General features: G+C 51.7%; 88 protein-coding genes, 4 tRNA genes and 4 pseudogenes. 20 read left to right on the top strand and 76 right to left on the bottom strand.

The annotated features are described in order from the left end of the window. On the top strand, positions 1–198 hold a 198-nt coding region (locus M2298_RS26605; protein ID WP_280649310.1), incomplete at its 5' end, for a hypothetical protein. A 124-nt stretch (positions 199–322) separates the two neighbouring features. Here M2298_RS26605 and M2298_RS26600 read toward each other — a convergent pair. From M2298_RS26600 to M2298_RS26540, 13 genes are all read right to left on the bottom strand, one after another. Continuing rightward, entirely contained in the window at positions 323–1,108 is a 786-nt protein-coding gene (locus M2298_RS26600; RefSeq protein WP_445662484.1) for a 3-hydroxybutyrate dehydrogenase, read from the bottom strand. 78 nt (positions 1,109–1,186) lie between these two features. After that, the gene (locus M2298_RS26595; protein WP_122962217.1) at positions 1,187–2,569 is read right to left on the bottom strand and encodes a GntP family permease; all 1,383 of its coding nucleotides are present in this window, start codon (positions 2,567–2,569) and stop codon (positions 1,187–1,189) included. A gap of 387 nt (positions 2,570–2,956) precedes the next feature. Next, positions 2,957–4,339, bottom strand: a complete 1,383-nt coding sequence (locus M2298_RS26590) for a sigma-54 interaction domain-containing protein (protein ID WP_122962216.1) — start codon at positions 4,337–4,339, stop codon at positions 2,957–2,959. A 45-nt stretch (positions 4,340–4,384) separates the two neighbouring features. Then, on the bottom strand, positions 4,385–4,864 hold the full coding sequence (locus M2298_RS26585) for an MmcQ/YjbR family DNA-binding protein (protein ID WP_229049794.1): 480 nt from the start codon (positions 4,862–4,864) through the stop codon (positions 4,385–4,387). Then, positions 4,854–6,080, bottom strand: coding sequence for an MFS transporter (locus M2298_RS26580; RefSeq protein ID WP_173597936.1), 1,227 nt, complete (start codon positions 6,078–6,080; stop codon positions 4,854–4,856). The genes M2298_RS26585 and M2298_RS26580 overlap by 11 nt, the downstream gene beginning before the upstream one ends. A 286-nt stretch (positions 6,081–6,366) precedes the next feature. Next, on the bottom strand, positions 6,367–6,933 hold the full coding sequence (locus M2298_RS26575; RefSeq protein ID WP_173600148.1) for a nitroreductase family protein: 567 nt from the start codon (positions 6,931–6,933) through the stop codon (positions 6,367–6,369). A gap of 101 nt (positions 6,934–7,034) precedes the next feature. Next, positions 7,035–8,054 (bottom strand): FecCD family ABC transporter permease, encoded by a 1,020-nt coding sequence (locus M2298_RS26570; RefSeq protein WP_280649309.1) that lies wholly within the window; start codon positions 8,052–8,054, stop codon positions 7,035–7,037. After that, a complete protein-coding gene (locus tag M2298_RS26565) occupies positions 8,047–9,054 on the bottom strand; it encodes a FecCD family ABC transporter permease (RefSeq protein WP_122962213.1) in 1,008 nt (335 codons plus the stop codon). Before M2298_RS26565 ends, M2298_RS26570 begins: the two co-directional genes overlap by 8 nt. A 20-nt stretch (positions 9,055–9,074) precedes the next feature. Continuing rightward, entirely contained in the window at positions 9,075–10,082 is a 1,008-nt protein-coding gene (locus M2298_RS26560; protein ID WP_217023397.1) for an iron-hydroxamate ABC transporter substrate-binding protein, read from the bottom strand. A 111-nt stretch (positions 10,083–10,193) separates the two neighbouring features. Then, positions 10,194–11,840 (bottom strand): AraC family transcriptional regulator, encoded by a 1,647-nt coding sequence (locus M2298_RS26555; protein ID WP_122962211.1) that lies wholly within the window; start codon positions 11,838–11,840, stop codon positions 10,194–10,196. A gap of 226 nt (positions 11,841–12,066) precedes the next feature. Then, positions 12,067–13,695 carry a DUF3880 domain-containing protein gene (locus tag M2298_RS26550; protein ID WP_280649308.1) on the bottom strand — a complete coding sequence of 543 codons (1,629 nt, stop codon included), beginning with the start codon at positions 13,693–13,695 and terminating at the stop codon, positions 12,067–12,069. Next, complete coding sequence (locus tag M2298_RS26545; protein ID WP_280649307.1) at positions 13,692–14,918, bottom strand: DUF3880 domain-containing protein; 1,227 nt, start codon at positions 14,916–14,918, stop codon at positions 13,692–13,694. Before M2298_RS26545 ends, M2298_RS26550 begins: the two co-directional genes overlap by 4 nt. Before the next feature lie 39 nt (positions 14,919–14,957). After that, complete coding sequence (locus M2298_RS26540) at positions 14,958–15,857, bottom strand: phosphotransferase family protein (RefSeq protein ID WP_122962208.1); 900 nt, start codon at positions 15,855–15,857, stop codon at positions 14,958–14,960. 288 nt (positions 15,858–16,145) lie between these two features. Here M2298_RS26540 and M2298_RS26535 point away from each other — a divergent pair, with 288 nt between their 5' ends. Then, on the top strand, positions 16,146–18,149 hold the full coding sequence (locus M2298_RS26535; RefSeq protein ID WP_280649306.1) for an ABC transporter ATP-binding protein: 2,004 nt from the start codon (positions 16,146–16,148) through the stop codon (positions 18,147–18,149). A gap of 83 nt (positions 18,150–18,232) precedes the next feature. Here M2298_RS26535 and M2298_RS26530 read toward each other — a convergent pair whose 3' ends face one another. The 4 genes from M2298_RS26530 to M2298_RS26515 form a co-directional block, all read right to left on the bottom strand. Then, positions 18,233–20,464, bottom strand: a complete 2,232-nt coding sequence (locus M2298_RS26530; protein ID WP_280649305.1) for a heavy metal translocating P-type ATPase — start codon at positions 20,462–20,464, stop codon at positions 18,233–18,235. 1,680 nt (positions 20,465–22,144) lie between these two features. Continuing rightward, on the bottom strand, positions 22,145–22,444 hold the full coding sequence (locus tag M2298_RS26525) for a hypothetical protein (protein ID WP_063229105.1): 300 nt from the start codon (positions 22,442–22,444) through the stop codon (positions 22,145–22,147). Positions 22,445–22,719: 275 nt separating this feature from the next. Beyond that, the gene (locus M2298_RS26520) at positions 22,720–24,141 is read right to left on the bottom strand and encodes an MBL fold metallo-hydrolase (RefSeq protein WP_280649304.1); all 1,422 of its coding nucleotides are present in this window, start codon (positions 24,139–24,141) and stop codon (positions 22,720–22,722) included. Positions 24,142–24,190: 49 nt separating this feature from the next. After that, positions 24,191–25,396, bottom strand: coding sequence for an FAD/NAD(P)-binding oxidoreductase (locus M2298_RS26515; protein WP_280649312.1), 1,206 nt, complete (start codon positions 25,394–25,396; stop codon positions 24,191–24,193). A 220-nt stretch (positions 25,397–25,616) separates the two neighbouring features. Between M2298_RS26515 and M2298_RS26510 the strand changes: the two genes are divergently transcribed. Then, complete coding sequence (locus tag M2298_RS26510) at positions 25,617–25,982, top strand: ArsR/SmtB family transcription factor (RefSeq protein ID WP_063229102.1); 366 nt, start codon at positions 25,617–25,619, stop codon at positions 25,980–25,982. A gap of 12 nt (positions 25,983–25,994) precedes the next feature. Here the strand turns inward: M2298_RS26510 and M2298_RS26505 are convergent, their stop codons facing one another. Further along, the gene (locus M2298_RS26505) at positions 25,995–28,181 is read right to left on the bottom strand and encodes a heavy metal translocating P-type ATPase (protein WP_280649303.1); all 2,187 of its coding nucleotides are present in this window, start codon (positions 28,179–28,181) and stop codon (positions 25,995–25,997) included. Between the two features lie 138 nt (positions 28,182–28,319). On the opposite strand from M2298_RS26505, the gene M2298_RS26500 reads away from it, so the two are divergent. Continuing rightward, positions 28,320–28,766, top strand: a complete 447-nt coding sequence (locus M2298_RS26500) for a FixH family protein (protein WP_173599714.1) — start codon at positions 28,320–28,322, stop codon at positions 28,764–28,766. 21 nt (positions 28,767–28,787) lie between these two features. On the opposite strand, the gene M2298_RS26495 is transcribed toward M2298_RS26500, so the two are convergent. From M2298_RS26495 to M2298_RS26440, 12 genes are all read right to left on the bottom strand, one after another. Next, complete coding sequence (locus tag M2298_RS26495; RefSeq protein WP_217023388.1) at positions 28,788–29,474, bottom strand: sulfite exporter TauE/SafE family protein; 687 nt, start codon at positions 29,472–29,474, stop codon at positions 28,788–28,790. 120 nt (positions 29,475–29,594) lie between these two features. Beyond that, positions 29,595–30,989: a sensor histidine kinase gene (locus M2298_RS26490; protein WP_173597925.1), complete on the bottom strand. Its 1,395-nt coding sequence runs from the start codon at positions 30,987–30,989 to the stop codon at positions 29,595–29,597. After that, entirely contained in the window at positions 30,986–31,666 is a 681-nt protein-coding gene (locus tag M2298_RS26485; protein ID WP_122962198.1) for a response regulator transcription factor, read from the bottom strand. Before M2298_RS26485 ends, M2298_RS26490 begins: the two co-directional genes overlap by 4 nt. 215 nt (positions 31,667–31,881) lie before the next feature. Next, the gene (locus M2298_RS26480) at positions 31,882–32,490 is read right to left on the bottom strand and encodes an alpha/beta hydrolase (protein WP_280649302.1); all 609 of its coding nucleotides are present in this window, start codon (positions 32,488–32,490) and stop codon (positions 31,882–31,884) included. Beyond that, entirely contained in the window at positions 32,487–33,437 is a 951-nt protein-coding gene (locus M2298_RS26475; RefSeq protein WP_280649301.1) for a ring-cleaving dioxygenase, read from the bottom strand. Before M2298_RS26475 ends, M2298_RS26480 begins: the two co-directional genes overlap by 4 nt. 42 nt (positions 33,438–33,479) lie before the next feature. Next, positions 33,480–34,115 carry a nitroreductase family protein gene (locus M2298_RS26470; RefSeq protein WP_280649300.1) on the bottom strand — a complete coding sequence of 212 codons (636 nt, stop codon included), beginning with the start codon at positions 34,113–34,115 and terminating at the stop codon, positions 33,480–33,482. A gap of 255 nt (positions 34,116–34,370) precedes the next feature. Beyond that, complete coding sequence (locus tag M2298_RS26465; protein ID WP_280649299.1) at positions 34,371–35,459, bottom strand: saccharopine dehydrogenase family protein; 1,089 nt, start codon at positions 35,457–35,459, stop codon at positions 34,371–34,373. 86 nt (positions 35,460–35,545) lie between these two features. Then, positions 35,546–36,958 carry an MFS transporter gene (locus tag M2298_RS26460; protein ID WP_280649298.1) on the bottom strand — a complete coding sequence of 471 codons (1,413 nt, stop codon included), beginning with the start codon at positions 36,956–36,958 and terminating at the stop codon, positions 35,546–35,548. A gap of 5 nt (positions 36,959–36,963) precedes the next feature. Next, positions 36,964–37,680, bottom strand: a complete 717-nt coding sequence (locus tag M2298_RS26455) for a class I SAM-dependent methyltransferase (RefSeq protein WP_280649297.1) — start codon at positions 37,678–37,680, stop codon at positions 36,964–36,966. Further along, positions 37,625–38,392 (bottom strand): ABC transporter ATP-binding protein, encoded by a 768-nt coding sequence (locus M2298_RS26450; protein WP_280649296.1) that lies wholly within the window; start codon positions 38,390–38,392, stop codon positions 37,625–37,627. Before M2298_RS26450 ends, M2298_RS26455 begins: the two co-directional genes overlap by 56 nt. After that, on the bottom strand, positions 38,368–39,150 hold the full coding sequence (locus tag M2298_RS26445; protein WP_280649295.1) for an ABC transporter permease: 783 nt from the start codon (positions 39,148–39,150) through the stop codon (positions 38,368–38,370). Before M2298_RS26445 ends, M2298_RS26450 begins: the two co-directional genes overlap by 25 nt. Beyond that, on the bottom strand, positions 39,125–40,120 hold the full coding sequence (locus M2298_RS26440; protein WP_280649294.1) for an ABC transporter substrate-binding protein: 996 nt from the start codon (positions 40,118–40,120) through the stop codon (positions 39,125–39,127). Before M2298_RS26440 ends, M2298_RS26445 begins: the two co-directional genes overlap by 26 nt. Before the next feature lie 145 nt (positions 40,121–40,265). On the opposite strand from M2298_RS26440, the gene M2298_RS26435 reads away from it, so the two are divergent. Beyond that, positions 40,266–41,357, top strand: coding sequence for a helix-turn-helix transcriptional regulator (locus M2298_RS26435; protein ID WP_122962189.1), 1,092 nt, complete (start codon positions 40,266–40,268; stop codon positions 41,355–41,357). Between the two features lie 56 nt (positions 41,358–41,413). Here the strand turns inward: M2298_RS26435 and M2298_RS26430 are convergent, their stop codons facing one another. The 4 genes from M2298_RS26430 to M2298_RS26415 all read right to left on the bottom strand — a co-directional run bounded on the left by M2298_RS26430 (position 41,414) and on the right by M2298_RS26415 (position 43,853). Next, positions 41,414–41,800 (bottom strand): VOC family protein, encoded by a 387-nt coding sequence (locus M2298_RS26430; protein ID WP_173599708.1) that lies wholly within the window; start codon positions 41,798–41,800, stop codon positions 41,414–41,416. Positions 41,801–41,865: 65 nt separating this feature from the next. Then, entirely contained in the window at positions 41,866–42,075 is a 210-nt protein-coding gene (locus M2298_RS26425; protein WP_122962187.1) for a hypothetical protein, read from the bottom strand. Between the two features lie 12 nt (positions 42,076–42,087). Then, positions 42,088–43,188 (bottom strand): threonine aldolase family protein, encoded by a 1,101-nt coding sequence (locus M2298_RS26420; RefSeq protein WP_280649293.1) that lies wholly within the window; start codon positions 43,186–43,188, stop codon positions 42,088–42,090. A 107-nt stretch (positions 43,189–43,295) separates the two neighbouring features. Next, complete coding sequence (locus M2298_RS26415) at positions 43,296–43,853, bottom strand: bifunctional transcriptional activator/DNA repair enzyme AdaA (protein ID WP_122962185.1); 558 nt, start codon at positions 43,851–43,853, stop codon at positions 43,296–43,298. Between the two features lie 137 nt (positions 43,854–43,990). On the opposite strand from M2298_RS26415, the gene M2298_RS26410 reads away from it, so the two are divergent. From M2298_RS26410 to M2298_RS26400, 3 genes are read left to right on the top strand one after another with little or no spacing between them, the layout of a single operon-like run. Further along, entirely contained in the window at positions 43,991–44,956 is a 966-nt protein-coding gene (locus M2298_RS26410; RefSeq protein ID WP_280649292.1) for a DNA-3-methyladenine glycosylase family protein, read from the top strand. A gap of 20 nt (positions 44,957–44,976) precedes the next feature. Continuing rightward, positions 44,977–46,095 carry a deoxyribonuclease IV gene (locus tag M2298_RS26405; protein ID WP_173597912.1) on the top strand — a complete coding sequence of 373 codons (1,119 nt, stop codon included), beginning with the start codon at positions 44,977–44,979 and terminating at the stop codon, positions 46,093–46,095. Positions 46,096–46,105: 10 nt separating this feature from the next. Continuing rightward, a complete protein-coding gene (locus M2298_RS26400; protein ID WP_122962182.1) occupies positions 46,106–46,411 on the top strand; it encodes an Ada metal-binding domain-containing protein in 306 nt (101 codons plus the stop codon). 141 nt (positions 46,412–46,552) lie between these two features. Here the strand turns inward: M2298_RS26400 and M2298_RS26395 are convergent. The 4 genes and pseudogenes from M2298_RS26395 to M2298_RS26380 all read right to left on the bottom strand — a co-directional run. Beyond that, positions 46,553–47,319: pseudogene (locus tag M2298_RS26395) on the bottom strand (amidohydrolase family protein); the annotation flags it as partial. Positions 47,320–47,356: 37 nt separating this feature from the next. Then, a complete protein-coding gene (locus M2298_RS26390; protein ID WP_122962181.1) occupies positions 47,357–48,082 on the bottom strand; it encodes a response regulator transcription factor in 726 nt (241 codons plus the stop codon). Between the two features lie 33 nt (positions 48,083–48,115). Beyond that, a complete protein-coding gene (locus M2298_RS26385) occupies positions 48,116–49,495 on the bottom strand; it encodes a PepSY-associated TM helix domain-containing protein (RefSeq protein ID WP_274874729.1) in 1,380 nt (459 codons plus the stop codon). A 187-nt stretch (positions 49,496–49,682) separates the two neighbouring features. Beyond that, positions 49,683–50,525 (bottom strand): aldo/keto reductase, encoded by an 843-nt coding sequence (locus M2298_RS26380; RefSeq protein ID WP_280649291.1) that lies wholly within the window; start codon positions 50,523–50,525, stop codon positions 49,683–49,685. Between the two features lie 175 nt (positions 50,526–50,700). On the opposite strand from M2298_RS26380, the gene M2298_RS26375 reads away from it, so the two are divergent. Together M2298_RS26375 and M2298_RS26370 are read left to right on the top strand one after the other, a co-directional pair. Next, on the top strand, positions 50,701–51,060 hold the full coding sequence (locus M2298_RS26375) for a winged helix-turn-helix transcriptional regulator (RefSeq protein ID WP_122962178.1): 360 nt from the start codon (positions 50,701–50,703) through the stop codon (positions 51,058–51,060). A gap of 48 nt (positions 51,061–51,108) precedes the next feature. Next, positions 51,109–51,366, top strand: coding sequence for a hypothetical protein (locus M2298_RS26370; protein WP_229049792.1), 258 nt, complete (start codon positions 51,109–51,111; stop codon positions 51,364–51,366). A 48-nt stretch (positions 51,367–51,414) separates the two neighbouring features. Here M2298_RS26370 and M2298_RS26365 read toward each other — a convergent pair whose 3' ends face one another. Beyond that, a complete protein-coding gene (locus M2298_RS26365; RefSeq protein ID WP_280649290.1) occupies positions 51,415–52,623 on the bottom strand; it encodes an MFS transporter in 1,209 nt (402 codons plus the stop codon). Between the two features lie 235 nt (positions 52,624–52,858). Continuing rightward, positions 52,859–53,047: pseudogene (locus tag M2298_RS26360) on the bottom strand (hypothetical protein); the annotation flags it as partial. A 275-nt stretch (positions 53,048–53,322) separates the two neighbouring features. Here M2298_RS26360 and M2298_RS26355 point away from each other — a divergent pair. Together M2298_RS26355 and M2298_RS26350 are read left to right on the top strand one after the other, a co-directional pair. Continuing rightward, positions 53,323–54,177: a YiiX/YebB-like N1pC/P60 family cysteine hydrolase gene (locus M2298_RS26355; RefSeq protein ID WP_122962176.1), complete on the top strand. Its 855-nt coding sequence runs from the start codon at positions 53,323–53,325 to the stop codon at positions 54,175–54,177. Between the two features lie 67 nt (positions 54,178–54,244). After that, positions 54,245–55,321 carry a hypothetical protein gene (locus M2298_RS26350; protein WP_122962175.1) on the top strand — a complete coding sequence of 359 codons (1,077 nt, stop codon included), beginning with the start codon at positions 54,245–54,247 and terminating at the stop codon, positions 55,319–55,321. A 1,216-nt stretch (positions 55,322–56,537) separates the two neighbouring features. Here M2298_RS26350 and M2298_RS26345 read toward each other — a convergent pair. Beyond that, entirely contained in the window at positions 56,538–57,764 is a 1,227-nt protein-coding gene (locus M2298_RS26345; protein ID WP_122962173.1) for an MFS transporter, read from the bottom strand. 130 nt (positions 57,765–57,894) lie between these two features. Between M2298_RS26345 and M2298_RS26340 the strand changes: the two genes are divergently transcribed. After that, a complete protein-coding gene (locus M2298_RS26340) occupies positions 57,895–58,500 on the top strand; it encodes a TetR/AcrR family transcriptional regulator (RefSeq protein ID WP_122962172.1) in 606 nt (201 codons plus the stop codon). A 71-nt stretch (positions 58,501–58,571) separates the two neighbouring features. Here M2298_RS26340 and M2298_RS26335 read toward each other — a convergent pair whose 3' ends face one another. Then, positions 58,572–59,615 (bottom strand): LacI family DNA-binding transcriptional regulator, encoded by a 1,044-nt coding sequence (locus M2298_RS26335; protein WP_122962171.1) that lies wholly within the window; start codon positions 59,613–59,615, stop codon positions 58,572–58,574. A 332-nt stretch (positions 59,616–59,947) separates the two neighbouring features. Here M2298_RS26335 and M2298_RS26330 point away from each other — a divergent pair, with 332 nt between their 5' ends. Further along, the gene (locus M2298_RS26330) at positions 59,948–61,000 is read left to right on the top strand and encodes a 2,3-butanediol dehydrogenase (protein WP_063229073.1); all 1,053 of its coding nucleotides are present in this window, start codon (positions 59,948–59,950) and stop codon (positions 60,998–61,000) included. A gap of 90 nt (positions 61,001–61,090) precedes the next feature. Here the strand turns inward: M2298_RS26330 and cntE are convergent, their stop codons facing one another. Genes cntE through M2298_RS26285 form a run of 9 tightly spaced genes read right to left on the bottom strand, consistent with a single transcriptional unit; the run spans position 61,091 to position 70,368 of the window. Next, positions 61,091–62,302: a staphylopine family metallophore export MFS transporter CntE gene (gene cntE, locus M2298_RS26325; RefSeq protein WP_280649289.1), complete on the bottom strand. Its 1,212-nt coding sequence runs from the start codon at positions 62,300–62,302 to the stop codon at positions 61,091–61,093. A gap of 33 nt (positions 62,303–62,335) precedes the next feature. Continuing rightward, entirely contained in the window at positions 62,336–63,079 is a 744-nt protein-coding gene (locus M2298_RS26320) for an ABC transporter ATP-binding protein (RefSeq protein ID WP_122962169.1), read from the bottom strand. Next, entirely contained in the window at positions 63,066–63,887 is an 822-nt protein-coding gene (gene cntD / locus M2298_RS26315) for a staphylopine uptake ABC transporter ATP-binding protein CntD (protein WP_280649288.1), read from the bottom strand. Before cntD ends, M2298_RS26320 begins: the two co-directional genes overlap by 14 nt. A 6-nt stretch (positions 63,888–63,893) precedes the next feature. Beyond that, entirely contained in the window at positions 63,894–64,787 is an 894-nt protein-coding gene (gene cntC, locus M2298_RS26310; RefSeq protein WP_122962167.1) for a staphylopine uptake ABC transporter permease subunit CntC, read from the bottom strand. Between the two features lies 1 nt (position 64,788). Then, positions 64,789–65,721 (bottom strand): nickel/cobalt ABC transporter permease, encoded by a 933-nt coding sequence (opp1B, locus tag M2298_RS26305; RefSeq protein ID WP_122962166.1) that lies wholly within the window; start codon positions 65,719–65,721, stop codon positions 64,789–64,791. Between the two features lie 8 nt (positions 65,722–65,729). After that, positions 65,730–67,343: a staphylopine-dependent metal ABC transporter substrate-binding lipoprotein gene (cntA, locus tag M2298_RS26300; RefSeq protein ID WP_242773123.1), complete on the bottom strand. Its 1,614-nt coding sequence runs from the start codon at positions 67,341–67,343 to the stop codon at positions 65,730–65,732. Positions 67,344–67,380: 37 nt separating this feature from the next. Next, positions 67,381–68,682, bottom strand: coding sequence for an opine metallophore biosynthesis dehydrogenase (locus tag M2298_RS26295; RefSeq protein ID WP_280649287.1), 1,302 nt, complete (start codon positions 68,680–68,682; stop codon positions 67,381–67,383). Positions 68,683–68,693: 11 nt separating this feature from the next. After that, positions 68,694–69,500 (bottom strand): methyltransferase domain-containing protein, encoded by an 807-nt coding sequence (locus M2298_RS26290; protein WP_173597902.1) that lies wholly within the window; start codon positions 69,498–69,500, stop codon positions 68,694–68,696. A 22-nt stretch (positions 69,501–69,522) separates the two neighbouring features. Then, positions 69,523–70,368: a histidine racemase CntK family protein gene (locus M2298_RS26285; protein WP_242773125.1), complete on the bottom strand. Its 846-nt coding sequence runs from the start codon at positions 70,366–70,368 to the stop codon at positions 69,523–69,525. 279 nt (positions 70,369–70,647) lie between these two features. Between M2298_RS26285 and M2298_RS26280 the strand changes: the two genes are divergently transcribed. After that, on the top strand, positions 70,648–71,415 hold the full coding sequence (locus M2298_RS26280) for an SDR family oxidoreductase (protein WP_217023362.1): 768 nt from the start codon (positions 70,648–70,650) through the stop codon (positions 71,413–71,415). A gap of 64 nt (positions 71,416–71,479) precedes the next feature. Here the strand turns inward: M2298_RS26280 and M2298_RS26275 are convergent. From M2298_RS26275 to M2298_RS26260, 4 genes and pseudogenes are all read right to left on the bottom strand, one after another. Next, positions 71,480–71,659: pseudogene (locus M2298_RS26275) on the bottom strand (hypothetical protein); the annotation flags it as partial. Continuing rightward, a complete protein-coding gene (locus M2298_RS26270) occupies positions 71,652–72,578 on the bottom strand; it encodes a D-alanine--D-alanine ligase (RefSeq protein WP_217023360.1) in 927 nt (308 codons plus the stop codon). The gene M2298_RS26270 and the pseudogene M2298_RS26275, both read right to left, overlap by 8 nt. 21 nt (positions 72,579–72,599) lie before the next feature. Further along, positions 72,600–74,084, bottom strand: coding sequence for an aminotransferase-like domain-containing protein (locus M2298_RS26265; RefSeq protein ID WP_280649286.1), 1,485 nt, complete (start codon positions 74,082–74,084; stop codon positions 72,600–72,602). Positions 74,085–74,211: 127 nt separating this feature from the next. Next, entirely contained in the window at positions 74,212–74,694 is a 483-nt protein-coding gene (locus M2298_RS26260; RefSeq protein ID WP_122962158.1) for a GNAT family N-acetyltransferase, read from the bottom strand. A 97-nt stretch (positions 74,695–74,791) separates the two neighbouring features. Between M2298_RS26260 and M2298_RS26255 the strand changes: the two genes are divergently transcribed. Beyond that, a complete protein-coding gene (locus M2298_RS26255; protein WP_280649285.1) occupies positions 74,792–75,235 on the top strand; it encodes a MarR family winged helix-turn-helix transcriptional regulator in 444 nt (147 codons plus the stop codon). Positions 75,236–75,337: 102 nt separating this feature from the next. Here the strand turns inward: M2298_RS26255 and M2298_RS26250 are convergent, their stop codons facing one another. From M2298_RS26250 to M2298_RS26220, 7 genes are all read right to left on the bottom strand, one after another. Further along, entirely contained in the window at positions 75,338–76,810 is a 1,473-nt protein-coding gene (locus M2298_RS26250; RefSeq protein WP_280649284.1) for an MFS transporter, read from the bottom strand. Between the two features lie 83 nt (positions 76,811–76,893). Beyond that, entirely contained in the window at positions 76,894–77,673 is a 780-nt protein-coding gene (locus M2298_RS26245) for a TrmB family transcriptional regulator (RefSeq protein WP_122962155.1), read from the bottom strand. Between the two features lie 156 nt (positions 77,674–77,829). Next, positions 77,830–78,252 (bottom strand): nuclear transport factor 2 family protein, encoded by a 423-nt coding sequence (locus M2298_RS26240; RefSeq protein WP_173597896.1) that lies wholly within the window; start codon positions 78,250–78,252, stop codon positions 77,830–77,832. Positions 78,253–78,365: 113 nt separating this feature from the next. Continuing rightward, on the bottom strand, positions 78,366–79,244 hold the full coding sequence (locus tag M2298_RS26235) for a helix-turn-helix domain-containing protein (protein WP_280649311.1): 879 nt from the start codon (positions 79,242–79,244) through the stop codon (positions 78,366–78,368). A 128-nt stretch (positions 79,245–79,372) separates the two neighbouring features. Next, on the bottom strand, positions 79,373–79,924 hold the full coding sequence (locus M2298_RS26230; RefSeq protein ID WP_280649283.1) for a hypothetical protein: 552 nt from the start codon (positions 79,922–79,924) through the stop codon (positions 79,373–79,375). A 71-nt stretch (positions 79,925–79,995) separates the two neighbouring features. Continuing rightward, positions 79,996–81,474: a sensor histidine kinase gene (locus M2298_RS26225; protein ID WP_280649282.1), complete on the bottom strand. Its 1,479-nt coding sequence runs from the start codon at positions 81,472–81,474 to the stop codon at positions 79,996–79,998. Beyond that, positions 81,474–82,136, bottom strand: a complete 663-nt coding sequence (locus M2298_RS26220) for a response regulator transcription factor (RefSeq protein ID WP_280649281.1) — start codon at positions 82,134–82,136, stop codon at positions 81,474–81,476. Before M2298_RS26220 ends, M2298_RS26225 begins: the two co-directional genes overlap by 1 nt. A gap of 184 nt (positions 82,137–82,320) precedes the next feature. Between M2298_RS26220 and M2298_RS26215 the strand changes: the two genes are divergently transcribed. Both M2298_RS26215 and M2298_RS26210 read left to right on the top strand, forming a co-directional pair. Then, positions 82,321–82,710 carry a MarR family winged helix-turn-helix transcriptional regulator gene (locus M2298_RS26215; protein WP_122962149.1) on the top strand — a complete coding sequence of 130 codons (390 nt, stop codon included), beginning with the start codon at positions 82,321–82,323 and terminating at the stop codon, positions 82,708–82,710. A gap of 118 nt (positions 82,711–82,828) precedes the next feature. After that, positions 82,829–83,980: an epoxide hydrolase family protein gene (locus M2298_RS26210; RefSeq protein ID WP_280649280.1), complete on the top strand. Its 1,152-nt coding sequence runs from the start codon at positions 82,829–82,831 to the stop codon at positions 83,978–83,980. Positions 83,981–84,102: 122 nt separating this feature from the next. Here the strand turns inward: M2298_RS26210 and M2298_RS26205 are convergent, their stop codons facing one another. Then, positions 84,103–86,622 (bottom strand): DEAD/DEAH box helicase, encoded by a 2,520-nt coding sequence (locus tag M2298_RS26205; protein ID WP_280649279.1) that lies wholly within the window; start codon positions 86,620–86,622, stop codon positions 84,103–84,105. Between the two features lie 181 nt (positions 86,623–86,803). Beyond that, positions 86,804–86,986 (bottom strand): annotated as a pseudogene (locus M2298_RS26200) (oligopeptide/dipeptide ABC transporter ATP-binding protein); the annotation flags it as partial. Positions 86,987–87,201: 215 nt separating this feature from the next. Between M2298_RS26200 and glpT the strand changes: the two are divergent. Then, entirely contained in the window at positions 87,202–88,566 is a 1,365-nt protein-coding gene (gene glpT / locus M2298_RS26195; RefSeq protein WP_173599691.1) for a glycerol-3-phosphate transporter, read from the top strand. A gap of 316 nt (positions 88,567–88,882) precedes the next feature. Here the strand turns inward: glpT and M2298_RS26190 are convergent, their stop codons facing one another. The 7 genes from M2298_RS26190 to sigW all read right to left on the bottom strand — a co-directional run bounded on the left by M2298_RS26190 (position 88,883) and on the right by sigW (position 96,804). After that, the gene (locus tag M2298_RS26190) at positions 88,883–89,356 is read right to left on the bottom strand and encodes a DUF6896 domain-containing protein (protein ID WP_242773160.1); all 474 of its coding nucleotides are present in this window, start codon (positions 89,354–89,356) and stop codon (positions 88,883–88,885) included. Between the two features lie 394 nt (positions 89,357–89,750). Further along, positions 89,751–91,583, bottom strand: coding sequence for a glutamine--fructose-6-phosphate transaminase (isomerizing) (glmS, locus tag M2298_RS26185; RefSeq protein WP_280649278.1), 1,833 nt, complete (start codon positions 91,581–91,583; stop codon positions 89,751–89,753). A gap of 460 nt (positions 91,584–92,043) precedes the next feature. Further along, complete coding sequence (gene glmM / locus M2298_RS26180) at positions 92,044–93,390, bottom strand: phosphoglucosamine mutase (protein ID WP_280649277.1); 1,347 nt, start codon at positions 93,388–93,390, stop codon at positions 92,044–92,046. A gap of 43 nt (positions 93,391–93,433) precedes the next feature. Further along, positions 93,434–94,681: a CdaR family protein gene (locus M2298_RS26175; protein WP_173597875.1), complete on the bottom strand. Its 1,248-nt coding sequence runs from the start codon at positions 94,679–94,681 to the stop codon at positions 93,434–93,436. Continuing rightward, complete coding sequence (cdaA, locus tag M2298_RS26170) at positions 94,674–95,492, bottom strand: diadenylate cyclase CdaA (RefSeq protein WP_007780837.1); 819 nt, start codon at positions 95,490–95,492, stop codon at positions 94,674–94,676. Before cdaA ends, M2298_RS26175 begins: the two co-directional genes overlap by 8 nt. 107 nt (positions 95,493–95,599) lie before the next feature. Next, on the bottom strand, positions 95,600–96,223 hold the full coding sequence (locus M2298_RS26165) for a zf-HC2 domain-containing protein (protein WP_122962140.1): 624 nt from the start codon (positions 96,221–96,223) through the stop codon (positions 95,600–95,602). Positions 96,224–96,240: 17 nt separating this feature from the next. Beyond that, on the bottom strand, positions 96,241–96,804 hold the full coding sequence (gene sigW, locus M2298_RS26160) for an RNA polymerase sigma factor SigW (RefSeq protein WP_063229047.1): 564 nt from the start codon (positions 96,802–96,804) through the stop codon (positions 96,241–96,243). A gap of 178 nt (positions 96,805–96,982) precedes the next feature. Here sigW and M2298_RS26155 point away from each other — a divergent pair, with 178 nt between their 5' ends. After that, positions 96,983–97,132: an aspartyl-phosphate phosphatase Spo0E family protein gene (locus M2298_RS26155; RefSeq protein ID WP_063229046.1), complete on the top strand. Its 150-nt coding sequence runs from the start codon at positions 96,983–96,985 to the stop codon at positions 97,130–97,132. Between the two features lie 92 nt (positions 97,133–97,224). Here M2298_RS26155 and rocF read toward each other — a convergent pair whose 3' ends face one another. From rocF to M2298_RS26130, 5 genes are all read right to left on the bottom strand, one after another. Beyond that, positions 97,225–98,121, bottom strand: a complete 897-nt coding sequence (gene rocF / locus M2298_RS26150; protein ID WP_063229045.1) for an arginase — start codon at positions 98,119–98,121, stop codon at positions 97,225–97,227. Positions 98,122–98,311: 190 nt separating this feature from the next. Continuing rightward, a tRNA-Gly gene (locus tag M2298_RS26145) sits at positions 98,312–98,385 on the bottom strand. Between the two features lie 49 nt (positions 98,386–98,434). Next, positions 98,435–98,511, bottom strand: a tRNA-Pro gene (locus tag M2298_RS26140). A gap of 15 nt (positions 98,512–98,526) precedes the next feature. After that, positions 98,527–98,603 (bottom strand) — tRNA-Arg (locus M2298_RS26135). A 22-nt stretch (positions 98,604–98,625) separates the two neighbouring features. Next, positions 98,626–98,701 (bottom strand) — tRNA-Lys (locus tag M2298_RS26130). Positions 98,702–98,712 lie beyond the last annotated feature (11 nt).

The raw sequence follows: 98,712 nt of genomic DNA, 5'->3' as shown, positions 1-98,712 counted from the left end.
AAGTTTGTTACTGGTTCAAAGCTGGCAAATCATTTAATGATAGACTCATCAACGCTTTCGCTGTTCAGTTTTCAAAGAGCATTTTTTGTCGAACGCTTCATATCTTATCACGTTCGTTGTTTGCGAGTCAAGAAGTTTTTTGTTGAATCTTGTTTTCTTTTCTCATGTTTTGTCGTCGTTCTTGGCGACAAGGAATAATCTATCACATCTAAAAATAGAATACAAGGTTTTTTTGCTAGTTTTTTAAAAAACCTTTGTACAAATCAAAAAGGGCCCCTCTAAACAAGAGGCCCCGCTACCCTTTCTCTTCTCTATATGGAGCTTACTGCGCCGTATATCCACCATCGATGACGACTGCTTGCCCTGTAATGCCTTGCGCTCTCTTGCTCGCCAAAAATGCAGCGTAGTCCGCCACCTCCTGCACTTGCAGCAGCCGCTTTTGCGGAACGAGCGGATAAATGACTTCCTCCATGACTTTTTCCAGTGGCACATTCCGCGTTTTGGCCAGATCAGCCAATTGGTTCTGAACTAGCGGCGTATCGACATAACCTGGGCAGATGGCATTGACCGTAACCCCATCTGCTGCCCCTTCAAGCGCTGCTACTTTGGTCAAACCGATCACCCCGTGCTTGGCACTGTTGTAAGCGGCCTTGCCTGCAAAACCGATCAGGCCATTGATCGACGCCATGTTGATGATCCGTCCATGCCCTTGCTGTTTCATGATCGGAAATGCATGCTTGATGGCGATGAAAGGGGCCGTCAGCATGATTCTGATCATTTGCTCGAACTTGGCGGTAGGAAAGTCTTCAATAGGCGAAACGAACTGAAGCCCTGCATTGTTTACCAAAATATCGAGCTTGCCGAATGTCTGCACCGCTTGCTGGATACTTTGCTGCACCTGCTCCTCGTTCGTCACGTCGGCACTCACGCTTACAGCCTCGTAGCCTTCGTTTTGCAACTGGAGCGCTGCTTGCTCGGCAGCGTCCCGATTCAAATCCAGCAGCATGACTTTTGCACCCTCAGAAGCGAACGTCCTCGCGATCTCCAGCCCGATCCCGCTCGCTGCGCCTGTCACCAAAGCCACTTGATTATTCAACAGTTTCTCCATACTCCTGCTCCTCTCCAAAACACTCTCTCTTCCCGTTCAAGGCGGGCTGCTATGTTGCAAATGACTTGCCAAGCCAATCTAGAAAATCGATACCGCGAAAGCCAACAGAAAGACAGCGGCTGTTTTCAATACGGTGATCGCAAAAATGTCCTTGTACGACTGACGATGTGTCAAGCCAGTGATAGCCAGCAGGGTAATGACTGCTCCGTTGTGCGGCAGCGTATCCATCCCCCCAGAAGCCATCGAAGCAATCCGGTGCAACAGCTCAGGACTGATTCCAGCAGCATTGGCCATCTCCAGGTATTGCTTGCCCATGACCTCCAGCGCAATCGACATCCCGCCAGAAGCGGAACCGGTCACGCCTGCCAACACGTTTACGGCTACGGCTTCGGACACCAGCGGATGATCGCTTGCCCCCAAAATCCAGCCTTGGATCAGCTTGAAGCCAGGCAATGTTTTGACGACGTTACCAAAACCTACTTCGGACGCGGTATTGAAAATCGCCAGCAAAGCTCCCATCGCAGCAGCAGTCAGTCCGCTCGCCAGCTTGTTTTTCACCTGCTTGACGTTGATGAGCAGCGCTGCGAGAATCCCCAGGCTAAGGGAAATGATCAACGCCCAGGACGACACGACGTTTTTCACTTTTTCGATTTTGAACGAGTCTTTGAGCATGGTGGCATCATACCAGCCCTCCACTGTCCAGATGCCCCGGCTGAACAAGTAGTTGCCGACAAGGACAAGCGCCAATGGCAAAATCGCTACCCAGATGTTCATGTAGGACTCGGTTTTCAACAGCTCTGGTTCATTCGAATGCCCCTCGCCGTAACCTTCTCCGGCGGCTGCGGCTTGCTTGCGTCTCCGCTCCAGCCACGCCATCCCTCCGACGAATACGATAATCGCTCCGATAATGCCGACGACCGGAGCCGCATAAGCGTCTGTACCAAAATAAGTAGTAGGAATGATGTTCTGAATTTGCGGTGTACCCGGCAAAGCATCCATTGTGTACGTGAATGCACCGAGTGCAATCGTTCCCGGGATCAGACGTTTTGGGATGTTCGCTTCACGGAAAATCGCTGCGGCAAACGGGTAGACAGCAAAGGCAACGACGAACAGCGAAACCCCGCCATACGTCAAAATCGAACATGCCAGCACGACAGCCAAAATCGCACGGTTGGAGCCCAGCGCCTTCACGATCGTATGGGCGATCGACGAAGCTGCTCCACTCAACTCCATGACTTTTCCGAAAATGGCACCCAGCAGGAAAATAGGGAAAAATGATTTCACATAGTTTGCTGCATTGGTCATGAACGTTTCCGTATAGCTTGGCAGAAGCGCGATTCCCGACAAAACGACCGCGAGCAGCGTAAAGATCGGGGCAAAGACGATAACAGGGTAGCCCCGGTACGCAAAAAACATCAGAAGGCCGAGCGCGATCACGATAGACAACACTTCAATGATCATAGGATTCTCCTTTCAGATTGCCCTCCAGCTTGGAGGCGCAGTGTTTATAATCACCGCAAAAGAAACCGCTTACAACCGTTTCTGAATTGCATGGATCGTGCCAACTCTGTCACCTTTTCGACAAATCCAGCATTCGCGCCACTTTGTAGTCACCGGGCACCGACACCCGAATGATAGCGCTTGCAAAATTTCCGGATTTCCGGAATTATGCGTCCGCTTTTTTGGAATCTAGCAAAAAACTAGCCAAAAACAGCTCCGGCAAAATGTCAAAACCTTCTGCCGTCGACACCTTTCTCCTTTTTTCTATTCCGGAAACGCGGAATCTGGCAAAAATAATAGCCGGGAACTCGGCCTTGTCGCCCTGTCCCGGCTTTCAGTACGCATCCATTATTTCCGTTGGGAATACTTCTCCCACTTTTCATAAAAGCTGGACTTGCTGATTTGCAGCAACTTGGCTGCCTCCAGCTTGTTTCCGCCCGTTTGCTGCATCGCAAGCGCAAGCGCCTCCTGCTCCGTCTGTTCCATGAGCTGCTTTAAAGGCATAAGCTCTCTGAACGGCGCATCCGCCACAGGAACAACTGCCGTCTCGTCCGATGCCGGCAGCCAAATGTGCTCTTTTTTCAGCACATCGTCCTCCATCAGATGCAATGCTCTCTCCAGCACATTCCGCAGCTCGCGTACGTTCCCCGGCCAAGCATAGCCCCGCAGCACATTCCAGACCTCTTCGTCGATCACTTTGACCGTGATGCCTGTAGACTCGCCCAGTTGCTTGAGCAGGTTGGATACCAGCTCCGGCAAATCTTCCAGCCGCTCTCTCAGCGGAGGGATCGACAAGGTGACTACGTTCAGACGGTAGTAAAGGTCGGCGCGGAACTTCCCTTCCTTGATGCTCTGCAACAGATCGAGGTTCGTGGAAGCAATCACCCGCACGTCGATTGGCGTCGTCCGGACAGCGCCAACCCGCTCCACTTCCTTTTCCTGCAAAACGCGCAAAAGCTTGGCCTGCAAAGGCAGCGGCATATCCCCGATCTCATCGAGCAGAATCGTCCCGTGATTGGCCAGCTCGAACTTGCCCTTTTTCCCGCGGCGAACCGCTCCGGTGAACGCTCCTTCTTCATAGCCAAACAGCTCCGATTCCAGCAAAGTATCCGGGATCGCCGCACAGTTCACGCGAATGAACGGCCCCATCTTCCGTTTGCTCTGCGCGTGAATCGCGTGGGCAAACAGCTCCTTGCCTGTCCCGCTCTCCCCGGTAATCAATACCGTCGAATCGCTGGTCGCCACCTTTTGGGCAAATTTTTTCAGTTCCTGCAGCTTTTGGCTGTATCCGACGATCTGGTCAAAATGATAGGTCGCCCCCATCCTGCGCCGCAGTTCTTTCTTATAGTAAGTCAGCTCGTCCTTCAGCTGATCGACCATCGCAGCCAGGGCAGTCAGCTCCTGCACATCCTGAAACAGCACCGTTCCGAGTACAGCGATCACGTTGCCCTCGTCCATGATCGGAATGCGGTGGGCGATCATCTTTTGTCCCTTGATTTGCTGGATATCCGCAATCTCCGCTACACCTGCCTGGCCGACAATGTGCATCCGCGTATTTTCGATCACATCTGTAACGGGTTTGCCGATGACATCCTGCACGTTCAAAAATTCCCGATAGCTCCGGTTCATCAAAAGGATTTTGCCGTCCCTGTCCGTCACGATCATCGGCTCATGGGCATTCTCGAAGACGACCTCAAGCAACTTGCTGATTTGTTGGAGATTCCAATCCAACTGGGGCTCCCCCTTTGTCTGGTAGATCGCTTGAATGACAGCTCCTCATGATTCCATGAGCGACGGAAGCTGCGCCTGCATTTGTTTTGCCAAACGCTTGGGAGCTGCACACAAGTAACCCTCCAGCAAATAGTCCGCAAGCAGGCTGTAATCCGCAACGTTTTGGGCGCGAATGGAAACCCAGCCGTGGTGACCGATATACGGCGTCTTGTAAAAGTGCTCCTGGGCGAGCAACAGCTCTTGTGTCGTCTTGAGCACTTTGAAGGAGAGGGCGGGGCCTTCTGCGCCCCCCTCTCCCATAATGACAAACGGCTTGTCGCTTACCCGAAACGACGTATGCCCGAAGCCATCGACCTTTTCCGTCACTTCAGGCCAGCGGATCGCAAGCTCCCTGACCGCCGCTTCCATTTCCAGCCCTTCCTTGGACGTAATCCGCTCATGCGTCATCTGATCGCAACCCCCATCCTCTATCACCAATTTTCCTTGCCGCTTTTCCGCCGTTACGGCTGTTTCCTCATGATCCAATCTGTTCTGCGCTTGGCATCGGCTTTCCTTCTTTTACGCGATACAGCGGCAGTATAAAGCTCAGGCCAATCAAAAACAGAATCGCCGCGATTTCATACACAAGCATGAGGGAAAGATGCAGCTTCAGCACCCCTGCCACGCTCATCATGATCACCATGGAACCTGTAAACAGCGGGGTCAAAATGCCGTTTACCCGTCCGATAAAGGAGCTTTCCGTATATTTGAGCAGCATCGTATTGATCCCGATCTGAATGCACGGCAACAGCAATCCGGCCAAAAGCTGGGCGAGCAGCGTCAGCCACAAGTGAGTAGACACTCCGCATACGCCAAGGGCAACGGCATTGCCCAGCATTCCGAGAACGAGCAGCCTTTGCGGAGGCACATTTTTCGCCAGCGCCATCGTCAGCGCCCCTCCTACAATCATGCCCACACCTTGAACCATCAACAGCCATTGCAGGCTCTCCTTAGGCAGCTGGAGCTGTTCGGTCACCAGGAATATCGCCAGAGGCTGCACCATTCCTATACCTAGCCCCGCTGCCATGAAACAGATGCCCAACAAGGACAACACGCGACTTCTGAGCACATAGCGAATCCCGCTCGCCATCTCTTCCAGCAAGGCAGATTCCTGCCTTTCTCCCTCTTCCACCCGATCAGGCGGCAGCATGTACAGCACCCCGGCAGAAGCCAGAAAAGCAACGGCCGTAATCAGCATGGACACTTCCATCCCCCATTGCTGGAACACAAATGTACCCAAGATTGGCCCCAGAACCATAAAGATGGCAAAAAGCGTTTGATAGGCGGACATCCCCGCTTGCATCTGCTCCGCCGGAACGTGCAGCTTGAACAGCTTCATGCCCGATGGTTGGGAAAACTGCGAGAGCACGGCCGAGATCAGCGTTGCGAAAAAGATCGCCTTCCACGTTCCGAAGACAAACGTGACCAGTACGGCAATCACGGACAAGGCACTGAGCACATCGCACCAGACCATCGTTCGTTTCGGCCGCCAACGGTCAGCAAACGTTCCCGCGAGAAAAGAAAACAGAAAGATCGGCGCGTATTCCGCGACAGAAATCATGGAAACAGCGAACGGATCGCCTCCGGTATGGTCCATGACATACAGCAGTATGGCAAAATTGCGTACCCATATCCCGATTTGCAAGAACAAGCCCGACAACAAAATCGCCCGGACGTACCGGTTTTTAAGCATATTTGACATAAAAAAGCCTCCTTATCCATTTGCGATCTGGACAGGAGGCGTAGCATATCATCGTCAAAAAGACATAGAAACCCTCTGCAAAGAAACATCAAAGGCTCTACCATCGATTTGCCAATATGCACATACTACTCCCATCCAAAAAACGCATCGTCTTATCCGATTGTTTTTGTGGAAACAGGAGTTAGTAAATCATTGGCTTGATGGTCACCCTTTCTTGTAGAGTGTCCCAAGAGTACCACAAAAAGTAACTGCCTGACAAGAAAAAATGTTCCCCTCTTGTCCTGCGCTACGCTTTATCCACAAACGTGATCCGCTCGGCTGCCGGAACGCGCGGCTGCGGGCTTGGAATCGCTGCCGGATAGCCGATGTGCAGGTTACCCAGCACTTTTTCTCCCGGAGCAATGCCCATCGCCTCACGAAATTCCGGCTCGTGAATCCAAGGGTAAGTCTCCCAGGTCAGACCGATGCCTTTTTCCCACGCCAGCAAGCTGAAATTGTGGATGACGATGCTGGTGGACGCGAAATCGTCCTGACGCTCGATCAGGTTGGGGCTTTCCTTCATAATAACTGTCATCAGCATCGGAATCGCCATGATTTTGTTGTAGAACTTTTCCCCTACTTCTTTCTTTTTGGCAGGGTCCACTTCGCGTTTTTCCTTCATGATCCGCACCGCTTCCGCGATTCTTCTGCGGCCTTCGCCATGCGTCACAATAAAACGCCACGGCTGGGTCATATGGTAGTTAGGCGCCCAAACGGCTGTATCCAACAGCTCGGCCACCAGCGCCGGGTCTACCTCGCGATTTTCAAAACGGTGAATCGAGCGGCGTTCTCTGATCAATTTTGCCAGTTCCATTTTCGTTCCTCCCTTTTTGCTTTCTCTCCCAAAATCAGAGGAGCGCCCCTTGCTCAAAGTGGCGCCCTCCTCCTGACTCTATCCAAATGGACTGCTTTTCTCTATTTTTTGGCTCTGCTAAGCAGATAGAAGAAATACGGCACCCCGATGATCGAGATGACAATGCCAACCGGCAGTTCAACCGGAGTGAATACGGTCTTGGCGATAAAGTCCGCCGCAATCACCATCAACATCCCGATTGTGCCGGATAGCGGCAAAACATGTCTGTGAGCAATACCCGTCAGGCGCTTGGCTATATGCGGAGCCATCAGACCGACAAAACCAATGCTGCCGGAAACGGAAACGCACGCGCTTACGATCCCGATACTGGACAGCAAGAGCCGATTGCGTTCTTTTTCCACCGACACCCCAAGGCTTTTCACCGATTCCTCGTTTAGCTGCATCAAGTCGAGAATATGCCCTTTGCGCAGCAAAACAGGAACAAGCAGGATCAACCAGGGGAGCATTCCGGTAATATGCGTCCAGTTGGCGTTCCAGATGCTTCCGGTCAGCCAGACGGTAGCCATTTCAAAATCGTTCGGGTTCATTTTCAGCGACAAGTACAAAGCTACTGCTCCCAGCCCTGATCCGATCGCGATCCCGACCAGGATCAGCCTTTGCGGGTCAAGTGTTCCGTTGCGCCAGGCAAACATGTAGATCAGAGCAGCTGCCAACAAGCCCCCGGCCAAGCCAAACAGCGGCATTGCCATGATGGAAAACCAACCGGCATCCGTAAACTGTCCCTGGAAGAAAAACATGAATGCTACGACAGACGCACCTGCCCCGGCGTTGATCCCCAAAATCCCCGGATCAGCCAGACCATTGCGGGTAATGCCTTGAATGACAGCACCTGCAACACCCAAGCCATAGCCGACCAACGCTGCAATGACAATCCGCGGCAACCGAAATTCAAAAATAACGAGGTCCTGCTCAGGAGACGACCCGAGCCGCAACAAAGTGCGAACCACATCCATCACGGACATGTCGAACACGCCGTTTGTGATGCTAATGTAAATTGCCAGTACAATCAGGATTATATTGACTGTCAGAACCAGACGAAATCTGCTTCTGTTATCACGCATGCTTGCCTCCCCCTCTCTTGTAAATCAGATAGAGGAAGAACGGCACACCGATAAATGCGGTAACAACTCCAATTGGCGTCTCAAACGGACTGTTCATGAAGCGGCTGAAGACGTCAGACAAGCCAAGGAAAACGGCTCCCATCACGCCTGCGCACGGAACAATCCAGCGATAGTCCAGGCCGACCAGGAAACGGGTCATATGGGGAATAATTAGCCCGACAAATCCGATTTTTCCGGCTAATGCTACCGAAATGCCTGTAAGAATAACGACAGCCGTCGTTGCCAGCACTTTGACCAAGACCGTCTTTTGTCCCAGACTGAGCGAGATTTCCTCCCCCAACGACAAAATCGTAATGGACTTGGACAAGAACAGAGCCATGATAATGCCGACGACAGCAAAAGGAACCGCCAGCCAAATCAGCCCCGGTTCAAGCTGATGCAACCGCGCGTTATACCAGAAGCTTACATTTTGCGAGACTTGAAAATAAGAAGCGATAGCCGCAGAGACACCGCTCAAAAACGTTCCCGTAATCGTCCCGATTACCGCCAAAGCGACAGGCGAAAATCCATTGGGCAACAGCCTGGACAATCCGAGTACCATCACAACTGCCAGCGCCGAACCAGCCAACGACATGAAAATCATTGTCGTATTCGACGAAGCAGGCATCAGCACCATGCACAGGGTAATGGCAAAGGCCGAACCGTCGGATACCCCCATAATAGAGGGGGACGCGAGGTAGTTCCTCGTCATCCCCTGCATCAATGCTCCTGATATTGCCAAAAACGCTCCGATCATGAGTGCGCCCAACACTCGTGGCAAACGGGAATGCATAATGATTTGATGATTCACATTCCCTTCGTCAAACTGAAAGAGAGCTTGATAGACGGTGTATGCGTCAATCTGCTTAGCCCCGTACAGAATAGACAACACGATCACTAGCGCAATCGCTACGGGCGAAATCGCAAGTATGAGGATAGGTACTGCTTTTTTTGATTGCATGCGATTAACCTCGCCTACTATTACTTGGCAGACAATTTTTCAACAGCAGCTTTCAGGAAGTGTACTTTACTCCAAGCTGTTCCGCCTTGCGCGAGCGGATCAACCACGTTTACGAATACTTTGCCGTTTTTCACAGCGTTGATGCTCTTCCAGATCGGGTTGTTTTCCAAATCTTCCAGTGCTTTTGGATTGTCTTTGTTCTCATCCGCAGAGAATTGGACGAAAATGTAATCCGGGTTCATTTCGCTGAATTTCTCCAGCGAAACCACTTCTTGCGCCTTCGCTGCTTTTACTTCTGCTGGTGCTGTGAAACCCAATTCAGAGTAGAGAGATGGGTTGAAGAACACTTTTTCCGGATAAATGTTGATACTACCTTGGCGCAAACGGATTGCTACCACTTTCTTGTCTTTCAGGCCCTCACCCAATTGAGTTTTTGCTGCCTCGACTTCTTTTTTGTAGTCGTCGATCACTTTTTGAGCCTCAGCTTGTTTGCCAGTCAATTCACCCAGCAAGAGCAGGTTTGCTTCCCAGTTGGTGGAAATGTGGGAAACCGGGAACGCTGTAGTGATTTTGGTCAATTTCTCAAAAGTTTCAGGCGGGAACTTGCTGCTGCCCAGAATGACTTCTGGTTTCATGGACACGATGCTTTCCAGGTTCAGCTGGATTTTCTCGCCAGTGGATTTTGCTTCTCCGGTGATCGGAGCAAACATCTCAGGGAACTTGCCACCGATGGAAATGGCCCCAACCGGTTTTACGCCGAGCACGAGCGCATCTTCCATGGACTCCATGCTACCTGTGATAGCGATCCGTTCTACTTTGCTTGGGACAGTGTATTCTTTATCGAGGTATTTGATCGTGCGTGTCTCTTGTTTGGCACCCTCTTCAGCAGGTTTTTCCGCTGTTGTCGTAGTCGCAGCAGGTGTGGTGCTGTTGTTCGTTGCCGTGGAGTTTGCAGCCTGGTTGCCGCCGCACGCAGTCAGTGCAATTGCCAGCATGGCGATGCTAAGACCCAGATATACCTTTTTCATTACTTGAAAAGCCCCTCTCATATGTTTGTATATGATCTTTATTGATAACGATTATCATTCGTGATTATAATGCATCTGCTTATCCGCGACCATGGACGATATCCAGAATCGTCATGGACGATCTCCTGAAAATAGACGCAAGCATTGGTCAAGAACCCGATTATGGGCAAGGGCTGAATACTCTCGCCACGGATCGGAAGTAATCAGGTACGCCCGGTTGTTTCGCACCGCTTTCAAATCCCGCCACTGCGCAGACAGCTTCAACTGTTTGAAGGTTTCCAAAGTCTCGGCTTCCTGGCAAACGAGCATCAGCACCCTGTCAGGATTAAGCGCAGCCACATCGGCAAGCGATACGGTCTGATCGTAAACATCCTCTGTCGTAACAAAAGCTGGCTTCACTTGCAGCCCTTTGTAAAAAACCTCGTTCATGCTGCGATTGCAGTGCACAGTCAGCTCATTTTTGAACACGCGCAAAATGAGAAACGTTTCTTCCTCAAGCGTTTTTCGCAGCCCTTCCCGTCCTCTGGCCATTTTCTCGTCATAGGCAGCCAGCCAGTGTCTGGCCTCCACCGACTCTCCCAAAAAATCGCCGATCATCAGCAACTGCTCTCTCCATCCTTGCGCTTCATATGGCACGAACAAAGTTGGCGCAATGCGGGCAAGCTGCTCGGTCTCCTGTTCATTGGCCTTGTCCAGCGAAATGATTACATCGGGCTTGGCTTCTTGCAGCATTTCGATGTTTGCCTTCCAGTTTTCATTCTGGCGAAACGCGCTCAGATGGACGGGGATGTCGTTTCGGTAGTTTTGGTAGTAATAGGCCGTCCATTTCGGATGCAGTGGAGCTGCGAACGGCATCATTTTCAATGCCAGCATCTGCCCAATGATCGGGGCGCGGTAGGCGGCGATTTTGCGCTGGCGGCTTTTCATATAAAAGGTAGGCGAAACTCCCACCTCTTTTTTGAATTTGCGGCTGAAGTAAAACTCGTCGTTGTATCCTACCTGGTGAGCGATTTCACGCAGCTTTACGTGGGATTGCGCCATGAGCTGCTTCGCCCGGCTAATGCGCAGCTCCGTGACGTAATCCATCGCGGATACACCGTATGTTTTCTTGTACAAATCCACGAAGTATTTCGGGCTGACTTCGGCAATCCGGGCGAGCTGCTCAATCGTGATATTTTGCGAGTAATGCTCTTCCATGTAGGCACGTGCTCGTTCCAGCGCCGTAGCTGAATCTTGTGCCGTGAAATCGACGTTCTTCACGATGTGGTACCACATTTCTTGAAACATGGTCTGGCTGCGAAAACGGTCGATCCCGCCTGCCTGCTGCCATAGCTCTGCAATCGAATCGCAGTACAGCACAAGCTGCCCCGCGGAGCGGACAGATACTTCCCCCATTAATGGAAACTCGTGCTCTTCCCGCAATACGCGAAGACGTCTCCTTCTCTGCTTGGACTCGCTAAACGCGTCGAAGCGCATGACGTACATCTGCAATTCGTCAACCGAGTCTGGATCGATCCCGAACGTGCTCATCGGGGGGCATATATAAATCGCATCCTGACGCAACTGATGCTCGACATTTTCCAATCGCAAACGGCCTCTCCCGCCGGTTACGATCAGCAATATGTGTGAATTTGTAAACTGTTGGCGCAGACGTTCATGCTCGTCTCCTTTTATCCAGGCAATATCGCGGAGCTTGAACATGACATCGGCCATCACATGCTCGGTAAACTCCTGGAACATCGCTTGTCTGTCATTCATCTTGGTCACACCTTCAGTCTTGCAGAATATTTCTTCACGGCTCTCTATGTACAAACAAATGGATCGATTGGTTTTTTGATAACAATTCTCATTTCTGTGCTAAAAGTATATCAAACTCATCCGTCTCTTCCTATCTTCAATTATTAGCAGCGCCAACAGCGCCAAAAAAGCCCCACCTCCACAAAGCCGGGCTTTCTGACGCTGTATCATGCACCTGCGGGCCTTGTCATACGCTGCCCGCTTCGCTCATATATTTTACTATTTTGGCGACGTAGTGCTGCGTTTCTTCGGGAGCCAGCAACAGCCACTGTTTGTCCGCTTGCTGAGCGGCCATCCGAACGTGGTTTTTCCCCCAGTTGTACGCCCCTAGAGCCATGGGCAGATCGCCTGCAAATTCATGCAACAGCTCCTTGATGTACATGGCTCCGCCTACGATGTTTTGCCACGGATCGTTCCGATCCACGCCCAGCCCCTGCGCTGTCTTCTGCTTGAGCTGCATGATTCCGAACGCGCCTGCTGTACTCATGCCCGCATTTTGGCCGAAATCGGACTCTGCATAGGCGATCCCGTAGAGCAGACACGGATCGAGCTGAAACAGGCGCGCTGCTTTGTCCAGCCACTTTTTCACTCGCCTGCACTGCTCGTCATCTTCTGCGATTCGCTGCGGAATGCGCAAAAACTGGCCGATCTGGATCAGATCAGAGACGAGTCGGTTCGCCTCGCGCAGCCTCTCGATACTTATCCCGTAAGTCTGGGCAATTCCCCACAAACTCTCTCCTGGCTTGACCGCATGCACCGTGTCGCTGCTGCAAATCGGCTGGCCCAGCCGCAAGAACTTTTCTTCTCGCTGCATAGATGCTGTCCTGTCGTTAGCGACAATCCCTTCCTCTACAAGCGTGCGTATGATAGATTGGGCGCGCTGTTCGTACGTATGGGCTTGAACCGTCCGCATCGCCTGTGCCTGAAGTTCCCTTCGCTCGCCGCTTTTTTCCATATAATATGAAAGCAATTCTGCTGTCTGTAGCGGAGACGAAGATGCCAGCATATCATGGCCGGGAGTAAAAATCCGCCTTAAACCGGAAGCTTCGCGCGCGAGCAACAAACTGCCACACGCTGCGGCTTCCAGCATGCGCTGCGAAATATGCTGTTCGGACGATTGCAATTCGATCACGATGTCCGCTTCCTGATAGACCCGTCTTGCTTCCAGAGGACTTGGCTTAGACATCGTCCCGTTCTGCGGAATGCTCCAGCCAAAAAACGGCTGCATCTGCCCCCACTCTTTTCCATAAAAGCGAGCCGGGATGCCCTTCGCAAGCAGAGGCCAGATGAGCGTATGCAGTGCGTCAGCGAGCTTATGGCCCCACTGATGCCGATACATATAAGGAAACGGAGAAAATACAACTGCCACAGGTGTGCGCGATTCGTCGGGGGTTGGGCTTTCGCCTGAGCCATACCACTTGGGGTCGTAGCCAACATCCATGTGCGCCGCCCGGATTCCAGCCGCTTCGTAGCTCGGAACACTTTCTGGCGAGACGGTAAAAACAAAATCTGCCTGCATCCGCAAAGCTACAGGCAGTGACCACATATCCAAGAAAGCAGGATCTTGCTCTGCCCAGTAAATCAGAGGTACTCGCGCCTTTTTGGCTTGCTCGCCCGCATACGCTTGCTGCGTGGGAGTCAGCTCTGGCCCCCAGCCTGTCATCATGATGAAATCCGGTTGGAAGCGCTGGAGCAGCGCAGGCAGATTGGACTCCGTCAACAGCCCGGAAATCAGCACTTGATGTCCGGCATCGCAAAAACCGTGCGGCAATCCGTGAAGGAGCGCCTGATTTTTTTCCAGAAACAAAATTCTCATGTGCTCCCTCCGCCGCTTTCGTTTGCTTCGCGGCTGCGCTCCCTGATTTTCAAGTATTGGTCGATGTAAATATCATAGGAAGTAAGCCCGTTCTCCTTCATGATGTGTTCGATCGTCACCCCGTAGGTTTGGGCAATTTTCCAGAGCGTATCTCCCCGGCGGACGTCGTGCACTTCATAGCGTTGCCGGATTCGCTCCGGGTAGGAGATCAGCTCGCCTGGTCCAGTCGCAGTCTCGCTATCGGTGGACAAAATTCCTTGCGCTTGCAGCACCTGCACCATGTAATCTGCGCGGTGTTGATAGGACGCATGGCGAACAGCCCGTCTTCCTTGCTCCTGAATTTGTTTGCGTTCCTCCGGATGCTGCAAATAGTGCTCGATGATTTGCCGCGTCTCGTGAGATGTGGAAGCCGCGAGCAGGTCTTTTCCTGACGTGAACATGCTGCGGACTGCCAGTGTATCCTGTGTAACAAGGAAGCCTCCCGATCCCAAAATCTCATACGTCCGCTGTGTCAGCTGCGTCTCGTAGTTTTGCAGGCCAATGACGATGTCTGCCGAGCTGTACACCTTGTGGGCATCCGGGTAAGACAAATAACCGTGAATCCACTCTTGCGGGATGTCCAGCCCCAGATATGGTTTCATTTTGTCCCAGTCGCGGCCGTAAAAGTCGATGCGCATGTTGGCATGAAGCAGCGGACGAATGAGCGTAAACAGCGACACCAGCCGAAAATGGTCAGCATGCTGCTTGAAGACGTGCGGATACGCATTGGCAACAACGGCGATCGATGTACGATACGCATCCTCTGCCGGAACGGGACAATGAATGCTGGAATGGAATCCAAAATCCATGTGTGCCGCCTTGATCCCTCGTTGTGCGTAATAATCTACCCGCTCGGAGCAAATCGTAAAGACAAAGTCAGGTTGCACCCTTTGAATCAACGGCATCGTAAAGCTCTCTGTAAACGTAGGGTCTTCTGTCGCCCAGTAAATGAGCGGAACATTCGCCTCATGCACATACCGATTAATCCAGTCCAGTTTGACAGCCGTTTGCTCAGGCCCCCAGCCGATGGCGATCACCAAATCTGGCTGAAACTCCCCGAGCATCTCGGGAATGTTTTGCTCCGTCAACGGCCCTGAAATCATCACATCGTGTCCTGAATCGCGAAATCCGTTTGGCAGCCCGTGAATCCACATGGGGTGGCTTTCCAAGAACAATACTCGCATTTTCTCACCTCGCCGTCCTTCCTTCCTGTTTCCGTTCCCTCAGGTTCCCTTGGCTCGGGCAAATGCCTGCAATTTTCCAAGCGCATACTGAATGAGTTTTTGATTTTGGCAGTCAATTCCGTAAAATAGTGTCCAAAAGCTGATCGTCTTGACGTAAAATGATGTTATGCGGTCAAAAAACACCGGGTCAGTCTCCCTGGTGTAATAGCTCAATACTTTGTGGGCAAAGGCTGCGCCGTACGCCCTGTAAATCCCGACAAAATCGTAGGCGGGGTCTCCTACCCCCATTGCGCCGAAGTCGATAATCCCGTTCAGCCGCCTTTTCTCGAAGTCGTAGAGCAGGTGCTCAGGCTTCAAATCGTTGTGCAACAGCGCCGGCTTGAACGCGAAGTAGTCCGGATTCGCCACAAACGCCTGAAAGGTCTGCCTGGTCCACTGTTGCAGCTCAAGAGGCATATAAGAAAAAGCCTTCCGTTCAATTCGCTTCAGAAGATTTTCGTAAAAAGCTTTGGTCAACGCCGGGTCAATCGCCTTGTCGAACGACTTTTCCAGCGGATAGGAATGCAGCCCGCTCAAAAATCCCCCAATCGCTTTGGCTACTTGCTCTTGTTCCTTGTCAGACAGTCCGCTCATCTCTTCGCGAAAAAGCGGCTTCCCGTAAATCATCGGGTATCCGACGTACTTGATGTCGTCTGTCTGCGTGGAGGAATAGACAAACTGGGGAATCGCCACTGGCACCATAGGCCCTAGCAGCGGTAAAATTTGCATCTCCCGGCTGATGATCGCTTTCGCCTCCTCTGTCTTGGGGAAGCGGAAAATCATCTTTTCTCCTACGATGACGACAAAATTGCTCCAGCCTGTATCGTCCACGCGAAATGTTTCGTTTCGCAGCTCCGGATATCGGTCTTGCAGCAGCTTGCGCAAAGGCTCGAGTTGCACACGAAATACGCCCCTTTCCAGACCGCATTCATACTCAATTGATGTATTGTATGACTTGGCTTACGAAAGGCAACGATAAAAAAGCCCCTAATGAAGCCTGCCTAGCAACATTTGGGGTTTTGCCGATAGGTATGTGCTGAATAGAAAAAAATTTTTTAACAATACTCAGCAAATATAGTATAATGGTGATAATGATTTTCATTTTCGTAAAAATTCATACTAGAGAGATTGTTACACATAAATGGCGGGTTGTTTGATCACATCATCACGTTGGAAAGGGAGGATTCTATGGAAAAAGTTTTGGAAGTAAAGGACTTACACGTTTCATTTGACACGTATGCAGGTGAGGTAAAAGCAGTGCGGGGGGTTTCTTTCGACCTGCACAAAGGGGAAACGCTGGCTATCGTAGGTGAGTCCGGCTCCGGTAAATCCGTTACGTCTCAAGCACTTATGCGCCTTATTCCTTCTCCTCCGGGCCGTATTCCCAAAGGACAAGTCCTGTTTGAAGGCAGAGACTTGGTTACTTTGACAGAAAAAGAAATGCAAGATGTTCGCGGACGCGACATCTCGATGATTTTCCAAGATCCGATGACGTCGCTCAATCCGACGATGACGATCGGAAACCAAATTATGGAGAGCTTCATCAAACACCAGAAGCTGAGCCGCGCTGAAGCTCGCACACGCGCTGTCGAGCTGCTGGAGCTGGTTGGCATTCCGTTTGCCAAAGAGCGTGTCGATCAATATCCGCACCAATTCTCTGGCGGTATGCGTCAACGGATCGTCATCGCGATCGCGCTGGCCTGCAATCCGAAGCTGATCATTGCGGACGAGCCAACAACCGCGCTGGACGTGTCCATTCAGGCGCAAATTTTGGAGCTGCTGAAAGATATCCAGAAAAAAATGGGTACTTCCATCATCTTCATTACCCACGACCTCGGTGTCGTAGCGAATATGGCTGACCGTGTAGCGGTTATGTACGCTGGAAAAATTGTCGAGATCGGAAATGTCGATGAGATTTTCTACGATCCGAAGCATCCGTATACATGGGGGCTGCTTGGCTCCATGCCTAACCTCGATACGAGCGACGAAGAGCTGATGTCCATTCCTGGCTCCCCGCCAGACATGTTCAAGCCTCCTGTCGGCGATGCGTTCGCAGCACGCAACCCGTATGCGCTGCAAGTCGATCTGGAATTTGAGCCACCGATGTTCAAAATCTCGGAGACGCACTATGCTGCAACCTGGTTGTTGCATGAGATGGCTCCGCAAATCGATCCTCCTGCATCCGCAGTGAGACGCAAAACAGACAGCGACGAAAAGAAAGTCGAAGCGCAACGCCCGCAAGCAGCGAAATCGTATGACCAGCGCGAAAAGCTTGTAGAGGTCAAAGACCTGAAACAGCATTTCGACCTTGGCGGCGGCCATATTTTGAAAGCGGTTGACGGAATCAATTTTGACATCTACAAAGGCGAGATTTTCGGACTGGTAGGAGAATCCGGGTGTGGCAAGTCCACAACTGGCCGCACCATCCTCCGCCTGTACGATGCGACAGACGGCGAAGTGCTGTTCAAAGGCAAGAGTGTTCACGGCAAAAAAACAGGCGAAGAGAAGAAATGGCTGAACCGCAAAATCCAGATGATTTTCCAGGACCCGTATTCGTCTCTGAATCCTCGCCTGACTGTATCCGATATTATTGCAGAAGGTCTGGATATTCACAAACTGGCTACCAAAGAGCAGCGCATCGCGAAAGTACACGAGCTGCTGGAAACAGTCGGTCTGAACCGCGAGCACGCCAACCGCTATCCGCATGAGTTCAGCGGCGGACAACGCCAACGCATCGGAATTGCCCGCGCTTTGGCTGTCGATCCCGAGTTCATTATCGCGGACGAGCCGATCTCTGCTCTGGACGTATCCATTCAGGCTCAGGTTATCAACCTGCTCAAACGTCTGCAAAAAGAAAAGGGCCTGACCTATTTGTTCATCGCCCATGACCTGTCGATGGTGAAATACATCAGTGACCGGATCGGCGTGATGTATCGCGGCAAAATCGTTGAGCTGGCGGAGAGCAACCGCTTGTACGAAAACCCGATTCACCCGTATACCAAGTCTCTGCTTTCGGCTATCCCTCTGCCAGACCCGGATTACGAGCGCAACCGCAAACGGATTGTTTTCGACGATCAGGAATACTTGCAGAACCAGACCGAAGAAAGAGTGCTGCGGGAAATCGAGCTAGGTCACTATGTCGCTTGCACGCAAAAAGAATTTGAGCGTTACGGCGGCGGCGTCCTGGTCTAAACGAGGACAAGCCTGCACCAACAAACGAAAAAGGGAGATGAGCCTCGATGGCTCTCTCCCTTTTCTTTTTGCCGTTCAGCACATTACGGTTTCATTCTGAGCAAGCGCATGCTGTTTAAAATCACGATCAAAGCAGCGCCTGTATCGCTCAGTACAGCCAGCCACAAGGTCAACCAGCCCGGGAAAATCAGCACGAGTGCAACCAGCTTCACCACGATGGAGAACCAGATGTTTTGCTTGATGATCACAAGCGCTTTGCGACTGATTCTCACCGTATGCGGCAGCTTCTCCAGATTGTCGGCCATCAGCACGATATCTGCCGTTTCCATCGCGGTATCCGTGCCTGCCCCGCCCATGGCGATACCCAAGTCGGCGGTTGCCAGCGCAGGCGCGTCGTTGATTCCGTCGCCGACCATGGCGACGACTTTGCCCTCTTGTTGCAGCTTTTTCACTGCTTCGACCTTGTCCTGCGGAAGCAGCTCGGCAAAATAGCGATCGACTCCCGTCTGGGCCGCTACCTTTTTCGCTGTCCCGGCATTGTCGCCTGTCAGCATGATGATTTCGCTGATTCCGGCTGCTTTTATTTGACTGATCGCGCCAACCGTAATCTCGCGAATCGCATCTGCTACGGCAATCATGCCGAGCAGCTCGTGCTTCGTGCCAACCACAATCAGTGTGTTGCCTTCGACTTGCAAGGAAGCGATTTGTTCCTTCCAAGGACTCATGTCAATCCCCAGCTCTTCGAAAAGCGCCGGCTTCCCTGCGTAATAAACCACACCATCTACCGTCGCCTGCACGCCTTTTCCTACCAGCGCCTGATAATCGTCGCCCGCTCGTGCGGCTATCTGCTTTTGCTTGGCGTAAGCGACAATCGCCTGGGCAATCGGGTGGTTGGAGCGCTCTTCCATCGTCCGGGCAATGGCAAGGATGACGTCCTCCGCCTCTCCTACTGCCACTACCTGAGTCACGCGCGGCTTGCCTTCTGTCAGCGTGCCTGTCTTGTCAAAAGCAATCGCTTCAATCGCTCCTGCCTTCTCCAAAAAAGTCCCGCCTTTAATCAGCACGCCATTTCTGGCGGCATTCCCGATCGCGGAAACAATGGCAACCGGCGTCGAGATAACCAACGCGCAAGGGCAGGCAACCACAAGCAGCTCCAATGCCTTGTAAAACCATTCTCCCCATGTGCCAAAGCCAAACAGCGGAGGAAACACAATCACGAACAAGGCGAGAATCAGCACGATCGGCGTGTACATGGCCGCAAACTTGTCGACAAACGCCTGCGTGGGAGCTTTTTTCTCCTGAGCCTCTTCCACCAGGTGAATGATTCGCGCAATCGCCGTATCTGCGACGAGCTTCGTCACTTTGATTTCCAAAGCGCCGCTTTCGTTCACGCTGCCTGCGAACACGGCGTCGCCGGCTTGTTTGTCGACGGGAATGGACTCGCCTGTAATCGGAGCCTGGTTCACGCTGGAATGACCCGCCAGTATATCGCCGTCGAGCGGGATTTTCTCCCCTGGCTTGACCACGATCACATCGCCTACGCCAATCTCTTCTACGGACATCCGGGTCAGCGTCTCGCCTTTTTTCACCCACGCTTCCGGCGGAGCGAGATCCATCAAATTGCGAATCGAGTCGCGCGTTTTTTCGATCGACTTCGTTTGCAGCAAATTGCCGATTGAGAACAACCAGACAACCGTTGCCCCTTCCAGCCACTCTCCGATCAGAGCAGCCCCAATCGCAGCAACTGACATCAGTACGTTCATGTCCAGCGACTTGCTTTTGATCGCGTAAAAAGCACTGCGCGCCGGACGATAGCCGCCGCTAATAATGGCGAGTGCGTAAAGAATCGTGCTGACCGATGCGTCCAAGCTGGTCAAGGAGCTTGCGAAGCCAAGCGCCAGAAAAACTCCGGAAAGAGTCGTGAGCAGCGTGCCCGCCTGATCTTTTTTGACCGCCTCACCAGACGTTCTGCGCTCCAGCCGCTGGGCGCTGTACCCCGCCTTGGCGACTTCCCTGATCACCGCGTCATCCTGCAAGCCGTCAGAGACAAGCTGCATTTTTCCGGTTGAAAAATTAACACTGACATCCTTCACCGCTGGAAGTGTCCGCATGTGCCTTTCCAGCGACTTGGCGCACGAGCTGCAATCCATGCCGTGCACACTGTAGACAATCGCCTTTCCGGACAGAGCGGCCGTACCGTCAGAGGCAACGGTAGCCGCAGACTCCAGCACTGTGAGTGTTTTTTTGCCATGGGTATGTTCTGAGCTGCAATGGTGCCCGCTGCAGCACCCGTCATGTTTTTGTTCATTTGCCATATGCTCTCACCTATTTCCCAAGCATCTATTTTCCCCAACTCATCTGAATATATCCAACAAACATTCAAACAAACATTTAATTATTATATTATCGGATACCAGTTCCTGGTTCAAGATTCAATTTAGTTTTTTTCGCCTATTTATTTGACAAATTCAGGAACGGGAGATGATGAAGGGCTTCGGTGTGGCGGGGAAATGCTGAGTGGTGGATTGAAGGCTTGCTTGGGGAGCTGCTTGATCGAAAAAGCTTGCTTGGGGTAATGCTTTGTAGATTGCGTCATCGGTACTTCAGGTGAGGCGAGGAAAGAGACGAATCGCTGTAGCTTCTTGGGATACCCGCTGGGGGCCTGGACTGCACGGCTCCGGGGAAAAAGCGAAACCGCGTCAAAAGCAGAGGACTCAAAGAAGCAGACGCACGTTGACGCTTAAAACCGTGTTTCGCTTTTTCCTCGGAACCTCGGTCGGTATCCCAAAGAGCCTTCGCGGATTTCGTCTCTTTCCTCGTCAGGGACTGGGTGTTGTCATCGGGGGTTTCAAGGAAAAATGTCAAATACGAAAAGCTTGATTGGGTTGACCTTCGTAGTCTGCGTCATCGGTACTTTAGGTGTGGCGAGGAAAGAGACGAATCGCTGTAGCTTCTTGGGATACCCGCTGGGGGCCTGGACTGCACGGCTCCGGGGAAAAAGCGAAACCGCGTCAAAAGCAGAGGACTCAGAGAAGCGGACGCACGTTGACGCTTAAAACCGTGTTTCGCTTTTTCCTCGGAACCTCGGTCGGTATCCCAAAGAGCTTTCGCGGATTTCGTCTCTTTCCTCGTCAGGAGCTGGTTGTGGTCGGCGCGGGTTTCAAAGAAAAATGCCAATGCCAAAAAGCTTGTTTGAGCTGACGCTTTGTAGTCTGCGTCATCGGTACTTTAGCGGTGGTGATCGGGGTTTCAAAAAAGCCCAGAAACAGGAGTAAGAGTCTTCTTGAAGACAGTGCTTCATGCAACACCTTTATGGAAAGCTCGTTCATTTCCTGCCCTGGATTTTTCCCCCCTGATCAACCATCCAAAAGCGATGTCCGACTAAAGTTAAACGTTGGCCGAGGAAACAGGAGAAACAAGCGAAAGGGCTTTGGGACTCCTTCCGAGACGGAGGTGAAAAAGGAAAACACGCCTTTAAGCGGCAACGTGCGTCCACTTCCTCGATCTCGCTGCTTTTGACGCGGTTTTCCTTTTTCGCCGGAGACGGCCAGTCCACGCTTCCCTGCTAGAGGCCCACGTCCCTACAGCGGTTTCTCCTGTTTCCTCTCTCCACTACAGCCGCGATCAACAACGCACTGAAAATTTTCATCCCAGATCAACTTTCAAATAAGCACTTTCCGACCAAAGCTTATCGTTGGCCGAGGAAACAGGAGAAACAAGCGAAAGGGCTTTGGGACTCCTTCCGAGACGGAGGTGAAAAAGGAAAACACGCTTTTAAGCGGCAACGTGCGTCCGCTTCTTCGATCTCGCTGCTTTTGACGCGGTTTTCCTTTTTCGCCGGAGACGGGCAGTCCACGCTTCCCCGCTAGAGGCCCAAGTCCCTACAGCGGTTTCTCCTGTTTCCTCCCTCCACCACAGCCGCGATCAACAACCGTACTTAGCCCCCAGACACTAAATAAAAAAAGCTCCCCACAATGGCGGAGAGCCTTTCTTCGCTACTTCATCTGCTTTTGGGAGACAGCGACGGGAGTTGTTTGCCAACGTTCGCCGCAATCGAGACAGACGCATTTGACTACTTTTTTCCTTTCCAGATACATCCTGACCGCAAACAGGATAAACGCACCCATCAAGCCGAGAAACAAGAAAATAACAGGCGTGCCTTGTACCGATATGCCAATGAGGGCAAGGACGATCAGCACCGCTGCGTAAATCACAACATACAGCCGACGGTTGATCGCTTCCGTATAGTCGACTTTTTTGGAATGGCACTTGGTGCACTTTTGTTGGAAACTCATCGTTCTCTCTCCCTGTTTTATGCTCTTTTCGTAAAGAGTGTTGCGTTACGAAAAGCCCGTGAGTTGACAGGCATCATCACCATGCCTATCTTGGCATGCATTCAACGGCAACAAACGTTCCCTATAGAGAACTACCCTTATTCTGCCAATCCTTTACGGCCAATGTCAATAACAACATCTTTGCAAAAAGAGTATACACAAAAAAAGGGAGAGACACCACCAAGACTCCCGCGACATAGCGATCTGCCCGGTAGCAGCGCCCTATTCAGCCTCTGTCACCGAGTAACAGGCAACCCACGCCTTCTCCATTCGTCAAAGCCGCCGCTCAGATTTTGCACTTGTAAAAAGCCGTTTGCTTTCAGCAAGCTCACCCCGATCGCCGACCTTCTGCCGCTCTTGCACTGCACCAGTATTGGCTTGTCACGCGGCAAGTCCTGCATGCGCTGCGGCAAATAGCCGAGCATGATGTGCTTCGCGCCCGGGATCTGCCCCTCTGCCAGCTCTTTTTCGTAACGAACGTCAATCACGTATAGCTCCCCCGCCCGAACCTGCTCTTCCACCGCTTCTGGCGTGACTTCCTGATACTGCTCAAAAGCAACAGACTGTTCTGCAAGCTGTTCTCCCCTGCCAAGCTCCATCGTGCCCTTTACCTGATCCAGCCCGATCGACTGCAAATCGTGCAAAACGGCGGGAACAAGCTGCGTCTCGGCCAGCACAAAAATCGGGCGCTCGTAATCGAGCAGCCACCCAGCCCACGTAGGGAACGACTTGTCGCAGGGCAGATTGATAGTGCCCGGCACATGCTTTTGGGCGAACGCTTCTGCCGGACGGACGTCTATGACTACTCCCTGCTGCTTCCATTCTTCCAGCACGCCAATGGAAGCTTCCGCCTGCACAGGTGCCGCTATCGCTTGCAGCGGTTGTGGCCCGACTTTGTTCAGATGTTTCATCATCGCAAAGTATGTAGGAGGCTCAGGCTGGCCCTGGAGCAATTGCTGCACAAACTCCTCTTCACGCTCATGCTGCAACGCCCAGTTCGTACGTTTTTCATAGCCAACCGTCGAAGACTGCACAGCCCCGATCGCTTTGCCGCACGCACTGCCTGCCCCATGCCCCGGCCACACTTGCAAATAGTCAGGAAGCTGCTTGAACCGCTGTAACGAGTGAAACATCTTTCTCGCCATTTCGTCAGCCGAGCCGCTTACGTTAGCCGCCTTTTCCAGCAAATCGGGACGCCCAATGTCACCGACAAACACAAAATCGCCCGTAAAAATGCCCATCGGTTCCGTGTCCGGCCAGCCTCTGTCTGTCAAAAGCAGGGCAATATGCTCTGGCGTATGCCCCGGTGTATGCAGGACTTCGAACGTCAGATGACCGATGCGGAATGTTTCCCCGTCGCGCAGCAAGCGGTGCTCGTACTGGGCTGCATACCGATACTTCCAGTCCGGCCCGCCTTCGTCTGACAAATACAGCGTCGCTCCCAATCTTTCCCCGATTTCCCTTACTCCCGAGAGGAAATCGGCATGAATATGGGTTTCCGTCGCAGCGACAATCTTCAGTCCATTTGCTTTCGCTGCCTGTACATATGGCTCAATATGGCGCGCCGGATCAATCACGATCGCTTCCCCTGTTGCCTGGCAACCTACCAAATAAGATGCCTGGGCGAGTTTTTCATCGTAAAAATATTTAAGCAGCATGAAAATCAGCCTCCTGTCTTTTATCAAGCAGCCATCCGCTCGCGTGGTCCTACAACTTTCCCGGAAGCATGCCGTGCCAGTACATCCGCGGGAGCAGCTCTTTTTTCAGCCAATACATGCTTAACCGTTCCTTGGATTGGTCAAAAGGGAATGTCTCGCGCGGATTCAGCTCGTAATCAAATTCAGCCAGGATCAATTTGCCGTAACCAGTGACGAGCGGGCACGATGTATAGCCGTCGTATCGCTCGGTCATCGGTTTTCCTTCAAGGAGCGACAAGACGTTTTGCACGACGACTGGTGCTTGCTTGCGAATCGCCGCCCCTGTTTTGGAGGTAGGCAAGTTGGTGCAATCGCCTATGCCAAAGATGTTGGGGAAGCGAGCATGCTGCAGGGTGAACGGATCGACATCGACCCAGCCGTCAGCAGCAGCGAGCGGACTGTGCTTGATAAAATCCGGCGCACTCATCGGCGGCACGACATGGATCATCTCGTACGGCATGGCTACTTGCGCTTTTGTGTCCAGGTTCTCGAAAATGGCTTGCTTTTTATCCGCGACGATTTCTACGAGATTATGCTTGAAGATCGTCTCAATCTGTTTTCTTTCAATGACTTTTTGCAAGGCTTCCGCGTATTTTTTCACACCGAAAATAGCCGCTGCGCCGGAGACAAAACGCACGGTCGAGCGGGAGCGCACCTTTGTTTTGCGAAAGGAATCGTCAGCGAGGTACATGATTTTCTGCGGTGCTCCGCCGCATTTCACAGGAGTGTTCGGGTTGGTAAACAGCGCGTTGCCTCCCTGAAAATGGCGAATTTGCTCCCACGTGCTCTCGACGTAGTCATACGAGTAATTGCTGCACACCCCATGCTTGCCGATGCTTTCCTTCAGTCCCTTTACCTTACCCCAATCGATCTGGATGCCAGCGGCGACAACCAGAAAATCATAATGCACAGCTGTTCCCGACGTTGTCATGACGGTATTGTTTTGGGGGAAAAATTTGGTGACGGCATCCTGTATCCAGACCGCTCCTTTGGGAATCACGGAGGCTTCGTCGCGCTCCGTCGACTCCCGGCTGACGACACCCGCACCTGCCAGTGTCCACAACGGCTGATAATAGTGCTTGCTTGCAGGATCAATGATGGCGATCTGGCCGATTAACGCGCGTGATTGGCGCAGCAGACGCGCCGCAACCGATATGCCTGCACTGCCTCCGCCTACAATCACTAGCTTGTAACGTGTCCTTTGCGTTGCTTCCATCACGCTCACCCCTCCTTGTATTGGATGAGAAACAACCCTTCGCCTATTCATATGGCAAGAGACAAGCCAAGTTGCTTGATCAAGCAAAAAACGATGCTGCCAAACTTTTGCATCCAAAAATACGGGGCTGCCCCCTGATCAGTGCGCCGCTATCTTTTCTCTTTTCATGTGAATGTCTATAATAGTAGAACATTGTAGTGGGCAAGAGGTGATTATAACGATGGACGACATCTGTGAAATTCAATGTTACGACGAAGAAAAGGTCAGTCGCTTGAAGCCGCACGCTGGCGAATCATTAGGGGTAGCGAAAATATTCAAAGCGCTGGCGGACGACACCCGGGCGAAAATCATTCATATTCTGTCCATGGAAGACGAGCTTTGCGTCTGCGACGTGGCAGCCATCATCGGCAGTTCCATCGCCAACACCTCGCATCATTTGCGGCTTCTTCGCAATATGGGGTTGGCCAAGTACCGCAAGGAAGGCAAGCTCGTCTTTTACTCGCTCGACGATGACCATGTGCGCCACTTGATCCTCGCGGGCGTAGAGCACGCAAAAGAACAGAAAGCGAATGTCCGAGCTACCTGATGGCTCGGTTTTTTATTTTTCCATGCGCCTGTTGCGCATGCGCAAAGAGTTCAGCACTACCGACAGCGAACTGAACGCCATGGCGATGCCCGCAAGCCACGGAGCCAAAAAGCCAAGCATCGTCGCCGGGATGGCAATGGCATTGTAAAAAAACGCCCAAAACAAGTTTTGCCGAATATTTTTCATCGCCATTTGGCTTAGCCTGATGGCGTGGACAACGCCGCGTACCTCTCCGTGCATGATGATGACATCTGCCGAGTCTTTGGAAATGTCGGCTCCGGTGCCCAAGGCAATGCCGACACTGGCTGCGGACAGGGCTGGCGCATCGTTGATCCCGTCGCCGACCATGGCGACTTTTTTCCCTTTTGCTTGCAACTCCCAGATCAACTCCGCTTTTTGCGCAGGCAGCACCCCGGCGTACACTTGCCCGATGCCGGCCTGTCTAGCCACGCTTGCCGCCGTATGCGGATTGTCTCCGGTAATCATGATGACTTCCTTGCCCATTTTTCTCAGCTGGGCGACTGCTTTTTTCGCGTCTCGCTTCAATTGATCCGACAGCACCACGTATCCAGCCAAACGCCCGTCAATGCCGACCAGCAGCACCATTTTTCCTTCCGCACCGTGAAGCTCCACCTGACTTTGCAAAGGGGCGATGTCCATGTTTTTTCGGGTCAGCAGCTTGGAAGATCCGACTACAACCGTATGGCCTTCCACAGTCGCCTCGATCCCATAGCCGGGAAGGGATGCGAAGGACGTAGCTGCCGGAATGGACAAGCCTTGTTTTTTGGCATGAGCCACGATGGTTGCCGCCAACGGATGCTCAGAGGTCAACTCCGCCCCGGCCACCAGACGCAAAAACGCCGCCTCGCTCCATCCGCGTGTATTAATCCCGACGACCTGATGAGCCCCTCGGGTCAATGTTCCCGTTTTGTCAAACACAACCGTATCGACCTTTTGCAGCACTTCCAAAAATTTTCCCTGCTTGAACAAAATGCCCATCTGTGCCGCCCGCCCAGACACCACCAGGATCGACATGGGCGTAGCCAGACCGAGTGCGCACGGGCAAGCGATGATCAGGACAGCGATCGCCTTTTCCAGCGCGCCGCCCAAATCTTGCGCGGTAAAGACGTAGTACCAGGCAACAAAAGTGATAACGGCAATCGCGATGATAATCGGCACGAACACGTCCGTGATTTCATCCGCCACTCTCTGGATCGGGGCTTTGGACAGCTGCGCTTCCTCCACGGTGCGAATCACTTGCGTCAGCGCGGTATCCTCGCCTACTTTTGTCGCTTTTACCTTGAGCCAGCCGCTCTGGTTCAACGTGGCGCCGATTACGGAATGGCCGCCCCATTTTTCCACAGGCAGACTCTCTCCGGTAAACATCGACTGATCGACGCTCGCGTGCCCTTCCAGCACGATTCCGTCTGTCGGAATCCGCTCGCCTGGCTTGACGATGAAAATATCGCCCGTTGCCAGCTCTGCTACCGGAACAGCCCGCACCTCATCGCCGCGCAGGACATGCGCCATCGTCGGTTGAAGCTGGTGAAGCTGTCCGATGGCATTTTTCGTCCGGTCTTTCGCCATCGCCTCCAAATATTTGCCCAGGAGCAGAAACGTAAAAATGACGGCGCAAGACTCGTAATAGACTGTCAGACCGTGACTCTCCTGCCCGATGATCGTAAACGTCAAATAGTGACTGTACAAAAAGGCGGTCGAGGTGCTCAGCACAACCAGCACGTCCATATTGGCGGAACGGTTTTTCAACGCGTTCCACGCCCCGATGTAAAACGACTGCCCGATAAACAGCTGGATCGGCAGCGTCAGTGCAAACTGAAACAGCGGCAGAAGAAACAAGCTCGGCACCCAGATGAATGACAGGACGGAAAAGTGCGCCGCCATCGCCCACAAAAGCGGGATCGTCAAAATAGCCGAGAAAATAAACCGCCGAAGCAGCAGCTTTTTTTCCTCCTGAAGCTCTGCTTGCTTCAAACTCGCGGAAAAACCGAGCTGTTCAATCTTGGTCATGATCTCCTGATCGTTGGTTTGCGCAGGATCAAAGGCTACCCGAGCCTTGTTGGTCGTCAGATTGACGTGGACTTCCTGGACGCCCTGAACTTTTCGCAGCCGCTTTTCAATCCGGTTGGCGCACGCTGCACAAGTCATCCCTGTGACCTGATACGTTTGGTTGATGGTCATGAAAAACTCCCCTTCAGCTTCCGTACATGCCCTCATGTCCAACCTATGCGGCAGGACAATTCAGTAGAAGATGAAGTATGAATGGCAACTGTCATGAATACGATAGGGAAGCTTGTAACTCATGGGAAAGTGGTGAGAATGCTGCGAAAATCCGGATTCTTTCGGCTGTCGTCCCTGCTGTTGTCCGTTCTCCTTGCACTCGTTGGCTGCGCTTCTGCGGATCATGCTGAACACGCCAGCACTGCTCTCGCACAAAAAACGGATACGCCAATGCTTGCGGAGCTGTCCATCCCGTTGCAGGTCGAGCTTGATCCGGCTCCGGCGAAAAACGTGAAAGAAAACACGCTGCGCATTACCGTGCCAGCCGAGCATGCAGCCAAGCTGGCCAACGCAAAAGTCTCCGTGTCCCTGACCATGCCCAATATGGACCACGGCGCTATCGTCTTTGAAGCGACGCAGGAAAAAGCAGGCGAATACGTCGCGCAAATCGTGCCGACCATGCTGGGAGAATGGCTGGCTACGATTACTTTCGAGATGGACGGCACAGCCATGAGCACAGCGTATTCTTTTGAAGTGGAGCCATAATAGTTAAAAGCATTGTAATGACTACCACAGCCACGGATTGACGGTGGGAATCCAGCCGTTGATGGCCATTCCCCGCAAGACGGACAATATCCCGATGCAGAGCGCAAGAGCGTTGCCCATGACCATCACCTTGGAGCGAAATGCTTTCGACAAAACCAGTGAAAACAACGCGATTGCCACGAGCGCGGGCAAAGTGCCCAAGCCAAACACGCCCAAGGTCGTCATCCCTTGCAGGACGCTGCCAGTAGCGGCGGCTTTCATGTGCATCGTATACGTCAGTCCGCAGGGCAAAAAGCCCAGCAGCAGTCCGCTTGCCAGCACAGGCACTGTTCCCTGCCGCTCTTTTTGCAATTGCAACAGCTTTTGCGCGGCGGGGAGTTTGAGCGGACTGTATTTGTCCAAAGGCAGCGCCACTTTTTTGACGACCCAGAGAATGATCAACAGCCCTCCGGCGATATTGGCAATTCCCTGCAATCCGACTACGACTCCTGCCGCATTCACAAACGATCCGACAAAGCCCATAAATGCGCCTACGGCCATGTACGTCACAATTCGCCCCGCATTGTATGCCAGGATCGTTTGCGCAAGCGACGCTTTGGATTGAAGCGTCATGGTGGACATGATCCCGCCGCACATCCCGATGCAGTGAGGAGCGCTGAGCAAGCCTGTCACAAAGACGAGCCAGTAGTCGTACAGTCCAGCATTCATCCCGCAGCCCCTCTTTTTCCATTATTTTTACGGTCATGCAATCACGCATCCTTTTCCTAACGTAATGGCTGCGGCTAGTATTTATGACTTCGCGGCAAATGAAAACGCCCCCGGCTTGTCTTACTTGCGGGGGCGTTCCTGGGCTGGCAAAGTGACCTTGATAGTCGTGCCGACTCCTGTTTGGCTGTCGATTTCGATGCTGCCTTTTGCAACCTGGACAATTTTCTGGACGATGGCTAAACCGAGTCCGCTGCCTGTCGCTTCCCGGTTGCGGGACTTGTCGCCTTTGTAAAAGCGCTCGAAAATGTGCTGGCGCTCCTCCTCCGAAATGCCGATCCCTGTATCGCGGATGATGACGGCGATGTCGGGCGATTGCCGAATCGAGACAAAAATGGTGCCATGCGGCGGAGTAAACTTGATGCTGTTGGACAGCAAATTGATCCATACTTGATTGAACAGCTGCTTGTCTGCGGTGACGAGTGTGTCCGGCAGTTCCAGCTCTAGCTCCAGCTTTTTCTGCTGCCATTGGCGTTCCAGCAGCAGTACGACTTGTCGCAACTGCTCGTCCAGCCGATATTCGCTCGGCTCGTACAAGCCCGTTTCCTTGTCCAGCGAAGCGAGCGTCAAAAGCTGTTTGCTCAGTGAGGAGAGTCGCCTGCTCTCTTCTTCGATAATCGCCAAATACTCCGCCTTTTGCGCCTCTGGCATGCCGCCGCTGCGGATCGCCTGGGAAAATCCCTGGATGGAAGCAAGCGGAGACTGGATTTCGTGCGAGACGTTGGAAACAAACTCTTGGCGCATGTCATCGAGCTGCTTCAACGATTCTGTCATCTGCGCAAAGTTGGCCGCCAGCTCCCCGATTTCGTCTCGGCGCGAGATGTCGAGCTGGATTTCGTACTCGCCTTCCGCCAGTTTTTTCGTCGCCTGGCTCAGTTTTTGGATCGGCCGAACCAAATAGCGGGTGAATATCAGAATAAACATCAAGCTGAGCAAAAACATGGCGACAAGCAACACGGCAAACATCACATGGACCTCGCCAAACTGCTGCTCGATGCTGGGCCGCACAAACAAGGCGTATTTCCGTCCTTCTGCTTCCAGCGGCAAACCGATGCTGTTTTTCAGCGTATTTTCAAAAAATCCGGTAACGAACAATCCGTGTTGTTCTTCGGCGATTCCTCTGTACGTTTCCCCGGCAAGCACCTTTTGTACGATCTGCGGCTCAATCTGCTGGTCGCGGAAAGGCGCTCCGAACGTTTGGACTTGTCCGTTCTCGTCTACGAGATACAGCTGAAAATTGAGATTGGCTACATGGGTCATAAACGCAGGCAAGTCCATACTGGCGGCATTATGCTCGTACAAATCGATGATCTGCTGGCCGATCCGGGTAATTTTTTGTTCATTGTACGTGCGCATGTTGCGCTGGTAATATTCGTTGGCAAGGAGAAAGCCGAGCGTCCCGCTGATGATGACGATCGCGACGAACATGAGCACGACCCGAAAGTAGAGGGATCTCATCCGCCGCGCACCTCCAGCTTGTAGCCGAGGCCGCGAACAGTGCAAATGACAAAGTCATCGGTCTTGTCCGTAAATTTTTCCCGCAGCCGTTTGATGTGCACATCGATCGTGCGGCTGTCGCTCTCGTTATCTCCTCCCCACACCAAATCCAGCAGTTGATCCCGCGTAAAAGTCCGGTCGGGAAAACTGGCGAGCTGGGCGAGCAGTTCAAACTCCTTGAGAGGGAGATGCATGACTTCGTCTTTGATTTTTACAACGTGGCTCATCCGGTCGATGACGGTATCATGCATGACAATGACCTGCTTGCTGACCATCTGGTAGCGGCGCAGCAAGGCCCTGATCCGATACAGCAATTCCGTCGGCTCGAACGGCTTGGTGAGGTAGTCGTCCGTTCCGGCCAAAAATCCTTTTTCCTTGTCCCTCACTTCGCCTTTTGCCGTCAGCATGATGACGGGAATATCGTAGTATTCGCGAATCTCCTTGCACAGCTCCCAGCCGTTTTTCCCCGGCATCATCACATCGACGATCGCCAACTGAACTTTTTCCTGCTCAAGCAAAACGGATGCCTGGCTCCCATCTGCGGCAGCCAGCACGCGGTATCCTTCTTTTTCCAAATAAAATCTCAGCAGTTCACGAATGTGCGCATCGTCATCTGCGACCAAGATCGTCATTTTCATCAGGCTTCTCCCCTTGCCGTGTCTATCTCAAGGCTGATGATCTGATTATAACGGGTAGCATCTCCCGCGATGCAGTCCCTTACGCAATTTTTCCGGTTCAGTTCCGTTGCGGAAAAAGGGACGCAAGGTTGCTTTCATCAGTATAGTTAGGGAATATGAACGGCAGATGAACAAAAAGCCATCGCTGCCTAAGCAACAATGGCCTTCCATTCTTATTAGTTAAACGTCTCTGCAAACCAGTTGGCGGAAGCGTCCACTTCCAGCCTGGTCAGCTGGTGACCGTATGACTCCCAGTGCAAAGTCACATCGGCCCCAGCCGCTGCCAACAGCTGCTTCAGCTCCTCCGACTCCTCGGGAGAGCAAATCGGGTCGTTCGTTCCCGCCCCGATGAACACCGGGATGCCGCTCATGTCAGGCAGGGGAATCCCGCGCCTTGGCACCATTGGATGATACAGCACCGCCCCGCGCAACGAATTGGCGTAATGGAACAGCAAGCTTCCGGCAATGTTCGCGCCGTTGGAATATCCGACTGCGACGATATTCTCCCTGTCCAACTGGTAGTTGACCGCTGCCTGATTCAAAAATTCATGCAGCTCCTCCGTGCGGAACACCAAATCTTCCTCATCGAACACACCCTCTGCCAGGCGACGGAAAAACCGGGGCATGCCGTTTTCCAGGACGTTGCCTCTGACGCTGAGAATAGAAGCGCCGGGATGAATCAGCTCAGCCAGCGGCACGAGATCGTTTTCGTCCCCTCCTGTTCCATGCAACAGCAACAGAGTGGGGGCTGCGAGATCGCTTCCTTTTCGAAAAATGTGTTTCATTCCTTGTCCTCCGCAAGCACGCGCACAGCAATCAGCGGCAGTCCCTGCTCGATCTCGGCGCGATGTGGTTCATACCATTCGGGCAGCATCAGCTTTTCACCGAGCGACTCGAATGGCTCGTCTCGTTCAAAGCCTGGCGGGTCAGTGGCAATCTCAAACAAAATCTCGCCTGGCTCGCGGAAATAGATGGCGTGGAAATACTGCCGATCAATAATATCGGTAGGATGGAAGCCGGACTGCGCCACTCGTGATTGCCACAAGCGGTGATCCTGGTCATCCTTCGCCCGCCAAGCGATATGGTGCACAGTTCCTGCTCCGCCTGCGCCTCTCGGCATTGGCTCGGCGTTGACATCAATGATATTGCCAAGGTCGCCGGGTGCCTGGAAGCGGACAAGCCCGTTTTCTTCGCCGACTCGGGTCAGGCCCATCAGCTTTTCCAGCACTTCCATCGTGTGCTTCGGCGCAACGCTGTACAGAATCGCCCCACCGAATCCTTTGATTGCCTTGTCAGCGGGAATACCTCCAAACGTCCACTGGCTCGCGGGGCCGCCTTCGCGCTCGACAATCTCCAGTTGCAAACCGTCCTTGTCGGCAAATTGCAGATAGATTTCCTGGAAGCGCTCTATGCGGCGGTACTCCACCTGGAACTTGTCGAGACGCTTTTCCCAAAAATCGAGCGAGCCGACAGGAACGAGAAAAGTAGTGTAGCCGACTTGTCCACCGCCTATGCGGCCATGTCGCGCCGTTTCCCACGGGAAGAAAGTGATCGCCGTTCCGGGACTGCCCACCTCGTTGCCGAAGTACAGATGGTACACTTCGGGGGCATCGAAGTTGATCGTTTTTTTGACCAGTCGCAGACCGAGAATGCCTGCGTAAAAATCAACGTTATCCTGTGCATTTTTGACAAAGGCTGTAATATGATGAATACCTGCTGTTTGTTGAGACATAGCTGATGACCTCCTTCATATATTTTTGCTTCTATTTCTCGATTATTCGGCCTGGAATGTGTTGTATCTGACGAACTCCCCTACCGGCTTGCGGTACCCTCTCACGCGTTGGCTCGCTGTATCTTCTTTTCCGATCGTAATCATCATCGTCGGCACATAACGATCCGGAATGCGCAAAATATCGCGGACTGCTTCCGGATCAAAGCCGATCATCGGGCACGTGTCCCAGCCCTTGTCTTTGGCGGCAAGCATGAAGAGCATGGCCGACAGGCTGGCATTGCGAATCGCTTCATCCCGTTTGAACTGATCTCCACCAGCTTCGTAGAAGGAATGGACAGACGATACAGTTTGATCGTATTCGCGCTGATCCATGACTCCCAAATGCAGCAGCCCCTCGTGGATTGGCCCCACATTTTTGTACGCCTCCAGATCGCCGAGCACCAAGATGACAGCGGACGCAGTTTTTACCTTATACTGTCTCTGTGCTGCTTCATATACTCGTTCCTTTGTCTCTGGCTCGGTCACGATCACATAGTGCGCGTGCTGGAGATTAAAAGCGGATGGGGCAAATTTGACGAGCGACATGATCTCCTCAAGTTCAGCTGTCGTAATAGATTCAGTAGGGATAAATTTATTGGCAGATCTCCGGTTTTTCACTAATGCAGTAAACTCGCTCATTTTGATTTCCTCCTCGACATCACCGAATGGTGTGTGCCATTATCATCATTTTTAAAAATCTTTAATTTAAGATATTAACACAAAAAACAACTTAACGATTGCCCTTGAGGATACTGACTGCAACAAACTTGGTTGGTCGAGAAGCTGATGAGCGCGTGCAGTAAATATCTTTAATTTAAGATAATTATAGAGCCAGCATGACTCGTTGTCAACCTTTCGGGCCAGAAGAAAGTTTTTCTCCCGGCCCTGCTTCATCTATCGGGGCAATTCGCTTACAGAAACCTGCAAATCCGCTTCTTTTGGCAGCCATGCCCGCATTTGTTCCCATTTAAACAACTGTTCAATATGGTACACGCCTTGCGGAAAATCTTCCGAGTAGAGTGTTTTAGCTGCAAATGCGGCCACTTTTGCCGTCATATATGACTGGTCGCGCCCTTGCAATTGACACGTCGCCATTGCCGCGTGATTGCCCGCTTTTCCCCGTGCCTCGATCTTGATGGCAAATAGATCGTCTCCCCATTTCCAGCGCAAAAACGATTCCACGACGGCTTTCCGTACCGCTGACCGCTTGAGCAGTCGGCAAATTCCGCTGCGGCGAAACGCAGCCACTGCTCTCGTCACCCACTCCTGATCAAAACAAAGCCGTGTGGAGACTGACGCTACACCGAGCGTTCCGGCGAGTGTCTGCTGATCGGAAAAAGGGAAGCGGTACGCTTTCTTTTTCCCCAGTTTTGCTCCGAAATCGACCAGTTTGCCGTCTGTCATGCTCTCTACGCTCACCCGGCGATGATCTTGCGTCACATCATAGCGCGTGCACAGATGGTCTACGGTCCATTCCATCGCCGCCTTGCCGTGCCGATCTCCCAAACCGAGCATGATGAAAATATCCAGCTCCGTCACTTCTTCCAGCAAACGATGCGCATGGGCTGCGAGCAGATTCGTCAAGCCCGGCGCAAGTCCGATACTGAGCACGGCAGTTCCTGTAACCTTCGCTTGGGAACGCCTGCCCCATTGCTCCAGGCGGGTCAAAAAGGCACCGGATGCAGACACATCGATGTAGTGCGTTCCGCTCAAAAGGCACTGCTCGGCGAATGCCGTATCATGCTGGTCCAGACACATCACCACCAGCTTTACTTCCGCAAGCAGCTCCTGCTCTGGCGGCTGTCGAAGATCGAACGCGAGAGGGCGCACTTTCCCCGCTGTTTCCCGGCAAAAAGCCTCGGCCTTTTCCATGCTGCGCCCGGCGGCATACACCTGGCCTGGATACAGCTCCCCGAGTTCCTTGCAGATCGTTGCCCCTACATGTCCGTAACCGCCCACCACCAGGATTTTTTGTTTTTTCATGCGCCTCGTCCTCTCTTCTGTAAAAGCTTCTCGGCCCTGCCCCCTGCGTGGACTGGAACGATTGAAGCCTGGCATCCGTCTGGTCGCTATCCGTTTGCTCGCTTTTTCCGGTCGTTGCTACGGGTCGCATACCCCCAGATGCACAGGCAGCATAAGCTGAGCCAGCCGCCCATGATGAACACGGTTTTGTACGCTTCCAAATCTGGTTGCGCCCCTGCTGTTTGTCCGTTCATCATCCCCAGGCCAAGTGCCGCGCCTGTCACCAGTCCTGCGTTTCGGGTGAGCGCGATCATGCCCCCGACTGCCCCGGCATGCTCCAGCGGAACGTGCTTCATGATGTAACTGTTGTTTGGCGAGGCGATCAGCCCCATCCCGGCGCCCACCAGCGCAATCGCTGCGATCAGTTCAACCGCGGACATGTGCCCAAGCCATACTCCCAAAGCGGCCAGTCCTGCTCCCATGCTCCCCAGTCCGGCCAGTACAACGGCTTGAGCCTGATAACGGTCGGCGGCCCAGCCCCCAAGCGGCCCCGTCAATGCCAGCAGCAGAGGGTACGCTGTGAGCAGATAGCCAGCTGACAGAGAAGACATTTTCGCATAATCAAGCAGGTAGAACGGCATAACGACCAAAACCAGGTTGGCCAACACGAACGAAGCAAAACTGATCAAAAGCCCTGTCGAGACAGCAGGAAGCCGAAAAACCGCGACAGGCAAAAACGGCTCTGCCTGATGGCGTCCTCGCCAGATCAACAGCCAGAGCACGACGATGGCAAGGCCGTAAAGCATGATTTGCCGCGCCGATAGCCAGCCCCATTCATTTCCGCCAGAAATCGCAAAAATCAGGGAACTGACTGCAATCGTGAACAAGCCCGAGCCAAAAACATCGATTGATTTCGCCTGTTTTTTCGGCAAGTGAACAGGAATGTAGCGAAACGCAAGCACAGTCGCTACAACCGCTACCGGAACATGCGCGAGAAACAGCCATTCCCAGCTCCATGCAGAAGCGATAAATCCGCCGGCAATCGGGCCAGTCATCCCGCCGAGCGCTACAGCCGTGCTCATAATCCCAAGCGCTCTCCCACGCACTTCCTTTGGCAGCAGCAGTGTAATCAGAGCGATATTCGTAGCCTGAAACATCGCCGCACCGACGGCTTGCACGACCCGCAGGACAAGCAATGTGGCAATCGTCGTCGAACATGCGACGAGAACCGAGCTGATGGTAAAGAGCAAAAAGCCGTAGTTGTGAAGCATCCGGTGGCCGTATCGGTCACCGAGCTTGCCCATGACGGGAAGCAGCGAAGCGATGACGAGCAAATATCCGGTCGTAATCCATTGGGCCACTCCCAACTCCGTCTGAAACAGTTGCGTAAAAGAAGGCAGCGACACGTTGACGACTCCTGCCGTGAAATGCGACAAAAAAGCTCCAAGGCAGATCGCTGTCATCATGAAAAAGCGCTGTTTCGCACTCATAAGCGTCTGAAGCTGCACGCCTGTTTGCATCATCATCACCTGCTACTTTTGACCGCGAACCAGGCATTGATCAGATAAGAACCGAAGTAGCGCGAGCTGTGCTCGAACCCAGCCTCTTCCATCAGCTCTTGCACTTGGCAGGCTGGGATCGGATCAGATTCTTGGCCCATGGAGGCAGCAAAACGCTCCCACTCGGCAAGCGAAATGCCGTTGTCGGTCATATGCGTGCGCCAGGCTTGCATTTGCATGGCAAACGCCTGCGACTGCGGATCGCCAGCAATGGCTGCGAGACAAAACGGGGCGCCTGGCTTCAGCCGTGCCGCAATCTGCTGCAACAGCTCTCTTTTTGCGGCAAGACCTTTGACAAAATGAAGCACGAGCAGACATGTCGCCGCATCGTAGACTGTCTGTTCCGGCAGCACGTCGACCGTTCCTTCGTGCAAAACCGTACGCGCAGCCAAGTCCGCGCCAGCCGTTCTGTGCCGGGCGCGTTCGAGCATTTGCACCGATGGATCAATACCTGTAAACGTCCAATGCTCATGTTTTGCTCCCAGCGTCACGATTTCCTGACCGCCGCCAGCGCCTACAACAAGGATGTGCTTCTGCTCTCCGGTTTGCGGCAGCTGCGCTCCCAGCAGGCGCTCCGTCATTTCGTACAAGTAGGCGTACCCGGGAATTTTCAGCGCGATTGTCTGCTCATATTTCGCTACTTCTGGATGGTGCCAGCTTAAAGGCCGCTGTTTTTCTGTCATCTGTCTCTCTCCCGTCTTTTCCTGTCGTCAATTGCCAAAGCCTTAGCTGATCTGCTTGCGAGAAGTACGTGCCGCCATGTTGCTCCACCGAAGCTGCCGTTACATCAGCCAAAATGTGCGTTGTCCTGCCTCCCAGCACAACAATGCGCGTTCCGAGAGCGAGCGCTTCGTCCAGATCGTGTGTCACGAGCAAAACGGTCGGCTGCTCGCTTTCCCACAGCTTCCTGAACAACTGGTGCATGCCAGCTCGTGTAGCAGCATCCAGACTTTGAAAAGGCTCATCCATAAACAACAGTCCAGGCCGCGCGGCAAAAGCGCGAACGACCGACACGCGCTGCCGCATCCCGCCGCTCAACTGGTCAGGGTATGCGTGCAGCACCGCACTCAAATCAGCAGCATCCAGCATGGCAAGCACCCGCTCTTGTTCTTGCTCTTGCCGTTGCTCCAACACCCACAGGACGTTTTCCAGCACCGTCTTCTCAGGCAGAAGGCGCGGTTCCTGAAAAACGTAGCCCAGCCGTTCCCCTTCATCGCGCGAAATGACTCCCTGCGCAGGCCGGATCAGCCCGGCAGCCATTTTCAGCAGAGTCGTTTTGCCAATCCCCGATGTTCCCATCAGGCACGTCACTTGAGCTTTGGCTGCCTCCAGCGAAAAGTTATCGAAAAGCAGCCGGCCAGCTCCATATTTCAACGAGATTCCTGTAAATCGCATGCGGCGCTCCCCCTCCTTTCGCGCGGCCGGGTGATTTTGCGCACGAGCACTTCCAAGGCCATCCCGAACAAGGCAACGAGCAATGTCCAGGCCATCACTTCTTCCGTTTTCAAGTAAATGCGCGCTGTGTTCATCGAAGCTCCGATCCCCGTCTGCCCGCTGATCAGCTCCGCCATGACGATCGTTTTCCAGCCCATGCCGACGCTGACGGTAAGCGCAGCCGACCAGAACGGAGCGAGCGCTGGCAAAATAATATCCACGAGCTGCTTGCGGCGATTGACCGAAAAGACGCGCGCCATCTCCAGCAGCTCCTTGGGCAATTGCCGCACGCCCTGCAAGGAATTGAAAAAGAAGAGCGGAAACAGGGCCAGCGTCACGACGAAAATTTGCGCCCCGCCGTTCACTCCGAGCCAGAGAATGGCAAGCAGCATCCAGGAAACGGGGGGAACTGCCTGCAACACGGAAACGGCCGGGCTAACCAGCTTGAACACCAGCTCTTGTGCGCCTGCGAAGACGCCAAGCCCGGTTCCAAGCAAAAAAGCGATACCGAAGCCCGCTGCGAGCCTGAGAAACGAGTAGAGCAGCGGCTCCATCAGGCGGCCTTTTTCGTATAAGCCAATCAACGTCTGCAAGCTCTCCCACGGCCCCGGCAAAATGACAGGAGGATACACGCGGGACAGCCCCTCCCAAGCCAAAAGCAACAGCAAGTACGTAAGGCCGCTCGGCCAGTTGTTACGAGCCGTAGTAAAAATCGGCATCTGGCACTGATCCTCCAATCGAATCGGGAGCGATTTGCAACAGAACGCCCAGGTAACGCTCCACTTCCGGTTTGGCTGTCTGCGCGTCCTTATAAAGCAGCGTAATTTTGGGCAGAGCAGAAGCCAGCACCGCCTCTGGCATGCCAAACTCTTCTGCCGCGATTTTCAACGTCTCGCCCGCTTGCTGGTTGACCTGCCGGACAGCCTCCTGATACGACTGTTCGAAGCGGGCGATATCCGCTGCATGCGTTTTGGCCCAGTCGCGATTGACGAAAACGGCCGTTTGCGGCAAGTCTTGTCCAAACTCGGCCTGCCACTCTTTTTGAAAATCGACGACTTCGCTCACTTTTCCTTTTGTTTTCATCCGCAAGCCACTCAGTACAGGCTCAGGCAACACAGCGTGCTTGATTGTGCCCGCCGCCAGTTGCTGCATGATGTCCGGGATTGCGCCGTAGGCCAGGTTCACTTTGCCTTGCAGTCCTTTTTTGGCAAGCAGATGTTGCGTCAAAATATCGGGCGGCCCGCTTTGCCCCGGGATATAGACCGTCTCGTTGCTCAATTGCGAAAGCTCGCGCACGTTTGGGTCAAGCGAAATCAAATACATCGAGCCGTACGTGTTGACGTGAAGCAGCTGGATCGGCATTCCCTTTGCGTACAGATTGGCCCCGACATTGATCGGAGCAGCGTACAATGGCGCTTCATTGCCCTGTATGCCAGCCAGCAGTTGCTCTATGGAATCCCATTTGGCTATTTGGAACGTACCGTCTGCCTCTGTCTTTTCCATATAGACGGCAGGAATCAGAGACGGTGCCTTGGGCGTAAGCAGCGTGATCGCGGCAGGGCTGGCAGCAGGACCCGGCTGCTCGGCTATGTTAGTTGCCGTGTTCGTTGTGGCGCAACCAGTCAAAAGAATCAGCGCAGCCAGACTGCTTGCAAACATGCGGGTAGCGTGGCGGTAAATGGATTTCATAGCAACTCTCCAACTCCTCGTTGACTTTTGGCATCTCTTCATTAAGAATTATTCTCAATTATAGAGATGCACGATAGGAGCACCATCCCACAAATATGGGATTTTTCTGCGAATCCACTGAATCTACACGCACAGGAGAGCACAGATGAATGCAAAATGGGAAGCAAGCAAACGAAAACTGCTGACTCTGGCAAAGCGGCATTCCTCTTCTCAGGACTACCGGACGGCGCTTTTGCAGGAGCTGCGGGAGTTCGTGCCTTTTGACGGGGCGTGCTGCACGGCGGTAGACCCGCAGACGCTTCTGTCTACAGGGGCCATAACCGAGGACGGGATTGAGGCGATTCATCACGGGATTTTTGAATATGAGTACCTGCGTGAAGACTTCAATCGGTACGATCAGTTGAGCCAGTCAGCAGAAGCGGTCGCCACGCTTCATCAGGCAACCGGAGGCGAGCTTGTGCGCAGCGCGCGTTACCGCCATGTCCTGTTCCCTGCCGGATTTGCCGATGAACTGCGTGCGGCGCTCAAGTACGATGGAGCTTGCTGGGGATTTTTAACGTTGTTTCGCTTTCAGGGGCGGCCTTTTTTTAGCGAGGAAGAGCGCGAGTGGATGGCGGAGCTGGCACCGTTGATCGCCTACCAGCTGCGAAAAACGAGCCTGTCCCTGCCTGCCGAGGAGACTTCCTGGATGGAGGAAGAGACGGGGATTTTGCTCATGTCTGATCAATTGGCGATCCAATCGGCCAACACGACCGCAGACAGATGGCTTTCGCTTTTGCGCAAGTGGGAGTCGATCGATCGCCGCACCTTGCCGCGACCAGTGCGCGCTGTCTGCTCCCGGGCGTTGGCGCAATTGAACGAGTCTGACCCGAAAGCGTCCATGGCAAAAGTGTGCATCCGCATGCCTGATGGCCCTTATGTCGCGATTCAGGCAAGTCCGCTGCACGGCCAGGACGGAGCTGTCCATCTGGCGGTTTTGTTCAGCCCGGCCAAGCCAGCCGATATTCTTCCGATTGTGTGCGAGGCTTACGGATTGTCCGAGCGTGAAAAACAGCTGCTCGCTCTGATCGTGCGCGGCTTCTCTACCAAAGAGCTTGCGCACAGGCTGCACATCTCTGCCTACACGGTGCAGGATCATTTGAAGTCGATTTTTGTGAAAACAGGCGTATCCAGCAGACGCGAGTTGATCTGGCAGCTGTTTTCGAGATTCGGCGTGGAGGCAAGCGAAGGGAAATGAAAAGCAGCCTGGTCGCACCACTATTCCGGTGCAATCAGGCTGCTTTGTTGTTGCGATCATGTCATCTGATAAATCTGGATCAGGTTCCCGCACGTATCGTTCAAAACGGCGAGGATCACGTTTCCAGCCTCGGTCGGAGGCGTCTTGAAAACTACGCCGAGCTGAGTCAAGCGCTCGTACTCTTTGTTGACGTCACTCACTTCAAACGCCGTCGCAGGGATGTTTTGCTCAAAAATCGCTTTTTGGTAGGTCGATGCAGCCGGATTTCCGTTCGGCTCCAGAAGCAACTGTACACCGTCCGGCTCTTCCGGAGACACCACTGTCAGCCACTTGGCCCCTCCCATCGGAATGTCCATTTTGGTCACGAAACCGAGTATCTCCGTATAAAACTTTTGCGCCTTTTCCTGATCGTCTACAAAAACACTCGCCAAACTGATTCGCATAAGGAACCTCCTGATTACTTTTCAGCCTATTTCGCTAGTGTACCCCCGATGGGCTGCTTTCCTACCTACCTGTCTTTGGGCAAGGCAAGATGAAAAATCCATTCCTCGCCATACACGACAAAAGCTCGCTGCTCGGCATTCGCTTGCGAGACCGCAACGACGTCAACTGGCAGCGAAGTATAAATAGCCTGCTCTTCCGGCAAGCAATAAGCGGCGATAGCAGGAAAGTCGTCTTGCTCATACGGTCTGATCCAAAATCCATTCGCTACAGTCATGGAAGCTCCCTTCTATTCCTGGCACGCCTCTCTCAGCTTCTGATCGAGCACCTGAAAGACGCTTGCCAGCTTTTCTGCGGGAACGTTCGCATAGCGATCGCCTATGCTCACTTCGTAGTAGCTGGAATGCTCGTCTACCTTCCGCGCATAATGGGAGATTCCTACGCCTGTCTCCTCGCAAATGGAAAGAAGAATTTGCTCGAAACGCTCTTTGGGCAAACGGACATGCACATGGAACATGTTTGATACAGGTACGGCAGGGATGGTGGTGACGCCGTGGCATTGGTTGTATCTGCCGGCGAGGTCTTTGGCCTGCTCGTAATACTCGCCGAACTTGCCCTTTCTCGCTTCAAAGTTGGCTTCGGCAGTCAAAATGTACGGATACAAGCTGATCAGATCGCCGCCATGGCGCCTTTTCCAGATCACGGCCTCTTTCGTGAAAGTCTCGTCTCCGGCCAAAATCGCTCCGGCGATGCCGCCGACTCCTTTGTACATCGAGATATAGACACTATCGAACAACGCGCATACTTCCTCGGCCGTTTTCTGATAGTATGGCAAAATTTCCAGAAGCCTTGCTCCATCCAGATGCAAGCGGATGCCTTTTTCCTTGCAGTGGCGCGAGATTGCTTGCAGCTCCTCGTAGGACGGCAGTTGTCCGCCGATTTCACGCTGCGGGAGTTCCAATAGCAGGCAGGAAATCTCCTCCGTCATGCCGAGGACATCGTCCAGCGCAATTACCCGGTGTTTGTCCGCAAGCAGCACCGCGTCGATGCCGTGGAGCTTGCGCAGCCCTTCCTCTTCATGAATCTCCAGATGGCAAAGCGGATGGTACGCCACCCGGTTGATGCCTTTTTCCTCGGACCAGATGCGCATGGCGATTTGCTGTGCCATCGTACCGCTCGGGAAAAAGACGGCGGATTCTTTTCCCAAATATTTTGCCATTTTACGCTGAAAATTCTCGATGACCGCTCCCGTTCCGTACACATCCGCCTGGAGGTCGCCATCCAGCTCCTGAAAAACAAGCTGCAATTGGCGGATATCTCTCTTGCTGTGCCCAGCTAACTGATAGGTCGTCTGATTGAATGCTTGCAGCAACGTTTTCTGATCTTCCATGTCGACAGGTCCCCTTTTTCCAGCTGAGTAGGCTGCGATTGTTTGCATGCGGCTTTGCCATGCCCCTTCTTCCAAGATACCATATCTTTTTCGCAGCCTTCTCAAAATTATTGCTTCAAGTGCAATTGACGGTATTCGCTGGGGGTGCTCCCTGTCGTCTTTTTGAACAGCGTAATGAAGTACGGCGTGTTTGGCATGCCGACCTCCGTGGAAATCGCGGCGATTGACTTGTTTGATTGAGCCAAAAGCTCTTTTGCCTTGTCCAGCCGTTTCTGCTGAATATATTCCACAGGCGTCATTTCCTTGATTCGCTTGAACGTGCGATGCAAATGGTAGGGGCTGCCGTGGCACATGTCTGCCAGATGGGCCAAGCTCAGCTTTTCGGTGTAGTGAGAGTCGATATATTGCGTCATTTGTGCGACCCATTCGCGATCCGGCAGGCGCTGACCCGTCGGCTTGCACCTTTTGCACGGGCGAAACTCCTCGCGAATCGCCTCGCTCGCCTGTTCAAATATCCGCACATTTCCCCATCTCGGCGGCTTCGACTTGCACGATGGGCGACAAAAAATGCCCGTCGTCTTCACCGCGTAAAAAAACTGCTGATCATAGGTCGCATCGTTATTGATGATGGCTTGCCATCGCTCCTCAGTAATCCCAAGCTCCATGTTGCCCACCTCCACCGTCAGTATACCCCCAAGCGAACCGCTTCGTGCTCGGTTGTAAATAAAATAGCAAGATAACGAAATGACAGTCCAGCTTTTCTTGCGATACAACTAAGAGAGTGCCAAAAGGAGGCTGTTTGATGATGAATACAAACAAACGAATATATACGGAATTGCCACGCCAATGTCTACCTGCCAACGCTTGGGTCGATAATAAGAAGGAACTGATCCTGCATACCGAACAACCTTTTTCATTTTCCCAAAACCTCCATTACTTGTCGCGCAGCAACAACGAGTGCCTGTACCATATTGAAGGAGATCGGCTGTACAAAGCGATTCCTGTTGACGGCGACATCCCTGTCGTAGAAATTCGCGCCGACGATGACGGGCAGCTGTCTGTTCGTTTTCTCGGAGACGCTCCGCCGCCAAATGTACGCGCCCAAGTAGCGCAGTACGTTTACGACTGGTTTGATCTGGGAACCAATCTGACAAAGTTTTACGACCTGGCCCAAAACGATGCCTTGTTAAAAAACGCTGTCGCTTCTTACTACGGGCTGAAAAATATGGGCATCCCCGACCTGTTTGAAGCGATGAGCTGGGGGATTATCGGACAGCAAATCAACCTGACGTATGCCTATACGTTGAAAAGACGTCTCGTGGAAAGCTTCGGGCAACAGGTCGAGCACGCAGGGCGAACTTTTTGGGTGCATCCTGCGCCGCAAGTGATCGCCGAACTTACCGTGCAAGACCTGGAAGCGCTGCGGATGACCACGAAAAAGTGCGAGTATTTGATCGGTGTTGCACAACTCATCGTTGAAGGGAAACTATCGAAAGAGCTATTATGGGACGGAGGAGATTGTAAAAAGGCGGAGAAAAAGCTGATCAGCATTCGCGGGATTGGTCCGTGGACAGCCAACTATGTCCTCATGCGCTGTCTGAGGATGCCGTCTGCTTTTCCGATCGACGATGTCGGCCTGCACAATGCCATCAAATATGTTCAGGGTACGGAGACAAAACCGACCAAAGCCGAAATTCTGGCGCTGTCCAGCAGTTGGACAGGCTGGGAGTCTTACGCCACCTTTTACTTATGGCGTTTTCTCTACTAACCAAAGGAGGTTTCACTCGCATGCTGAAAATAGGCTCGCACGTTTCCTTCTCCGGCAAAGGTCTGCTCAATGCCGCAGAAGAAGCCGCCACCTACGGCTCTAGCACGTTCATGATTTATACGGGAGCGCCGCAAAATACAAGACGCAAACCGATCGAAGACCAATACATTGAAGAAGGCAAAGCTGTCATGGCCAAAGAGGGCGTCGAGGAAATTGTCGTGCACGCCCCTTACATTATCAATCTCGGCTCCTATAAAGAAGACACGTTTGAACTGGCTGTCCGCTTTTTGCAAGAAGAAATTCGCCGGACTGACTACATCGGCGTCAAAAACATCGTGCTCCATCCCGGCGCCTATACCGACAAGGACGCGGAGTACGGCATTGCCAGAATCGCCGAGGGCTTGAATGAAGTTCTCGCCGGCGTGAAAGACACTGACGTCAAGATCGCGCTGGAAACCATGGCCGGAAAAGGAACCGAGATCGGACGCAGCTTCGAAGAACTCGCCGCGATCATCGAAAAAGTCGAAGACAACAGCAAGCTCGCCGTCTGCATGGATACGTGCCACATTCACGATGCGGGCTACGATATCGTCAACGATTTTGACGGTGTGCTGGAGCAGTTTGACCGCACCATCGGCCTGGACCGCCTGAGTGTCGTTCACCTGAACGACAGCAAAAACTTCCGCGGCGCCGGAAAAGACCGCCATGCGCCAATCGGTGCCGGGCTGATCGGCTTTGACGCGATGAACTACATCGTCAATCACGACAAAATCCGCCACCTGCCGCTCGTTCTGGAAACACCGTGGATCGGAAAAGAAAAAGGCAAGGAGCGCCCGATGTACAAAGCCGAGATCGCCCTGCTGCGCGGCGAGATCGAACAGCGCTTCGGCGACGAATTTATGGATCACGTGGAGCGGCTGGACTACTTCTTCCGCAAGCAAGATGTGACCAGACGCGAATATGTCGTCGGCATCTGGGATCTGTTGAAAAACGACGCGAAAGCCAAAAAAGCGGACGGTCGCGAGCCGATGGAACGACTGTACGACATGGCGCACGAAGCACGCTTGTTCCCGGAGCTTTCCGAGGAAGAGCTGAATCAACGCCTGACCGCCTGGTTTGCCATCCCGAAATTCTCGTAAGCCAGGCCGCATGAATCTCTCTGGCAGATTCGACCTGAACAGCGGTGCAGCCAAAGAAAAAACGTACTTGCTTCTCGGAAGTGACGGTCGGTTGTATCGAAGCCAAACTCCGGGTACAATCGGTGGCTATCGGCGGAAAAAAATATACGGACGGCTGGACTGCCCCTCCGCTCTGCGTGCCATCGCACGGGGAGGATATGTAGCCCATCGCGTATTTTTCGCTGACGAAAAGACCGCTGTCGCTGCGGGCTATCGGCCCTGTGCAGTTTGCCTGCCTGACAAATACGCTCTGTGGAAAGCGGACCGCTCCCTATAAACTGCTGGAAGCGACATGCGACCGCTGTGTATTCATGCATTTCCTACAGCTACAGTAAATCCTACACGCCCAAAAGCTGGCCCGTGCCGATGACGGAAGCCAGCTTTTGGGCTTTTTGCTTTCTTCGCTGCTTTACTCGTTCACGCTGCCAGACACGCCATTTTTGTGCAAAAGGGGAACAGGCGGAATGACTCGGAAATACGGGACGCTCGTGACGATGGAGATACCCGCTTCCCGCAACACGGCTGCCATCTCTTCCGCTTCCTGCGCCGGAATGTCGCCCAAGGAAAAGCATGACTGATCGCAACTCGCCCCTGCAAACCAGCCTCCGTGGTCATGGCTGCCAGCCGCTTCATGGTGAACGTGCCGAGATGACCGTGGTCGTGCAAATGCAAATCGATACCCGCCCCCGCTTCGACAGCCAAATCGACCATCTGATAGAGCGACTCTTCAATGTCCTGATCGACTGTCGCCGGGTCCACGCCGCCGACGTGTGTCGCCCCTTGCCGCAGCGCTTCCCTGACGAGTCCTTTCGCCCTGGTGCGCAACAGCCCGTGCTGCGGGAACGCGACGATTTCGTGCGTCAGCCGATCCGCATACGTCGCAAGCGCCGCCTGAACCTGCTCCAGGTTGGAGATTCCTACTTTCGGATAAATGTCTACATGAGTACGCACATGGGTGGAGCCGTATGACAGCAGGACAGCAAGGAAGTTTTCCGCTCGTTCCTTGGTGGACGTCGCAAGTCCCGGCAAAATCCGCTTTTCGATCTCGCAGCGCTCGATCACGTTTGCGGCCGGGATCACTGCCCGCCATTCCTCGCCCAACAAAGTCTTGTCCAGGTGGACGTGCTTTTCCAGCAAGGTCGGCATAGCCAACAGCCCTCTGGCGTCTTCCCGCTCGATGCCATCCTCGCTCAGCTCGTCAGCAGCAGACACGATCCGGGCGTTACTTGCGATTCTCAGCGCACAACTGATAGCCCCAGCCCCAGACGGTCGTAATCATCCCCGCCGCTTCCGGGGAGCGCTGGGACAGCTTTTTTCTGATTTTCCGCACGTGGGCGTCAACCGTGCGGGAATCCCGCTCGGTTTCGTCATTCCAGACGTTTTGCAGCAAATCTTCCCGCGAAAACGTCTCATTGGGATGCAGCGCTAGAAAATACAGCAGCTCAAACTCTTTGGGAGCCAGCCCCACTGTTTTTCCGCTGACCGTGACCCGATGAGCCAGCGGTTCGATCAAAAGGTCGGGATAGGAGATCGCCACAGGAGAGCCGCTGCTTTTTTTGCCTGTTTCTTGCAGACTGGCAGTCCGATGCAGGATGGCCTTGATTCTGTATACAAGCTCGTGCGGGCTGAACGGCTTGACGACATAATCATCCGCTCCCGCCTCAAAACCTCGCAAGCGGTCAGCCTGCTCCCCTCTGGCCGATACGATGACAATCGGCACCGGATCTGTTTCGCGCAGACGCAAGCACAGCTCGATCCCGTCCATACCGGGCATCATGAGATCGAGTATGATGAGGTCATAATCGATCTGTTTGACCAGTTTCAACGCTGCGAATCCGTCCTCTGCCTCATCCACGACATATCCCGCATTTTCCAGATACATGCGCAAAATACGCCTGATTCGCTCCTCGTCGTCCACGATCAAGATTGTAGCAGGATGATCTCCCATGACGCTCTCCCTCCTCGCTTTTGTGACTGCTCCCTACGCTCCCAAAAACCGCTTGGCCGCAGGAATACGCCTGATGACAAGCAAATCGACAAGCAGCACGGCAACCAGGGAAATGCCCACCAGCGGAAAAAACAGTCCAAACGCGATGATGATGGCTGCGACGCCTTTCATCAGCTTGTAGTTTTTCGGCAAAGCTGGCGCTCCCAGCTTGCCAGCCGGCTTGCGCTTCCACCACATGATCAGCCCGGTAAGCGAGATGCCTACCAAGCCGAGGCAAGTCAATGCCGCCAAAAGCTGGTTCGGCCAGCCGAAAAAGCGCCCCTCATGCAAAGCGATGCCGATTTCGATTGCTTTTGCCATTGTCCCGTAATCGGCAAAACGCAAGTCAGCGAGCACCTTGCCGCTGTATTGATCGATGTGCAGCGTCGCGTTATCTACCGGAGATTTCGGGAAAACCGACACGGTATAGACGCCTTTTTCTCCTTCGGGCAGATTGATCGTATATCCGGCAGGGACTTTGCGCTCTGTAGCAATGTTGACTACTTGTTCCAACGGCAATGTTTGTACTCCGCCTTTTTGAGCGGATTCCGGCACGGGCATGTTTTCGGCAGCCCACGATACTTCGGCAACAGCCTTTGTCGGGATCACTGACTCTGGTACGCTACCCCACAGTTGGTCGGGGTAGCCGGATTGTGCGGAGGTGGCTGCCTTGTTGACGTAATCGCCCCAGACGCCAGACCACGGCAAGCCTGTCATGATCAGTACAGCGGTAAACAAAGAGAGCCAGAAAGCGGGCACAGCATGCAAATCCCGCCAGAAAATGCGTTTTCCTTGCGTGAATCTCGGGATCAGCGTTCCGTACAGCGATTTTGTGTTGCGCGGCCACCACAGATAGACTCCGGTTACGAGCAAAATCATTCCCCAACAGGCTGACAGCTCGATAATCCGGTCGCCTGTTTTCCCTGCCATCAGCTCGCCGTGAAGCTTTTTCATGACTTGCATGAGCTTGTTCTGATCATCCAGCTCGCCGACGATTTTGCCGTCAAACGGGCTGACGAAGACGGTTTTGCTGACCTTGTGTTCGACAATGCCGACCTCGGCTGTTCGTGTCGGCTCATCAGACGGACGATAGCGTGTGATGACGGCTTCCGGATAAGCCTGTCTTACTGCCTCAACTTGCATCGTCGGCGATACAGCCGTATGTCCCGCCGTTACATAGTAAAGGTCCTTGTACATCCACGCTTCAATCTGCGGCTTGTACAAATAAATTCCGCCAGTAATCGCTAACAAAATCAGAAAAGGAGCAAAAATAATTCCTGCGTAAAAATGCCACCGCCAGATCGCCACATACAAGCGTTTTTCCTTTTGTGGCTCCTCTGTTGCTTCTTGCTGATACGTTTGCGGCATCGCCATATACCCGCGTTCCCCCTCGTACTGATGATTTTACGAAATTGAGTATATGACGATTGCCCGTTTCGCTACATGACTCAACCTGGCTATTTTGGGCATGAATATGTGTCGGAAGATTGACAAGTTTCAGTTCCCGCTTCCCAAAAAGAAAAGGATATAGAGACGGCTCTATACCCTTTTTCTGTATCGATTAAAAATCAAAGTTGTCCGGATCTGGACCGACGCGATGATTTTCATTCAAGCCGTCGATCAGCTCCATATCTTCTTTTGTCAACTCAAAATCAAACACCGAGGCATTCTCGACAATGCGCTGTTCTTTTGTCGATTTGGGAATCGTCACAACGCCATGCTGCAAGTCCCAGCGCAAGATGATTTGGGCAATCGATTTTTGGTACTTCTCAGCGATCCCTTTCAGGACAGGATTGTCCAGCAATTGGCCCTGCATCAGCGGCGACCAAGCTTCAAACTGGATGCCCTGCTCCCGGCAGTAGGCGCGCAGCTCTTGTTGGGACAGTCGCGGATGGAACTCCACCTGGTTGACCATCGGCTTGATTTCGGCGTCCTTGAGCAGCTCTTCGAGATGATGAATGTGGAAGTTGCTCACCCCGATCGCCTTGACGCGCCCTGCTTTGTACAAAGTTTCCAGCGCTCTCCACGCCTCTTTGAATTTGCCTTCCACCGGCCAGTGAATCAAGTACAGATCGAGGTAATCCAGCCCCAGCTTGTTCAGGCTCGTTTCGTAGGCAGCCAATGCGGATTCGTAGCCAAGGTCGGCGTTCCACACTTTTGACGTCACAAAAAGGTCTTCTCTCGCCAAGCCCGCTTCTTTCAGGCCAGCGACAATGCCGCGTCCGACACCTTCTTCGTTCTCGTAAATCGCCGCCGTGTCGATGCTCCGGTAGCCGTGCCGGATCGCAGCTTTTACGGCGTTTTCCAGCTCCGATCCTTCCGCGACTTTAAATACGCCAAGGCCCAGCCAAGGCATTTTCACGCCGTTGTACAGTGTGGTAGTCTCTTGCAAATGCTTTGCCATGATTAATTTCCTCCATCCCTATTGTCTATTTATGAAAGACAGTCTACAGTAGTCAAATATGCGGGGTACGGTTTGACAAGTGCTATTATGAGAGACAATAGCCAAAAGAGAAAGTACGTACTTTTTTGTGCGATAGGTACTAAAAAGTGCCTATGCATGCAGGAGGGAACCGTTCTTGAAAAAGAAGTACAACATTTCAGTCGAAGCCACACTCGAAGTTATCGGCGGCAAATGGAAGTGCGTCATTCTTTGCCATCTGACGCACGGGAAAAAACGCACGAGCGAGTTGAAGCGGCTCATGCCTGGCATCACGCAAAAAATGCTCACCCAACAGCTACGCGAGCTGGAAGACGATGGGATTATCAACCGGATCACTTACAATCAGGTTCCGCCAAAGGTCGAGTACGAGCTGAGCGAGTACGGCTGGAGCCTGAAAAGCATTTTGGACGCGTTATGCGCCTGGGGTGAACAGCATATTATCAAGGAGTACGGGGACAAATATGCTGTATTGGAAGACAGCATTCTCAATAAATAACAACCGCGGCACCCCCATTCATGTGATTGAGAAAAGGATAGGTTCACCTTGGAAGCAACCGCATCTCCTGTTTTGCGCCAGTTGGGCAGCTCTGCCCTGCTGCTGTCGCCGCTGGGGCTTGGCTGCTGGCAGTTCAGCAACGGCAATGACATGGTCTACTCCTTTTCCTCGGTTGCCAGTGAAATGCGGGAAATGGTCGGCGAACTTTCGCGAGTCTGGTCTGAAAAAGACGTTGCCGCTCATCGAAGTGTTGGACGAACTGGCAGACAAATACGCGTCCTCCTCCACACAAAAAGCAGGCTGTGATCCGCGAGTAGATCACAGCCTGCTTCGTTTTTTCAAGAACGCAGCCAATCAACGGCGCGCCTTTTCCCGTTTTCCGCTGATGGCAGTAAGAATCGCCGCCCCCAACACCATCACTCCGCCGATCCACGGCGTATGAATCAAGCCCAGCGAATCTACGACGATTCCCCCTACAAAAGCTCCGATGGCGATTCCGAGATTGAACGCAGCAATATTGATCGCAGACGCCACATCCACCGCGCCGGGAACGTATTTTTCCGCGAGCTGCACCACGTATACTTGCAGCCCTGGCACATTCATGAACGCCAGCAAGCCCATCAACATAATCGTAATCGTGCCTGCCACCTTGAACGGCGCGGTAAACGTAAGAATGAGCAAAATGACTGCCTGAACCACAAACATGAAGAACAACGCTCGCAGCGGATTTTTGTCGGCTGCCCTCCCTCCGACTGTGTTACCGATGGCAATAGCGATGCCGTACACAAGCAAAATCAGACTGACGACATTGGCATGATAGCCTGTGATCTCTTCCAAAAGCGGCGTCAAAAACGTAAAGGTGACAAACGTTCCGCCGTAACCGAGTGCCGTAATGGCGAAGGCCAGCAACAATCGGCTATTTGTGATAATTTTCACTTGGTCTTTCAGCGAGGCAGGCTTGCCTGTTTTCAACTGGCTGGGAACGAGTATCGCGGTCGCTACCAAGGCAATCAGGCCAAGGATGGCTACGCCCCAAAACGTCGCTCTCCAGCCAAACATTTGACCAATAAACGTTCCCAAAGGCACACCTGTAACCGTGGCGACCGTCAATCCGGTAAACATCGTCGCGATCGCACTTGCCCGTTTATTTTCAGGCACCAGGTCAGCCGCAATGGTCGAGCCAATGGAAAAGAAGACACCATGGGAAAAGGCCGTGATGAAACGGGCAATGAGCAGCAAAGCAAAGCTTGATGACAGCGCAGCGACGCTGTTTCCGACGATGAAGACCACCATTAGCAAAAGCAGCAGCGTCTTGCGCGGGATTCGGCTGGTCAGCGCGGTAATGATCGGCGCTCCCACAGCCACGCCCAGCGCGTAGCCGGAAATCAAAAGTCCGGCGAGCGTGATCGTTACATGCAAATCTTGCGCGACAGTAGACAACAGACCGACAATGACAAACTCCGTCGTTCCAATGCCAAATGCACTGATTGCGAGAGCAAGTAAAGCGAGCGTGGAGTTTTTCGCACCTTTTTCATGCTGCTCTCGGTTGATAGCTGTGCTCATGATGAAAACATCCTCCTGTTATTTTACTTGCCAGTCATTCGGCAGGGCCCTTGCGCATCATGATTGGCGAATATGTTGTGTTGCTGATTGCCATTATCGAGCATGCGAGCTTTTAGCGGAAGTACGTACTTTTTAGTAGCATAGGCACAAAAAAGTGCCTTAGGCGCGCCGGATAAATCTGCTCAAGCTTGCCTGGCCCGCGTTCCCGTTGCACAAAAAAACGTCTCCCGGCCCTTTATAACTGGCCGGTGAGACGCTCTGACGACAGCTGGCTTAAAAATCGTTTGGTTCGTTCATGACTTGGCGCAGAAAAGAGCCGAGCTGGCGGGCCTTCTTCAATGATCCTGCCATCGTGCATGACGACGACCCGATCTGCCACTTCGCGGGCAAAGCCCATCTCGTGCGTCACCACGATCATCGTCATACAGCAAAATAAAAGATGATCAGTCAAAAGGTGATCATGTGGATTGTAAGTAGCAAAAAGCTAATGAAATTTTAGCACTAAAAACAGGAAAAAATGAGTGAGCATAAGCGTAGTCAAATTAATAGAATTAATTTAGCAAATAGCATTGACATACAAAATAAAAAATGTAAAATTTTTCATAAAAAGTTATCTACTTACACTTCGGGACAAAAAGGTAAGTTTTTCGCAATTTCCATCCTGTTTATATCATTACAATTTTAATTTAGGAGGACTTTATGAAAAAGTTACTGAGCGCTTTTGCTATCTTTGCATTAATATCCAGCCCATTAAGTATCGTGAATGCTGAATCAGAGTATAACAATGAGGAAATTCAAAAAGTTGCCTTAGCAAGTGGGAAAAGCGAACAAGAGGTAATCAAATTGCTGAACCAGAGACAAGAACGACTCAAACAGACAAGGGAGAACTGGTCGAAAATCATCCAAAAACAACGTGAAGAATTTAAGGACGAAGTAGACAAACAGAAAGCCAACCTAGGGAAAAAGAATGAAAAGGTTGAGATGATCCGTATTATTACGTCAATCGATCCTAAATTTGAGAAACAGAACTTCTCTTACAATGAAGAATCTGGGGAACTTCAGTTGGAAACGACATCTGGAACCGGGCAGATTGGCACTTATGGCGATATACTGATTACACTTGATTCTGGATCAGAAAGTTCAGGTACGTTTTACGGAGGTCATGCTGCTATTGTATCTGAGGATAGCAACTCCTGGACTATAGAGTCGTTCGCAAAAGGGTGGAGTCCGCAAGCGCCGAAAATTGACGGCGTTTATTGGCACATAAATGACTGGGCAAATCGATACGATACTGTGGCAGGATATCACGTAAAAAAAGCTTCTTTATCCGACTACACTGACGCTGCACTATACGCTGAGGACAACTTGTACAAACCTTACAACTTTAATTACTTCGACAAATGGGACACTACATCTTTCTACTGCTCACAAATAGTCTGGCGTGCATGGTATAACCAAGGCTTTAACCTAGATTCTGATGGCGGAGATGAAGTATGGCCAGAAGATATTGCTAATTCTTCGAAGGTTATCCCATTCTACAGTGCTGGTATCTAAAAGCACAAGAAAGGTAGGAAAATCCCGTATTTTCCTACCTTTCTGTCTATATTAAAAAGGAGAGTCTATGAGAAGTAAATATTTACGTTTTAAATTTTTTCTGTTAGTTTTTGGAGTTACAGGTGTTTTAAGTATAATAATGTTAAGCACCGGACAACTTTCATATAAGATTAATAAAAATGCAGAAAATTACATAATACTTCGCACTTCATTTATAGAGAACAAAAGTAAATTAGAGATATATTCTGAAGACAAAAAAATAAATGAAGAGAGTATTGACCAAGGAGCATTAAATAGTCTTATTAAGCATAAGAATGATTTTTATATTTCTTCTAGATATAAAGGCGATTACTATATTCTTTCTAAAAATGGACGGTTAATTAAGAAAAGAATTGAGTCAGGAAAAGGAATTACAAATACATTCTATAACAATGATAAAATTACATTTATCACCAACTGGGGGCAAAAAAAAGAGAAGGGAATTATTTCTTACACGAGTGGAATATATTTACTTAACGCTAAAAGTGAACCTGTCGAATTTGTTCTAAATAATGGATTTTTCACAAGCGGAACCTTTTTTAATAATCATATATATGTATTAACATTTGACCCAACAGTTAAAGAAGAGCAAATATTAAAAGTAAATTTCAATGGTGAAATAGTAAAAAAATTTGTACTTGGCAGATCTCCCCGATTTGAGTTCAGATCCATTACCACAAGTAACGATTTGATATATATGTATTCTAATGATGGAAAATTGCTATTTATAGATACAGCAGATAATCTTCAAGAGATACCCCTTACAAACGGAACTGGTAAAGTATTTAAAATATTTCCTGCTTACCAAGGAATACATGTGCTGTTCTATAATGGAGTTTTTATTCAGATAAAACAAAATAAGGTCAATAGTGTCTTGAAATTGCAAAATGAATCAAATGAGCATTTAATTAGTATCCAATCCAAAATTAAAGGCAAAGTATTACACGTTCTATATACATTTGATAAAGCATATTACGGAAAATCCTATAAATATGAAGGACTTATTCGGCAATATAGCATCGATGATGGCTCTGTATTAGCTAATTTTTATCTTGAGAAACTAGATAATCTAAGATTAGTTGACTTCGATATAACCAATAATTAGATAGTTCAAAAAAGTAATTTGTTGTTTAACAATTCGCTTCAAAGGAAGTGGAATTATGGAATTTTTAATATTTATTGGTTCTTATTTAATTGCATTTCATATACTTTCTATAATTATCACTGGGTGTTTACGTTTTTTTTTACCAAAGATTCATTTTCTTGTCCTTTTATTCACTAATGCGATGCTAGGGATTCTGTTCCTAAAATATTTTGCATTGACTTGGTCAATTTCATTTCTATTTATTAATTTGCTTACTGCATCTATTGGAATGGGAATCGCGAGCTTGCTTAGAAAATTAATTCATAATTTCAGGGAGGACTGAGGAGATCAACATACGTAATTTACTATTGAGCCTATACAATGCTCTTCCAGATTAACGTGTCAAAAAATTACGTAATGGGGCTGCTATTTTCTTCGTTACTTGGCAGTTTGTTGAACCAAGAGCATGCTCTATATTGGGCAACATATATACTTCATTCAGTTATGAGCCACAACCTGTCGTGATGTTGAAAGTTGTGGCTCCTTCCTTTTTTGCTCCCAACTGCTGTTACAAACCTTAAACGTGAACGCTGTCTCTACTTCACTTCCTCTATCTCTCACCTGAACGCTAACCTTCAAAATTCCCCCACAGATGGCTTCGTTTGTATTCTTCAATCACTTTCCTGCTTCATCCTATCGTCTCCACATATATATTCTTCAACAGGACTGTCGACTTCCCTATAGTTACTTTATATTTTCAAACTTTCAAAAATCATCAGTGAGCTTCTCTCTTTAAGTCCCCCATGAATTCGGACACACTTAGTTGGGAAAGAATGCTGACCAGTATTAATATGATTTGCGCAAGCTTCCTCTACAACTACTTCTCCCCTTTTCGCTCGTACAGCTCCCACAAGAGTTTTCCTGCTTTCGATTTCATTTGCCGTAAATCACCTGTCTTCCGTATTTCAGAGCAAATACAATATCGTATTACAGTTCAATGTGCATGCTAAGCTAAACTACTTTTGTCCATCCGTTGGTTTCCTTAATTCATGTAAGCAGTTGGCAGACCAGTTCTCAGCGCATCATTGATTTAACAGGTTTCATTTCCGCTCTTATCTTTATTTTGCGAATGAGCATTATAAAAACTCTAAGAAAAAGTGTCGTTCTACACACTCTCATCCCATCTCCAATTTTCTCATAGTCGCATCCAACGGCAACATTCCTACCAAACACACCTTTACCCATGCTTCACAGCTGCTTCCTCCGCGCGCGAGATGGCGCGAATATGCGCCGAGCGCAACGAACGATAACCCAATCCCGCGATCAGCATGGCCAAAACTCCCGCCACAATCGCCACCATGAAGCCTGCGTGGGAACCAAACCCGTCGATCACCCAGCCCGCTGCCGCAGAGCCGAACGCCACGCCAATCCCCAAGCCTGTAATAGCCCATGTCATGCCTTCTGTCACCATCGATCGCGGGACAATTTTTTCCACCAGCCCCATCGTCACAATCATCGTTGGCGCCACTGACAGGCCAGCGAAGAACACGACGATGGCGAGGGAGAAGAGGTTGCTCACCAAAAACAGCGGCAGCATCATGACCATGCACAGCGCGACTGCCTGTAAAAATTGTCGGTGCAAAGGCGCTTTCAGACTGAGCGTACCGTACACAAGCCCAGCCAGGCACGAGCCGACTGCGTATATCGACAACACGATGCTCGCAGCGACTTTGTTGCCCTGTTCCTCGGCAAAAGCTACCGTGACGACATCCACCGCGCCAAAAATGACACCCATGGCTGCGAGCGTAAACACCAGTGCCTGCAAGGAGCCGAGCTTGATGACGCTCCCTTTTTCCTCAGGATCAATAGGGCGCACTTTTGGCTCTGTACCCTTTTGCAGCGTAAACAGCACCACTCCTGTCAGCAGGAAAAGGCAAGACAACAGCGGCCCCGCTTCGGGAAAGACTGCCACACTCAAGCTTACGGAAACGATCGGTCCGACAATAAAGCAAATCTCATCCACCACCGATTCAAAAGAAAACGCGGTGTGCAGCTTGGGGGAGCCGCCCAAAATCGCAGCCCAGCGAGCGCGCACCATCGCTGCCATGTTCGGCATTCCCCCGGCGAACAGCGCTGCCAAAAACAGCGTCCAGTCCGGCGCCCCGAGCCTTGTGCATAAAAGCAAAATAGCAGCAGCGGTTACGCTGATCCCCGCAGCAGGCAGCAGCACGCGGGATTGCCCCAGCCTGTCAGCCAGCCGCGAGATATGGGGAGCCAAGAGCGCAGATGCCAAGGCAAACGTCGCTGCCACAGCACCTGCCAGCCAATACTCGCCTCGCAGTTGAGACAGCATGGTAACGATTCCGATCCCCATCATGGAAATCGGCATTCTGGCAATAAAGCCAGCCGCAGAAAACCCCTTCGTTCCAGGAGTTTGAAATATCTCACGGTATGAGCGAAACATGATGCACCTCCGTAAATGTAGGATGACTTGTCACGACCGTCCTTTCAAGTTGACATACGTCCCGTATGCCAATATCATAAAAACATACGCGACGTATGTCAATCCATACCAATCAAACAGGAGGAGTCCCATGACCCGCAAGACACGCCAAGAAATGCTAACAGAAACCCGCGCCAAGCTGGTAAGTGCAGCCAGACAAGCCTTTGGCACAATCGGATATGCGGACACATCCATGGACGATCTCACAGCCTCTGTCGGACTTACCCGCGGAGCGCTTTACCATCATTTCGGAGACAAAAAAGGTCTGCTCGCAGAAGTGGTCAAGCAAATCGACGCAGAAATGGACGAAAAGCTCGCCACCATCTCCACAGAAGCGGAAAATGCATGGGAAGGCTTTGTCTGCCGTTGCCGCGCTTATCTCGCCATGGCGCTTGAGCCGGAGATTCAGCGCATTGTCCTGCGGGACGCACCTTCCATCCTGGGCAATGCCTACTGGCAATCCTCCCAGTCCCAATGCCTGGCGACGATGGCGGAAACGCTCCGCCAGTTGATGGAAGATGGCATGATTGTCAAAACAGACCACGAAGCGCTTGCCCGGCTGTTGAACGGCGGCCTGGCTGATACGGCCTTTTGGCTCGCCAACTCCGACGCGCCGGAAGCAGATTTGTCCAAAGCGCTGCAAAGCCTCACCGCTTTATTGAACGGTCTGTTGCTGACAAAAGAGCCGCTGAAATAAATCGGCTTTTCCCCAATAAAAAAACCGAGAGATCGCAGGAGCAACTTCTCCTGTCCATCTCTCGGCTTCCTTCATCTTGGCAGCTCGTTATCCATCGGCGACTTGCGAATCATCGCCACGCTTGATTCCCTGACAATGAGCCTCGGTTCAAACTGTACCCGCTCATATGCACCGGAACCGTTTTCGCGAATCCGTTTCAAAAGCAGCTCGGTAGCCAGCCGTGCCACTTCCTCCCCCATGATGGACACAGAACTGATCTGCGGAGTCGTGATCGTCGTCCAGACATTGTTGTCGATCCCCACGATCGCCACATCTTCCGGAACGCGAACGCCCAGCTCTTTGAAGCGATTCACGATCCCAATCGCCACCATGTCGTTGACCGCGTAGATGGCGTCCGGCATGTTTTTCAGGCTGAAAAAATAGTCAGCGGCCCGGCGACCAGTCTCAAAGGAGAAGTCCTCGCCGAAATACACCAGCGAAGGATCGACGTGACTGAGCGATCCTTCGTACGCAAAGTAGCGTTCCTCGATCTTGTCTTTAGGCGCCCCGGCGTAAGCAATCCGCGTCCGCCCGATTTTGATCAGATGCTCCATGACAAGCCGCCCCTCCTGGCGAGCCATGCTGACCACGTCGGCCTTCACGTTTTCTTCAAGCCTTTTCCCGTAGTTGATAATCGAAACCGGGACGCTCGCCTTGTTGATCAGCGGAACAAGCGTTTTCGGGTAGGCGAGCGGCATGATGATCAGCCCGTCCACATGCAGCTTTTTCACCTCGCGGACAGTCTCCAGCTCGGTCCGCGCATTGCCTGACGTGTTGATTTGAACGACGCGATAGCCGTGCTGCTTCGCCGCTTGCTCCACAGACCAGGCAATGTCCGGGATAATCGCGTTGCGAATGTCCGGCACAGCCAGCGCGATCTGATACGTCTGGCGTACTTTCAGGCTCTGCGCAGAAGTGTTCGGGGTAAATCCGAGTTCCTCAATCACCTGGAGAACCAGCGCTTTCGTCTTCGGGCTGATCCCTTCGCTGTCATTGATCGCTCGCGACACAGTAGCAATTCCTACCCCTGCTTTTTTCGCCACGTCTTCAATCGTCACTTTATGATTGGTATCCAATGCAATGCTTTCCTTTCCTGCTTGGAATCGTTTTCTGCTTTCTTACGAATCTGCCGCTTTTATTATCGTTATTATATCACACGCGGCTCTGGCGGTAATGCAAACGCCACGCCCGGTCAGAGCCTTCACGCATGCAACAACGGATATTTTCAGCCAAACCAAAAACATTCGCTCGATTTCCCACCCAACAATCAGTCGCACGATTTCCACTCGATATTACAGTTTGACAATATGTCAAAGTTATGACATATTATTTTTCGGAAACGTTTCCTGTTTTAATTACTGATTCCGATCATCATATATTTTATCCACCTACAAGGAGCTGACCATTTATGAAAGCGTTACGCTGGCATGGTTTAAAGGACCTCCGTCTGGAAACAATCGAACAGCCTGAACCTCGCAAAGGACAGGTAAAAATCAGAGTGGAATGGTGCGGCATTTGCGGAAGCGACCTGCATGAATACGTAGCTGGACCAATCTTCATCCCGGAAGGAACCGCTCACCCGCTCACTGGCGAAAAAGCGCCAATTGTCATGGGACATGAATTTTCCGGACAAGTTGTCGAGATCGGTGAAGGCGTACAAAATATCAAGGTTGGCGACCGCGTCGTTGTTGAACCTGTTTTCGCGTGCGGCACTTGCGCGGCGTGCAACCAGGGCAAATACAACCTGTGCAGCAAAATGGGCTTCCTCGGCCTCGCTGGCGGCGGTGGCGGCTTCTCGGAATACGTTGCTTGCGACGAACACATGGTTCACAAAATCCCGGACAGCCTCTCCTATGAGCAAGGCGCACTGGTCGAGCCATCTGCTGTAGCTCTTTACGCTGTGCGTTCCAGCCAACTGAAAGCAGGAGACAAAGCAGTCGTCTTCGGTGCCGGACCAATCGGATTGCTCGTGATCGAAGCGTTGAAAGCGGCAGGCGCAGCAGAAATTTACGCTGTCGAGCTGTCTCCTGAGCGCAAAAGCAAGGCAGCAGAGCTGGGCGCAATCGTCCTCGACCCACAAGAATACGACGTGGTTCAGGAAATTCACAACCGCACCAACGGCGGGGCTGACATTGCCTTCGAAGTAACAGGCGTGCCACCAGTTCTCACCCAAGCGATCGAGTCTACGAAAATCGCCGGACAAATCATGATCGTCAGCATCTTTGAACGCGAAGCGTCGATCAAGCCGAACAACATCGTCATGAAAGAACGCTCCATGACTGGCATCATCGGCTACCGCGACGTATTCCCGGCCGTAATCAGCCTGATGGAAAAAGGCTTCTTCCCGGCGGACAAGCTCGTTACCCAACGCATCAAGCTGGACGAAATCGTCGATCACGGCTTCGAAGCGCTCCTGAAAGAGAAAAATCAGGTGAAAATCCTCGTCAGTCCAAAAGCGTAACCGAAAACGATTCCAATATCATGAATCCCTCTCACAAAACAAAGAGCGGACAGGCTGGCTACACTCCGGCCTTCCGCTCCTTTTTCTTTTCTACGCCGCCTTCGCCTCTGTCAGCGCTTTGCGCCGCTCATAGGCAAACAAGGTCATAGCCACTCCCAGCAAAGCGCACAGCATATACATGAACGAATACGAAGACAAATCCGCGACTGGCCCCATGATAATCCCGCCGAGCGAAACACCGAGGTCCGCTGTGGCGATAAACAAACCGATCAGGACATTGCGGCTTGCCTGCGGCAAAACAAAGGTCAAATACGTGGTCAATGTCGGATAGAGCAGCGCCTGCGCGATTCCCATCAACACAGCCCCTACGTAAAAGAAGACAAACCCGCCCGCAGCGGACAAGCTCACACTCTGTGCCGCGACAGCGAGTATAAGCATCACTCCCATAATAAAAGAAGCGCGCCATTTGCCATCGGAAGGAATTTTTTTCCGCAAAACAAACCGCGCCAAAACGACCGTTCCCGCCTGCAGCATCAGGAAAACTCCCGCATGACCGCCGGCAATTTGCAGTGCGTACAACGGAATAAAAGCAGTCACCGCCCCGAATACAAGCGAGGATGTCAGCATCAGCACACTGCATGCGAGCAAGTGCGGATTTTTGAAAAATGGGCCGAACGCCGAAAAGGTTTCCGCTTTTCCATTCGCATTCGCCTGTCCTTGCCCGCCAGCCCCGGCTTGCCCATCGCTTGGATCGTCGATTTTGGCGGTGAACCCGACCACACCCGTCAAAATCGCAATCGCGATCATCGTGACGGCAAAGCTGCCCATCTCCCCGGGCTGCCAGATGCCCAAAGCCAAAAGCGGCCCGACGATCCCTGGCAAATACGCGCACAACGAGTACATCGATATCCCTTGGGAGCGTTCTTTTTCCGGCAGGGCATCAATAATGCCGAGCTGCAAAGCCATGGAGAAAAAGGCCGTGCACACCCCTTGCAGCATGCGAGCGACAAAATACCCTTCCAGCCCGGTAAACGTGTACAGGATCAACGCCGCCCCGTTCAGGACCAAAATCGTGCGGAGCACCTTGATCGGCCCGCGCTTTTGAATAATGTGACCAGCCCACGGGCGCAGCAGCATTGTCGTAAACAAATACGCCCCCATGACTATCCCGATGGTCGTATTGGAAGCCCCCAGCGATGAGCCTTGCAGCGGAATGATCACATTCAGTATGGAGTTGGCGCTAAAATAGAAAAGAGTCAAAACATACAACCGCAAAAAAGGCCAGGCCAACGCTCCCTTCACAACAGCTCTCCCTCCTTGTCTGTCGTCGTTTCATTACAGCATGACCATGCCCAACAGCTTTCTGGCATAGGCAGACTGTACGTCTTTCAGTTGCTCGACCGCGACCGTCTCTACCACTCGTCCGCGATGTACGATCATCACCCGGTCGCATAAATAAGCCGCCGCCTGCAAATCGTGCGTAATAAACAGGTAGCTCATGCGGTATGTCTGCCCGAGCTGCTTCAACAATTGCAGCACCTGCATTTGCACGGAACCGTCCAACGAACTGATCGCTTCGTCCAAGACGATGCACGTGGGATTTGTCGCGACAGCCCTTGCGATGCACACTCGCTGCACTTCGCCCCCGGACAGCTCATGCGGATGCTTTTGGCGATAGGAGCGATCAAGCCCGACCTGATCCAGCAAAAAGTCGAGCTTGTCACTTGCCTCCTGCCCTCCCATCCCGATCAGGCGCAACGACTCCATAATCGCCGCTTCGACGGTATAAAACGGATTGATCGAAGAAGTGTAATCCTGGAACACAGCGCTGATTTTCCCGGCTCGGCCCCTGCGCTTCGTCACGCTCTCTCCCTCGAACAAAATGCTGCCGCGATCCGGCTGCTCAATCCCCAGCACGAGCCGTCCCAGCGTCGACTTCCCGCTTCCGCTCTCCCCGATGATCCCCAGACATTCTCCGTAATCGCAGGCAAAATGGATATCCGCCAGCACTTGCTCTCTTTCTCTGGAAAAAAGACCTGCTTTTTTATACGCTTTCGCTACCCCTTCAACCTTCAGCAACGTCCACGCCTCCCATCACCTGGCTGAATCGCTGGCTGAGCGCAAGCTTGTTGGACACGAGATAACGCGTATACTCATGCCGCGCTTTGGAAAAGATCTGGTGCGCCGCTCCGCTCTCGACCACTGCCCCTTCCTTCATGACCAGCACCTCATCCGCGATCTTTTTGACGACACCCAAGTCGTGCGAGACGAAAATCATCGCGCAGCCCGTGTTCTGACGCAAAGCCATGAGCTGCTCTACCACTTCAAAGGCCGAGACGGCGTCGAGAGCGGTCGTCGGCTCATCGGCGATGATGAGATCAGGGGCAAGCACAAGCGCCAGGGCAATCATGATCCGTTGCAGCATCCCTCCGGACAACTGGTGGGGATACTTGTTCATGATCTCCCGCGGATTTCTCAGCATGACGCTCTCCATGGCCGCTGTCAGCCTGGTCGTTATCTCGTCACGCCCCCAGTCAAAGTGAGTAGCAATCGTCTCAAGCAGATGCACCCCGACTACGCATGAAGGGTCAAAAGCACGCATCCCATTTTGCACAATCAGGCAAATCTGTTTCCCGCGCTTTTGGCGCATCTCTTTTTCCGAGAGAGCCAGCAAGTTCTCCCCTTTGAACCGGATTTCTCCAGACTGACGAAGCCCGCTGTCGTTCAAGCGCATAATCGCCTTGCAGGTCAGCGACTTCCCGCTCCCGCTTTCCCCGACAATCGCCAGACAACTCCCGGCTTTTACCTGAAAAGAACTGCCAGCGACCAGGCATTGATTCGTGCCGCTGTCCCAAATTTGCAAATCCGCTACTTCCAGTATAGCCATGTGCAATCACCTCCCGCTCTTTCCACTGATTCCGGTATCCAGGGCGGAAACGAGCGCTTGCGGCTTTTGCCTGCTCCGCCCAAGCTTCGGGTCCAGGGCTGTCTGAAGCGCATCCGCCAAAAAGTTGACCGCGCAAACCGTCAGGACGATCGCCAAACCAGGGGCAAGCATCAGCTCCGGGCGGGAAAACATGACTTCCCGCGCTTCGCTCAGCATCATGCCCCACTCGGCGTTCGGAGCCTGGATTCCCAGCCCCAGAAACGAGAACCCGGATATTTGCAAGATCATCGACCCCAAGGAACTGCTGGCAATCACGGCGATGTCGGGAGTCGCCACCAAAGCGATGTGCCTCGTCATGATTTGCCAGTCGCTGATCCCGATCGCTTTGGCAAACCGGACATAATCCGCCTCTGCGTACTGTCTCACAGAGGTGCGAATCACCCTGGCAAACCAGGGCCATTTGGAGAGGACAAACGCAATCAAAATATTTTCCAGGCCCACTCCCATAATCCCGATGATGGCCAAAGTCATCACATACCCGGGAAAAGACAGCATGACATCGCACAACCGCATCAAAACGGCGTCCAGCCGCCCGCGGAAATATCCGGCCACAAAACCGACGATTCCCCCGATGCCCACAGACAACACGAGCGCTGCGAGCACCCACAGCAAGCTGGGACGGATGCCGTAGATCAGCCGGGACAAGACGCATCGCCCCAACTGATCATTGCCAAGCGGATACTCCCACGAAGCCGGAGCAAAGCGCATATCCATATGCACAGCTTTTGGATCATGGGGAGCCAGAAACGGGGCAAAAATCCCGGCTGCCGCAATCAACACGAGAAAAGTGAACGATGCCATGGCGACTTTGTCGTGAAGCGCATTTTTCAGCCATTTCATGCTACAACTCTTCCCTCAGCTTTGGATTCAACGCCGCTTGAAGCACATCTGAAACCGTGTTGAACAAAATAAAAGCGACTGCCAGCACAAGCACGTACGCCTGAATGAGCGGAAAATCCCGGCTCATGATCGCTTTGACGCTCAACGTTCCCAGCCCCGGCCAGGCAAAGACGTTTTCCACCACAACGGTGCCTCCTAAAATGACAGGGATCGCCATGCAAAATACGGCGGTAGTCACCTGCAACGAATTTCTTATGACATGCAGCATGATTTTTCGCTCCGGCAGCCCGCACGCCCGGCTGTAACGTACATACTCTTCATGCAAGTTGCCAAGCACCGCGCTCCTGACCATGCGAAAATAAATGCCTGCGTAGCCAATCGTGGTCACAGCGACAGGCAGCAAGTAGCTTTTGTACGAATCCATGCCGCTCGTCGGCAGCCAGTCGAGCTTGACTGCGAAGTACCAGACCAGTATCGCCGCCAGCAAGTAGGGTGGAAGCGAAGCCAGCAAAAAGGATACGGCTCTGACCGCTTGATCTGTCCGCTTGCCTGCTTGCAGGGCGCATATAACCCCGAGGGCGACAGACAGCACGAGAATGGCAGCAACTGAAACCAAAGTCAGCTTGAGCGTATTGACAAAAGCCGGACCGAGCAGCGACCAGACCGATTTGCCCGTGACGTACGAATGGCCGAAATCAAGCTGCAAGCAGCTCAAGAGCCAATCCAGATAGCGCACGATAAACGGCTTGTCCATGCCAAGCTCCGCTTTGGTCTGCGCCACCAGCTCCGGAGTGATCTGCGGTACGCCTTGCGCTTGCAGCACCACCTCTGCCGGGTCGAGCGGCGAGAATTGCATCAGGCAAAAGGTGCAAAACGAAACCAAGACAAGCAGCGGAATCGAAATCAGCAGCCTTTTTAGCAAATAACGCCCCATCTCTATCCTCACTTCGTTGCAAACGACATGCGTTCAAACGGCAACTCGTATTGGGTCTGTTTAAAGGAAATGCCTTGCAAAGCTTTGGGAGCGACAATCGTGACGCTGCCGTTCGTCAGTGGAATGAACACCGCTTCCTCATGCACGATATTCAAAATGTCGCGGTAAAGAGACTTGCGTGCTTGCTCCTCTGTCGACACCATGACGTCGTTGATTTTTTTATACAACTCTTCCGCCTGCGCAATGCCGCTTGTCGTGTAGTAGTAGGACGACTTGGAAGTAAAAGCCGCGATCGTGCTTTGCGGATCGTAAGCCAGTCCCCATGTTTGGTTGAAAAGCAAATCGTAGTCGCCACTGGATCTGCGGCTGGCAATAGAAGAGGACTCCTCTCCGATCAAGTCGAGCTGAATCCCGATCCCCTTCAACTGATCCTGCATCCATTCCGCTTCCATTTTTTGCGCAGAGGAGTTCACATCGTAGTAGAGTTTCATCGCCAGCACCGCTCCGTTTTTCTTGCGCACACCGCCTGCCTGCTCCGCGAGCCACCCTGCCTCCTCCAACAGTTGCTTGGCTTTTTCGGGAGCATACTCGCGCTGCTTCAACTCGACATTGGCATAGTTGACGTTGGAAGAAAAGAGAGTGTCGGCTGGCGGCTCCGTTCCCGCAAAAATTTGTTTGCTGATCAGCTCTCTGTCCATCGCGTACCAGAGCGCTTCACGGACAGCGCGGTCGTGGACGGGACTCTCCTTCTTGCTGCTGTTTGCTGCCAAAAAGTTCGTGTTCATCGGCTGGCTGCGGACAATCTGGTATTTTCCCGACTGTTCCAACTGGTTCATCGCCTCTACGTCGAGATTGTTCGCCCCCCGGTCATCGGTAAAGGCAAAATTGACCTCGCCTTTTTGCAGCGCCAAATACGTTGTTTCCCCCGCCGGAAGCACCTTCGCCGTAATTTTTTTGATAGCTGGCGCACCGCCCCAGTATTGTTCATTCGCTTCGAAGACGGCGGACTGTTCCGCTTTATGCTCGACCAGCCTGTATGGCCCGGTACCGCTGTAACCGTTCAGCCCGTCTTTCGTTTCACCCTCGATAAAATTTTTCGGGGAGACAAACACATACGGGCGCGTCATCGACAACTCCACTAGAGTCGGATAATAAGGCTCGGTCAACACCAACTCGACAGTATGCTCGTCCACCACGTTGCAGCTTGCGATCTTGGTCGACAGCTTGATCCAGGAATGCTTGGCGGCATTGTGCTGGACCGCCTCGATATTTTTCTTTACAGCGTCTGCGTTGAAGGGCGCTCCGTCGTGAAACGTCACATTTTTTCGCAGATGAAACGTGTAAACCTTGCCGTCTCCAGAAATCTCCCAAGATTCAGCCAACAGCGGTTTGATTCCCTCTTCGGTATTTTCCACCAGCGACTCATACAGCATGCCCTGCGCGAACATGGAGCCTGTGTACAGATGAGGGTTCATATCTTTTATATCTTTGGATACAGCCATGACAAGTTCCCGGGCTTGCTTCTCCGGTTCGCTCGGCGCTGCGTTTTCATTTCCGCATCCCGCCAATACCAGCAGCGAAACGATTGCTCCCCATAGCCATCCTGCTTGTGCTTTTTTCATGCTCGATCCTCCTGCGTTTCCTGTTCATTTTGTCTGTCTAGTGATGCACCTTTCCCAGCTCGCGGCAAACCAGCTGCACGTCGCTCTCGAAGCTTTGCACGCGAAACGCCTCTGATAGTGACTCGCCTGCAAGCGCGGCAGCGGCTTCCTCCAGTTTCTTTTCATACGTAGCGATAAGCTTGTCCATCGTCGGGCAAAGAGCGCCCACATACGCGGCAATTCCGCGAATCATTTTGATCCGGTAGTAATCCTCTTTCGGCATGCGCGGCATATCCCAGCTGCCTTCGCTGTTGACGAACATCGTGCGGATCGGAACGGCGGAAAAGTCGAAATACCTGCCGTTTTGATCCGGTTCGGAGTACGGATCGACCAGCAAAGACGTATAGCGGATATACAGCAAATACGCTTGACGGATCGGTTCGAAAAACGGGAAGTTCTCAATGTCACGGCGCGACAGGCTCTCCAGACGCACCGGGTAATTGTCGTCGGTCATAAACTGCAAAAGGTTGACGCCTTTCATGCCGAGCTTTTCTACCACATTCGTGATTTCCTGCCACAGCCCGAGCATATCGAAAATGACGTGCTGCGTGATCGGACCTTCCGGAAACATTTTGTACACGTACTTCGGCACCTTTTCCTCTCCGAAAATGACGCGCAGCGAAAACTCGTTCATGAATAAAGGCGGGTGCACGTACAGCGATATATTTCGCGTCTCGGCCTCAAGCGGGGAATCCTTGGCTTCCAGTGCAATTCCCATGCGCTCGTACAGCTCGCGCAGCCTTTTGACAGAAGCAGAGAGCAGATTGGTAGAGCCGATGAAGACTTTTTTCTTCACTCCTGTCGTCACGACTTCATGCGACGGATCGCCATTCAACCAGCGTGTGTCGCCGAGATACGTGGAAAAGCTGATCACTTCCGCGTCCGATTGCCGCTCCTGCAAATATTGCCGGACCAGGCCGCCGGAGCCGAATGTCGGCGAAATCAGGACAACTCTTCGCACCTGTTGCCATACCGACTCATTCAGTTGCTGCAACACTTCTATGTACGCATCGGCCGTGACAGACAAAACAATCGTGTCCCACTCGCCATAAACCGTCTGATACCCGCAAAACAAGTGATCGAGGACGCATTCCCCAGCCAGTCTGCGGTGCTGCTCATTTTGTACATGGACAATCAGGCGCTGGCCGCTTTCTTTGACTGCCGAAAAGAACGACGCAGAGCGCACCGATTTTCGCCCGACCATTCCCACCTGGCAGTTCCACTCGTTTTTCAGCAAAACAGCCAATTGAACCGCTACCGGACCCGTTCCCAGCAGCAACACTCGTTGCAAGACGTTCATACACAACCTCCCTATTGGATGACTGCTGCTTTGCGATACAAAGCGATGTCAAAAACATGCTCAGGACGCAAGACGGTTTCGACCAGCCTCCACTTTTGCTCGTCGACCGCTTCCATCGGATAGTTGAACAGCGACTTCAAATGATCGCCATACCGCATGGCGACGACCACGTCTTCCTTTGTCAGCGCGTGTAGCTGATCGAGAATCTCGTATTTATTCGAGACAGTCGAACTGAAGATGATATGGGTCGCCTCCTTCGTCACAGGAAGCTGTTCGACATACGATCTCTCCAGTTGAATCGGCAGACCCGGTCCAAGCCTATCGACTACTTTTTGCCCGAGCTGGATAGCCTCCTCGTCTATATCGATCCCGACGACGGGCGCTCCAGTGCGCTTCGCAATCAATAAAGGCGTCATCGGGTAGGAACCGGAGCCGACCAGCAGCACTTTGGAGTTTGCCCCTACCTGAAAGCTCCCAAATTCCTCCTCGATGCACGATTCGATATTTTTGAAGTAGTCCGCTCCTTCTGCTTGCCCGCCAAGCAGCTTCAACGCCCGGTATTTTTCCATGATCGCCACGCAGCGCGACGCCACCTGCCTCACATCCGCTACCAGCCCTTGAAATGGTTCCGGCTCGTTTTGCACCAGCCATTCCCAGGCTTCCTTGTTGCTTTCTGCCGTCACAAAAGCAGAGTATTCATCGATCACAGCGGCAAGCTCGAAGCTGTGCTGGATCGTACCGTCATACACCTTCGCCAATTCGGAAAATCTTTGGCAAAAATCCCGGACACACTCCTGAAACAGTTCTGGTTTGATCACTCCACTCCCACCTTCACCCTCTTCAATTGTTGCTCCCTATTTCGATATACGCTTTGCCTTGTGCGACAATGCCGACAGACCCGCCAATTTGCAAACGAACGACTTCCTGCCCTCGCCAGGTGGCATCCACATGGATGGTCCCTCCCGGCTGTCTGATCTCAACAGACGTATCTTTTTGCTGCTTCCAGGCGAGATAGGCACCGACCGAAGCGGTTCCCGATCCGCAGCCGCGCTCCCAAACCAAGCTGTCCAGCTCGGGAACGTAAATGAGCGGCGCAAGCTCGTTTCTGACAGGCTGATACAACAAAATCCCGACCATGCTCCACTCCGACACCGAGCCAAGAAGCTTCGCCAGCGACTCTGCCCTTTTCCGCAAATCCTCGCAAATGACTTCGGCTTCAATCACGACGTGCAAAAAGTCCGGGTATCTGACCATCGCCAGGTTCCATTCGCTGCCCTCGTACGAAATCGTGCGCTGCTCCAAACGCTGCGGCACTGGCATATCAAGCTGGCAGTAGTATTCATCCGCGAGGCGGTTGACCCGGCAATTCACAAGCCCTTCCGCTCCAGATACCCCTAACCGGACTTCTGTCCGCTCATTGGGGCCAAGACCGTTCTCCCAGGCGAGCCAAGCAGCCAGAGCCATGCACGCATTTCCGCAAAATTCACCTCCCGCCATTTGCAAATGAGCACGCGCTCCATCCTGCTGCGCCTGTTCAATAAAGCCGACTTGCTCTGCATGTACGCTGTCGTAGGACATCAGCCTGGACGCAATGCGCGAATACTGCTCCGTCAGATGCTTCGTTTTCACCAGAAGCGTCATGTTTTGCGTGGGATTGAACTTGATAAAATCGACTTCTTGCCTCATGATCCCCACCCTTTACACATATGATTAACGTAAGCATCTTGGGTTGTTTAAATGAAAAACGTAATCATTACGTTTTAGTACCGATAACTATATGGTACAATTCTGGTGATTGTCAACGTGTTCCAAATATATTTTTTTGTCGCCATGCTCCGGAGTACCGATATCGAGACAATGGTCAGGAAATCAATCTGTACCCTAGACGGAGGAATGAGAGAGCAATATTTCAAATGTCCCCCTGTGATATAACTAACATGACTTTTCAAACAGGGAGATGAGGACATGAGCAAGTTGAATGGAAAAATCGCTTTGGTAACGGGAGCAAGTCGCGGTATTGGCCGCGGCATCGCACTGCGTCTCGCACAAGATGGCGCGTTGGTCGCCGTACATTATGGCCGCAGACAAAAGGAAGCCGAGGAAGTCGTGCAGGAGATCGAGAAAAACGGCGGTGCGGCCTTTGCCGTCGGTGCCGACTTGCGCACGCTCGCGGGTATTCACGACTTGTTTGCCGCTTTGGATGATGCCTTGATCGCTCGCACCGGAGAGCGTCAGTTTGATATTTTGGTGAACAACGCGGGGATCGGTCAGATTTTGTCTCTGGAAGAAGCGACAGAAGAATCGTTCGATGAAGTCATGAGCATCAATGTAAAAGGTCCGTTTTTTGTCATCCAGCAAGCCTTGTCTCGCCTGAAAGATGGCGGGCGGATCATCAATCTGTCGTCGTTTGTGACGCGCGTAGCTTCGCCAACGGTTTTTGCCTACAGCGTGTCCAAAGGAGCGATGGATACCCTCACGCTCGCGCTGGCGAAACAGCTTGGCAGCCGCCACATCACGGTAAACGCCATTCAACCGGGCATCATCAATACCGAAATGAATGCTGGCACCCTGCAAAACAATCCAGACGGACAAAAATACGCCGCAAGCCTGTCCATTTTCAACAGATGGGGCGAGCCGGAAGACGTGGCAGATATCGCTTCCTTCCTCGCCTCGCCTGACAGTCGGTGGGTAACCGGACAACTGGTTGACGCCAGTGGCGGATCGCGGTTGTAAGGACACTCGACGCAAAAAAGGGCTGTCTCCCAAGTCGATTTTCCGACTGCGAGACGCCCTTTTTTCACAATGCTCCGACTGTTCCGGGCGATTGCTGCGGCTGCCAGGCTGCCGCTTGCCTAAACTTGCCCATTCGCTCCAGCGTCCGCTGCAAATCGTCACGCGAGCTTGCATGGGAGCAGCGAATAAAGCCCTCTCCGCCTGCTCCGAACACACGTCCCGGTACGACTGCCACCTTACCTTCCCCACTCCTGTTTCCGCTCATGCACGGAGCTGGCAATCATTCGATCCAGCAGCTGCGTATAGGTCATGCCTGCTGCCGCTGCGCTTTTTGGAAACAGACTGTTGGCGGTCATGCCCGGCAGCGTGTTCACTTCCAGCACATACGGTGTATCCTGATACAAAATCATGTCGATCCTGGCGTACACTTTGCATTGCATCAACTGATAGCTGGTCAGTGCCGCATGATGTACGCGCTGCTCCACAACAGCGGGAAGCTGAATCACCTTTTCCTCCGCGCCGCCGACCTCGTATTTTGCCTGGTAGTCAAACCACTCCGAATGGGCGGAGCGAATCCCGATAATCGGCAAAACCTCGCCATCCAAGATCGCAACGGTCAACTCTGTCCCTTTTATATACGGCTCAATCAAAATCGTCTCGCCCAAGCTGCAAGCTCCCTGGACAGCCGCCAACAGCTCCTGCTCGTTTTGCACAAGCTGGACACCGATGCTCGATCCGCCCGTATTCGGCTTCACAATAACCGGGTAACCTAGCTGCGCCACCATCTGCGGGTCATAATCGTTCATTCCTTGCCAGCAAAGACCCGCAGGCGTGTGCACGCCCGCTGCTTTGAGCAGCATTTTGCTCAGTTGTTTATTCATGCACAGACTGCTAGCCAAGACCCCGCTGCCTGTATAGGGAATGCCCAGCGTCTCCAACGCGCCCTGCACCGTGCCGTCCTCCCCATACTCGCCGTGCAGCGCCAACAGAGCGACATCAATTCCTGCCTGCTGAACTTGCCTGATTAAATCCAGCCGCTGATCGATCACGATGGGAACGACCTCGTAGCGACTGCGATCCAACTGTTTGATCATCTCTTGGCCTGTTTGCAGAGAAACCTGACGCTCCGAGGAAACCCCGCCCATAATGACACCAATTTTCATCGTGACACCTCTCCTTTATCGTTATCCTTGCAAAAATTTGCGCGTCTGCTCGCCGATTATGCGAATGCCCCGTTCGATATTTTCATCCGTTACCCGTGAAAAGCCTAACCGCAATGTATGCACGCCTTCGCCTTCAGCAATGAAAAACTTGTCTCCCGGCGTAAAAATAACGCCTTGCTCCGTGCAAGCTGCCAGCAGTTGACGGGTATTAACGCCTGGCGGGAAAGCAAGAAACAAGTGCAGGCCCCCGTCTCCAGACAGCTGCGCTTCCGGAAGGTGCGCTTCACAGCATGCTTTTGTCAGCTCGTATTTGCGCTTGTATTCCGTCCGCGCTTTTTTGACGTACTTATCAAAATTTCCGTTCAGCAAATATTGGTACAAGATCGCTTGATCGATGGTGGATGTATGAATCGTGCGTGCGCGCTTGATGCTTTCCAGCGTGTCGATCAGCGCTCTGTCTCCAAGCACCCAGCCTACTCGCAGGCCAGGGAACAGCACCTTGGAAAAGCTGCCGATGTAGATGACCCCGTTCCCTTTTCCCACTGTGGCAATCAAAGGCGACACATGCGCTCCCGAGTAGCGCAGCTCCTCATTGAACCCATCCTCGATCACCGGAACTTGATAGCGGCTCATGACATTCATGACGGCGCTGCGCTTGGCTGGCGACATGACGATGCCAGTCGGATTGTGATAGGAAGGAATCAGGTAGGCCAAATCGAAATGATTGGCTTTTAGCACTGCCTCCAGCCGCTCCACATCGATGCCGTCACGTTCCAGCGGAATGCCAGTTATCTCGAATCCGTGCAGCTTCAAGTTTTTGATCGCCGTATGATGGGTCGGATTTTCACAAATGGCCGCACCGCGACGCCCGGAAGGCCGCAAAGCGGACAGCACCATGTCAAAGCCTTCTGTAAACCCGCTTGTGATCAACATGTCCTTGCCGCTTATATCCACGCCTTTGTTTTCCATATAGCGCATCAAGTATTCCATCAGCGGCTTGTAGCCTTTGGCATAGCCGTAGTTGAGCAGCACCTGCCCCTCGATCGCCATGCGATCCATAAACGCCCGCTTTACATCCCCCAGATCGAACAAATGCTCATCCGGCGCAATGCTCGTAAACGAGATCGTCCCTTTTTGGGCGCGTATGCCCTGCTTCATCATGTCCAGCTCTACAGCTGCTACCGCATACTCGTTCATTTTCGCCTTCCAATCGACTTGCCAGCTGGCGGGGCCTTCCGTTCCTCCACTATCTGTGGCTGACTGGTCCACTATAGCAGCCACGTAGCTGCCCTTGCCGGGGATTGCATACGCAAAGCCGTCATCCGCCAAGCCTTCATAGGCGGCGATCACTGTATTGCGGCTCACTTTCAAAAGACCGCTCATCTCTCGCGTGGACGGCAGCTTCTGATCCACTTGCAGCGCCCCTTTTATCATCAAACGTTTAAGGTATTCTTTTACTTGGATCACGACCGGCCGGTCATCGACGAGCTTGAAATCCTGGAACATCCTTCATCGCCCCCATCTACAATGATGGCACAGAAGACGCGCGAAAAAAAAGAACCACCGCGATCGATTTTTCATCGTGCGGCGGTTCCTTGCTCGCTTCCCCCATTAGGTGACAAGCTTTGCTTCTTCAACTTTGTTTCAGATCTTTTATATACCATGCATCCATTGCGGAATGCTCAGAGCCAGGTAGCGGCTCAGGTAAAAGGGTAAAGCCAAACTTCTCATACAATCTGCACGCAGCTTTCAGCTCGTGCTGTGTTTCCAGGTAGCATTTTTCATAATGCTCGGCGGCAAATGCCAAAGCTGTTTCCATCAACTGTTTCCCAAACCCCAGACCTTGCGTTTTGGGACTTAAATATAGCTTTTGCAATTCGCAAATTTTCTCGCGCTCGTCAAACGGCGCTATGCCAATCCCGCCAGCAACCTCGCCATTGATTTCAACCACCCAATACTGGCTGTTTTTCAAGCGAGTGTAGTATTGGTGAAGATCGTCAAGCTGCGGATCAAAGTAAGCTGTCCCCGGGATGTCTAGCCCAAGCGATTTTAATGAATCTTGAATGATTTTTTTGATTTGCGCATTGTCTTCTTTGCTTATTTCGCGGATAACCATATGCTTTCTCTCCTTCAAAAGTTGACTCAGTCCACATTTTAAAAGTACAATTATACTAATCTTAAATGTGGACTAAGTCAACTAAAAAGGAGCCTATATGAATAAGCAAAGCATCTCTGACATTCGGCAATTCAATCGGTTTTATACGAAGATACTGGGCTTATTTAATGACCAAATTTTAGAGACCAATTATACATTAACGGAAGCGCGGGTATTGTTTGAGATCAGCGAGAGAACGGAATGCATCGCCAACAACCTCGTGCAAGAGCTTCGGATCGATAGAAGCTACATGAGTCGAATTTTACGCAAATTTGAGAGAGAAGAACTCATAGAGAAAAAAACTTCACTGACCGATAGCAGAAAAACGTTCCTTTCTTTAACACAAAAAGGGAAAGAGGTATTGGATAACATTCACAGCCAGTCGGACGAACAAATCGAGCAATTGTTGGATGGACTGACTGATCGTGACGTGAACGAGATTTGCAAGGCAATGGCACTCATCCAAGAGAAATTGAGCAATGCAAAAATGAACAGCAAGTAATCCCAGGCTTGGTCTGGACACGCATGCATCACATGCCTGAACAATAAAAGACGCTGCACCCCTATGAGTACAGGGATGCAGCGTTTTTGTCAGCGTATAGATTTACGTCCCTTTTCCCGCTTTAGCCATAGCGCCTTGCTGCGGAACGGACTTTTTCCATTGCAAGCCAAAAATCAGAATCAGCGTTACAACAGCCAGGAAAATACTGTATCCTAACGCCAAGGTGAAGGCGTTTAGCTGCAGGTGCATATCAGCTGCTGCTTGCCCTGAGAGAGCTGCAAAAAATACGGTCCCGATTACGGCGACTCCAAGCGCATTGGCTGTCTGCATGAAAGTGCTCAATATGCCTGACGCCGCTCCTACATATTCCCTTCCGACACCCGACATAATCGTTCCCATCAGCGGAGCGCCAACCAAGCCTTGTCCCAAGCCGATCAGGAAGAATGGCAAAATGAGTTGCTGCCAGTACAGCTCAGCGGCAAAGACATAACACGCCGCTATGACTGCCGCATAGCCCGCGATCAAGACCGTTGCCCCCACTTTCAGCACATGGGCATTTTTCTTTGCCCACTTCGGCCCAAGCAACGATGCGATAAAAAAGCCAAGCCCGATCGGAGTGAACGCCAGCGCCGAATCCATGGCAGAAAGGGAAAAAGCGTCCTGTAGCGTTATGGATACAACGAGAAAAAACCCGCTATTGCCGATTTGATAAGCCAAAATGGTAAGGACACCCAGAGTAAAAGAACGCTCGTGAAAAATCGCTGCAGGAATCAACGGCTTCTCCCCGCGCTCAACCATTCTCTTTTCGTGTATGCGAAACAGGAAGAAAGCAACGAGCGCTCCCGCAAAGCTTGCGAATACCCACAGCGGCCAACCTGCCTCTCTCCCGACAACCAGCGGATAGATCAACAGCAGCAAGCTGCCCGTCAAAATGAAGATGCCGAGCGCGTCAATTTTTTGCTTTCCTGCCGATTTTGTTTCCTTGATCAATGGAATGATGAGCAGAACAGCCAAAATACCAAAAGGAATGTTAATAAAAAACACGGAACTCCAACCGAGCCCTCCGATATCAAAATGGAGCAGTGCGCCACCGACCATTTGTCCCGCGATCAAGCCAAGCCCGCTGACTGCACCGTAAAAACCAATCGCCTTCCCTTTTTCCTCGGGCGGAAAGATCACCTGAATAATAGCCAGCACTTGGGGGATCAAAAGCGCAGCGCCAACCCCTTGGATGACACGTGAAAAAATCAGAAATCCTGCGCTTGTCGAAAATCCACATAAGGCAGAAGCCACGGTAAATATGATCATACCGACAATGAACAGCTTTTTGCGTCCCAGCCAATCCCCCAGACGAGCGCCAGTAATCAGCAACACAGCATAAGAAAGCACATAGGCAGCCACAATGAATTGAATTTGTGTGGTACTCGCGTGTAATTGTTCTTCAATCGTTGGAATCGCTACGTTTACAATAAACGAATCCAACAACACCATAAAAGTCCCAAGCAATAAAACAGCCAGCGCCCACCAGCGCTTTGGATCGATCGCCTTTGCGGTCTCCGGATTAGCCGTGTTCATGCAGAGTCGCACTTCCTTTTCCGTTATTTTAGGGGTATTTTTAAATACTACTATTAGCAGGTCAAAAATAGAGGAATACTGTTTTACAAGTATTCCTTGTACGCATCAATGATCCGCTCATAATGCTTCCCGTACTTCGCTTCCAGCTCTTTGCCAAAATCGCGCTCCACTTGCTCCATGATGAGATCATGGTAAAATGTGTTTTGCAACAGCTCAATGAGCGAAGGATGATTTGTTTCCAGAGCGGTGGGCTTGATGCCTTTCCCAAAGCTGCCAAGCAAAGCGGAATGAACATCACACAAAATCGAAAATTTTCGCGTGCGAACCGAGCTCCACTCTTCGCTTCTTTGGTGAATGATCACATTTTTTACGCTCGTGTTGCATTCCCCGATCGAGATCAGCGTAACAGCAACCCCGCGCTTTTCCGCTTCCAGAAGCGGCTCTTCCACCCAGCTCACATCTTCGGACCAAATATCTACGACAATGCTTTTGTCCGCATTCGCAATCAGGCGATGAATAACCGTTTCGATCGTTTTGTCACCTTGCCAACTGTAAAAAGACGGCGGCGTAGTGGGGACAGCATTCAATTGCTCCTGAAGCACACGCGTTGTTTGTTCAAATTCCGTTTTCAGCAGACGAACAAGCTGTGCAATCGGGACAGCATCATAGAGCACAGGCTCGCTTTCGATCACCCGGCATATGCCCTTTTCCGTTAAAGAGCGCAGGGCCGCATACACATTCGTGCGGGATACGGATACTTTTTTGGCGACCTCATAACCGGAAATCTTCGGGTCCTCATGAAGCGCCAAATAGCATCTTGCTTCCAGATCGGATAATCCGATTTTTCGCAGCTCATCAATCATGGCTCTACCTCCTTTCTTATCCGTTTGTTTTTAGTGGTGTTTTTAAATACTACTATCGTTTTGCGAAGAAGTCAACTCCCAACTCCCGTTCCAGCATCTGCTGCTATCACGGTAAAGTGGAACGCATTCCTCGCTCCTGCCAGCGGGTTTAGACGACTACTTGTGATCGTCAATCGAGGCAAGGGCATGCTGCAACGGAATCGGATTAAAATATTCTCTCCACAAACAAATTTGCCCATCGCTTACCTGCACGAGACTGACGTACGATTGGGCATACGCAAACCCGCTTTGCTTCACAGTCCCTTTGCTCTCCATTTCTGCGAAAACAAGCTCGGTCTTCCCATCGCCAACCGGGTACACCCGGATGTTGCTGATTTCCCACGCCGCGTACATTCCGTTCTCTTTTCCAATGAACTGATCAAGCAATTGCAGCAGCTTTTCCTTGCCCTGAATCTGGCCCGCTTGCAGACCGAACGGCATCTCATAGACGATGTCGCTGCTCATCAAGCTCCCCATTCCCTGTATATCCTGGTTAGCCTCCCGTTGAAAAAACTCGCTCACGATTTCCGCTGCTTTCATTCCTGCTCCACTCCTTTTCATTTCTTGGCAAACCTGCCCCCAAAGTATAGCGCCAGCTTTGCCGCAAAATATTGAACAGAATGCGCAAGTTTTTGTGAAAAATCGCGCTCCTTTCAACGGGAGGACGCGTATTTCAACGGGGTCAAGCCCGTCGCTTTTTTAAACTGCCTGGTAAAATGGGCCTGATCCGCGAAGCCGCTCTGGACAGCAACCTCCTTTAAACTCTTGTGGCCGCAGCGAATGAGCTGCTTGGCCCGTTCCATTCTCAACCGGATCAAATATTGATGCGGTGTCACTCCCGTATGCTGTTTGAACAACCTCACCAACTGTGACAGGCTGATATTGGCAACCACCGCAAGCTCCTTCAAGGAAATGTCCTGTTCCACATTCATGCGCATGTATTCGATTGCGGCCGTCACCTGCTCGTTTGTCGCTGTAGACGATGCCACACTACTTCTGGCGTCTGCGGTATAGTTCCGAAGCAAATGGACTGCCATCGTCGTCGCAAGCGATTGGCTGTACAACTTTCCGCTGGCTCCGCCGTTGAGCACTTCTTCCATCATCCAGCGGGTGAGCACGATCAGCTTTTCGTCCTTGACCAAGGGCTTTTGTTCCAGCTGCCATTTGTCTGTATGCCCAAACCCCGACTCTTCGGCAACCTGGTCGAGAAAAAGCGGATCGATCGCAAGCTTCACAAAAGAGATCGCTCTTGTCCAGCGGCAGGACCACTTCTCGCCCGCTGCTAACAACTGAATATCGCCTGGCGCCAGCTTTTTTTCCGTTCGATTGCCGTGCTGAAAAAACTGCAAGTTCAGCGGCTCCTGTGTGCCATGTATGGCCATGACATGCCTTTTGGCGAGGGAAGCGTCGTACAGGTGGGCAGGCGGTATGTTCTCCCACCGGGAAAGCATGATGTTCGACCACCCCAGATCATCGCTGGACAAAATCGGCTTTGCACCGCTAGATAAAAACTCCTTGATCGCTCCATCCATTGCGCTCACCCTGTCTCCCGAATAGTTTTTTCGTATCAGCCAGTATAGCATACGCCGCTTTTTGCCACAGAGCACGCGTCACCTGAAAAAGAGCCGCATACGCGACTCTTTTCCTTCACTGTCATAAGCTAATTTGCGGAACTGGCGGCAGTTGGCATCCCGCCTTGCTCAATCACGCGCACAGTCTGGATTTCACCCGTCCCTTTTTGCAAATCGGCTTTTGTAAAGTAGACGAAATACACCTTGCCCTCGATGTCGTTCATCGGTCCGATACCGTCAAAGCTGTTTGGGTACCAGTCAATTTGCACGTCTTTTGATTCGTTGTCGATATATTTGCTGCTAATCCAGTAACCATGCTGGGGCAGCTCGATCTTCCTCGCTTTGAAAGCTTCCGTTGCCGCTTTGATAAACGGCTCGGCTTGCTCTTTGGACATGGCGGTTGGAAAAACCATTTGGGACTCGGCTTGTGCATTTTGCTGTTTGGAAGCATCCGCAACCGTCTCTTTCCCCTCAAGCTCTTTCGGTGGTGCAGCTTCCGTCATGACCACATTCATCTTGCCATCCAGCACAGATTGCGCATACGTCGCCACGGAAAAACTGGATGAGACAGCGAGCGTGCCGATTGCGGCAAGGCCGAGCAGCAATCGAGACTTCCTGTTTGTTTTTTTGCTGGTTTCCATACGATTCCCTCCCTGTAAGAAATGAGGCCGAACCTCCGGATGTTCGACACCGTTAGCGTATCACCGGCATGTCATCCTTCCATCTGCGTTCTGTCATCGTTTTGCAAAACTTGTCCGTTCGGCACTCGTATATAGACACTCGTCCCTTTTCCCAAACGGCTGACGATGGAAATACTCCCCCCGTGCGCTTCCGCAATCGCCTTGCAAAGGGACAAGCCTAATCCGTGGCCGCTGTACTTTCGATTCCGGGCAGTATCCAACACAAAAAACGGTTGAAACACATCGCTTACATGTTCCGCCGGAATGCCGCAGCCCTTATCGCTTACACAGAAGACAACAAACTCCCCTTCCGCATAAACACTGAGGAAAATCGTCTCGTGATAACCCGACGCTTTCGAGGCATTTTCCACCAAATTATTCAGCAAAACGTACAGCAGCTCCTCATCCACCAAGGCAGTCTCCACGACAGATTTCATCACCAATGACTGCCCTTTGCCCGCAAGCGACAGCTTCGAGATCATGTCGAGGTGCTCCAAAAGCTGAGCGACCCTGACCTGTTCTTTTCGCACCACTCGCCCATTGCCCAGCCGGAACAGATTCAGCAGTTTTTTGGACATGTCATCCAGCCGCTTGCTTTCCGAGTGAATCAGGCGAAGCGCTTTTTGTTTCTCGGCTTGCTCCAGTTCATAGTTTTCCAGCAAACTGGCGTAGCCCATAATCGACGTGAGCGGCGTTTTCAATTCATGGGCAAGGCTGGCAATCAAGGTTTCCCGCTCTTTTACCTCTCTGCGCAGAAGCTCCATGTGGGATTGAACGGCATCGGCCATATGATTGAACTCTAGCGCCAATTGCCCGATTTCGTCCCGGCGAGCCACTGCAATGCGCGGATCGTAGTTTCCCCTGGCGAGTGCTTTTGCTTGCGTACCCAGCTGGGCGAGCGGCCTTAACGCATGACGGATGAGGACATACAAACAGATCGCAAGCAAAATCATTCCCGCTGAAAACCACAGGGCGATTTGTGTAGCGAGAGTCTGCTGACCAGCTACCATGTCGGTCACATCGTTTTCATAGTCGAGACGATAGAGCTGGCCTGCTATGCTCATCCAGCCTGATACAAACAGGACGCTGTGCTCACCCGATTGACGAATCACGAAGCTCCGCCTGCCGTCTTTTGGCGGGTCCAGTTCCATGATCTTTTCATCCGCTGGGGAAAAACTGCTGTACAGCTTTTCTCCATCCAGACTCGTCATCGCGATATAGCTTTTGCCATCTGTATAGTACCGCCCGTAATTTTGTGCCGCTCTCGTCAACAGCTCTTGCCGCAACCCCGGATTGAACGCCATTTTCTCGATGGAAGCTGCATACATTTTCATCGCACTCGCAAACATCACATGCCTGTCCAGCGAGCGGCTATATTCTCTCTGCATGCTATGCTCACTTGAGACAGCCGTGATTTGATAGCAAAAGAACAAAATAATCACCGCACTCAAGCCAAATGCCAGCAAATAAATCCGTATCCAAAGAGGCATTTGTCCGTCTGTCCGCAACATCACGCCAGCTCCAATCGGTAACCAACTTTGTGCACCGTCTGAATGTAGCTGGACAGCCCGAGCTTTGTCCGCAGGTTCAAAATATGCGTATCCACCGTTCGCGTACTTCCATAAAAGTCAAAACCCCACACCTGGCTGAGCAGGCTTTCACGGGAAAAGGCAATGTTCGGGTTTTGCAGCAAAAACGCCAGCAGTTCATACTCTTTCGGCGTCAAAGTAATAAGCTCGTTCGCTTTGTACACTTTGCGCCCAATACAATCTACTTTCACGTCGCCAATCAGCAGCATCTCTTCTGTCTCTTGAACCCGCCTTCTCAGCGCAACTTCCACTCTTGCCAATACTTCCAACAGTTCAAACGGCTTTGCAATATAATCCTCAGTCCCCAACCGCAATCCATGCACCTTGTCCAGCACACTCGCTTTGGCAGTCACAAAAATAACGGGTACGTGCTTCTCTTTGCAAATGTCCAACAACTGGTATCCATCCAGTCCCGGCAGCATGATATCCAGCAATGCCAAATCGTAGCCGCCATCTCCCAACAACTGCTTCGCGATGTGTCCATCCCCTGCGATTTTGCAGTGATAGCCGGAAGCGGTTAACGCCAACTGAAGCAGCTCGGCGATAGACGGATCATCCTCTGCAAGCAAAATGGAATAAGCCATACGTTCCTCCCCCATTTTTTCCTTCATTCATTATGGCAGCAGCTTCGTATTTTCTTGTCAAAGAAATGTAAAAACCTATCCTTTTTTCGTTCATAGCGAGTGCAGATATTTTTACAATTTGAACGCGCAGGAGAGATACAGTAAAATCAATATATCTTTAGGCTGCAAAAGGTGGTTTTGGAACATGGAAGATGCTTTGCAAACGTGGATGGCTCTCGATCAGTTGTACGTAACCCTCAATCAGCAATTGGAAAAATTCCTTAAATCCAACTACGATTTAACCGTCAGTGAGTTTATGGTCATCACTGTGCTCAACGACGACACTGGCGCGGGACTTACCATCGACCAACTGAGCAAAATGGTCAATCTGAGCCACAGCGCGGTTTCCCGTCTTGTCAGTCGCCTGGAAACTTGCCATACTGTGGAACGCCGTTTAAATGAAACCGATCGCCGCAGCTCATTGGTTCGCCTCTCCGACCAGGGAAGAGCCGATTATCAAGGAATCTTGCCGGACATCACCGCTATTATCCGTAATGGAATGAACAAGAAAAACATCTCGATCACGATTTCATGAACATGCTGCTTTTTCATGAGCGTTGACGAACAAAAAGCAACTTGTTATATTATATGTGCGTGCGCACGCAAATAAAAGAGCAGCTTGTATCTTGCTTTTCTACAAGGAGAATAAACCAATGAACAGTCGCCCTCTATCCTTTACCGCTCCCCGTCCTTTCCAAATCTCGGTCGATCAGCAAATCCTCGATGATTTGTCCGATCGGCTCAAACAGACACGCTGGCCCGACCGAATCGAACATACAGGATGGAGCTACGGCACTGACGATGTCGTCTTGCGCGATCTCGTCGCCTATTGGAGCGATGGCTTTGACTGGCGCAAACAGGAGCAAGCCTTGAATGAGCTGCCGCACTATACGACAACGATTGACGGTATCGAGATCCACTTCATCCACCTCCGCGGAAAAAGTCCTTCGGCCAAGCCGCTCCTGATGCTCCACGGCTGGCCCAGCTCGTTTGTGCAAATGATGGAGATTGCCCCGCTCCTGGCTGATCCGGCCGCTTATGGCGGACAGGCAGATCAAGATTTTGATGTCATCATCCCTTCCTTGCCTGGCTATGGCTTCTCTGGTCGGCCAAGTGAATCCGGCATGGATATCGCCTACATGGCTGACATTTTCTCCACTCTGATGACGAAAGTGTTGGGCTACGAGCGCTATATCGGGAGAGGTAGCGACATGGGACAAGGTGTGCTCATGCACCTCGCTCACAAATATCCAGAGCAGCTTATCGGCCTGCACTTCTCGGGTACGAATCTCCTCGTCGCGGAGGTTCCTGACGATATCACGCCAGCCGAGGCAGAATTTATCGCCAACTCCGCCGCCTGGATGAAATCAGAGTGGGCGTACGCATTGCTGCAAGCGACGAAGCCGCAAACGGTTGCCGTGTCCTTGAACGACTCTCCGGCAGGTCTGGCTTCCTGGGTTTTGGAAAAATTCCATGCCTGGACAGACCGCCCCGATGATTTCGTCAACCGCTATGGACGGGATTGGCTTTTGACGAATTTGACAGTGTATTGGGTGACCCAGACGATCGCTTCCTCGATCCGGTTGTATGCAGAGTGTACGCGCAGCAACAGCTTCCATCTGGATGTAAAAGTCCCTACGTGCATGCTGATGGCCGGCTCCGACATGTTTTTAATGCCACGCGAATGGGCGGCCCGCAGCACGAATATCGCACGCTGGGTCCAGCTTGATTGCGGAGGGCATTTCCTGGAATGGGAGGAGCCAGCGCTGGTCGCCGAAGATTTGCGCGCAGCTTATTTTCAATAACCTCCGCCTCCACGCTCGTGCTTGAAAATAGACCGTCAAACCTCAAGAACCTGCAACAGCAAAAAAACGCTGTTACAGGTTTTTTGACGTGTCTACCCCGCCTTCCAAAAAGCCAGCTCCCTCTATCTTATCTCCAAAATGTCTCGAATCCCCTCCTCCGTAAGCTTCCACGATTGATTTTCCCCCGGTTGAATAACTTCTTGAAAAAGCTTCTGTTTACTGGTTTGCAACTCATGTATTCTCTCTTCAATCGTTCCTTGCGCGATCAGCTTGATGACTTGAACGTCTTTCTTTTGCCCCAAGCGATACGCGCGATCGGCTGCCTGCTGTTCCACAGCCGGATTCCACCAGAGGTCGTACAGGATAACCGTGTCTGCCCCTGTGAGATTCAAGCCTGTCCCTCCCGCTTTTAGCGAAATGAGAAACACTTCCCTCTCTCCCTTGTTAAACCGATCGCAAAGCTGTACCCGCTCCTTGGCGGCTGTATTACCGTCCAGGTAGAAGTGGCTGCATTCCTTTTGACTCAATTCCTTGCTGATGATCGCAAGCATCTCCGTGAATTGCGAAAAGATGAGCATTCTCTTGCCTTGCTGCCGATACTCCACCACCAGTTTGCCGAGCTGCGCAAGCTTCGCCGAGCCTCCTGCATACCCTTCCAAAAACAAACCCGGATGACAGCAAAGCTGGCGCAACCTCGTCAAGCCAGCCAGGATTTTCATCTGATTTTCCTGAAAAGTATCCTTGCCGACATGCTTCAGTGAAACATGCTTGAGCCTCGCCAAGTAAGCGGCGTACAGCTTTTTTTGTTCAGGCAGCAAGTCGGAGGTCAGTATGGTTTCCATTTTGCTTGGCAGCTCTCTGAGCACTTCTGCCTTCATCCGGCGAAGCATGAACGGCGCGATCAGCTGTGCTATTTTTTCGCGCGAAAGCTCATGAAAAACTTGGCGATCCGGCATTAACCCCGGAAAAACAACGTGGAAAATCGCCCAGACATCCTCGATGTTATTTTCAATCGGCGTGCCTGTCAGCGCAAAGCGATTGGCGGCCTGGAGTTTTTGGAGCGCCTTTGCCGTCAGCGAATCGGCGTTTTTAAAAGCTTGTGCCTCATCGAGAAACAGCGTATGAAACACCCTTTTTTGATAGAAATGACTGTCCATTCGCAATAACGGATACGACGTGATGAAAACGTCTGTCTCACTGGCCCGCTCCAGCGCCGCTTTTCTTTCTTGATGAAGACCATCCACAACCGTAACACGTACTTCCGGTGTGAACCTGGCAAACTCATGCAGCCAATTGTACATAAGCGAGGAAGGCGCTACGACCAGAACTGGTTTGCCCTGCGCCCTGATCTCCGATAGCTCTGCGGCGATGAAGGCCAAGCTTTGCAGCGTTTTCCCTAGCCCCATATCATCAGCAAGAATCCCCCCGCAGTTATTTTGGGCTAAACGCTTCAGCCATTGGAACCCCTCTTGTTGATAGCTTTTCAAAATGGGCGCAAGCTGCGGGGGAAGGGGAAAGTCGGACTTCCCCGGGTTTTTCAGTTCCTCCACCCACTGTTGAAAAGAGCTTCCTTTCGTCAGGATACTCTCTGGTGTCTGTGCCATTTGCTGTAGACCAAAAACAAACGGGACACGAATTTTGCCCTCCACGACCTGCGCTTTGCCCCTGTTCAGCTGTTCAAGCAACATGCCCACATCTGCAAACTGCTTTGCCTCCAAAGACAGCAAGCGGCCATCCCGCAGTCGGTAAAACTTCCTTTTTTCACTCAAGCTCAGCAATACTTCGCGAATTTCCACTTCCGGAACTCCCTGCATATCAAACTGAAAGATGAGCCAATCGGTGCGCTCGTCAACCTCCACCCTGACCGTTGGCCGCGTATCTGCTTTACATATGCGGTCCCGCACCGCTGTTGTGGCATGGATTTCTACATGCGATTGCAGCTGCGGAACCATGTGGACCAAAAAATGGTACTCCTCTTCATCGTTGCTCCAATAATAGCCGCTCTCCGTTCGCGTACCGAGACTCTCTTTCATTAGCCGAAGAATTTCCTGCTCCTTCTCTCCCAGTTGGCTGAGACGTGATTCGGTTGGGATGTCGTCATGCATGGCTTCCAATGGATTCATGACGATCGCATCATAGTGAAACTCCAAACCCGCCAGCAGCCTGTTTTTGATTCTGTCCAGAAACAGCTTGCCTTTGAAACGAGTATTTGCTTTTCCTTTTGCCAGGTCGTCGATGCCTAAATCCCCTGCCAAGCTGCGTGCCGGCGTAGGTTCCGGGTGCTCGATCCTTTTTGCAGCTGATAATGGCGAAGGAGTCTGGCGCGGAGAAACTTGCTGGGGAGGTAAGCCATTGACCTGTATATCGTGCAAGCAGAGGAGAACAGCCGCAACGTGCTGGCAGCTTTTGTGGTAAGAAGAGAGTCTCGGGCAGGTGCACTCCGCGTAGATGTATCCGTTATTGTCCTTTTTAATCGTGACGTCGAACAGCGCTCCGCTATTTACAGTCGCCCGGAAAATCGACTGGCCGGGATGGTAATGGATGAGCTTTACCCGCTTTTCTGCAAAGTACCTCTTCCCTTTTTTAAACGAGATATCGCCGCATATTTGTTTGATTTTTTGCTGATTGAGAAAGTAGTTCATGGGGTGGCTCCTTATAGAATCCGTGTTTGATTTTATTTGCGTGCGCACGCATATATAAAATATCAATTTTGAGGGGGAGTGGCAACTTTTTTGTTATCGAGAGAGCCACCCCCTCTGCTGCCAGTTCGGTTTATTTTCGCGTAGAAAGTCGGAAAAGCGTTAGCTGTGTAGGCTAACGAGGCTAACGCTCTCCGCTTTCGTATAAATGGCAGGCTACACAATGGTTGGGAGCTGCTTCTTGTTTAACGGGAGTCAGCTCTTTGCAAGCTGCCTTCACAAACGGACATCTGGTTTGAAAAACGCAGCCTGATGGCAGATTCAAGGGAGACGGGATTTCGCCGCGAAGGATTACCCGCTCTCTTCTTCGGGTTAGGAATCGGCACAGCTAATCCCGCCAAAATAACTTCATTGACAACGTTTTCACTGAATAATAGAATATATTTAATGACAAGTTAACTTTGATGGAGACTCGGAGACTCATACTTTCTGGCACTTTCATTTTTGAAAGCGCCATTAAAGTATGGGTTTTTTTGCGTGTATCGTCATCTTTGTTAGAAATTACTTTAGGGGAGGAATACGATGCTCAAACTGTTTAGGCCTGCACCGCCTATTGACAGATTGCCTGACGAACAAATTGATTCTGAGTATAAAAAGCTCAGGCTTCAGGTGTTTTTAGGAATCTTCATTGGTTATGCGGCGTACTATCTCATCCGCAAAAACTTCTCGCTCGCCATGCCTTATTTGATTGAAGAAGGATTTACAAAATCAGAGCTTGGTTTTGCCTTATCTGCCATTTCGATTTCCTACGGGATCAGCAAGTTTGTAATGGCCATTTTTTCAGACCGAAGCAACCCGCGAATGTTCTTACCCGCCGGTTTGATTCTTTCTGCACTTATCAGTTTGCTGATGGGCGTTGTCCCTTACTTCACCTCATCCGTCACGATTATGTTTGTAATGCTATTCCTGAACGGTTGGTTCCAGGGAATGGGCTGGCCTCCATCTGGACGTGTCCTCGTACACTGGTTTAGTGTAAGTGAAAGAGGAGGCAAAACAGCGATTTGGAATGTTGCCCATAACGTTGGCGGAGGCTTGATGGCCCCCCTTGCTGTTGCAGGTGCAGCGATGTTCACCGGACTTTCGGGTAATATCGGTTCCGGGTATGAAGGCGTATTTATCCTGCCTGCTCTGGTTGCCATTGTCTTTGCATTCATTACGTATTTCTTAATTCGCGATACTCCGCAGTCAGTCGGCCTGCCGCCTATCGAAGAATATCGCAATGACTATCCAACCAAGACGAAGAAAACGTTTGAAACAGAATTTTCCACAAAAGAAATCCTTTTCAAATATGTGTTGAACAACAAATGGGTTTGGGCCATCGCAGTTGCCAACATCTTCGTCTATTTCGTCCGTTACGGCGTTCTGGACTGGGCGCCAACCTATTTGAGCGAGGAAAAAGGCTTTGATATGAACAAGTCGAGCGTTGCTTACTTCCTATACGAATGGGCAGGCATTCCGGGAACGCTCCTGTGCGGCTGGCTGTCCGATAAATTGTTCAAGGGCCGCCGTGGACCCGCGGGGTTTGTCTTTATGCTCGGCGTATTGATCGCTGTTCTGGTCTACTGGTTCAACCCAGCTGGAAATTCCTTAGTCGATATGATTTGCCTGATCGCGATCGGGTTCCTGATTTACGGTCCAGTCATGCTGATTGGTTTGCAAGCCCTTGATTTTGTTCCGAAAAAGGCCGCCGGAACCGCGGCAGGGCTGACGGGTCTGTTTGGTTACCTTGGCGGTACGGTCTCCGCAAATGCATTGATGGGGGTTATCGTTGATGCCTCCGGCTGGGATGCAGGGTTTATGTTGCTGACAGCTTCGTGCGTAGTGGCTGCGCTTGTTTTTGCGCTGACGTGGAATGTGCGGGGGCAGGAAGTCGTTAAAAATCATTAAAATAGCAAAAAGAAGGATGAAAATCGTTGTGATTTTTATCCTTCTTTTTCATGTGATGAATAATCAGTCTTCGCCGGATTTCTTCCTGGTATTCAACTCACCAGATGACTAGCCCTTCTACATAGTCCAAATAGAGAGCAATCTTACATCATGGTTAATAGATCAGTGACTGCTGCAGCATTCTCATGGCTTCTCCGGTTGCACCCATCCCCCCATAGCGTCGGGAAACAATATACCTTCGTGTTCGGTGAAAACCTTTTCGTCCCCCGCCGAATTTCTTTTGCTTCTCCGTAGAAGCGCTCATCAACGACCAAAATTATTTTTCATTCTGAAGAATCTTTCTGTATTCAACACCGTGAATATGTACAAGTATTTTTCGCTTTTCTAATGCCTCAAAAAAATTCAACATATCACCAAACGGGTTTGCAAAATATTGAATTAAGTGTTTAAAATCCTCAGTTGTTTTCAAGAAGTCATAAAAAAAGTAAGGATCAACATTTCCAATATCGTCTTTATTCCCGAGGGAAACTTCCAATTTTTGTCCGGTATCTAAGTTTTCAAACATGCAATGCTCTCCATGAACATCAAAGTACCAATTACCGCTTAAATATTCTTCACCGTTTAGTAATTCCGCATTTGAAATTAAGTAGTAACTTCCTTTTATTATCTCTGATTTTTCAGGCTGGTTTGTTTCCAATATTAATTTATCCATGAGTTCTTGCGCAATTTCTTTATAAGCGTCCATTGCTGCCAACAATTCATCTACCGTTTCTTTGGTTAGCGTGTTCATACATTACCGCCTTTTGTGCTATTTATATTTTTCAGATAAAGTTTTCCTTTAATCGTTTCTTACCAACTCACCCTGCGAATATGCTTCCTTGCAACTTCGCAGAACGTTCAGTTATTCAGGACGTACAAAAGATATATCCAACCTGCTCCGCACCTTTGCCAAAAATTCTGCCAGTCCCAAAGTCTGCAAGCTTGCATTGCGAGCTTAGTGTTACAACTTTATCATCCAGTCTATTCCTTTATTCATCTGTCTAAAACTGGATTATCACTGCACAAGCACAACAGCCCTTTTTATAAATAAAAATCCCGATGACCTAACAAAGCATCATCGGGACTTTTCTTGGAGTTTCATACTTTTTTATAACCAAACACTTGCTATATTAGCCCTATCTCCCCTACTCCACCGTAACACTCTTCGCCAAATTCCGTGGTTTATCCACGTCCAGGCCGCGAGAGATCGAAGCGTAGTAAGCGAGCAATTGCAATGGAATGACGGTCAGAATCGGTGCGAGCATTGGCAGCGTGGCTGGCAGGTAGATGACTTCGTCCACACTCTTTGCCAGGTCTTGGTCGCCTTCGGTTGCGAAGCCCAGGACATGGGCGCCGCGCGCCTTGACTTCCACGATGTTGCTCACCATTTTTTCGTAGATGTCTGGTTGTGTAGCCAATGCGACGACTGGTACGTTATCTTCAATCAGCGCAAGAGTACCGTGCTTCAGTTCGCCAGCCGGGTACGCCTCGGAGTGGATGTAGGAGATTTCCTTGAGCTTCAGGGAGCCTTCCAGCGATACCGCGTAGTCCAGGCTGCGGCCGATGAAGAACAGGCTGTTTACCCCTTTTGTGCTCTCTGCAAAATGGCGCACTTGCTCGGCGTCTTCGAGCATCGATGCGATTTTGCCAGGAATGGTTTCCAAGTGCTCCACTACGCTTGCTACCTCGGATGCTTCCAGCGTGCCTTTTACCTGCGCCAGATACAGGCTGAACAGGTACAGGGCTACCACTTGGGAAGTGTACGCTTTGGTAGAAGCTACGGCTACTTCAGGACCAGCCCAGGTGAAGATCACTTCGTCCGCCTCGCGCGCGACAGAGCTGCCTACTACGTTCGTGATGGCCATGACCTTCACGTTGCTCTTCTTCGCTTCGCGGAGCGCAGCCAGCGTGTCTGCTGTCTCACCGGATTGGCTGATGACGATCATCAATGTTTTGTCCGTATAGATCGGGTCGCGGTAACGGAACTCGGAAGCTACAGCTACCTCTACCGGTACACGGGTCCATTTTTCGATGACGTCTTTGCCGACCAGACCTGCGTGCATGGAAGTACCGCAAGCGACAATGTAGATTCGGTCGTACATTGCCAGCTCGGCATCGCTCATTTTCAGCTCAGGCAAAATGACGCGTTTGTTCTCGTGGTCAATGCGTGCGCCCATCGTGTCGCGGACTGCTTGAGGCTGCTCATGAATTTCTTTCAGCATGAAAGAATCATAGCCGCCTTTTTCCGCTTGCACCAAATCCCACTCGACATGGAACAGATCCCGCTCGATTTTTTCTCCGCTCTCTGCGTCCATCAGTTCCACGCCGTCGCGAGTCAAAACAGCCATTTCGCCTTCGTTCAAAATGTATACGTCACGTGTATGCTCCAAAATAGCCGGGATATCCGAGCCGATGAAGCTCTCGCCCTGACCTACGCCGACCACAAGCGGGCTAGCCAAACGAATCGCTACCAGCTTATCTGGCTCATGCTCGGTCATGATTCCCAACGCATAGGCACCACGCATACGCTGCACAGCTCGACGCGCTGTAGACACGATATCTCCGTCGTACATGTCAGCCAGCAAGTGAGCGATGACCTCGGTATCTGTCTCGGAAGTGAACGTGTAGCCTTTTGCAAGCAGCTCTTCCTTCAACGGCAGGAAGTTCTCGATGATCCCGTTGTGAACGACAGCAAAAGACGTTTTTGCGTCAGTATGCGGATGGGAGTTTTCGTCAGACGGTTTTCCGTGCGTCGCCCAACGTGTATGCCCGATTCCCATGCAGCCGGAAAGCGGCTTCGACTCCAAACGATCTTCCAGCACTGCAAGGCGTCCCTGCGCCTTTTCCAATTCCAGGCCGTTGTCATTCACTACCGCGATACCAGCAGAGTCATAACCGCGATACTCCAGCTTGCGCAGACCTCCGATAACGATCTCTTGCGCTTGTTTATCTCCAATATATCCAACGATTCCGCACATAAGTGTATGATCCCCTTCCAAAATTGACGGGGACACAACCCAAAACCAATGGTACGGGGGAGTGCCCCCGCCATTCCATGTTTTATGATCTATATTTTTGTACTAATCCGTGGCTTGAAACGTATCACACGCAAAGTTTTGTCCATCAGATCACCCTGATGCTTTGTCCTTGCGTTCTGCGGCAGTGATACTGCTGCCGGGAGGTACCCGCCGAAATCTTCGATAAACCTCCACCTCGTCCACTGGGCTCCATGTCGGGCAGCCACAGTGCTGGCGCTTTACGACTGTTGGTTTCTTGCTTTCCCTCAAAAATGTGTCTGTTCAATCTCCTCCCAATTTTTGCAATTGGTGCTCCGGCGCACATGAACACTGTACCACAGATCGAACGAAGCGACAATATCTTCGTCATTTACATGTATGCAAAAGGGAGTGGCATCGCACCACTCCCTCCGAACATTTTTTATACCAGTTCCTGTTTGACCACGTCGACGATCCGGTGTACAAGCCCTTCCAGCTGAGCAGCATCCGGGCCTTCTGCCATCACGCGTACAATCGGCTCTGTACCGGACGGACGAACCAACACACGGCCGTTGCCTGCCAGCTCTTCTTCCACCTCGCGGATCGCCTGCTCGATCGCTACGTTGCCGTTCAACTTCGACTTGTCCTCTACACGGACATTGATCAAAAGCTGCGGATACTTGACCATCACCTGTTTCAGCTCGGACAAAGGCTTGCCCGATTCCTTGATGATGTTCAACAGCTGCAAGCCTGTCAAAAGGCCGTCACCTGTCGTATTGTAATCCAGGAAGACGATGTGGCCGGACTGTTCTCCACCGAGGTTGTAGCCGCCGCGCAGCATCTCTTCCACCACGTAGCGGTCGCCTACAGCCGTTTTGGTTGTATGAATGGAGCACTCCTCCATCCCTTTGAAAAAGCCCATATTGGCCATAACGGTTGTTACAACAGTATTGTTGTTGAGCTTTCCTTTTGCTTTCAACGCACGTGCGCAAACCGCCATGATGTAATCGCCATCGATGATTTCGCCTGTCTCGTCGACCGCGATACAGCGGTCCGCATCGCCGTCAAAAGAAAGTCCCAGGTCAGCTTTATGCTTCAGCACTTCCTCCTGAAGTCGCTCAGGATGGGTAGAGCCGCATTGTTCGTTGATATTGACTCCGTTCGGGTTGGCCCCGATGGTGATCACTTCTGCGTCCACGTCTGCAAACAAACGGGCTGCCAGCGACGACACCGCTCCATTGGCACAGTCCAAAACAACCTTCAAACCGGCGAAACGCTCGGATACGGTACTTTTCAGGTGAGAGAGATACTTTTGTCCACCTTCAAGAAATTCCAATACCGTGCCGATCTGTTCTCCTACTGGTCTTGGCAAAGTGTCCTCTGCGGCGTCCAGATACTGTTCCACTTCGGCTTCTACGTCGTCGGACAGTTTGAAACCGTTGCTGCCGAAGAACTTGATTCCGTTATCCGGAAACGGATTGTGGGAGGCGGAAATCATGACACCCGCATCCGCACCCAATGCACGCGTGAGATACGCAACACCCGAGGTGGAGATGACACCCAATCTGACCACTTCTGCTCCAACCGAAAGCAAGCCAGCCAAAAGCGCGTTTTCCAGCATTTGTCCGGAAATGCGCGTGTCGCGCCCAATCACCACTTTTGGTTTGCCTTCCTGCTTGTGTCTGGTGAGAACGTAGCCGCCAACGCGACCGATTTTAAATGCCAGTTCGGGTGTCAATTGTGTATTGGCTACACCACGCACACCGTCTGTTCCGAAATACTTCCCCATGTTTGTCCCTCATTTCCTTCCTTGTGCACACAACAGCTTATGTCTACCTTTGTTTGTTCGTGATTTCGATTGTGACCTTTTTCGGTGCGCTCGCAGAAGTCTTGATATAATCCGGCTGATTGAAAATATAATTCAGAGGCACCTCGTACACACCAGCCGGCATATTGCTGACGTCTGCCACGACCTGCAAGTCTTCGTGTCTCAATTGATCCAGCACTTGGGCTGCACCTATTACATCAAAGTCAATTGTAGACAGCTCCTGACCATCGGTGGACAACACCCTGGCTTGCATAGTCTCTGACAACCCGCTGATGCGAATCGGGATTTTCTCCAAACGCTTGGTTGTGGACGGAACTACTTTCAACGATACCTTGAGATACTCCGGCTCTACCTTCACGATGTTATCCGCTAACGGTATCTTTAGCTCCAAAAGACGATCTGATGTAATGTTGCTAAGATCGATTTCCGGTCCTGAGTAGGTGTTCGCCTTCATGGCGTCGATGACCTCTTTCGGACCAAAAACGGTCACTTCATCCACATTCATATCCATACTAGCCAAACTATAGCCATTCGGCATTTCATTCGTCAAGTTTAATTTGATCGGCACTTTCACAAAAGGACTGGTGACCGGGATGTTTACCTCAACCGTCAGCGGAATGACATCCGCCCCTTGAATCACATTTCCTGACTTGTCCACAACTTTGAGTGGGACTGTAGTCTTAATCGCGGAAGTGGCCCCTTCCAGATCGACGGACGCCTTGACTGCCGCCACTTTGTCTACCTGGCTTTCCGGAACTCTGACAAGCGCCCTGAACGGCTTGACGATCGGTTCACCCGCGGTATAGCCGGGAGCTACTTGTCCCAGTTTTTCCACGGTAACTTCCCGTTCCACTGTCTTCTTCTCTTCCAGCGTAATTTCCACGATGTTCGGAATGATGCCCACTTTCACTTCATCCGGAAACCCTTTGTACTGGACAGGAACCCTGTGAGTCCCTTTTCCCAAATTGGTCGCATCGACGTATACTTCCATCGAATCAGCCGGGAAAAAGTTATGGCGGTAAAACGGGTTGTTGCTTTCCAAAGCGACTTTTACCGTTCGCTGCTGCTTGACGACCTGGAAACGATCCGTATCGTACTTGACGTGCAAGGTCACGCCGTCAATAAAGACGGGCTGGCTCGCTTCCGGAGTCGGGGTCTGCTCTGTTTCCAGATTGACGACCATCCACATCATGACAGCCAAAAGCAGCGCCACGGCCCGTGCAAACCAATGACTGTTCAACCATTTATCCATGTTTTCGCCTCCATTGCCAACGACTGCCAATGGACTTGCCCTTTGACAGAGGCTGGAGCTGTTCGGTCAGCATCTCTGCCAGTTGCGCCTCCGTCAGATTTCGGTTCATCGCGCCATGCGCGGCAAAAGACACTTGTCCCGTCTCTTCCGAAACGATAATGGACATGCCATCCGAAACCTCGCTCACGCCGATTGCGGCGCGGTGACGAGTCCCCAGCTCCTTGGAGATGGAGTTGTTCTCGGACAACGGAAGGTAACAGGCAGCAGCCAAAATGACGTCCTTGCGCATGATCACGGCTCCGTCATGCAATGGCGTATTCGGAATAAAAATATTGATCAAAAGCTCCGAGCTTACCCGCCCGTTGATGGCGATGCCCGTCTCTACATAGTCGTTCAGACCTGTCTCGCGTTCAATGACGATCAATGCCCCAATCCGCCGTTTTGCCATGTAGGTAACCGATTTGCACACTTCCTGCACCACGCGGTTTACCATATCGTCATCTTGCAGGCTGCTCGAACGCGAAAAGAGCTTGCCTCGCCCGAGCTGCTCCAGCGCACGCCGCAGTTCCGGCTGAAAGATAATGACCACAGCCAATACCCCGAAAGTAAACGCCTGGGACATCAGCCAGTGAAGCGTCGTCAGCTGGAAGTATTTGCTGAGAAGCCAGGTGATGACGATGACCATGATCCCCTTCAGCAATTGTACCGCGCGTGTTCCGCGGATGAGCATAATGATTTTATAGATCACGTATGTAACGAGTAAAATATCCGTTCCATACCGCAGTAAATCCCCATAATCCATCGATATCATAACGAAGCCCCCATATCTCGCTCCATCTAAATAAGGTCAGCCTGTCTCCTGCGGAAAAAGCACGGCTCCACTGCCGTGCTGTTGATAGCTGTACTCTCTATTTTCTCTTATGGCAAGATCGGAAGCAAGTCATTTCCAATATTTTTCACCTCATACCAAATCCAATCGAAAATAGCTTCTATAGATTCAGTGTTTCCCACCACCTGAGCGGTAGATGCCACGAACACTTTGCCTTCGATGGCTACGACATTTCCTTTGACGTGTCCTTGAACGTCTACATTGCCGTTGCGCACGACCAAATCACCGTCGATGCTCGTTCCAGCCGGCACCACGACGACGTTGCGTTGCCGATCTATTTTCAACTTATCCATGTTCGCGGAGGATACCTGTAGCGTGTTGTCCCGATCGAACCAGTTCGCGCACAAGCTGCCCGTCATGAGGAACAGAAATACTGCTGCCGCGGTCAAAAACGGGTGATTGCGCAGCCAGCTGGAAAAAAGGTTGGCTTTGGTCGGCGCAGGTAATTGCGCGAGTACGCGTGCAGTAAAATCAGGAGAAACATGAATATGTGAAGCGCTCTGTACAAAAGCGATGGCCCGCTGCAGCTCGTGCATATGCTGGCGGCAGCTCGCACATGACCTTATATGTGCTTGCAAATGCTGATTGGCTAATTCATCAGTGTCCCCATCCAAATATTCGTGAATGAGAATTATCATTTCCCGGCATTCCATCGTGATTTTCTCCTTTCTCACATCAATCGCAACTTGCTTCGCAACGCTTCCCGTCCTCGGTGAATGCGCGTTTTAATCGTCGTAATGGGAAGTTTTACGATATCGCTGATCTCTTGCAACGACAAGTCCTCGATGTAGCGCAAGATCATAATCGAGCGATATTTGGGCTGCAAATGAGACAGGGCATCCTGTACTGTCTCCTGCAACTCCTGCGTCACGACTTTGTCTTCTGGTGTTTTTTCACTAGAAGACAGGCGCGAATACCAGTCCATTCCCTGTCCTGGTTCGGTTTCTTCATCCAATGAAAAGTCAGGTCGTTTTTTACGGCCGCGGTCGATACATAGATTGGTTGCGATCCGGTAGATCCATGTGGAGAACTTGTAGCTGTCATCGTACGAATGCAGGTTGGCATACACGCGCAAAAAGGTTTCTTGCGCGATGTCCTCCGCATCCTGACGGTTCCCTACCATACGATATGCAAGCTGAAAAATCTTGTCTTTATAAATCTCGATCAACTCCGCAAATGCTTCGCGGTCTCCACGCTTCGCCCGCTGAGTCAACCGTTTCTCTACAAAATCCATGCGATCCTCCCCACAATACCGTAATCCTATATACGGATGATACTGCAAATGGTTTCGTTCCAAATACGCGTTTGTGCAGGTAATTTGTTGGGAATTAGAGGAATAAGGCTACTGCCTACCTCTATATATTAGTGATGATAACTCTTTCATCCCTCCGATGGAAAGGAGAGTGGGACGTATGTCAAAACAAGACGTTCTCCTCCAGATCGAGCAGTTGCGCAAAGAACTGAATGATCAGTACAAGAAGCAGGCATCCATCACTCCTGAATTAGTCGCCCTAAGCGTGCAACTTGATCACCTATTAAACGAACTACATCTCCATCCTTAGAATGTACTTCTTTCTTCCACCAATGTAAAGATGCGTAAAAAGCAAAAAGAGAGGCGATTGCAGCCTCTCTTCTTGCTTTTTACCCCTTCATTTTACAGCAATTTATCTCCGAATACAGAGCTCATCAACGCAACGGCAACCCGTGCCGTCATGTTTTCGCGATCAAGGATCGGATTTACTTCCACAAACTCGGCGGAACACAGAATGTCGGCATCAGCCAGCATCTCAAGGGACACATGGCCTTCACGATAGGAAATGCCGCCAATCACCGGCGTTCCTACCCCTGGTGCATCATGCGGATCGAGTCCATCCAAATCCAGACTCAAGTGTACGCCATCTGTGTTTTTGGACACATGGGCAATCGCTTCATCCATCACGCGAGCCATACCCAACTTGTCGATCTCGTGCATCGTGAACACTTTCATGCCGATGCGCTTGATCAAATCGCGTTCCCCTTGATCCAGATCGCGCGCTCCGATGATCACCACATTTTCCGGCTTCAGCTTAGGTGCAAAGCCGCCGATGTTCGTCAGGCGCTGATGTCCGAAGCCAAGGCTTGCTGCCAGCGGCATTCCGTGAATGTTGCCGGATGGAGATGTCTCCCCGGTGTTCAAGTCTCCGTGAGCATCAAACCAGATGACCCCGAGATTTTTCACGTGTTTTGCCACACCAGCGATCGTACCAAGAGCGATGCTGTGATCGCCGCCCAGCACGAGCGGAAAACGGCCAGCGGTCATGATATCGCTTACAACATCAGCAAGCTTTTCATTTGCTTCTACAACTTCATCCAGATATTTATGATTTTCCGTTTCCGTAAAGTGGTGTGGACGGGTGACAAAAATATCTCCGCGATCCTCGATGTGAAAGCCCATTTTCTCCAGACGAGCTACTACACCTGCATAGCGGATTGCGCTAGGCCCCATATCTACTCCACGGCGGTCTGCCCCCAGATCCATCGGTACGCCAACAATACTCATGTTCTTGTTCATTATAAATGCCCCCAATTCCTTCGATCGTTGTTGCTTCACCCCTATATTGTAGCCTCCGATGGCGAAATGACTCAACTCGACAGGATTTTGCATAAATAACCCGTTTGTCATGTTATTGTCAAAAATGTCCCCTTTTGGGAACACAAAAAAACGAGCAACCGAATCGGCCACTCGCTTTACACAAAACATATGGAGCGGGTGATGGGAATCGAACCCACGCGACCAGCTTGGAAGGCTGGAGTTCTACCATTGAACTACACCCGCACAACTTTATGGAAAACATGCAAAACCCTGCAAAAATGAAGGGTAAAAATGGTCGGGAAGACAGGATTCGAACCTGCGACCCCTTGGTCCCAAGCCAAGTACTCTACCAAGCTGAGCTACTTCCCGATTATAAGGTGAAAATGGCGTGCCCTGAGAGATTCGAACTCCCGACCTTTTGATTCGTAGTCAAACGCTCTATCCAGCTGAGCTAAGGGCACATATTTTTTTACCAGTAAAAACTGGTGAGCCATGAAGGACTCGAACCTTCGACCCTCTGATTAAAAGTCAGATGCTCTACCAACTGAGCTAATGGCTCGCAAATGGCTG

The organism is Brevibacillus sp. 1238 (assembly GCF_029892995.1).
GTDB lineage: Bacteria > Bacillota > Bacilli > Brevibacillales > Brevibacillaceae > Brevibacillus > Brevibacillus parabrevis.
The sequence above is the reverse complement of the archived record's forward strand: the minus strand, read 5'-3'. Positions and strand labels throughout refer to the sequence as shown.

What these genes read in the sequence shown, in the direction of transcription:
- M2298_RS26425 (WP_122962187.1), bottom strand. Translation starts at nt 42,075, where the DNA reads ATGACTGTAGCGAATGGATTTTGGATCAGACCGTATGAGCAAGACGAC.
- M2298_RS26480 (WP_280649302.1), bottom strand. Translation starts at nt 32,490, where the DNA reads ATGAAACACATTTTTCGAAAAGGAAGCGATCTCGCAGCCCCCACTCTG.
- M2298_RS26405 (WP_173597912.1), top strand. Translation starts at nt 44,977, where the DNA reads ATGCTGAAAATAGGCTCGCACGTTTCCTTCTCCGGCAAAGGTCTGCTC.
- M2298_RS26545 (WP_280649307.1), bottom strand. Translation starts at nt 14,918, where the DNA reads ATGCGAGTATTGTTCTTGGAAAGCCACCCCATGTGGATTCACGGGCTG.
- M2298_RS26205 (WP_280649279.1), bottom strand. Translation starts at nt 86,622, where the DNA reads ATGAACTACTTTCTCAATCAGCAAAAAATCAAACAAATATGCGGCGAT.
- M2298_RS26260 (WP_122962158.1), bottom strand. Translation starts at nt 74,694, where the DNA reads ATGGTTATCCGCGAAATAAGCAAAGAAGACAATGCGCAAATCAAAAAA.
- M2298_RS26550 (WP_280649308.1), bottom strand. Translation starts at nt 13,695, where the DNA reads ATGAGAATTTTGTTTCTGGAAAAAAATCAGGCGCTCCTTCACGGATTG.
- M2298_RS26340 (WP_122962172.1), top strand. Translation starts at nt 57,895, where the DNA reads ATGACCCGCAAGACACGCCAAGAAATGCTAACAGAAACCCGCGCCAAG.
- M2298_RS26255 (WP_280649285.1), top strand. Translation starts at nt 74,792, where the DNA reads ATGAATAAGCAAAGCATCTCTGACATTCGGCAATTCAATCGGTTTTAT.
- M2298_RS26490 (WP_173597925.1), bottom strand. Translation starts at nt 30,989, where the DNA reads ATGAGATCCCTCTACTTTCGGGTCGTGCTCATGTTCGTCGCGATCGTC.
- M2298_RS26520 (WP_280649304.1), bottom strand. Translation starts at nt 24,141, where the DNA reads ATGCTGCTTAAATATTTTTACGATGAAAAACTCGCCCAGGCATCTTAT.
- M2298_RS26400 (WP_122962182.1), top strand. Translation starts at nt 46,106, where the DNA reads ATGAATCTCTCTGGCAGATTCGACCTGAACAGCGGTGCAGCCAAAGAA.
- M2298_RS26510 (WP_063229102.1), top strand. Translation starts at nt 25,617, where the DNA reads ATGGACGACATCTGTGAAATTCAATGTTACGACGAAGAAAAGGTCAGT.
- M2298_RS26230 (WP_280649283.1), bottom strand. Translation starts at nt 79,924, where the DNA reads ATGGAAACCAGCAAAAAAACAAACAGGAAGTCTCGATTGCTGCTCGGC.
- M2298_RS26365 (WP_280649290.1), bottom strand. Translation starts at nt 52,623, where the DNA reads ATGAGCACAGCTATCAACCGAGAGCAGCATGAAAAAGGTGCGAAAAAC.
- M2298_RS26555 (WP_122962211.1), bottom strand. Translation starts at nt 11,840, where the DNA reads ATGAATGACAGACAAGCGATGTTCCAGGAGTTTACCGAGCATGTGATG.
- M2298_RS26560 (WP_217023397.1), bottom strand. Translation starts at nt 10,082, where the DNA reads ATGAAAAAGGTATATCTGGGTCTTAGCATCGCCATGCTGGCAATTGCA.
- M2298_RS26450 (WP_280649296.1), bottom strand. Translation starts at nt 38,392, where the DNA reads ATGCGATTTACAGGAATCTCGTTGAAATATGGAGCTGGCCGGCTGCTT.
- M2298_RS26530 (WP_280649305.1), bottom strand. Translation starts at nt 20,464, where the DNA reads ATGGCAAATGAACAAAAACATGACGGGTGCTGCAGCGGGCACCATTGC.
- M2298_RS26285 (WP_242773125.1), bottom strand. Translation starts at nt 70,368, where the DNA reads ATGAGGCAAGAAGTCGATTTTATCAAGTTCAATCCCACGCAAAACATG.
- M2298_RS26535 (WP_280649306.1), top strand. Translation starts at nt 16,146, where the DNA reads ATGGAAAAAGTTTTGGAAGTAAAGGACTTACACGTTTCATTTGACACG.
- M2298_RS26485 (WP_122962198.1), bottom strand. Translation starts at nt 31,666, where the DNA reads ATGAAAATGACGATCTTGGTCGCAGATGACGATGCGCACATTCGTGAA.
- M2298_RS26505 (WP_280649303.1), bottom strand. Translation starts at nt 28,181, where the DNA reads ATGACCATCAACCAAACGTATCAGGTCACAGGGATGACTTGTGCAGCG.
- M2298_RS26345 (WP_122962173.1), bottom strand. Translation starts at nt 57,764, where the DNA reads ATGTTTCGCTCATACCGTGAGATATTTCAAACTCCTGGAACGAAGGGG.
- M2298_RS26190 (WP_242773160.1), bottom strand. Translation starts at nt 89,356, where the DNA reads ATGAACACGCTAACCAAAGAAACGGTAGATGAATTGTTGGCAGCAATG.
- glpT (WP_173599691.1), top strand. Translation starts at nt 87,202, where the DNA reads ATGCTCAAACTGTTTAGGCCTGCACCGCCTATTGACAGATTGCCTGAC.
- M2298_RS26420 (WP_280649293.1), bottom strand. Translation starts at nt 43,188, where the DNA reads ATGGAAGATCAGAAAACGTTGCTGCAAGCATTCAATCAGACGACCTAT.
- M2298_RS26385 (WP_274874729.1), bottom strand. Translation starts at nt 49,495, where the DNA reads ATGGCGATGCCGCAAACGTATCAGCAAGAAGCAACAGAGGAGCCACAA.
- M2298_RS26220 (WP_280649281.1), bottom strand. Translation starts at nt 82,136, where the DNA reads ATGGCTTATTCCATTTTGCTTGCAGAGGATGATCCGTCTATCGCCGAG.
- M2298_RS26245 (WP_122962155.1), bottom strand. Translation starts at nt 77,673, where the DNA reads ATGATTGATGAGCTGCGAAAAATCGGATTATCCGATCTGGAAGCAAGA.
- glmM (WP_280649277.1), bottom strand. Translation starts at nt 93,390, where the DNA reads ATGGGGAAGTATTTCGGAACAGACGGTGTGCGTGGTGTAGCCAATACA.
- M2298_RS26455 (WP_280649297.1), bottom strand. Translation starts at nt 37,680, where the DNA reads ATGACAGAAAAACAGCGGCCTTTAAGCTGGCACCATCCAGAAGTAGCG.
- M2298_RS26500 (WP_173599714.1), top strand. Translation starts at nt 28,320, where the DNA reads ATGCTGCGAAAATCCGGATTCTTTCGGCTGTCGTCCCTGCTGTTGTCC.
- M2298_RS26465 (WP_280649299.1), bottom strand. Translation starts at nt 35,459, where the DNA reads ATGAAAAAACAAAAAATCCTGGTGGTGGGCGGTTACGGACATGTAGGG.
- M2298_RS26515 (WP_280649312.1), bottom strand. Translation starts at nt 25,396, where the DNA reads ATGGAAGCAACGCAAAGGACACGTTACAAGCTAGTGATTGTAGGCGGA.
- M2298_RS26600 (WP_445662484.1), bottom strand. Translation starts at nt 1,108, where the DNA reads ATGGAGAAACTGTTGAATAATCAAGTGGCTTTGGTGACAGGCGCAGCG.
- M2298_RS26355 (WP_122962176.1), top strand. Translation starts at nt 53,323, where the DNA reads ATGAAAAAGTTACTGAGCGCTTTTGCTATCTTTGCATTAATATCCAGC.
- M2298_RS26415 (WP_122962185.1), bottom strand. Translation starts at nt 43,853, where the DNA reads ATGGAGCTTGGGATTACTGAGGAGCGATGGCAAGCCATCATCAATAAC.
- M2298_RS26445 (WP_280649295.1), bottom strand. Translation starts at nt 39,150, where the DNA reads ATGCCGATTTTTACTACGGCTCGTAACAACTGGCCGAGCGGCCTTACG.
- M2298_RS26575 (WP_173600148.1), bottom strand. Translation starts at nt 6,933, where the DNA reads ATGGAACTGGCAAAATTGATCAGAGAACGCCGCTCGATTCACCGTTTT.
- M2298_RS26215 (WP_122962149.1), top strand. Translation starts at nt 82,321, where the DNA reads ATGGAAGATGCTTTGCAAACGTGGATGGCTCTCGATCAGTTGTACGTA.
- M2298_RS26525 (WP_063229105.1), bottom strand. Translation starts at nt 22,444, where the DNA reads ATGAGTTTCCAACAAAAGTGCACCAAGTGCCATTCCAAAAAAGTCGAC.
- opp1B (WP_122962166.1), bottom strand. Translation starts at nt 65,721, where the DNA reads ATGGGGCGTTATTTGCTAAAAAGGCTGCTGATTTCGATTCCGCTGCTT.
- M2298_RS26265 (WP_280649286.1), bottom strand. Translation starts at nt 74,084, where the DNA reads ATGTTCCAGGATTTCAAGCTCGTCGATGACCGGCCGGTCGTGATCCAA.
- M2298_RS26460 (WP_280649298.1), bottom strand. Translation starts at nt 36,958, where the DNA reads ATGCAAACAGGCGTGCAGCTTCAGACGCTTATGAGTGCGAAACAGCGC.
- M2298_RS26435 (WP_122962189.1), top strand. Translation starts at nt 40,266, where the DNA reads ATGAATGCAAAATGGGAAGCAAGCAAACGAAAACTGCTGACTCTGGCA.
- M2298_RS26295 (WP_280649287.1), bottom strand. Translation starts at nt 68,682, where the DNA reads ATGAACGTCTTGCAACGAGTGTTGCTGCTGGGAACGGGTCCGGTAGCG.
- M2298_RS26210 (WP_280649280.1), top strand. Translation starts at nt 82,829, where the DNA reads ATGAACAGTCGCCCTCTATCCTTTACCGCTCCCCGTCCTTTCCAAATC.
- cntD (WP_280649288.1), bottom strand. Translation starts at nt 63,887, where the DNA reads ATGGCTATACTGGAAGTAGCGGATTTGCAAATTTGGGACAGCGGCACG.
- sigW (WP_063229047.1), bottom strand. Translation starts at nt 96,804, where the DNA reads ATGGATTTTGTAGAGAAACGGTTGACTCAGCGGGCGAAGCGTGGAGAC.
- M2298_RS26235 (WP_280649311.1), bottom strand. Translation starts at nt 79,244, where the DNA reads ATGGATGGAGCGATCAAGGAGTTTTTATCTAGCGGTGCAAAGCCGATT.
- rocF (WP_063229045.1), bottom strand. Translation starts at nt 98,121, where the DNA reads ATGAACAAGAACATGAGTATTGTTGGCGTACCGATGGATCTGGGGGCA.
- M2298_RS26280 (WP_217023362.1), top strand. Translation starts at nt 70,648, where the DNA reads ATGAGCAAGTTGAATGGAAAAATCGCTTTGGTAACGGGAGCAAGTCGC.
- M2298_RS26470 (WP_280649300.1), bottom strand. Translation starts at nt 34,115, where the DNA reads ATGAGCGAGTTTACTGCATTAGTGAAAAACCGGAGATCTGCCAATAAA.
- M2298_RS26595 (WP_122962217.1), bottom strand. Translation starts at nt 2,569, where the DNA reads ATGATCATTGAAGTGTTGTCTATCGTGATCGCGCTCGGCCTTCTGATG.
- M2298_RS26155 (WP_063229046.1), top strand. Translation starts at nt 96,983, where the DNA reads ATGTCAAAACAAGACGTTCTCCTCCAGATCGAGCAGTTGCGCAAAGAA.
- M2298_RS26430 (WP_173599708.1), bottom strand. Translation starts at nt 41,800, where the DNA reads ATGCGAATCAGTTTGGCGAGTGTTTTTGTAGACGATCAGGAAAAGGCG.
- M2298_RS26390 (WP_122962181.1), bottom strand. Translation starts at nt 48,082, where the DNA reads ATGGGAGATCATCCTGCTACAATCTTGATCGTGGACGACGAGGAGCGA.
- cntC (WP_122962167.1), bottom strand. Translation starts at nt 64,787, where the DNA reads ATGAAATGGCTGAAAAATGCGCTTCACGACAAAGTCGCCATGGCATCG.
- M2298_RS26495 (WP_217023388.1), bottom strand. Translation starts at nt 29,474, where the DNA reads ATGAATGCTGGACTGTACGACTACTGGCTCGTCTTTGTGACAGGCTTG.
- M2298_RS26175 (WP_173597875.1), bottom strand. Translation starts at nt 94,681, where the DNA reads ATGGATAAATGGTTGAACAGTCATTGGTTTGCACGGGCCGTGGCGCTG.
- cdaA (WP_007780837.1), bottom strand. Translation starts at nt 95,492, where the DNA reads ATGATATCGATGGATTATGGGGATTTACTGCGGTATGGAACGGATATT.
- M2298_RS26350 (WP_122962175.1), top strand. Translation starts at nt 54,245, where the DNA reads ATGAGAAGTAAATATTTACGTTTTAAATTTTTTCTGTTAGTTTTTGGA.
- M2298_RS26440 (WP_280649294.1), bottom strand. Translation starts at nt 40,120, where the DNA reads ATGAAATCCATTTACCGCCACGCTACCCGCATGTTTGCAAGCAGTCTG.
- M2298_RS26225 (WP_280649282.1), bottom strand. Translation starts at nt 81,474, where the DNA reads ATGTTGCGGACAGACGGACAAATGCCTCTTTGGATACGGATTTATTTG.
- M2298_RS26165 (WP_122962140.1), bottom strand. Translation starts at nt 96,223, where the DNA reads ATGGAATGCCGGGAAATGATAATTCTCATTCACGAATATTTGGATGGG.
- M2298_RS26270 (WP_217023360.1), bottom strand. Translation starts at nt 72,578, where the DNA reads ATGAAAATTGGTGTCATTATGGGCGGGGTTTCCTCGGAGCGTCAGGTT.
- M2298_RS26565 (WP_122962213.1), bottom strand. Translation starts at nt 9,054, where the DNA reads ATGCAATCAAAAAAAGCAGTACCTATCCTCATACTTGCGATTTCGCCC.
- M2298_RS26580 (WP_173597936.1), bottom strand. Translation starts at nt 6,080, where the DNA reads ATGTCAAATATGCTTAAAAACCGGTACGTCCGGGCGATTTTGTTGTCG.
- M2298_RS26475 (WP_280649301.1), bottom strand. Translation starts at nt 33,437, where the DNA reads ATGTCTCAACAAACAGCAGGTATTCATCATATTACAGCCTTTGTCAAA.
- M2298_RS26570 (WP_280649309.1), bottom strand. Translation starts at nt 8,054, where the DNA reads ATGCGTGATAACAGAAGCAGATTTCGTCTGGTTCTGACAGTCAATATA.
- glmS (WP_280649278.1), bottom strand. Translation starts at nt 91,583, where the DNA reads ATGTGCGGAATCGTTGGATATATTGGAGATAAACAAGCGCAAGAGATC.
- M2298_RS26240 (WP_173597896.1), bottom strand. Translation starts at nt 78,252, where the DNA reads ATGAAAGCAGCGGAAATCGTGAGCGAGTTTTTTCAACGGGAGGCTAAC.
- cntA (WP_242773123.1), bottom strand. Translation starts at nt 67,343, where the DNA reads ATGAAAAAAGCACAAGCAGGATGGCTATGGGGAGCAATCGTTTCGCTG.
- M2298_RS26250 (WP_280649284.1), bottom strand. Translation starts at nt 76,810, where the DNA reads ATGAACACGGCTAATCCGGAGACCGCAAAGGCGATCGATCCAAAGCGC.
- M2298_RS26380 (WP_280649291.1), bottom strand. Translation starts at nt 50,525, where the DNA reads ATGGCAAAGCATTTGCAAGAGACTACCACACTGTACAACGGCGTGAAA.
- M2298_RS26330 (WP_063229073.1), top strand. Translation starts at nt 59,948, where the DNA reads ATGAAAGCGTTACGCTGGCATGGTTTAAAGGACCTCCGTCTGGAAACA.
- M2298_RS26410 (WP_280649292.1), top strand. Translation starts at nt 43,991, where the DNA reads ATGATGAATACAAACAAACGAATATATACGGAATTGCCACGCCAATGT.